This is a genomic window from Aeromonas sp. Y293-4, assembly GCF_027705905.1.
GTDB classification, from domain to species: domain Bacteria; phylum Pseudomonadota; class Gammaproteobacteria; order Enterobacterales; family Aeromonadaceae; genus Aeromonas; species Aeromonas veronii.
Genome location: NZ_JAPDCI010000001.1, coordinates 370,451 through 483,942, shown reverse-complemented (window position 1 = coordinate 483,942; position 113,492 = coordinate 370,451). Strand labels below are relative to the sequence as shown.

The 113,492-nt window shown below is 60.1% G+C and carries 97 protein-coding genes, 1 tRNA gene, 1 pseudogene and 2 riboswitches (1 of these 101 cut by a window edge); of the genes and pseudogenes, 65 read left to right on the top strand and 34 right to left on the bottom strand.

Features of this window, described 5'->3' with window-relative positions:
- Positions 1-132 precede the first annotated feature (132 nt).
- Positions 133-2,589, bottom strand: coding sequence for an acyl-CoA dehydrogenase FadE (gene fadE / locus OKC31_RS02065; RefSeq protein WP_042054645.1), 2,457 nt, complete (start codon positions 2,587-2,589; stop codon positions 133-135).
- Positions 2,590-2,843: 254 nt separating this feature from the next.
- On the opposite strand from fadE, the gene lpcA reads away from it, so the two are divergent.
- From lpcA to OKC31_RS02050, 3 genes are all read left to right on the top strand, one after another.
- Complete coding sequence (gene lpcA, locus OKC31_RS02060; protein ID WP_005334485.1) at positions 2,844-3,422, top strand: D-sedoheptulose 7-phosphate isomerase; 579 nt, start codon at positions 2,844-2,846, stop codon at positions 3,420-3,422.
- Positions 3,423-3,581: 159 nt separating this feature from the next.
- Positions 3,582-4,391 carry a class II glutamine amidotransferase gene (locus OKC31_RS02055; RefSeq protein ID WP_005353514.1) on the top strand — a complete coding sequence of 270 codons (810 nt, stop codon included), beginning with the start codon at positions 3,582-3,584 and terminating at the stop codon, positions 4,389-4,391.
- Between the two features lie 291 nt (positions 4,392-4,682).
- Positions 4,683-5,018: an Hpt domain-containing protein gene (locus OKC31_RS02050; protein WP_005353511.1), complete on the top strand. Its 336-nt coding sequence runs from the start codon at positions 4,683-4,685 to the stop codon at positions 5,016-5,018.
- A 39-nt stretch (positions 5,019-5,057) separates the two neighbouring features.
- Here OKC31_RS02050 and OKC31_RS02045 read toward each other — a convergent pair whose 3' ends face one another.
- The gene (locus tag OKC31_RS02045) at positions 5,058-5,972 is read right to left on the bottom strand and encodes a gluconeogenesis factor YvcK family protein (protein WP_270656077.1); all 915 of its coding nucleotides are present in this window, start codon (positions 5,970-5,972) and stop codon (positions 5,058-5,060) included.
- A 113-nt stretch (positions 5,973-6,085) separates the two neighbouring features.
- On the opposite strand from OKC31_RS02045, the gene OKC31_RS02040 reads away from it, so the two are divergent.
- Both OKC31_RS02040 and OKC31_RS02035 read left to right on the top strand, forming a co-directional pair.
- Positions 6,086-7,270: an FIST signal transduction protein gene (locus OKC31_RS02040; RefSeq protein WP_270656076.1), complete on the top strand. Its 1,185-nt coding sequence runs from the start codon at positions 6,086-6,088 to the stop codon at positions 7,268-7,270.
- Positions 7,271-7,301: 31 nt separating this feature from the next.
- Positions 7,302-9,398 carry a hybrid sensor histidine kinase/response regulator gene (locus tag OKC31_RS02035; RefSeq protein WP_247823139.1) on the top strand — a complete coding sequence of 699 codons (2,097 nt, stop codon included), beginning with the start codon at positions 7,302-7,304 and terminating at the stop codon, positions 9,396-9,398.
- 249 nt (positions 9,399-9,647) lie between these two features.
- Here OKC31_RS02035 and OKC31_RS02030 read toward each other — a convergent pair whose 3' ends face one another.
- From OKC31_RS02030 to narQ, 3 genes are all read right to left on the bottom strand, one after another.
- The gene (locus OKC31_RS02030; RefSeq protein WP_270656075.1) at positions 9,648-10,238 is read right to left on the bottom strand and encodes an LON peptidase substrate-binding domain-containing protein; all 591 of its coding nucleotides are present in this window, start codon (positions 10,236-10,238) and stop codon (positions 9,648-9,650) included.
- A gap of 103 nt (positions 10,239-10,341) precedes the next feature.
- A complete protein-coding gene (gene narL, locus OKC31_RS02025; RefSeq protein ID WP_005334471.1) occupies positions 10,342-10,980 on the bottom strand; it encodes a two-component system response regulator NarL in 639 nt (212 codons plus the stop codon).
- On the bottom strand, positions 10,980-12,692 hold the full coding sequence (narQ, locus tag OKC31_RS02020; RefSeq protein WP_139460373.1) for a nitrate/nitrite two-component system sensor histidine kinase NarQ: 1,713 nt from the start codon (positions 12,690-12,692) through the stop codon (positions 10,980-10,982). Before narQ ends, narL begins: the two co-directional genes overlap by 1 nt.
- Positions 12,693-12,770: 78 nt before the next feature.
- A riboswitch (molybdenum cofactor riboswitch) is annotated at positions 12,771-12,911 on the top strand.
- Between narQ and moaA the strand changes: the two genes are divergently transcribed.
- The 16 genes from moaA (at position 12,899) to OKC31_RS01940 (ending at position 25,801) form a co-directional block, all read left to right on the top strand.
- A complete protein-coding gene (moaA, locus tag OKC31_RS02015; protein ID WP_041202199.1) occupies positions 12,899-13,894 on the top strand; it encodes a GTP 3',8-cyclase MoaA in 996 nt (331 codons plus the stop codon). (Overlaps the previous riboswitch by 13 nt.)
- 239 nt (positions 13,895-14,133) lie before the next feature.
- On the top strand, positions 14,134-14,676 hold the full coding sequence (gene napF, locus OKC31_RS02010; RefSeq protein ID WP_204420482.1) for a ferredoxin-type protein NapF: 543 nt from the start codon (positions 14,134-14,136) through the stop codon (positions 14,674-14,676).
- Positions 14,677-14,705: 29 nt separating this feature from the next.
- Positions 14,706-14,960: a chaperone NapD gene (locus tag OKC31_RS02005; RefSeq protein WP_031227438.1), complete on the top strand. Its 255-nt coding sequence runs from the start codon at positions 14,706-14,708 to the stop codon at positions 14,958-14,960.
- A 101-nt stretch (positions 14,961-15,061) separates the two neighbouring features.
- Entirely contained in the window at positions 15,062-17,551 is a 2,490-nt protein-coding gene (gene napA, locus OKC31_RS02000; RefSeq protein WP_247823138.1) for a nitrate reductase catalytic subunit NapA, read from the top strand.
- A gap of 16 nt (positions 17,552-17,567) precedes the next feature.
- Positions 17,568-18,305 carry a ferredoxin-type protein NapG gene (napG, locus tag OKC31_RS01995; RefSeq protein ID WP_201937100.1) on the top strand — a complete coding sequence of 246 codons (738 nt, stop codon included), beginning with the start codon at positions 17,568-17,570 and terminating at the stop codon, positions 18,303-18,305.
- Entirely contained in the window at positions 18,302-19,177 is an 876-nt protein-coding gene (gene napH / locus OKC31_RS01990) for a quinol dehydrogenase ferredoxin subunit NapH (protein ID WP_181223754.1), read from the top strand. Before napG ends, napH begins: the two co-directional genes overlap by 4 nt.
- On the top strand, positions 19,177-19,632 hold the full coding sequence (locus OKC31_RS01985; RefSeq protein ID WP_005334452.1) for a nitrate reductase cytochrome c-type subunit: 456 nt from the start codon (positions 19,177-19,179) through the stop codon (positions 19,630-19,632). Before napH ends, OKC31_RS01985 begins: the two co-directional genes overlap by 1 nt.
- A gap of 11 nt (positions 19,633-19,643) precedes the next feature.
- Complete coding sequence (locus OKC31_RS01980; protein WP_005353459.1) at positions 19,644-20,234, top strand: cytochrome c3 family protein; 591 nt, start codon at positions 19,644-19,646, stop codon at positions 20,232-20,234.
- Positions 20,235-20,476: 242 nt separating this feature from the next.
- Entirely contained in the window at positions 20,477-20,983 is a 507-nt protein-coding gene (gene moaB / locus OKC31_RS01975; protein WP_270656074.1) for a molybdenum cofactor biosynthesis protein B, read from the top strand.
- A 9-nt stretch (positions 20,984-20,992) separates the two neighbouring features.
- The gene (gene moaC, locus OKC31_RS01970) at positions 20,993-21,517 is read left to right on the top strand and encodes a cyclic pyranopterin monophosphate synthase MoaC (RefSeq protein ID WP_103252102.1); all 525 of its coding nucleotides are present in this window, start codon (positions 20,993-20,995) and stop codon (positions 21,515-21,517) included.
- Positions 21,514-21,759, top strand: coding sequence for a molybdopterin synthase sulfur carrier subunit (gene moaD / locus OKC31_RS01965; RefSeq protein WP_069526766.1), 246 nt, complete (start codon positions 21,514-21,516; stop codon positions 21,757-21,759). Before moaC ends, moaD begins: the two co-directional genes overlap by 4 nt.
- Before the next feature lie 2 nt (positions 21,760-21,761).
- Positions 21,762-22,235, top strand: coding sequence for a molybdopterin synthase catalytic subunit MoaE (gene moaE, locus OKC31_RS01960; protein ID WP_236302324.1), 474 nt, complete (start codon positions 21,762-21,764; stop codon positions 22,233-22,235).
- Between the two features lie 87 nt (positions 22,236-22,322).
- Positions 22,323-23,051 carry a molybdate ABC transporter substrate-binding protein gene (gene modA / locus OKC31_RS01955; RefSeq protein ID WP_270656072.1) on the top strand — a complete coding sequence of 243 codons (729 nt, stop codon included), beginning with the start codon at positions 22,323-22,325 and terminating at the stop codon, positions 23,049-23,051.
- A gap of 111 nt (positions 23,052-23,162) precedes the next feature.
- Complete coding sequence (modB, locus tag OKC31_RS01950; protein WP_005361814.1) at positions 23,163-23,843, top strand: molybdate ABC transporter permease subunit; 681 nt, start codon at positions 23,163-23,165, stop codon at positions 23,841-23,843.
- Positions 23,840-24,940 (top strand): molybdenum ABC transporter ATP-binding protein, encoded by a 1,101-nt coding sequence (gene modC / locus OKC31_RS01945; RefSeq protein ID WP_270656070.1) that lies wholly within the window; start codon positions 23,840-23,842, stop codon positions 24,938-24,940. The genes modB and modC overlap by 4 nt, the downstream gene beginning before the upstream one ends.
- Before the next feature lie 84 nt (positions 24,941-25,024).
- Positions 25,025-25,801, top strand: a complete 777-nt coding sequence (locus OKC31_RS01940) for an alpha/beta fold hydrolase (protein WP_270656069.1) — start codon at positions 25,025-25,027, stop codon at positions 25,799-25,801.
- A 70-nt stretch (positions 25,802-25,871) separates the two neighbouring features.
- On the opposite strand, the gene moeB is transcribed toward OKC31_RS01940, so the two are convergent.
- Together moeB and moeA are read right to left on the bottom strand one after the other, a co-directional pair.
- On the bottom strand, positions 25,872-26,627 hold the full coding sequence (moeB, locus tag OKC31_RS01935; RefSeq protein WP_159163969.1) for a molybdopterin-synthase adenylyltransferase MoeB: 756 nt from the start codon (positions 26,625-26,627) through the stop codon (positions 25,872-25,874).
- Positions 26,624-27,850, bottom strand: coding sequence for a molybdopterin molybdotransferase MoeA (gene moeA, locus OKC31_RS01930; protein ID WP_270656114.1), 1,227 nt, complete (start codon positions 27,848-27,850; stop codon positions 26,624-26,626). The genes moeB and moeA overlap by 4 nt, the downstream gene beginning before the upstream one ends.
- Positions 27,851-28,159: 309 nt before the next feature.
- Between moeA and folE the strand changes: the two genes are divergently transcribed.
- Positions 28,160-28,816, top strand: a complete 657-nt coding sequence (gene folE / locus OKC31_RS01925) for a GTP cyclohydrolase I FolE (protein WP_005334419.1) — start codon at positions 28,160-28,162, stop codon at positions 28,814-28,816.
- Between the two features lie 410 nt (positions 28,817-29,226).
- Positions 29,227-30,882 carry a methyl-accepting chemotaxis protein gene (locus tag OKC31_RS01920; RefSeq protein WP_247823132.1) on the top strand — a complete coding sequence of 552 codons (1,656 nt, stop codon included), beginning with the start codon at positions 29,227-29,229 and terminating at the stop codon, positions 30,880-30,882.
- Positions 30,883-30,954: 72 nt separating this feature from the next.
- Here the strand turns inward: OKC31_RS01920 and OKC31_RS01915 are convergent, their stop codons facing one another.
- Positions 30,955-32,685 (bottom strand): formate--tetrahydrofolate ligase, encoded by a 1,731-nt coding sequence (locus OKC31_RS01915; RefSeq protein ID WP_247823131.1) that lies wholly within the window; start codon positions 32,683-32,685, stop codon positions 30,955-30,957.
- 67 nt (positions 32,686-32,752) lie between these two features.
- Here OKC31_RS01915 and OKC31_RS01910 point away from each other — a divergent pair, with 67 nt between their 5' ends.
- Entirely contained in the window at positions 32,753-33,169 is a 417-nt protein-coding gene (locus tag OKC31_RS01910) for a hypothetical protein (RefSeq protein WP_270656067.1), read from the top strand.
- Positions 33,170-33,224: 55 nt separating this feature from the next.
- Here the strand turns inward: OKC31_RS01910 and OKC31_RS01905 are convergent, their stop codons facing one another.
- A complete protein-coding gene (locus OKC31_RS01905; protein ID WP_247823127.1) occupies positions 33,225-34,127 on the bottom strand; it encodes a LysR family transcriptional regulator in 903 nt (300 codons plus the stop codon).
- A 109-nt stretch (positions 34,128-34,236) separates the two neighbouring features.
- On the opposite strand from OKC31_RS01905, the gene OKC31_RS01900 reads away from it, so the two are divergent.
- From OKC31_RS01900 to OKC31_RS01885, 4 genes are all read left to right on the top strand, one after another.
- Positions 34,237-34,797, top strand: a complete 561-nt coding sequence (locus OKC31_RS01900; RefSeq protein ID WP_270656064.1) for a YceI family protein — start codon at positions 34,237-34,239, stop codon at positions 34,795-34,797.
- On the top strand, positions 34,797-35,534 hold the full coding sequence (locus OKC31_RS01895; protein ID WP_236353424.1) for a hypothetical protein: 738 nt from the start codon (positions 34,797-34,799) through the stop codon (positions 35,532-35,534). The genes OKC31_RS01900 and OKC31_RS01895 overlap by 1 nt, the downstream gene beginning before the upstream one ends.
- Before the next feature lie 182 nt (positions 35,535-35,716).
- Positions 35,717-36,841, top strand: a complete 1,125-nt coding sequence (locus OKC31_RS01890; RefSeq protein ID WP_216961786.1) for an adenosylhomocysteinase — start codon at positions 35,717-35,719, stop codon at positions 36,839-36,841.
- Between the two features lie 77 nt (positions 36,842-36,918).
- Complete coding sequence (locus OKC31_RS01885; protein WP_043821170.1) at positions 36,919-37,227, top strand: SelT/SelW/SelH family protein; 309 nt, start codon at positions 36,919-36,921, stop codon at positions 37,225-37,227.
- A 114-nt stretch (positions 37,228-37,341) separates the two neighbouring features.
- Here the strand turns inward: OKC31_RS01885 and OKC31_RS01880 are convergent, their stop codons facing one another.
- Both OKC31_RS01880 and pepT read right to left on the bottom strand, forming a co-directional pair.
- Positions 37,342-39,051 carry a lysophospholipid acyltransferase family protein gene (locus OKC31_RS01880; protein ID WP_247823126.1) on the bottom strand — a complete coding sequence of 570 codons (1,710 nt, stop codon included), beginning with the start codon at positions 39,049-39,051 and terminating at the stop codon, positions 37,342-37,344.
- Between the two features lie 202 nt (positions 39,052-39,253).
- Positions 39,254-40,477, bottom strand: coding sequence for a peptidase T (pepT, locus tag OKC31_RS01875; protein WP_270656062.1), 1,224 nt, complete (start codon positions 40,475-40,477; stop codon positions 39,254-39,256).
- Between the two features lie 1,014 nt (positions 40,478-41,491).
- Between pepT and speA the strand changes: the two genes are divergently transcribed.
- Entirely contained in the window at positions 41,492-43,393 is a 1,902-nt protein-coding gene (gene speA, locus OKC31_RS01870) for a biosynthetic arginine decarboxylase (RefSeq protein WP_005344160.1), read from the top strand.
- Positions 43,394-43,664: 271 nt separating this feature from the next.
- Positions 43,665-43,848: pseudogene (locus OKC31_RS01865) on the top strand (hypothetical protein).
- An 80-nt stretch (positions 43,849-43,928) separates the two neighbouring features.
- On the opposite strand, the gene OKC31_RS01860 reads toward OKC31_RS01865, so the two are convergent.
- From OKC31_RS01860 to OKC31_RS01850, 3 genes are all read right to left on the bottom strand, one after another.
- Positions 43,929-44,216, bottom strand: a complete 288-nt coding sequence (locus tag OKC31_RS01860; RefSeq protein ID WP_270656059.1) for a hypothetical protein — start codon at positions 44,214-44,216, stop codon at positions 43,929-43,931.
- A 256-nt stretch (positions 44,217-44,472) separates the two neighbouring features.
- Positions 44,473-46,479, bottom strand: a complete 2,007-nt coding sequence (locus tag OKC31_RS01855; RefSeq protein ID WP_270656056.1) for a methyl-accepting chemotaxis protein — start codon at positions 46,477-46,479, stop codon at positions 44,473-44,475.
- A 193-nt stretch (positions 46,480-46,672) separates the two neighbouring features.
- The gene (locus OKC31_RS01850) at positions 46,673-47,968 is read right to left on the bottom strand and encodes a hypothetical protein (protein WP_270656054.1); all 1,296 of its coding nucleotides are present in this window, start codon (positions 47,966-47,968) and stop codon (positions 46,673-46,675) included.
- A 251-nt stretch (positions 47,969-48,219) separates the two neighbouring features.
- Between OKC31_RS01850 and OKC31_RS01845 the strand changes: the two genes are divergently transcribed.
- From OKC31_RS01845 to OKC31_RS01820, 6 genes are all read left to right on the top strand, one after another.
- Positions 48,220-48,603 (top strand): Rid family detoxifying hydrolase, encoded by a 384-nt coding sequence (locus OKC31_RS01845; RefSeq protein WP_101530446.1) that lies wholly within the window; start codon positions 48,220-48,222, stop codon positions 48,601-48,603.
- Positions 48,604-48,625: 22 nt separating this feature from the next.
- Positions 48,626-49,915, top strand: coding sequence for an L-cysteine desulfidase family protein (locus OKC31_RS01840; RefSeq protein WP_201991871.1), 1,290 nt, complete (start codon positions 48,626-48,628; stop codon positions 49,913-49,915).
- Between the two features lie 64 nt (positions 49,916-49,979).
- The gene (locus OKC31_RS01835; RefSeq protein ID WP_005334376.1) at positions 49,980-50,633 is read left to right on the top strand and encodes a helix-turn-helix transcriptional regulator; all 654 of its coding nucleotides are present in this window, start codon (positions 49,980-49,982) and stop codon (positions 50,631-50,633) included.
- A 154-nt stretch (positions 50,634-50,787) separates the two neighbouring features.
- A complete protein-coding gene (locus OKC31_RS01830) occupies positions 50,788-51,375 on the top strand; it encodes a histidine phosphatase family protein (RefSeq protein ID WP_247823122.1) in 588 nt (195 codons plus the stop codon).
- 150 nt (positions 51,376-51,525) lie between these two features.
- On the top strand, positions 51,526-52,719 hold the full coding sequence (gene fabV, locus OKC31_RS01825; protein WP_110302459.1) for an enoyl-ACP reductase FabV: 1,194 nt from the start codon (positions 51,526-51,528) through the stop codon (positions 52,717-52,719).
- A 162-nt stretch (positions 52,720-52,881) separates the two neighbouring features.
- A complete protein-coding gene (locus OKC31_RS01820; RefSeq protein WP_270656052.1) occupies positions 52,882-54,357 on the top strand; it encodes a YfcC family protein in 1,476 nt (491 codons plus the stop codon).
- A gap of 63 nt (positions 54,358-54,420) precedes the next feature.
- On the opposite strand, the gene OKC31_RS01815 is transcribed toward OKC31_RS01820, so the two are convergent.
- Positions 54,421-55,635 carry a pyridoxal phosphate-dependent aminotransferase gene (locus tag OKC31_RS01815; RefSeq protein ID WP_043851260.1) on the bottom strand — a complete coding sequence of 405 codons (1,215 nt, stop codon included), beginning with the start codon at positions 55,633-55,635 and terminating at the stop codon, positions 54,421-54,423.
- Positions 55,636-56,016: 381 nt separating this feature from the next.
- Between OKC31_RS01815 and OKC31_RS01810 the strand changes: the two genes are divergently transcribed.
- Both OKC31_RS01810 and aqpZ read left to right on the top strand, forming a co-directional pair.
- A complete protein-coding gene (locus OKC31_RS01810) occupies positions 56,017-56,229 on the top strand; it encodes a DUF1653 domain-containing protein (RefSeq protein ID WP_005334366.1) in 213 nt (70 codons plus the stop codon).
- 270 nt (positions 56,230-56,499) lie between these two features.
- The gene (gene aqpZ, locus OKC31_RS01805; protein WP_247823120.1) at positions 56,500-57,189 is read left to right on the top strand and encodes an aquaporin Z; all 690 of its coding nucleotides are present in this window, start codon (positions 56,500-56,502) and stop codon (positions 57,187-57,189) included.
- Between the two features lie 92 nt (positions 57,190-57,281).
- Here aqpZ and OKC31_RS01800 read toward each other — a convergent pair whose 3' ends face one another.
- The gene (locus OKC31_RS01800; protein ID WP_421298224.1) at positions 57,282-58,031 is read right to left on the bottom strand and encodes a lytic transglycosylase domain-containing protein; all 750 of its coding nucleotides are present in this window, start codon (positions 58,029-58,031) and stop codon (positions 57,282-57,284) included.
- A 328-nt stretch (positions 58,032-58,359) separates the two neighbouring features.
- Here OKC31_RS01800 and OKC31_RS01795 point away from each other — a divergent pair, with 328 nt between their 5' ends.
- Positions 58,360-58,800 carry a GNAT family N-acetyltransferase gene (locus tag OKC31_RS01795; RefSeq protein ID WP_100647224.1) on the top strand — a complete coding sequence of 147 codons (441 nt, stop codon included), beginning with the start codon at positions 58,360-58,362 and terminating at the stop codon, positions 58,798-58,800.
- A gap of 5 nt (positions 58,801-58,805) precedes the next feature.
- Here OKC31_RS01795 and OKC31_RS01790 read toward each other — a convergent pair whose 3' ends face one another.
- Positions 58,806-59,348: a DUF1439 domain-containing protein gene (locus tag OKC31_RS01790; RefSeq protein ID WP_005353308.1), complete on the bottom strand. Its 543-nt coding sequence runs from the start codon at positions 59,346-59,348 to the stop codon at positions 58,806-58,808.
- A 97-nt stretch (positions 59,349-59,445) separates the two neighbouring features.
- On the opposite strand from OKC31_RS01790, the gene cls reads away from it, so the two are divergent.
- Together cls and OKC31_RS01780 are read left to right on the top strand one after the other, a co-directional pair.
- Positions 59,446-60,927 (top strand): cardiolipin synthase, encoded by a 1,482-nt coding sequence (cls, locus tag OKC31_RS01785; RefSeq protein ID WP_005361740.1) that lies wholly within the window; start codon positions 59,446-59,448, stop codon positions 60,925-60,927.
- Positions 60,928-61,034: 107 nt separating this feature from the next.
- Positions 61,035-62,297, top strand: coding sequence for a DUF945 family protein (locus OKC31_RS01780; protein WP_247823119.1), 1,263 nt, complete (start codon positions 61,035-61,037; stop codon positions 62,295-62,297).
- Positions 62,298-62,377: 80 nt separating this feature from the next.
- On the opposite strand, the gene purU is transcribed toward OKC31_RS01780, so the two are convergent.
- On the bottom strand, positions 62,378-63,214 hold the full coding sequence (purU, locus tag OKC31_RS01775) for a formyltetrahydrofolate deformylase (protein ID WP_115544112.1): 837 nt from the start codon (positions 63,212-63,214) through the stop codon (positions 62,378-62,380).
- A gap of 259 nt (positions 63,215-63,473) precedes the next feature.
- A riboswitch (FMN riboswitch) is annotated at positions 63,474-63,630 on the top strand.
- A 104-nt stretch (positions 63,631-63,734) separates the two neighbouring features.
- On the opposite strand from purU, the gene ribB reads away from it, so the two are divergent.
- Both ribB and OKC31_RS01765 read left to right on the top strand, forming a co-directional pair.
- On the top strand, positions 63,735-64,388 hold the full coding sequence (ribB, locus tag OKC31_RS01770) for a 3,4-dihydroxy-2-butanone-4-phosphate synthase (RefSeq protein WP_005353300.1): 654 nt from the start codon (positions 63,735-63,737) through the stop codon (positions 64,386-64,388).
- Positions 64,389-64,613: 225 nt separating this feature from the next.
- The gene (locus OKC31_RS01765; RefSeq protein WP_005334342.1) at positions 64,614-64,856 is read left to right on the top strand and encodes an Lpp/OprI family alanine-zipper lipoprotein; all 243 of its coding nucleotides are present in this window, start codon (positions 64,614-64,616) and stop codon (positions 64,854-64,856) included.
- A 172-nt stretch (positions 64,857-65,028) separates the two neighbouring features.
- Here the strand turns inward: OKC31_RS01765 and OKC31_RS01760 are convergent, their stop codons facing one another.
- Both OKC31_RS01760 and OKC31_RS01755 read right to left on the bottom strand, forming a co-directional pair.
- Positions 65,029-65,877, bottom strand: a complete 849-nt coding sequence (locus OKC31_RS01760; protein WP_270656051.1) for a tetratricopeptide repeat protein — start codon at positions 65,875-65,877, stop codon at positions 65,029-65,031.
- The gene (locus OKC31_RS01755; protein ID WP_270656049.1) at positions 65,874-66,596 is read right to left on the bottom strand and encodes a 4'-phosphopantetheinyl transferase family protein; all 723 of its coding nucleotides are present in this window, start codon (positions 66,594-66,596) and stop codon (positions 65,874-65,876) included. The genes OKC31_RS01760 and OKC31_RS01755 overlap by 4 nt, the downstream gene beginning before the upstream one ends.
- Before the next feature lie 275 nt (positions 66,597-66,871).
- On the opposite strand from OKC31_RS01755, the gene OKC31_RS01750 reads away from it, so the two are divergent.
- The 4 genes from OKC31_RS01750 (at position 66,872) to OKC31_RS01735 (ending at position 71,112) form a co-directional block, all read left to right on the top strand.
- The gene (locus tag OKC31_RS01750) at positions 66,872-67,360 is read left to right on the top strand and encodes a C40 family peptidase (protein WP_005334331.1); all 489 of its coding nucleotides are present in this window, start codon (positions 66,872-66,874) and stop codon (positions 67,358-67,360) included.
- 148 nt (positions 67,361-67,508) lie between these two features.
- Positions 67,509-68,480, top strand: a complete 972-nt coding sequence (rlmF, locus tag OKC31_RS01745) for a 23S rRNA (adenine(1618)-N(6))-methyltransferase RlmF (RefSeq protein ID WP_270656046.1) — start codon at positions 67,509-67,511, stop codon at positions 68,478-68,480.
- A gap of 245 nt (positions 68,481-68,725) precedes the next feature.
- On the top strand, positions 68,726-69,451 hold the full coding sequence (locus tag OKC31_RS01740) for a MaoC family dehydratase (protein ID WP_270656043.1): 726 nt from the start codon (positions 68,726-68,728) through the stop codon (positions 69,449-69,451).
- A gap of 245 nt (positions 69,452-69,696) precedes the next feature.
- Positions 69,697-71,112 carry an SLC13 family permease gene (locus OKC31_RS01735; RefSeq protein ID WP_005353291.1) on the top strand — a complete coding sequence of 472 codons (1,416 nt, stop codon included), beginning with the start codon at positions 69,697-69,699 and terminating at the stop codon, positions 71,110-71,112.
- 66 nt (positions 71,113-71,178) lie between these two features.
- On the opposite strand, the gene OKC31_RS01730 is transcribed toward OKC31_RS01735, so the two are convergent.
- Both OKC31_RS01730 and OKC31_RS01725 read right to left on the bottom strand, forming a co-directional pair.
- Positions 71,179-72,168 carry a DUF481 domain-containing protein gene (locus tag OKC31_RS01730; protein ID WP_247823115.1) on the bottom strand — a complete coding sequence of 330 codons (990 nt, stop codon included), beginning with the start codon at positions 72,166-72,168 and terminating at the stop codon, positions 71,179-71,181.
- A gap of 39 nt (positions 72,169-72,207) precedes the next feature.
- Complete coding sequence (locus OKC31_RS01725; RefSeq protein ID WP_270656113.1) at positions 72,208-73,116, bottom strand: L,D-transpeptidase family protein; 909 nt, start codon at positions 73,114-73,116, stop codon at positions 72,208-72,210.
- Between the two features lie 439 nt (positions 73,117-73,555).
- Between OKC31_RS01725 and OKC31_RS01720 the strand changes: the two genes are divergently transcribed.
- Positions 73,556-73,645: transfer RNA gene (locus tag OKC31_RS01720), tRNA-Ser, on the top strand.
- A gap of 86 nt (positions 73,646-73,731) precedes the next feature.
- Here the strand turns inward: OKC31_RS01720 and OKC31_RS01715 are convergent.
- Together OKC31_RS01715 and OKC31_RS01710 are read right to left on the bottom strand one after the other, a co-directional pair.
- Positions 73,732-76,866: a multidrug efflux RND transporter permease subunit gene (locus OKC31_RS01715; RefSeq protein ID WP_270656042.1), complete on the bottom strand. Its 3,135-nt coding sequence runs from the start codon at positions 76,864-76,866 to the stop codon at positions 73,732-73,734.
- Positions 76,867-76,881: 15 nt separating this feature from the next.
- Complete coding sequence (locus OKC31_RS01710; protein WP_270656040.1) at positions 76,882-78,039, bottom strand: efflux RND transporter periplasmic adaptor subunit; 1,158 nt, start codon at positions 78,037-78,039, stop codon at positions 76,882-76,884.
- 157 nt (positions 78,040-78,196) lie between these two features.
- Between OKC31_RS01710 and OKC31_RS01705 the strand changes: the two genes are divergently transcribed.
- The 3 genes from OKC31_RS01705 (at position 78,197) to OKC31_RS01695 (ending at position 84,317) form a co-directional block, all read left to right on the top strand.
- The gene (locus tag OKC31_RS01705) at positions 78,197-78,925 is read left to right on the top strand and encodes a response regulator (protein ID WP_270656038.1); all 729 of its coding nucleotides are present in this window, start codon (positions 78,197-78,199) and stop codon (positions 78,923-78,925) included.
- Positions 78,922-80,007, top strand: a complete 1,086-nt coding sequence (locus OKC31_RS01700) for an ATP-binding protein (RefSeq protein WP_247823110.1) — start codon at positions 78,922-78,924, stop codon at positions 80,005-80,007. Before OKC31_RS01705 ends, OKC31_RS01700 begins: the two co-directional genes overlap by 4 nt.
- A 434-nt stretch (positions 80,008-80,441) precedes the next feature.
- Complete coding sequence (locus OKC31_RS01695; protein WP_247823109.1) at positions 80,442-84,317, top strand: DEAD/DEAH box helicase; 3,876 nt, start codon at positions 80,442-80,444, stop codon at positions 84,315-84,317.
- A gap of 154 nt (positions 84,318-84,471) precedes the next feature.
- On the opposite strand, the gene OKC31_RS01690 is transcribed toward OKC31_RS01695, so the two are convergent.
- The gene (locus tag OKC31_RS01690) at positions 84,472-85,365 is read right to left on the bottom strand and encodes a DNA replication terminus site-binding protein (protein WP_106842629.1); all 894 of its coding nucleotides are present in this window, start codon (positions 85,363-85,365) and stop codon (positions 84,472-84,474) included.
- Positions 85,366-85,890: 525 nt separating this feature from the next.
- Here OKC31_RS01690 and OKC31_RS01685 point away from each other — a divergent pair.
- On the top strand, positions 85,891-86,100 hold the full coding sequence (locus OKC31_RS01685; RefSeq protein WP_005337823.1) for a DUF1127 domain-containing protein: 210 nt from the start codon (positions 85,891-85,893) through the stop codon (positions 86,098-86,100).
- 293 nt (positions 86,101-86,393) lie between these two features.
- On the top strand, positions 86,394-87,419 hold the full coding sequence (gene astE, locus OKC31_RS01680; protein ID WP_247823108.1) for a succinylglutamate desuccinylase: 1,026 nt from the start codon (positions 86,394-86,396) through the stop codon (positions 87,417-87,419).
- Positions 87,420-87,579: 160 nt separating this feature from the next.
- Here astE and OKC31_RS01675 read toward each other — a convergent pair whose 3' ends face one another.
- Positions 87,580-89,133 (bottom strand): LysM peptidoglycan-binding domain-containing protein, encoded by a 1,554-nt coding sequence (locus OKC31_RS01675; protein ID WP_247823107.1) that lies wholly within the window; start codon positions 89,131-89,133, stop codon positions 87,580-87,582.
- Positions 89,134-89,203: 70 nt separating this feature from the next.
- A complete protein-coding gene (gene gloB, locus OKC31_RS01670; protein ID WP_005337817.1) occupies positions 89,204-89,968 on the bottom strand; it encodes a hydroxyacylglutathione hydrolase in 765 nt (254 codons plus the stop codon).
- Between the two features lie 72 nt (positions 89,969-90,040).
- Here gloB and OKC31_RS01665 point away from each other — a divergent pair, with 72 nt between their 5' ends.
- Positions 90,041-90,763 carry a methyltransferase domain-containing protein gene (locus OKC31_RS01665; protein WP_247823105.1) on the top strand — a complete coding sequence of 241 codons (723 nt, stop codon included), beginning with the start codon at positions 90,041-90,043 and terminating at the stop codon, positions 90,761-90,763.
- On the opposite strand, the gene rnhA is transcribed toward OKC31_RS01665, so the two are convergent.
- Complete coding sequence (gene rnhA / locus OKC31_RS01660; protein ID WP_005353268.1) at positions 90,751-91,215, bottom strand: ribonuclease HI; 465 nt, start codon at positions 91,213-91,215, stop codon at positions 90,751-90,753. The genes OKC31_RS01665 and rnhA overlap by 13 nt on opposite strands.
- 79 nt (positions 91,216-91,294) lie before the next feature.
- Here rnhA and dnaQ point away from each other — a divergent pair, with 79 nt between their 5' ends.
- Together dnaQ and OKC31_RS01650 are read left to right on the top strand one after the other, a co-directional pair.
- Positions 91,295-92,029, top strand: coding sequence for a DNA polymerase III subunit epsilon (dnaQ, locus tag OKC31_RS01655; RefSeq protein ID WP_247823104.1), 735 nt, complete (start codon positions 91,295-91,297; stop codon positions 92,027-92,029).
- Positions 92,026-93,291, top strand: coding sequence for a TIGR03503 family protein (locus OKC31_RS01650; RefSeq protein WP_247824200.1), 1,266 nt, complete (start codon positions 92,026-92,028; stop codon positions 93,289-93,291). The genes dnaQ and OKC31_RS01650 overlap by 4 nt, the downstream gene beginning before the upstream one ends.
- A 93-nt stretch (positions 93,292-93,384) precedes the next feature.
- Here OKC31_RS01650 and OKC31_RS01645 read toward each other — a convergent pair whose 3' ends face one another.
- Positions 93,385-94,902 carry an HD domain-containing phosphohydrolase gene (locus OKC31_RS01645; protein WP_005361714.1) on the bottom strand — a complete coding sequence of 506 codons (1,518 nt, stop codon included), beginning with the start codon at positions 94,900-94,902 and terminating at the stop codon, positions 93,385-93,387.
- A 324-nt stretch (positions 94,903-95,226) separates the two neighbouring features.
- Here OKC31_RS01645 and OKC31_RS01640 point away from each other — a divergent pair, with 324 nt between their 5' ends.
- From OKC31_RS01640 to OKC31_RS01615, 6 genes are all read left to right on the top strand, one after another.
- On the top strand, positions 95,227-96,030 hold the full coding sequence (locus tag OKC31_RS01640) for a siderophore-interacting protein (protein WP_270656037.1): 804 nt from the start codon (positions 95,227-95,229) through the stop codon (positions 96,028-96,030).
- Between the two features lie 278 nt (positions 96,031-96,308).
- Positions 96,309-98,276 carry a TonB-dependent receptor domain-containing protein gene (locus tag OKC31_RS01635; protein WP_333563513.1) on the top strand — a complete coding sequence of 656 codons (1,968 nt, stop codon included), beginning with the start codon at positions 96,309-96,311 and terminating at the stop codon, positions 98,274-98,276.
- A 109-nt stretch (positions 98,277-98,385) separates the two neighbouring features.
- On the top strand, positions 98,386-99,402 hold the full coding sequence (locus OKC31_RS01630) for a FecCD family ABC transporter permease (RefSeq protein WP_047439191.1): 1,017 nt from the start codon (positions 98,386-98,388) through the stop codon (positions 99,400-99,402).
- 7 nt (positions 99,403-99,409) lie between these two features.
- Positions 99,410-100,447 (top strand): FecCD family ABC transporter permease, encoded by a 1,038-nt coding sequence (locus OKC31_RS01625; protein ID WP_159157233.1) that lies wholly within the window; start codon positions 99,410-99,412, stop codon positions 100,445-100,447.
- Positions 100,447-101,250 carry an ABC transporter ATP-binding protein gene (locus OKC31_RS01620; protein ID WP_139748283.1) on the top strand — a complete coding sequence of 268 codons (804 nt, stop codon included), beginning with the start codon at positions 100,447-100,449 and terminating at the stop codon, positions 101,248-101,250. Before OKC31_RS01625 ends, OKC31_RS01620 begins: the two co-directional genes overlap by 1 nt.
- An 83-nt stretch (positions 101,251-101,333) precedes the next feature.
- Complete coding sequence (locus OKC31_RS01615) at positions 101,334-102,251, top strand: ABC transporter substrate-binding protein (protein ID WP_159159151.1); 918 nt, start codon at positions 101,334-101,336, stop codon at positions 102,249-102,251.
- A 118-nt stretch (positions 102,252-102,369) separates the two neighbouring features.
- Here OKC31_RS01615 and OKC31_RS01610 read toward each other — a convergent pair whose 3' ends face one another.
- The 4 genes from OKC31_RS01610 to OKC31_RS01595 all read right to left on the bottom strand — a co-directional run bounded on the left by OKC31_RS01610 (position 102,370) and on the right by OKC31_RS01595 (position 108,207).
- Complete coding sequence (locus OKC31_RS01610) at positions 102,370-102,723, bottom strand: copper-binding protein (RefSeq protein WP_159157232.1); 354 nt, start codon at positions 102,721-102,723, stop codon at positions 102,370-102,372.
- Positions 102,724-102,767: 44 nt separating this feature from the next.
- A complete protein-coding gene (locus OKC31_RS01605) occupies positions 102,768-105,896 on the bottom strand; it encodes an efflux RND transporter permease subunit (RefSeq protein WP_159157231.1) in 3,129 nt (1,042 codons plus the stop codon).
- On the bottom strand, positions 105,893-107,410 hold the full coding sequence (locus OKC31_RS01600; protein ID WP_270656030.1) for an efflux RND transporter periplasmic adaptor subunit: 1,518 nt from the start codon (positions 107,408-107,410) through the stop codon (positions 105,893-105,895). Before OKC31_RS01600 ends, OKC31_RS01605 begins: the two co-directional genes overlap by 4 nt.
- A 296-nt stretch (positions 107,411-107,706) precedes the next feature.
- Positions 107,707-108,207 carry a hypothetical protein gene (locus OKC31_RS01595; protein ID WP_270656028.1) on the bottom strand — a complete coding sequence of 167 codons (501 nt, stop codon included), beginning with the start codon at positions 108,205-108,207 and terminating at the stop codon, positions 107,707-107,709.
- 392 nt (positions 108,208-108,599) lie between these two features.
- On the opposite strand from OKC31_RS01595, the gene OKC31_RS01590 reads away from it, so the two are divergent.
- The 3 genes from OKC31_RS01590 (at position 108,600) to OKC31_RS01580 (ending at position 111,456) form a co-directional block, all read left to right on the top strand.
- A complete protein-coding gene (locus OKC31_RS01590) occupies positions 108,600-109,784 on the top strand; it encodes an OmpP1/FadL family transporter (RefSeq protein WP_159157229.1) in 1,185 nt (394 codons plus the stop codon).
- Positions 109,785-109,918: 134 nt separating this feature from the next.
- A complete protein-coding gene (locus tag OKC31_RS01585) occupies positions 109,919-110,374 on the top strand; it encodes a hypothetical protein (RefSeq protein ID WP_159157228.1) in 456 nt (151 codons plus the stop codon).
- Positions 110,371-111,456, top strand: a complete 1,086-nt coding sequence (locus OKC31_RS01580) for an HlyD family secretion protein (RefSeq protein WP_005361696.1) — start codon at positions 110,371-110,373, stop codon at positions 111,454-111,456. The genes OKC31_RS01585 and OKC31_RS01580 overlap by 4 nt, the downstream gene beginning before the upstream one ends.
- 61 nt (positions 111,457-111,517) lie before the next feature.
- Here OKC31_RS01580 and OKC31_RS01575 read toward each other — a convergent pair whose 3' ends face one another.
- A protein-coding gene (locus OKC31_RS01575; protein ID WP_064341877.1) for an efflux RND transporter permease subunit crosses the window boundary here: on the bottom strand, positions 111,518-113,492 show its 3' portion. The gene runs 1,130 nt beyond the window's last position; the window shows 1,975 of its 3,105 coding nt (coding positions 1,131-3,105); its start codon lies beyond the right edge, outside the window; it ends in the stop codon at positions 111,518-111,520.

Sequence of the window (113,492 nt, the reverse complement as noted above, 5' to 3'; positions counted from 1 at the left end):
CCGGCTGACCACACGGGGGCTGCAGCTGGTCGGGGGAGCTGTGCGTGCGAGTGGTGGCTGTGAGGGCAGTGAATAGTGGTGAGCGCCCATAAAAAACGCCTCCACAAGGGAGGCGTTGTCGATAGCTGGTTATCAGGCCGCGTGATGGTAAGCGGAGGCTTCAAACAGTTTCTTGTTGGCCACCAGATCGATGGGGTCAAAATCATCGACGTTGATGGTGCGCAGGCGACTTACTTCGGCGCGGCGCAGCAGCTCGGCTTCGCTCTGGGTCAGTACGCCAGCGGCCAGGCCGATGTCGGCCACCTTGTCCAGCGCCATGAAGGGACGCTTGATACCATCGCTCTTGCAGACTTTCTCGAACAGCGGCTCGGCGGCCAGTACGTCATCGAGCGCCTGCTCCAGCAGACCGAAGGGGTTGCCCTCTTCGCGGGTCAGATACTGCCCCTTGGCCAGGCGACTACGGGTCTCGCTCGGGGTTTGCAGTAGACGGGCAACCTGTTGATCCAGCTTGTCGCATGGACGGTTCAGGTCACGACCCAGCGGCAGCACCACGGCGCGCAGGGCAAGGCCAATCCACCGGTTCGGGAAGTTGCGCAGCAGCTCGTCGATCGCCTCTTGTGCCTTGAACATGGCATCTTGCAGTGCCCAGTGCAGCAGCGGCAGGTCGGCCTGCTGGCGTCCCTCGTCCTGATAGCGCTTGAGGGCGCTGGAGGCGAGATAGAGCTGGCTCAGCACGTCGCCAAGGCGGGCGGAGACCCGCTCCTTGCGCTTGAGCTCGCCACCCAGAGTGCCCATCGCCATGTCTGACAGGAACGCCAGGTTGGCCGAGAGGCGGGAGAGTTGCTGGTAGTAGCCCTTGGTCTGATCCTTGTAAGGGGCCGCGGCAAAGCGGGCGCCGGTGATACCGAGCCAGAAGCTGCGTACCAGGTTGCTGATGGCAAAGCCGACGTGGCTGAATACCGCCTTGTCGAAATCTTTCAGCGCCTGCTCCTTGTCGGGATGGCTGGCGGCCAGCATCTCCGGCAGTACATACGGGTGGCAGCGGATAGCGCCCTGACCGTAGATGATCATGCTGCGGGTCAGGATGTTGGCCCCTTCCACCGTAACGGCGATGGGGGCACCCTGATAGCCACGGGCCAGATAGTTGTTGGGGCCCATGCAGATGGCCTTGCCGCCGTGGATGTCCATGGCATCGATGATGCACTTCTGGGCACGGTCAGTGAGGTGGTATTTGACGATGGCGGAGATGACCGAGGGTTTCTCGCCAAGGTCGATACCTGTCACGGTCAGGTTGGCTGCGGCGCCCATGATATAGGCGTTGCCACCGATGCGGGCCAGCGGCTCTTCAATCCCTTCCATCTTGCCGATGGGCAGCTTGAACTGGCGACGGATGCGGCTATAGGCGCCGCTTGCTAGGGCCAGCATCTTGACGCCACCTGTGCTGTTGGAGGGCAAGGTGATGCCGCGACCGACTGACAGACACTCGACCAGCATGCGCCAGCCCTGACCGGCCATGGCCGGGCCACCGATGATGAAATCGAGCGGGACGAACACATCCTTGCCCTGGGTCGGGCCGTTCTGGAACGGCACGTTGAGCGGGAAGTGGCGACGGCCGATGCCGACACCCTTGATGTGAGTGGGAATGAGGGCGCAGGTGATACCGAGCTCTTCCTCTTCACCCAGCAGGTGTTCCGGATCACGCAGTTTGAAGGCCAGACCCAGCACGGTAGCAATGGGGGCGAGCGTGATGTAGCGCTTGTTCCAGGTGAGGCGCATACCGAGCACCTCTTTGCCTTCCCACTCGCCCTTGCAGACGATACCGAAGTCGGGGATGGAACCGGCATCAGAACCCGCTTCCGGGCTGGTCAGGGCGAAGCAGGGGATCTCTTTACCTACCGCCAGACGGGGCAGGTAGTAATCCTTCTGCTCGTCGGTGCCATAGTGCTGCAGCAGTTCGCCCGGGCCCAGCGAGTTGGGTACGCCGACGGTAGAGGCGAGCACGGCGCTGGCGCCGCACAGTTTTTGCAGGACACATGACTGGGCGTAGGCCGAGAACTCCAGACCGCCATATTTCTTCTTGATGATCATGGCGAAGAACTTGTTGTCCTTCAGGTATTGCCACACCTCGGGGGAGAGGTCCGCGCGCTCGTGGGTCACTTCCCAGTCGCTCACCATGCGGCACACTTCCTCGACCGGACCATCCATAAAGGCCTGCTCTTCGGCAGAGAGGGTGCTGACCGGGATGGCGTGCAGCTTTTTCCAGTCCGGGTTGCCCGCGAACAGATCGGCTTCCCACCAGGTGGTGCCCGCTTCAATCGCCTCTTTCTCGGTGCGGGACATCTCCGGCATGATCGATTTGTAGATCTTGAACAGCGGCTTGGTTATTTGATTGCGGCGAAATTCCACCAGATTGAGCGGGATGGCGATCACCGCGAACAGCGCCCATACCAGCAAGGGCACATGACCATAGATGGCGCCAAGCACCAGGGCGGCGCCGGTGACCAGGGTGGAGATGAACAGGGATGCCCGGCGATAGGCCAGGGCTCCGATAACCAAGATCACCCCGAGCAGAGTGAGGGTCGTCGTCATTGCTTGCTCCTTGCGTGAAAGATTGCCAACGTGGCGTAACTGATCCAGAGGTCTGACCTGTTGGATATGGCCCCTGTTGTAATTCATACGCACAAAGTTATCAAGCTGTTTACATCTTCATTACCTTCTCTCTGTGATCCCCATAACGCTCACGCGACGCCAGCGCTGTGGCTCGCAGGGGGGCGACTGTGCGATTCGCTTGTGCGAGAATAGCCGCGATCTACACGCACACTAAAAACAGTGGAAGAGACATCATGTACCAAGAATTGATCCGCAATGAACTGACCGAAGCTGCCAGCGTGCTGCAGGCCTTCCTGGCTGATGAACAGAACCTGAAAAACATCGAAGCGGCCGCCAAACTGCTGGCTGACTCTTTCAAAGAAGAGGGCAAGGTGCTCTCCTGTGGCAACGGTGGCTCCCACTGTGACGCCATGCACTTTGCCGAAGAGCTGACCGGTCGTTACCGCGAGAACCGCCCGGGTTATGCCGGTATTGCCATCTCCGATCCGAGCCACCTATCCTGCGTCTCCAACGACTTTGGCTATGACTATGTCTTCTCCCGCTATGTGGAAGCGGTCGGCCGCCGTGGCGACGTGCTGCTTGGCATCTCCACCAGCGGCAACTCCGGCAATATCCTGAAAGCCATCGAGGCTGCCCGCGCCAAAGGCATGAAAGTGATCGCACTGACCGGCAAGGATGGCGGCAAGATGGCGGGTCTGGCGGATGTCGAGATCCGCGTGCCGCACTTTGGCTATGCCGACCGTATTCAGGAAGTGCACATCAAGGTGATCCACATCCTGATCCAGCTGGTCGAAAAAGAGATGGCCAAGTAATCAGGCCATCGTCACCAGACAAGGGCAACGCCCATGGTTCGCCATCGGCCGGTTGTTGCCAGTCACAGGGGAAGGGATTGCGCCTTCCCCTGCTGTCTGTCGAACCAGCGTGCTGGTCGAACATGACACAAGCCAAATCATGAAAGGAGTCTGCCGGATATGTGCGAACTGCTCGGCATGAGTGCCAATGTGCCGACCGATATCTGCTTCAGCTTTACCGGGTTGATGCTGCGCGGCGGCAAGACCGGGCCCCACAAGGATGGCTGGGGGATCACCTTCTACGAGGGGAAGGGCTTTCGAACCTTCAAGGATCCCGAGCCCAGCGCCCAATCTCCCATCGCCAGACTGGTACAGGCGCTGCCCATCAAGAGCTGCGCCGTGGTCAGCCACATTCGGCAGGCCAACCGTGGCTGCGTGTCACTGGAAAATACCCACCCCTTTACCCGTGAGCTGTGGGGTCGTTACTGGACCTTCGCCCACAACGGTCAGCTCACCGGCTACAAGAAGCTGCCAACCGGCCGCCACCGGCCGGTGGGGGATACCGACAGCGAGCACGCCTTCTGCTGGCTGCTCGATCGACTGGAGCAAAAATATCCCAAGCGTCCGGCAAACTTTCCCGCCATGTTTCGCTATCTCGCCACCCTGTGTGACGAGCTCAGAGCATTCGGGGTGTTCAACATGCTGCTCTCGGACGGGGAGTATGTGATGAGCTACTGCAGCAACAACCTGCACTGGCTGACCCGCTGTGCGCCCTTTGGCGAGGCGAGCCTGCTGGATGAGGAGGTGGTGATCGACTTTCAAAGGGAGACCACCCCCAACGATGTGGTGACCCTGATCACCACCCGTCCGCTGACCGGCAATGAGAATTGGGTCAAAATGGCGCCCGGCGAATTCAATCTGTTTCGCATGGGGGAGCGGGTGGCGACCAACCAGGTCGCGCTTGAGCAAGATAAAAAAATACCAGGGTAGATACCTACCCTGGTTCTTCGCAGCAGCCATAAAAGGCAAAAGGGATGAGAGGTGTTGCTGAGCATCATCACTCTGACGGCATTAAGTGTTGATCAATTGTTAATTGATGGCAATCAACTTGTTGTATTGAGGGGCGTTTCGGCATCGCTATTTCGATACTGATCACATTTTTTGCCACTTTATTCCCTGAGCCATCCAATCGGGTGCTTCATCACAGCCTGGTCGTGAGCCACGACATCGAAAACTATCTATAATATGGTCTGTTTGAATACCGTTCTGGAGGAGCCTCGCATGGAGTGGGTGGATCGCAAGGTGTTGCAGCAGCTGGCAGAGGATATCGGTCCGGATATGCTGCCCGTGGTCATCGCAGTCTTTATTGAAGAGGTGGGCGAGCAGCTGAGTCAGCTCAGACCCCTCTATGAACAGGGAGAGTGGGAGGCGCTGGCTCGGGTGGCGCACAGCATGAAATCATCCTGTGGCAGCTACGGCGCCATGCCGAGCTATCAGCAGGTGATGGCGCTGGAGATGGCCAGCAAGCAGGCCGATGTGGCCGAGGCAGAGCGCCAATTGCAACTGCTGGAGGCCTCCTTGCCCCAGGTGCTCGCGTTTCTTGCCGATTATCAGTAACGGCGCCATGCAGGGATGCCGTGGCGCCGTTACCGTTGCCTAACGCTGGTTGAGCAGTTGCTGGATGATTCGGTCCAGCGCCAGTTTCAGCTTCAACCGATCGTGCCGATGGGGCAGCTCAAGCTCGCCCAGCTCGGCTTCGATCACTCGCCCTTGCCAGTCCCCCGCATCACCCGCGCCTTGTGGGGCCAGGATGGCATCCAGCCGACCCTGACCGACCCGGGATTCCAGCCAGCGACACTGACTCATCAGATCCAGCTGACTGGCAGGGCCGTTTTCCGCCACCAGATTGCAGACGAAAACCAGCATGGCGCTGCTCTCGTTGATGGCCTGGGCGATCTCGGCCTGCAGCAGTGGCGGCATGATGGAGGTGAGGAAACTGCCCGGCCCCAGAATGATCATGTCCGCCTGCTGCAATGCCAGCACCGCTTCCCGGGTCGCTTGCACTTCCGGCATCAGGCCGAGGGAGAGGGGAGGGGTTGCCAGTTGATCGATGGATACCTCTCCTAGGATCTGGGTGCCACACTCCATATGGGCGCAGAGATCGGTGGGAAATTCAGACATGGGTAGCAATTGTGACTCGATTTTGAGCATGTCACTGATCAGCTTGATAGCATCAAGAGGACGGACACAGAGATTATCGAGCGCCAGCAGCATCAGGTTACCAAGGTTGTGACCCGCCAGCTCGCCTTTGCCGGCGAAGCGGTATTCGAACAACAGGCTGCCGATGCTGGGATCGGTGACCAGCTGGTTCAGGCAGTTGCGCAGATCGCCCCAAGCGATGCACTCCTGACTCTTGCGCAAGCGTCCGGTCGAGCCACCATCATCTGTGGTGGCGACGATGCCGGTGAGCCGTTGACCGAGAAACGAGAGGGACGAAAGCACTCGTCCCATGCCGTGGCCACCACCGATGGCAACGACCCGATCGAAGTCATTGATGTTTTTTTGCCACATATGGGCGTCCTGTCATTGGTCTCAGTTGACCGCTATGTTAGCAAGCGAAGCGAGATAATTGTTTGATAAAGGTATGATTTTTGCTTGAGGCTGCCATTCAATAAAACAAGGAGATGGTGTTGAAATTTCTGACCGTTCACTCCCTCGCCCAGAATTCATCGCTGGCGGCCCAAGATATCTGCGCGCAGCTGCGCCACCATGCCGATCAGGCCCCCTCCCTGCTGTTACTCTATTTTACCCAAGCCCATGAGGGGGCGATACTGCGCGACGCGCTCAAACGCCAGTTCCCGACGACCCGCTTGCTTGGGTGCAGCTCTTGCGGTGGTGTCATGACCGAGATGGGACACCACGCCCGAGACGGATATGGGCTGGCCGTTGCTGCCCTGTACGATGAGAAAGGGGCCTTCGGGGTAGCCGGTGCCAGCGGCGACGGGGTGGATGTGCGACAGTTGCTGCGCCGAGCCATGAGCGACTGTGGTCGGCCGGGCGAGCTGCCCCAGTTGATCCTGTTTCATGCCAGTCCCGGCAAGGAAGAGGGGCTGCTGGCCGGTATCGAGGCCGAACTCGGTGCCTCGGTACCGGTGGTCGGTGGATCCGCGGCTGATAGCAGCGTCAGCGGTGACTGGCAGCTCTGCTGGGATGAGGCGGTGGCTCAGGATGGCATCGGTCTGGCGGTGCTCTATCCCGATTGCCAGCTGGCTTTTCAGTTTCACTCCGGTTATGTGCCTGCCGAATTCAGCGGCGAGATCACCGCCAGCAACGGGCGGGAGGTACTAACCATCGATCACCAGCCTGCCGCCGAGGTCTATGCCTGCTGGTGCGGGCGCGAGCAGCCCTGGCCGGTGGGGGCGATTTTGCGGGAGACCACGCTCACCCCGCTGGCTCGTCAGGTGGGAGCGCTGGATGGCATTCCTTATTACAAACTCTCCCACCCCGAAGCGGTGACCGAACAGGGCGGGCTGCGGCTCTTTACCGATGTGGTGCAAGGGGAGCGTCTGTTGTTGATGTACAGCAGTCAGGAAGGGTTGTTGCAGCGCAGCCTCAATGCCATGCGCGTTGAGCCAGGGTATGGGGTCGACGTGGAATTGCAGCCTATCGGCGCTCTCATCATCTTTTGTGCTGGTTGCCGTTTGGCGCTAGGTGATATGTTGTGCCAATTTGTCGAGCAGAGCCAGGCTCGCCTCGGCAAGATCCCTTTTATCACCCCCTTTACCTTCGGCGAGCAGGGGCGGCTGCCCAATGGCGAGCTGGCCCACGGCAACCTGATGGTATCGAGCGTGATTTTCCTGACCCGTTGAGTCGGCAGAACATAACAGAGCAGGCAACAAGATGATTGGCAACAGTGAACTGGAAGCCCTCGGCGACAAATTGCAGACCACGCTGGTCGACCTTATGCGTTGCCGCGAGCGCGAGGCCAAGTATCGTCACGAGTCCCAGACTCTGCTGGGGGGCGTTGCCACCCTCGCCGATGCCAAGACGCTGGAGCAGGTGCTGGAGAGCCTTATCCAGGTGCTCAAACCCTTTATCGGCTTTGAGCACGCGGATGTGGTGGCCTGGGAAGGGGATCAGGGAAGTACCCACCTCAGTACCGAGCCAATGCTATCAGCCCGCAGTTGGCGCATGACCCCGGCGTTTGCCCGCGCCATCTCGGGTGAAACTCTGGTGATTTACGATCCCGCCCAGCTGCCCGAGCTGGCGCCGCTGGCGAGCGAGCCGGGCTGGGCCAGCGTGATGCTGACCGGGCTGCAGGCCCCCGGTTTTACCGCCACCCTCATCTGCCGCCACGCTCGGGCGGGCACCTTCGATCTCACCAGCAAGGCCGCCATGGAGCGATGCCGTCCGCTTATCGCCCAGGCGCTGGTCAACATCACCTATCGGGCCCGCTTGCAGGAGCAGGTCGCGGTAAAAACCGAAGCGCTGCAGGCCAGCGAACGCCGTTTTCGCAGCTTCGCCGCCATGGCTTCGGACTGGTTCTGGGAGACAGATGCCGAGCATCGCCTCAGTTATGCCTCAGAGCCGGGTTATCTGGATGAGATGACCCCGCAGGCGACCCGGCCGACCCTCTATGACTACGTCTGCAACAAGCAGAGCTGCGATGCCCAGAAATATCTGCAGCTTTTGGCGCTGCGCCAGCCGGTGCGAGGGGTGCGGATGCAGGTCGCGCTGCAACACGGCCCCTGCTGGATGGAGGTGAGCGCCGAGCCCTGCTTTGACCATGATGGCCTGTTTATTGGTTATCGCGGCACTGCCCGGGATATCAGCAACCAGATCCGTAGGGAAGAGGAGCTGGCGCGGGCACGGGATGAGGCCGAAGCGGCCAACCGTGCCAAGTCCCAGTTTCTGGCCATGATGACCCACGAGATCCGTTCGCCCATGAATGCGGTGTTGGGGATGCTCGATCTGGTGCAGCATGCCGAGCTGGCGCCGGAGCAACAGAGCCTGCTGCGCCATGCCACCCACTCGGCCAGATTGCTGCAAACCATCATCGACGACGTGCTCGATTTTTCGAAAATCGAGTCGCAAACCCTGGTGTTTCACTGCGAGACCCTGCAACCCGTCCAGCTTTGCCAATCTCTGGTCGAGCCGCTGCAAGCTCGCGCGACCGCCAAGGGGATCGCGCTGGTTTATCGGGTCGATGAGTCGGTTCCCCGGGAGTTGCAGGGGGATCCGATGCGTCTGTCACAGGTGATGGGCAATCTGCTGGACAACGCTCTCAAATTTACCGAGCAGGGGCAGGTGACTCTGCACCTGGGTTGGCAGGATGAGAAGCTGCTGATCTCGGTCTCCGACACCGGGATCGGGATCGCTGATGCGGATCAGGCGCTGCTGTTTGAACCCTTCTCCCAGGTCGACAACTCGGCCACCCGGCGTTTTTCCGGTACCGGCCTCGGTCTTGCCATCAGCAAGCGTCTGGTGACGCTTATGGGGGGAGAGATCCACCTGAAGAGCGAGCCGGGCAAGGGAAGCTGTTTCTGGTTCGAACTGCCCGGCATGGCGTTGCCTTGCCATAGCCAGCCGCAGCGGGAGGAGGGGGCTTCGGCACTGTTGCCACTGGATGTGCTGGTGGTGGAGGACAGCCCGGTGAACCAGTTGGTGGTGTCGCTGATGCTGCAAAAACTGGTGGGCAAGGTACGGTTGGCTGCCAATGGTCTGGAGGCGCTGGCGCAGGTGGATGAGCAGCTCCCGGATCTGATCCTGATGGATATGCGGATGCCCCTGATGGACGGACTGGAAGCTACTCGCCGGTTGCGGGAGTTGGGATGCACCATGCCAATCGTCGCCCTGACGGCCAATGCGATGGCGGAGGACAAGGCGTGCTGTCTGGCGCAGGGGATGGATGACTTTCTCGCCAAGCCCATCACCTTGTCACGGCTGAGAGAGTGTTTGCAGCGTCACTTTGGTCAGCGGTTGCCGACGCGCGGATAAAAAAAATGGTCAACTTTGTGGGTTGACCAGTTCTTCAGCAAATACTGAAGAGAGCACGGGATAAATCGGGTTGTATCAATCTATATGAAAAATCTGTGCCAACTTTTTCAGGACTCTTTTGTGTTCAATTTTGGCCGTTTAGCGCAGCGGCTCTCTCTTGTTATGGCGTTCTGCGTTCCTACTCACTCGCAAAATGCGAATTTCACATTTTCATTGTTGGAATAATTGCATTTTGCAACGCTGTTTTTGTCATTGTGAAATCAGGCGATGCAGGAATTTACGGGCTGCTTCGCTGTTTTGTTTGGCAATCAGCATCTGCTTTTCATAAATCGGCATCGGCAATATCTCGAGCCAGCGTTGGCAGAGCCAGGCGGCATCTTCAAAGCGCTTGTCCGGATAGAGCTCATCAAGCTCCGGATACTGCTCGAACACTTCCCGCAGGCGATTGACCAGCAGCTTGTCGTTGAAATCTGAGTGGGTGCTCGGCCAGTTGGGCAGCATCTCCACCTTGGCCCGGCGCAGGCCCATCTCGTCTGTTTCCATCTCGTCTGTTTCCATCTCGTGGATGCAGAAGCGCTCCAGTCCCAGCACCGTTACACCCAGCAGGCCATCATTGAGGGTGTAGAAGTCAGTCACCTTGACCCGGGTGCCCACCGGCAGAATGCGGCCGGATTGTCCCGAGGTGGTCGACTCTTCCATCACGATGCCAAAGCCCTGATCGTTGATGAATGACTCCTTGAGCATCTGCAGGTGGCGTGGCTCGAACAGACGCAGAGGAAGCTTGCCGCCCGGCAGTATGTGGGAAGGCAAGGGGAACAGTGCCAAAGGTTGTAGTTTCATGTTCCATCCTCCATTGAGTAGTTGCTGAATATGACAATGCAGCGACTGTGCCAGAGAATGAAAAAAGCCACCGGAGGGTGGCTTTTCGGGAGGTTGAGGGCGCTTAGTTGCGCTGCTCCAGATACATGACAGCCGCTTCCACGCGGCTTTGCGCCTCGAGTTTCTTCAGCAGGCTCTTCACGTGAACCTTGACCGTTCCCTCGGAGATATGGAGTACCGAGGCGACCTGTTTGTTGGAGAGGCCTTTTGCAATTTCGCGCAGGATTTGCATTTCGCGACGCGTTAAGCTTTCCAGCTTCTGCTGCAGGTGATCCAGCTCGTAGATGTTTTCGAGATAGGGGCGCAGCGGTTCGCTCAGGATCTGCTTGCCGGTCATCACGTCGGCCAGCTGGGCAAGCAGCAGATCAGGCTCGGTATCCTTGAGCAGGTAGCCGTCGGCACCGGCCTTGAGCAAAGCCACCACATCCTGACGGGCATCGGAGACGGTGAGGATCACCACCCGGGAGGTGATCTCTTCGGCCCGCAGCGCCTTGAGGGTATCGAGGCCGGAGAGCCCCTTCATATTGAGGTCGAGCAGGATCAGGTCCGGCTCGGACTCTTTGGCCAGCGCCACGGCATCTGTGCCGTTGGAGGCTTCACCGGTCACCTCCATGTTCTCTTCCAGAGCCAGCAACTGCACAATCCCTTTGCGCATGAGGGGATGGTCATCTACGACCAGAACTGTGTATTTCATCTCGTCCATCAGGCGTCTCTCGCTAGACTGGTGGGAAAGGTCAGATGCACGCAGGTGCCTTGTGGTTGCTGCTCGTTGATGGTCAGCAGACCGTGCAGTTTGCTGGCGCGCTCGTTCATGATGCTCAACCCGTAATGGTTGATCGCCGAGCTGGCGAGTCCGATCCCGACACCGTCATCTGAAATCTGAACCTCAATGTTACCACTGGCGAGGGTCTCACAGCTAACATCAATCACTTGCGCGTTGGCATGTTTGATGGCATTGAGCACTGCCTCACGGATCAGCTGCAAAATGTGGATATGCTGGCCCGCCTCCAGGTCGTTGTCGGCCAGTCCGTAATGGAACCGGATTTCGGCCTGGGTCTGAGGCTGCAGTTGATCAAGCATGACGCGGATCGCTTCCCCCAGATTGGCATCGCCAATGGTGAGACGGAAGGTACCGAGCAGTTCGCGCAACTGGGTATAGGCATTGCTAAGCCCCTCGTCGATCTGCTGCATCGCCTCCTGCGCCTTCTCATGCTGCCCCTTGGCGTAAGAGCGCTTGAGCAGGGTGGACTGGATCTTGAGATAGGAGAGGGCCTGCGCCAGCGAGTCGTGCAGCTCCCGGGCGATCACCGCCCGCTCCTCCATCAGCAGCAGTCGCTGCTGTTGCAGCAGGGTCTGGTCTTTGTGCAGCACCTGGGCCAGCAGCATGGTGAAGTTTTTGATCAACCGCTCATCGATGGGGTGTTGGCTGATGATGTCGAGGCGGCCGAACTCCTGCTCATCCATCTGCAGATAAAAGCTGGCCACCGCATCGAGATCGCCGGGCCAGCCGGTGCGCCCAGAGATGTAGACCGGCATGGCGTTGTGCTCGAAGCGGGTCAGCCGGATGTGGTCGATATGCTGGTGGGCGGCGGCGCGGTCCAGCAGTTTGATGAGGGTACGGGTACTGAGCGGGGCAGCATGCAGCTTTTGGGCGGTCGAGTAGAGAAACGAGAGGGTGTCGTTGGCCTGTTGCAGCTTGGCGGTTTTCTCTTCCACCTTGTTTTCCAGCTCCCGATAGAGCTTGCCCAATTCGTCGGCCATGGTGACAAAGGCGCGCGACAGCTCCCCCAGCTCGTTTTCGCCGTGGGCGGGCAGCTTAAGATCGAAATCCTGCCGCTGGATCTGGCGGGCACAGTAGACCAGCTGGTTGAGGGGGGCGACCACCTGCTGGCGGGTGAAGCGCACGGTGAACCAGGCGATGGTGATGATGGCCAGCAGGCCGAGCCCCTCCGCCAGTGCCAGCATCCGCACCTTGAATTCCACGTGGTACTGCATCTGATTGACGAAATTGTCGATGGCCGCCACAAACTGCTCGGTGTTATCGGTGTACCGTCTGGGGGTGCGATCTTCGATGTGCTGGCGCATCACCTGCCACTGGCCGAGCACCTCGCCATAGGTGCGACGCAGGGAGGCAGGAGTGATCCAGCGCTGGGTCTCCTGCAGCTCTTCGGCGTGCAGGGTCTCTTCAAACTGGGAGAGGCGCCCCAGCACGCTGTCGCCCCGCTCGATTTCGTAGGCCATCCGGTAGGCCTGCATCCGCAGCGAACCGGAGAGGTTGATCGCCTTGGCATCGGGTACCGAGTAGAAGAGGGTGACCATGGCGACCAGCGCGATCAGGCTGGCCATGAAGAGGATCAATACCATGGCGCGGCCAATGGCACTGCTGACCGAATGGACCCTGAACCGTTTTCCCATACTGATGCGCACCTCTGAATAGTGATAAGGACCCCGCAAGATGCGTGGGAGTGTACTCCAACTTGTGTTAGCATCGAAAAACTAGATGAACTCCGAGCGGTTTTGCCTAAGTCCTAGCGATAGGGGGAAACCAGCCGTCAGCCGACGTTCGAGCTGTAAGGGTCAGGAAAGAAATGCCCTGGCCTCCCGTATTTGGAAAGGTGTTTATGTTGCCACTTGAAGATGGTTTTTCCCGTCGTTTTTACTATTTGCGTCTGTCGGTGACCGATGTGTGCAACTTCCGTTGCACCTATTGCTTGCCTGACGGCTATCGCCCCCCCGAAGGTCACAAAGCGGGGCGTCAACCCTTTCTCTCGATTGACGAGATCCGCCGCGTGGTCAGCGGTTTTGCCGCCATGGGCACCCGCAAGGTGCGCATCACGGGGGGCGAGCCCTCCCTGCGCCGCGATTTCACCGAGATCGTCAAGGTGATTGCCACCACCCCGGGTATCGAGAAGGTCGCCATGACCACCAACGGCTATCGCCTCAAGGAGCGGGCCCAGGAGTGGTTTGATGCCGGACTCAACGCGCTGAATGTCAGTGTCGACAGTCTCGACCCGCGCCAGTTTCATCAGATCACCGGTGAGAACAAGCTGGCCGAGGTGATGGAGGGGATCGAAGCAGCACTGGCCGCCGGTTTCAAATCGGTGAAGATCAATGCTGTGTTGCTTAAGGGGCTCAACGACTACCAGCTTGATGCCTTTCTGGGCTGGATCAGGCACAAGCCCATCGAGCTGCGCTTTATCGAGCTGATGCAGACCGGCGAGATGGATACCCTGTTTCGTGACCACCATGTCAGCGGTGAACAGATCAAACAGCGCTTGCTGGAGAGCGGCTGGGTGCAGCAGTTGCGGGGCACGGATGACGGTCCGGCGCAGGTCTTTATGCACCCCGATTCGCAGGGCGGAGTGGGGCTCATCATGCCCTACAGCAAGGATTTCTGTGCCGGTTGCAACCGGCTGCGGGTCTCCTCGCTGGGTAAGCTGCATCTGTGCCTGTTTGGCGACAACGGCATCGACTTGCGGGATCTGCTCGGCGCAGATGGGCAATCTGATGAGCTGCAACAGCGCATTCGCGCGGCACTGGCGGGCAAGAGTGCCACCCATCGTCTCCATGAGGGCAATGCCGGCATCACCCCTCATCTCGCCTCGATCGGCGGATAACCGCAAAAAATCGCCAACGATTAAATAGCAATCCTCACATGGAGGTATTTTAACCGAGACCTCCATTTTTATTGCGCTGCAAGGCTTTGATCTGGCGCAAGAATCCCCCCTGTTTATCTCCCTGGTGGTATATCCCTTACCTTGTCAGGGCCGCAATATACACCCACTCTTATAATTGGTATCAAGAATGCCAATCATGGACTCGCACTGTCCCCTTCTTCACCAGAACAGGAGTCAACATGCCGGATGAGATCGATCTTGCCCGCCGCGGCCTGTTCCGGGGGCGGCTGAGAACCGCCGAACCGCCGGTGCAGTTGCCCTGGTCAGTCAACTGGTCGGCATTTGTCGCCGACTGCACCCGCTGCGGGGACTGTCTGGCCGCCTGTCCGGAGCAGATCCTGGTGAATGGCGAGGGCGGTTTTCCGGTGGTCGATTTCCAGCGTGGCGAATGCACCTTCTGCACCGAGTGCGTCACTGTCTGCAAGGCGCCGCTGTTTCGCCCGACCAGCGAGTCCCCCTGGCACTATAAGGCCCATATCGAGGCCAACTGTCTGGCCAATGGTCAGGTGTTCTGCCAGCGCTGTCAGGACAGCTGCGAGCCCAATGCCATTCGTTTTATTCCGGTGCTGGGGCGTGTGCCCACCCCGACGGTCGAGCCGGATCGCTGTAATGGCTGCGGCGCCTGCGTGCAGGATTGTCCGGTTGGCAGCATCAAGGTCGACGAGCGAGCCGCCCCATCCGGTGGTACGAGCCAGCCCGCCCTCAAGCAGGAGTCAGAATGAGTCAGAAGCCGTGTGACACAGAAGCCACAATGGATCAGGAGTTCCATGTATCGAGTCTGGTGGTGCTGACCCAGCCCCCCTTGCGCCATCAGCTCGCCGAGCAGATTGGCGCCCTTGAAGGGGCCGAGATCCACGCCGTCAGTGACGAGGGCAAGCTGGTCGTGACTCTGGAAGGTCCGAGCCAGCGGCCGATCATGGCGGCCATTGATGCGATACAGGCGATGCCGGGTGTGCTCTCTGCCGCCCTGATTTACCACCAGTTCGATGAACTGGGCGGTCACTGAAAAGAGTGATGGGATGCCGGGCGTGCCCTCTGCCGCTGATGGCTGGCTCCCGTTCGACAGATTCGACAACTATTACGCGATAAGCAATGTGAGGATATGCCATGAAGCTGAGTCGACGCGACTTTATGAAGGCCAACGCGGTGGCAGCTGCCGCTGCCGTGGCCGGTGTCAGTGCCCCCACGCTGGCAGCCAATCTCATCACCAGTACCGACAAGACGGCCATCCATTGGGATAAAGCTCCCTGCCGCTTCTGCGGTACCGGCTGCTCTGTGCTGGTGGGCTCTCAGGATGGTCGGGTCGTGGCGACTCAGGGCGACCCCGATGCACCGGTCAACCGTGGCCTCAACTGCATCAAGGGCTACTTCCTCTCCAAGATCATGTACGGCCAGGATCGCCTGACCCAGCCGATGCTGCGGATGAAGAACGGCCAGTTCGACAAGGATGGCGACTTCGCCCCCATCAGCTGGGATCAGGCGTTCGACATCATGGCCGAGAAGTTCAAGGCAACCCTGAAAGAGAAGGGGCCCACCGCTGTCGGCATGTTCGGCTCCGGCCAGTGGACCGTCTGGGAAGGCTATGCCGCCGCCAAGCTGATGAAGGCCGGTTTCCGCTCCAACAACATTGACCCCAATGCTCGTCACTGCATGGCCTCTGCGGTCGTCGGCTTCATGCGTACCTTCGGCATGGACGAACCGATGGGCTGCTACGACGATATCGAACAGGCCGATGCATTCGTGCTGTGGGGATCCAACATGGCCGAGATGCACCCCATCCTCTGGTCGCGGATGTCTGATCGTCGCCTCTCCAACCCGGATGTGCAGGTGCACGTGCTCTCGACCTTCGAACACCGCAGCTTCGAGCTGGCGGACAACGGCATGGTGTTCACTCCGCAGACCGACCTGGCGATCCTCAACTATGTCGCCAACTACATCATCCAGAACGACAAGGTGAACTGGGACTTCGTCAACAAGCACACCGTGTTCAAGAAGGGGGTCACCGACATCGGTTACGGCCTGCGCCCGACTGATCCGCTGCAGCAGAAAGCGAAGAACCCGGACAGCGGCGATGCCACTCCGATGACCTTTGAGGAGTTTGCCAAGTTCGTGGCGGATTACGATGTGGAGTCGGTCTCCAAGCTCTCCGGCGTCTCCAAAGAGAAGCTGGAAAAGCTGGCCAAGCTCTATGCCGACCCGGGCAAGAAGGTGGTCTCCTACTGGACCATGGGCTTCAACCAGCATACCCGTGGCGTCTGGGCCAACAACCTCTGCTACAACATCCACCTGCTGACCGGCAAAATCTCCGAGCCGGGCTCTGGCCCCTTCTCCCTGACTGGCCAGCCTTCTGCGTGCGGTACCGCGCGGGAAGTGGGCACCTTTGCCCACCGTCTGCCGGCCGACATGGTGGTGACCGATCCCAAGCATCGCGCTATCGCCGAGAAGATCTGGAAACTGCCGGAAGGCACTATCCCGGAACAGGTGGGTTACCACGCCGTGCTGCAGGATCGCATGCTCAAAGATGGCAAGCTCAACGCCTACTGGGTGATGTGCAACAACAACATGCAGGCCGGTCCCAACATGAATACCGATCGCCTGCCGGGTTATCGCGACCCGCGCAACTTCATCGTGGTCTCTGACCCGTACCCGACTGTTACCGCCCAGGCCGCTGACCTCATCCTGCCCACCGCCATGTGGGTGGAGAAAGAGGGGGCCTACGGTAACGCCGAGCGCCGCACCCAGTTCTGGCACCAGCAGGTGAAAGCGCCGGAAGGGGCCAAGTCCGACTTGTGGCAGCTGATGGAGTTCTCCAAGCGCTTCAAGGTTGAGGAAGTGTGGCCGGCTGAGCTGATTGCCAAGATGCCGGAAGTGAAGGGCAAAACCCTGTTCGACGTGCTCTATGCCAACGGTCAGGTCAACCAGTTCCCGAAAGAGCAGAGCAAAGGTCTGCTGAACGACGAGGCCGAGCACTTCGGGTTCTACGTCCAGAAAGGGTTGTTCGAGGAGTACGCCACCTTCGGTCGCGGTCACGGTCACGATCTGGCACCGTTCGATCAGTACCACGAAGCCCGTGGTCTGCGCTGGCCGGTAGTGGATGGCAAAGAGACTCTGTGGCGCTACCGTGAAGGGTTCGACCCCTATGTGAAAGCGGGCGAGGGGGTGCGTTTTTATGGCAAGCCCGATGGCAAGGCGGTCATCTTCGCCCTGCCGTTCGAGCCCGCCGCCGAGTCGCCGGATAAAGAGTACGATCTGTGGCTCTCCACCGGCCGCGTGCTGGAGCACTGGCACACCGGCACCATGACCCGTCGGGTGCCCGAGCTTTATCGCGCCTTCCCGGATGCGGTGCTCTTCATGCACCCGGACGATGCCAAGGCTCGCGGCGTGCGCCGTGGTGAAGAGGTGATCGTCTCTTCCCGCCGTGGCGAGGTGAAGACCCGTGTCGAGACCCGTGGTCGCAACCGTCCGCCGAAAGGACTGGTCTTCATGCCCTTCTTTGATGCCAGCCAGCTGGTCAACAAGCTGACCCTGGACGCCACCGATCCGCTCTCGAAAGAGACCGATTACAAGAAGTGCGCCGTCAAGGTGATGAAGGCTTAAGGCGGGGGAGTACGAGATGAGTCGTAGTCGTCGCCAGTTTCTGGCCGACATGGCCAAGGGGGCCTGCGGTGTGGGCCTGCTTGGCGCGGGGCTCGGTGGCGTGGCCCGCCAGCAGGCGCAAGCTGTGCCTGCCCAGGCGCTGCGTCCGCCCGCCTCTCTCGATGAAGCAGAGTTCCTCAGCGCCTGCGTGCGCTGTGGGCTCTGCGTCGAGGCGTGCCCCTACGACACCCTCAAGCTCGCCCGGCTGTTTGACCCTGTGACCACCGGTACCCCTTATTTCAAGGCGCGTGCCGTGCCCTGCGAGATGTGTGATGACATCCCTTGTGTGGTGGCCTGTCCGAGCGGGGCGCTGGATCAGCAGATGACCGACATCGATCAGGCCCGGATGGGGGTGGCAGTGCTCATCGATCACGAGACCTGTCTCAACTATCTGGGTCTGCGCTGCGATGTCTGTTATCGGGTCTGCCCGCTGATTGACAAGGCGATCACTCTTGAGCTGCAGCATAACCAGCGCACCGGCAAGCATGCCATGTTCCTGCCCACGGTACACAGCGATGTCTGTACCGGCTGTGGCAAGTGCGAGCATGCCTGCGTGCTGGAGGAGGCCGCCATCAAGGTGGTGCCACGCCAGCTTGCCAAAGGTGAGCTGGGTCATCACTACCGGCTCGGCTGGGAAGAGAAGGCCAAGGCGGGGAACAAGTCGCTCATCGGCGACAGACTCACCCTGCCCACCCGCAAACCGGAGGGGTTATGAGTCGTTATCCGGGGGAAGAGGCTCGCATCAAGCTGGGGTGGTGGCGTTCCCACCGCTTCCTACTGTTGCGTCGGCTGAGTCAGTTCAGTGTGCTCGGGCTGTTTTTGCTGGGGCCGCTGGCGGGTGTCTGGATCCTCAAGGGCAACCTCTCCAGCTCGCTGTTGCTGGAAACAATGCCGCTGACCGATCCCCTTACGCTGTTGCAGTCGCTGGCGGCGGGCCACTGGCCCATCACCACCCTCTGGCTGGGGGCTGCCATTGTGCTGGCCGGTTACTGGCTGGTGGGGGGGCGGGTGTTCTGCTCCTGGGTCTGTCCGGTCAACCTTATCACTGACGCTGCGGCTTGGCTCAGGGGGCGACTTGGACTAAAAGGCAACGGCCAGTTCAGCCGTGCGACCCGCTACTGGCTGCTGGTCATGGTGCTGGTGGTGCCTGCTGTGGTCGGGGTGATGGCGTGGGAATTGGTCAATCCTGTGTCACTCGCCATGCGCGGCCTGCTGTTTGGCATGGGGGCTGGCTGGGCCCTGCTGGCAGCGCTATTCCTGTTCGATCTCTTCGTGGTTGAGCGGGGTTGGTGCGGTCATCTCTGTCCGGTGGGGGCCTTCTATGCCCTGGTCAACCGGGTCGGGTTTATCAAGATTTCTGCCAAGGGGCGCGAGCGGTGCAACAACTGCATGGATTGTTATGCGGTTTGCCCGGAGCGTCCCATCCTGCGCGGGCCTGTTCATGGTGCCAAGCGCGGTCACGGGCCCTTGATTGCGGCTCAGGAGTGTACCAACTGTGGCCGCTGCATCGATGTCTGCGCGGAACAAGTTTTTGAAATCACTGTAGGTTTTGCCGTCAAGGCAGAAAAAACGTCGGAGAACAAATAATGAAAAAGCTGATTGGAGCAATGCTGGCCTGCCTGATGGCGGGATCCTTGATGGCAGCGGCCCCCGAGATCACCAACAGTACCGGTGGCCTCAAGTCCGAGCGTGGCGCCACCGATCTGGTGACCGATGCCACTGCCGCTCCCCTGAAAAACTTCCGCAAGGATGGCGCGCCCTACGATCGCCAGTACATGCATCAGCCGCCGCTGATCCCCCACGACATTCGCAACTATGAGGTGGACACCAAGGTCAACAAGTGCCTGGCTTGCCACAGCTTCAAGAATGCCAGTGCCATGAAGGCCCCCAAGATCAGTCCGACTCACTTCGAGACCCGCGACGGCCTGACCTTGGGTGAAGTGTCGCCGCGTCGCTACTTCTGCCTGCAGTGCCATGTACCGCAAGCGGATGCCAAGCCGCTGGTGGAAAATACCTTTAAACCGGTTGAAGCGCTGAATTGAGGAGTCCATAGATGAAATTACCCGGCTTTATCCAGCGTCTGTGGACCACCTTCAAGTCACCATCGAAGGCGGCTCTCTGGGTCATCTTGCTGATGGGCTTCTTCGGTGGCGTGATTTTCTGGGGTGGTTTCAACACCGCCATGGAAGCATCCAACACCGAGGCCTTCTGCACCAGCTGTCACGAGATGAAGGACAACGTGTTCGAGGAGTACCGCGATACCATCCACTACGCCAACCGCTCCGGCGTGCGGGCCAGCTGCCCGGATTGCCACGTACCCCATGAGTGGACCTACAAGATCATCCGCAAGGTGCAGGCTTCCAAGGAGCTGTGGGGCATGATCACCGGCAAGGTGGATACCCGCGAGAAGTTCGAGTCGCACCGGCGCGAGATGGCGGAGCGGGAGTGGCAGCGGATGAAAGAGACTGATTCGCGCGAGTGCCGCAACTGCCACAACTTCGAGTACATGGACTTCTCCCTGCAGGGGCAGCGTGCCGCCAAGATGCACTCTACCAATCTGGCCAGCGGTGAAAGTACCTGCATCGACTGTCACAAGGGGATAGCTCACCAGCTGCCCGACATGACCGGGGTGAAAGGGTTCTGATCCTGCGACGACAGGCCGGGTTTGCCCGGCCTGCGTTTTGTTCATATATGGGACAAGTATCAGATTTGTGTGTCTTTTAAATCCCATATCTCGTGAAACCTTTGATAGAATCAGCCCGCCGTCACACGCTTGAGCAAGTTGGTCACCCCTGTCTGCGTCCGTTTTAGCGCCCTGACAGCTGGCCTCTCATACCCCTTCTCTTCCTGCCTCGTTGACGGCCCATAGCCACAAGGAGCTGCCCGATGGGACAGAAACACAACGCATTTATTCCCCTCAAGATCGCCGTGCTGACGGTTTCCGACAGCCGCACTGCCGCCGATGACAGCTCGGGCGACTATCTGGTCTCGGCCCTTACCGACTCGGGCCATCAGCTGGCCGATCGGGCGCTCTGCCCGGACAACCTGTTTCGCATCCGCGCGCGGGTGAGCGAGTGGATCGCCGATGAGGGGGTGCAGGTGGTACTGATTAACGGCGGTACCGGCTTCAATGAACAGAACCGGGTACCGGAAGCGGTCGGTGTGTTGTTCGAGCGCACCGTACAGGGTTTTGGCGAGATGTTCCGTCAGCTCTCTTTTGCCGAGATTAAAGGCTCCGCCATGCAGAGCCGTGCACTGGCGGGACTCGCCAATCGCACCCTGATCTGCTGTCTGCCGGGCTCCACCGGCGCCTGTCGGCTGGGTTGGGAGCAACTGATCCGCGATCAGCTCGATGCCCGCACCAAGCCGTGCAACTTTGTCTCCCACCTCTGAGAGCAAACGATGAACCAGACCGATCCCAAGCAGACCCAGCCCAACCTGACGCATCTGAACCAGAGCGGCGAAGCCCATATGGTGGATGTGACCGACAAGCAGGTGACCGAGCGTGAGGCTCGCGCCGAGGCGTTTGTTGCCATGGCCCCCGAGACGCTGGCGCTGATCCTGAGCGGCCAGCACCACAAGGGTGACGTGTTCGCCACCGCCCGCATCGCCGGCATCATGGCCGCCAAGAAGACCTCCGATCTTATCCCCCTCTGCCATCCGCTGGCCTTGACCAAAGTCGAGGTGGAGATAGTGCCGCTGCCCGAGCAGCACAAGGTGCATATCCGCACCCTCTGCAAGCTATCAGGCAAGACCGGGGTGGAGATGGAGGCGCTGACTGCGGCGTCGGTAGCGGCGCTGACCATCTACGACATGTGCAAGGCGGTACAAAAGGACATGGTGATCGAACAGGTGCGGCTGGTAGAGAAAAAGGGCGGCAAGTCCGGCCATTTTCAGCTGGGGTCAAATAGCGGGGAGCAAGCATGATCAAGGTACTGTTTTTTGCGCAAGTAAGAGAGCTGGTGGCCTGCGATGAGCTGAGCCTGCCGTGCGACTACGCCACTGCCGAACAACTGCGCTCGGCGCTCTGTGAACGCGGCGACAAGTGGGCGCTGGCGCTGGAAGCTGGCAAGCTGCTGGTGGCGGTCAACCAGACCCTGGCGCCCCTCGATACCCCCATCAACGATGGCGATGAGGTGGCCTTCTTCCCGCCGGTGACCGGAGGTTAAGGATGAGCGACGTAGCCATTACAGACCGCATTCTGGTGCAGCGGGAGGATTTCTCGCTGGCGGACGAATATGCCCGCCTCGCCACCCGCCCCGACAGTGGCGCCATTGTCACTTTCGTTGGCAAGGTGCGCGACTTCAATCAGGGGGAGGAGGTGAAGGGGTTGGCCCTCGAGCATTACCCCGGTATGACCGAGAAGGCGCTGGCCGATATCGTGCAGGAGGCCCGCCGCCGCTGGCCGCTGCAGGAGTGTACTCTCATTCATCGTATCGGCGAGCTGTGGCTTGGCGATCAGATTGTGCTGGTGGCGGTGAGCAGCGCCCACCGCGACGCCGCTTTTGATGCCTGTCACTTCATCATGGATTTCTTGAAAACCCGGGCACCGTTCTGGAAAAAAGAGCTGACTGCCGAGGGTGTGCAACGCTGGGTCGAGGCGCTTGATCGCGACAACGCCGCCGCTGCCCGCTGGCAAGCCTGACCTGTTCATCACGAGGGGCGCAGGTTCAACGGGAACCACGGCCCCGCCAAGGGGCGCGGATGTGCGGGCCCCATCAGGAGAAAGGGAATGAAACCGCTATTATCTGTTGTCATCGCCGGTGTCTGCGCCGCCACCTTGCATACCGGTGCCGTGCAGGCCGATGAAGTGAAAGTGGCCGTGGCTGCCAATTTCAAGGGCACCATAGAGCGTATCGGCAAGGAGTTTACCGCCAAGACCGGCCACACCCTGGCCATCTCGTCTGCCGCCACCGGAGTGCTCTACACCCAGATCAGTCACGGCGCACCGTTCGATCTCTTCCTCTCCGCCGATGCGGCGACCCCCGAGAAGCTGGAAAAAGAGGGCAAGGGGAGCGATCGCTTCACCTACGCCATCGGCCAGCTGGGGCTGTGGAAGAAGGGGGGGCCGGCCCCTGACGAGGCGACCCTGCGTAGCTGGAAAGGCAACCTCGCTATCGCCAATGCCCGTACCGCCCCCTATGGTGCTGCTGCCATGGCGACCCTCACCCATCTCAAGATCGATCCCAAGCCGTACCGGTTGCTGACCGGCGCCAACATCGGCCAGACCTGGCAATTTGTCGACACCGGCAATGCCGAGCTGGGCTTTGTCGCCTGGGCCAATCTGGTTGAGGCGGGCAAGACCGCCGAAGCCTGGGCAGTGCCTGCCGACTTCTATCCGCCCATCGAACAGCAGGGGCTGGTATTGAAAAAAGGCGCCGCGGTCGAGGCTCTGGTGGCCTGGCTCAAGGGGCCGGGTCAGGCACAGATCAAGGCAGCTGGTTATGCCCTGCCCCAATAAGGGGATGGGCCTGATGCGATACCCTGAGTGGTCGGCCTTCGGGTCGGCCACTCTTTGCAATAAGGATGGATACCATGCTGTTGGGGGCATTTATCAACCGGGAGGTCGGCAATGAGTGAAGGGGATCTGCTGGCGGTCTGGCTCACCCTGAAGCTTGCGGCCTGCACCACAGCGATTTTGCTGTTGCTGGCACCGCCGCTGGCCTGGTGGCTGTCGCGCAGTCAGAACCGCCTGCGGCCGCTGGTTGAGGCGCTGGTGGCGCTGCCGCTGGTGCTGCCCCCCACAGTGCTGGGGTTTTATCTGCTGCTCGCCTTCTCCCCCGAATATGGTTTCGGCGCCTGGTGGCGCGACACCTTTGGCGCCCCGCTCGCCTTCAGCTTTCTCGGCCTGCTGTTTGCCTCCATCCTCTATTCGCTGCCGTTTGTGGTGCAGCCGCTCACCTCCGCCTTCGTCAACATGGGCAACAAGGAATTGGAGGCCGCCGCTACTTTGGGGCTCGGCCCGCTGGAACGCTTCTTCCACATCATCTTGCCGATGACCCTGCCGAGCTTTGTGATGGCGGCGGCGCTGGGCTTTGCCCATACATTGGGGGAGTTTGGCGTGGTGCTGATGATTGGCGGCAATATCCCCGGCGAAACCCAGGTGCTCTCCATCGCCCTGTTTGATCATGTGGAGGCGATGGACTATCAGAACGCCCATATTCTGGCGGGCGGCCTGATGGCCTTCTCGCTGGTGATGCTGGTGCTGGTCTATGGTGTGTTGCAGCGTCGACAGCGGAGAGTGTTTGGATGAACCAGCCCGCCACTATGCCGCCTGTGAACGTGCCGCACCGCCATGCCCTGAACCTCCATGCCCGACGCGAGTTTGGCCCTTTTACCCTCGACTGCGCACTGACCCTCGAACTGGGGGGGATCCTCGGCCTGTTCGGCCCCTCCGGCTGCGGCAAGAGCACCCTGCTGCGCATCATCGCCGGGCTCGATCGCCAAAGCGGGGATCGCTTGCGGTGGCGCGATCGGGAGTATGCTCAACTGCTGCCCGAAGCGCGCCGGATCGGACTGGTATTTCAGGACTCGCGGCTCTTCCCCCATCTGACGGTGCTCGGCAATCTGCAACTGGCGGCCCGCAAGGGGCGAGGGCGCTGGCAGCCCGAAGCGCTGGCGGCTCGGCTCGGTTTTGCCGAGTTGCTGGGGCAGCCAGCCCATGCTTTGTCGGGTGGGCAACGCCAGCGGGTGGCATTGGGGCGGGCGCTGCTGGCCGAACCCGATCTGCTACTGCTCGATGAGCCTTTCTCGGCGCTCGATCGGCGCAGCCGCATCCATCAGGCCCATGTGCTCAAGGGCTTGCAGCAGGAGAGCGGTATCCCGATGATCTTCGTCAGCCACGCCATGGAGGAGGTGAGCCTGCTCTGCGATCAGCTGGTGTTGCTGGAAAGTGGCAGGGTCGAGGCGCAAGGTCGGCCGAGCGAGATCTTCGCCCGAACCGATCTCTCGCTCGCCAGCCGTGACGATGCCGGGGTGATGCTGAATGCCACCTTGGCCCACTATGATGACGACGAGCAGATGGCGACCCTGCAACTCGGTGAGCAGCGACTGCGGGTCACCATGACCCAGGTGCCGGATGAGAGCGGCCCCTTGCAGATCAAGGTGGCGGGGCGGGATGTGGTGATTGCCACGGCCCCCATCGAGCACTCCAGTCTCTCCAACTGTCTCGTCACCCGTCTGCTGGCGGTGCGCGAGGTGCGCCCCGGCCAGACCCTGTTGCAGTTGGCGCTGGGTGAGCAGATACTGCTGGCCCGGATCACCAGCCGCTCCGCCAGGCGGCTGGCGCTGTCGCCGGAGCAGCAGATCTACGCTTATATCAAGGCGGTGAGTCTGGTCAGCGAAGGCTGATTGGGCGCCGTGCCGTGGCAGGATAACCACGGTGACATAACAACAAGAGATGGTTCAGGTGATGAATCGAGAGGCAATACACTGATGCGCCGCAATCAGGTGATGAAATTCAATGGTCTTGCCCTGCGCAGTGCGGGAGAGGGCCCCTTGCTGTTGCTGCTGCATGGGCTGGGCTCCTCCAGCCTCGACTGGCAGGCGCAGATCGAACGGTTTTCCGAACACTACCGGGTGGTGGCGCTGGACTTGCGCGGCCACGGCCAGAGCATGCAGGAGGGGCCGTTCGATGTGGCGACCCTGGCAGCCGATGTGGTGAACTGGCTCGATGCACAGCCAGAACCCGCCTGGGTCGTGGGATTGTCGTTGGGGGCCATGGTGGCGCTGGAGCTGGCGCTGCAACTACCCCACAAGGTGCAGGGGCTGGTGCTGGTCAACGGTTTTAGCGAGTTTCTGCTGGAGACCCCCAAGGAGCAGGAGCGTTACGCCCAGCGCCTCAAGTGGCTGCGCTGGTTTGGCATGCGCCCCCTCGCCTGGTGGCTGGGGCGCGAGCTCTTCCCGGGCCCGGATCTGGCGCAGGTGCGCCACACCTTCCGGCTGCGTTTCGTGCGCAATAAAAAGAAAACCTACAAGGCGCTGCTGGAGGCGCTACCCGGTTGGTCGGTGCGTGCCCGGCTCGGCGCCATCTGGCAGCCGGTGGCCATCATTTCCTCCAGTCACGACTACCTGCCGCTGGCCAAACGGGTAGAGCAGTTTGCCGCCCTGCCCAACGCCACCATCCACACCCCCAACGGCCACCACGCCTGGCCTGCGGAAGATCCCTCGGGCTTTAATCACCTGTTGCAAAGGATCCTCACGACCCATTGAGGAAGGGGTTGTTAGGTGCAGGTACCAAAAAGCCGAACCACAGGGTTCGGCTTTTTTGATCCCGTTTGCGTCAAGGGTGGGAGCAGACCGGGCAGTCGGGGCGCTTGGGCAGCTTCATCTCGCGGAAAGTGCCGCTCAGGCCGTCGATCATCAGCAGGCGGCCGCTGTAGCTTTTGCCCATGCCTGCCAAGAGCTTGATAGCTTCAAGCGCTTGCAGGCTGCCCACCAATCCCACCACGGGGGCGAGTACACCGGCTTCGACGCAGGTGAGGGCCTGCTCGCCAAACAGGGCGCTGAGGCAGGCGTAGCAGGGTTCATCTTCCTGCCAGGTGAAGCTGCATAGCTGTCCCTCCAGCCGGATGGCGGCGCCACTGACCAGCGGCACCTTGTGCTGGCGTGCCTTTTGATTCAGCAGGTTGCGAATGGCCAGGTTGTCGGTGCAATCGAGCACCAACTGATGTCGGGGCAGCTGGGTATCGAGCAGCGCCTCATCGGCCACGGCAGCGTGGGTCTCCACCTTGAGCCAGGGGGTGAGGGCACGAAGCGACTGCGCTGCTGAGTCCACCTTGTAGTGACCGATGCGCTCATCGTTGTGCAGCACCTGACGCTGCAGGTTGGAGAGCTCCACCTTGTCGAAATCGACCAGAGTGAGCTGGCCAACCCCGGCCACCGCCAGATACTGGCTGGCGGCGCAGCCAAGGCCACCGGCGCCGATCACTAACACCCTGGCTTGCTTGAGCGCCTCCTGCCCCTCGAAATCGAAGGATTTGAGGATGATCTGGCGGTTGTAACGCAGCAGTTCGGCGTCGCTCAGGATCTCGCTCACAGCAGCAATCCCCCGAATGGCTCCACGGTCACCGTCTCGCCCGCGGCGACGCGGCCCCGTTCCCGTTCAAGAACGATGTAGCAGTTGGCTCGCGACAGGGAGCTGAACACGGCGGAGTCCTGCGAGCCGGTGCTGCGCACCGCGAGGCCGTTTGGCCCCTGACTCAGGATGCCGCGCTGGAAGTCGAGTCGGCCCGGGCTCTTTTTGAGTGGCTCGGCCGCAATGGCTTGCAGCTGGAGCGGGCGCTCGAAGTGCTGGCCCGCCAGCTTGGCCAGCGCCGGTTGCACCAGCTGGTCGAAGGTGACCATGGCGGAGACGGGGTTGCCCGGCAGGCCGAAGAACCAGGCGCGGGGCAGACGACCGAAGGCAAACGGCTTGCCCGGCTTGATGGCCAGCTTCCAGAAGCCAATCTCGCCGAGCTCGTCCAGCAGCTGTTTGGTGAAATCCGCTTCCCCCACCGAGACGCCGCCGGTGGTGATGAGTACATCGGCCTCTTCGTCGGCGCGGATAAAGGCAGCGCGTAGCTGGGCCGGGTCGTCGGGGATGATGCCAAGGTCGAGGCAGTCGCAGCCCATGCGCGCCAGCATGGCCCGCACGCCGTAGCGGTTGGAGTCATAGATATCGCCGTGGGCCAGCGGGGTGCCGACCGGCTTGAGCTCATCGCCAGTGCTGAAGATGGCCACTTTCAGCGGGCGGCGCACCGCGACGGTTGCCACGCCGAGGGAGGCCAGCAGTGGCATCTCTCTTGGGGTGAGGCGAGTACCGGCTGGTAGCACGCAGGCGCCCTTGCCGATATCGCTGCCGGCGCGGCGGATATTCTGGCCCGGTTCGGGTTGTGCCAGAAAAGTGATCCGATCGCCGTCGGCCTGCGTTTCTTCCTGCATCACCACCGCATCGGTGCCTGCGGGGACCGGGGCGCCTGTCATGATCCGCACGCAGTGGCCGGCGGGCCACTCGCCCTGATAGGGCTGACCGGCAAACGCCTTGCCCGCCATGATGAGCGGGGTACCGCTGGTGAGATCCGCAAGGCGCACGGCGTAACCATCCATGGCGGAGTTGTCGAACGGGGGCACGGCGAGGGGAGAGGCGATGTCGCTGGCCAGCACCCGGCCAAGGGCCTCTGGCAGGAGCAGCTGCTCGCTATCGCAGCAGCAGGCGAGTTGTTCCAGCATCCCTTGCAGGGCATCGCTTAAGGGGAGTAGTCCGCTGGTATCAAATCCCATCGTCATGACCTCTTTCTATGATTGAAGGCGGGATTATCACAAAAATCCCCGGGGATGGGCAGGTTATCTCAAGGGAATCTCGGGGTAATCGGCGCTGAAACGTGGTGAGATGGCCATAAAGTATGAGGTGACGCACAAGTTGACTTGAATCTTGGCGGCAATGGCCGTTTACTATGCCGCCATAACAGATGGCTGTCACATCCTGTGTGGCGACCATTACAGCGATACCGTCGGCCCTGTACGCCGCAATAACATAAGGGGTTGCTCCTTGAGCTGCCCTCACAGTCCCTGAGCGTGGGAGAGAAGATAATGACAACCTTAAGTCCGGAAGCCTTGCTGGTCAGGGCTGCCCTCGAAGCCCAGGGACTGGAAACTCCCCTGGTCACCAACGAGCTGAACAGCCAGCAGAAGCGGGAGAAGATCGAAGGCCATATGCGCTCCATCATGGAGACGCTGGGGCTGGATCTGACCGATGACAGTCTGGCCGAGACGCCGCATCGCATCGCCAAGATGTACGTCAACGAGATCTTCTCCGGCCTCGACTATTCCACCTTCCCCAAGGTGACGGTGATCGAGAACAAGATGCAGGTGGACGAGATGATCATGGTGCGGGATATCAGCCTCACCAGCACCTGCGAACACCACTTCGTCACCATCGACGGCATGGCCCATGTGGCCTATATCCCTCGCGGCAAGGTGATTGGCCTGTCGAAGATCAACCGCATCGTGCAGTTCTTTGCCCGCCGTCCCCAGGTGCAGGAGCGGCTCACCCAGCAGATCCTGCTGGCGCTGCAGACCCTGCTCGGCACCAAGGATGTGGCCATCAGCATCAAGGCGACCCACTACTGCGTCAAGGCGCGCGGGGTGATGGATTCGACTTCTTACACCACCACCACCTCCCTCGGTGGGGTGTTCAAGACCCAACCCGATACCCGGGCCGAATTTCTGGGCGGCCTGCGCGGATAAGATGGCGGTTATTTTGTAACCGCCTTGCTGAATAAACGAGACGCCAGCAGCCATTGCTGGCGTTTTTCATTGGTCCCGGATGAGAGTGGCGGCCTGCAACGGCTTGACTCGCGCGGCTTGCCTTATGCAAACGTTATGCATTTTTCCGATTTATTCATCTGAGCGGTATATTTAATCGAACACGAAAAAAACTCGTTTTCACCTTACAAAAAGTAACCGGGCAGACTCTTTCCGAACCGTCACAATCCGGTTACTCTAGCGCCCCCTCACGGCTCTCGCTGCCGCTCATGGAATTCAGAGATATTCATCAAGGTTGGATGGTGCGCCACTGAACAGGTGGCCAGATAGTTCATGCCAGGAGGGCGTGAACCGGACGAGTGCTACGAATTTAACGACCACCAGGATATCCCATGAATACCAGTACCATGACCATAGGTAAAAAACTCACCGCCGGCTTTGCCGTGCTCGGTTTGATGGTCGCCTTTATCGGCGGTTTTGCCCTTGTCCAGTTTGGCAACATGAATGATGTTGCCATCCGGTTTACCGACAGCATCTTGCCAGCGGTCAATCGCACCAGCGCGATCGGGGATTCTCTCGGTGAGTTGCGTCGTTATGAGCTGGGTTATTTCGTGGTGGCTGCCGAGCCGCTGAAAAGGGCTGAATATCGGAATATTGCCAGTCAGCAGCTTAACGCGATCGCGCAGCAGCTGATTGCCCATGACAAGACTATCTGGCCTGAGGATGTGGCGGAGCGCCGTACCTTCGATACGGTGAAATCTGACTGGGATCGTTACGTCGCTCTGCACCAGCGAGTCCAACAGCTACAAGACAGCGATCAGCTTGCCGAAGCCCAACGCATCTTCCTTGAGGAGGGGGTTCCCCTTTACACCGCGCTGAGCAAGTCAGTGGCCTCCCTGATCCAGATTAACCATGGTTATGCGTCTGAATCCCGCAGTGACATTGTCGCCTCTTATCAATCCGCCAATCTGAGTGTCACCATCGCGCTGGTGATCGGTCTGATACTGGTGGTGGTGCTCTCCGTGGTACTGACCCGCCAAATTCGCGACCCGCTGATCATGCTGGCCCGTCAAGCCCAGCGTATTGCCAATGGCGATCTGGGTCAGGGCGAACTGCAGCAGTGGATCCGTGACAGCCGCTTCAACCGCGATGAACTGGGTCAGCTGGGCTCCGCCATCAACCGGATGCAGGGTTCCCTCTCCGATCTGGTGAGCGAGATCGCCGGCTCCGTGAGCCAACTCAGCAGCGCAGTGGAGGAGGTGAGCGCCATCTCCAGCCAGTCTGCCAGCGGCATGGCCATCCAGCAGAACGAAGTCTCCCAGGTGGCGACCGCCATGAACGAGATGCAGTCCACCGTCAACGAAGTGGCCCGCAACACCACGGATGCCATGAGCGCCGCCAAGGATGCCTCCCGCACCTCCGCTGCCGGCAGCGAAGTGGTACGCAGCTCCATTGCCAGCATTGAAGAGGTGTCGGTCAAGATTGAACAGGCGGGCACAGTGGTGCAGCAGCTGGAGGCCGACAGCGCCAATATCAGTGTGGTGCTGGATGTGATCCGCGATATCGCCGGTCAGACCAACCTGCTGGCCCTTAACGCGGCCATCGAAGCGGCCCGTGCCGGTGAGCAGGGTCGTGGTTTTGCGGTCGTTGCGGATGAAGTGCGCTCCCTGGCCCAGCGTACCCAGGACTCCACCGCCGAGATCAGCAAGATGATCGAGCTCTTGCAGAGCCGCGCCGCCGAGGCGGGCAACGCCATGCAGCTGAGCCGTCACCAGATGCAGGAGAGTGTCGGTCTGGCGCGGGATGCCGGTACCAGTATCGAGACCATCAATGGTGCCGTGGTGCGCATCACCGACATGAACACTCTGATCGCCACCGCCACCGAAGAGCAGAACGCGGTGACCGAAGAGCTCAACCGCAGCATCGTCAACATTCACAATGCCGCTGACGAGAATGCCCAGGGCGCTCATCAGATCGCCCAGGCTTGTGGCGAGCTGAGCAAGCTGGCCAACACCCTGCACCATATGACCCAGCGCTTCACCCTCTAAGGGTTGATGCATGGATAACAGAAGGCCCCGCCAATTGGCGGGGCCTTGTTGTTTCTGGCGTTGTGGAAGGGCTCAGCTCAGGCCGACTATCTCGCCGTTCTCATCGATATCGATATGGCGATAGGCAGGCAGACTGCCCAGCCCCGGCATGGTCATGATGGGGCCCGCCAGCGCATAGACGAACCCGGCACCGGCGCAGAGCTTCACCTCGTCGATGGGCACCTCGAAATCGGTCGGCACCCCTTTGAGGGCTGGGTCGTGGCTGATGGAGAGCGGCGTCTTGGCCACGCAGATAGGCAAGTGATCCCACCCTTCGGCGGAGAGCTGGGCCAGCTGCTGGCGCGCTCTGTCGGAGAGCTGCACTCCGCGGCCGCCGTAGCCGCACTCCACCAGGGTCGCCAGTTTGGCGTCGAGGCTCGCCTCGTCGGGGTAGAGCAGTTTCACCTTGCCGGGTTGCTTGCAGGCGGCGACCACGGCGCGGGCCAGCTCGCTGGCACCGGCACCACCCTGGGTGAAGGCGTTGGAGATGGCTGCGCCACAGGCACCGGCTTGCTGCGCTTCATGGGCCAGCAGCGCCAGTTCGGCCTCGCTGTCGGTGGGGAAGCGGTTGATGGCGACCACCACCGGCACCCCGTAGCGGCGGGCGTTCCGGATATGCCAGGCGAGGTTGGCGCAGCCCTGCTTGAGGGTCGGCAGATCTTCCCCCAGCAGGCTGGCTGGTAGCGGCTGGCCCGGGCGAATATCCAGCAGACCGCTGTTGGCCTTGAGACCGCGCACCGTGGCCACCAGCACCACGCAGGCGGGGGTAATACCGGATTGGCGGCTCTTGATGTTGAAGAACTTCTCCAGCCCCATGTCGGAGCCAAAACCTGCCTCGGTCACCACATAGTCGGTCAGGCCAAGGGCGATGCGATCGGCGATCACCGAGGAGTTGCCGTGGGCGATATTGGCAAAGGGGCCGGCGTGTACCAGCACCGGCGTCTGCTCTGTGGTCTGCATCAGGGTCGGTTGCAGTGCGTTTTTGAGCAGCACCGTCATGGCGCCCGCTACTTCCAACTGCTCGGCGGTAATGGGCTTGCCGTGAATATCGCGGGCCAGCTGGATGCGGCCGATGCGCTGGCGCAGGTCTTTCAGATCGCTTGCCAGCGCCAGAATGGCCATCAGCTCGGAGGCGGCGGTGATGACGAAGCGATCGCTGCGCTCCACACCATCGGCAGCGCCCCCCAGTCCAATCGTGAGGTGGCGCAGTGCGCGGTCATTCATGTCGAGGGTGCGCGGCCAGAGGATGTTGTCGGCATCGATATCGAGCCGCGGCAGGCCGGTTTTGGCGCTGAACTGGTCGCCGAGTTTGCGCTCATGGAACAGGCGGGCATCGAGGGCCGCCGCCGCCAGATTGTGGGCCGCCGTCAGGGCGTGAAAATCGCCAGTGAGGTGGAGGTTCATCTCCTCCATCGGCACCACCTGGGCGTGGCCGCCACCGGCAGCGCCCCCCTTGACCCCGAATACCGGGCCGAGGCTCGGCTGGCGGATAGTGGCGATGCTGGGCTGGCCGATATGGTTGAGCCCCATGGAGAGGCCAAGGGTAGTCACCGTCTTCCCTTCACCGAGCGGGGTCGGGGTGATGGCGCTCACCAGTACCAGCTTGCCGCTATGCTTGGGTTGAGACGTGAGAAGATCGAGGCTGAGTTTGCCTTTGTAGTGGCCATGAGGGCTGAGCAGGTGCTGGGGGATGGCGAGGCGTTCGGCCAGCGCGTGAATGGAGAGACGGGGGGACTGGCGGGAGATCTCGATATCGCTTAGCATCAGCACCTCGTTGGCATATCGGGGTAAAATATGCGGCGCAGTCTAGTGGAATATAACGGGTAATCCAATGACGAAAACGATTTTATTTGGTGAGGGTGAGGTTCGTCCGAATCCTGTTCGGCTGGATCTCAACGCACTCTATCATCCCCCCAAGCAGCCGATGACGGCGCTGGGGATTGTCAGCGCGCTGGTGCCGTTATTCGGTTTCGGCTGGCAGGCGATGACCCAGGACCCCGAAACCCAGCTGCGCCACGAGATCCGCAAACGGGTCAACAAGCACAAGACCGACGAGGCAAACCTCATTCTGATCCTGCAGCTGGCCGCCATGTTTGACTGCCCCGAGATTGAAGTGGCGCTCCCCTATGCCCTCAGTGAGCAGCAGTTTTCGGTGATAGGCACCCGTTTGCCACGCTGGCAGTTAAGCCTCGAGCAGGCGCGTCTGCTGGCAACGCTCGCCCCCGCAGCGGCCCCCAGCCAACGTTAGGTTGTCTGCCGGGCCAGCAGGCCGGAAAGTCAGAGCAAACCGTCAGCGTTGACCATCAGGTCGTCGCATCCCACTGTTGCGGGGCGAGATAGCGCTCCTGCACGAACTCGATAAAGCAGCGCACCTTGGCCGAGACGAAGCGGCGGTGCGGATAGACCGCATAAAGTCCCACATCTCCCTTGTCCCACTCTGGCAGCAGGCTGACCAGCTGTCCTGACCGCAGCGCCTCCCCCACGATAAAGGTGGGCTGCAATATGATGCCCTGATCATCACAAGCGGCGCGGGTCAGCGCCACCCCGTTGTTGGCCCGCAGTGGCCCCTGTGGCCGGATGCTCTGCTGCTCGTTTCCCCGTTTGAAGTGCCACTCCGGCTGGGTCAGGGTGTAGATCAGACAGTCGTGCTGCTTGAGATCCTCGGGCTTTTCCGGTCTGCCCTTGCGTGCCAGATAGGCGGGGCTGGCGCAAAGCTCGACCCGAATGGTGGCCAGCTGGCGCGCCACCAGCGAGGAGTCGCTGAGGTGGCCGATCCGCAGCGCCAGATCGAACCCCTCTTCCACCAGCGCTACCCGCCGGTCGCTGTACTCGATATCGAGCTTGAGGTCGGGAAAGCGTTGGCGAAACAGCGGCAGGGCGGGGGAGAGGTGCAGATAGCCAAAATCCATCGGCACCGAGAGCTTGAGGGTGCCGTTGGGCTGCTGGTTGTGGTGGGTCAGCTGGCTGTGGGTCTCTTCCAGCTCCGCCAGCAGGGCGAGGGAGCGCTGGTAGTAGAACTGGCCCGCCTCGGTGGGATTGACCTGACGGGTGGTGCGTGACAGCAGCCGGGTGGCGAGGGACTCCTCCAGCTGTTGCATCAGTTTGGAGGCCATGGCGACCGAGATGCCGAGCTGGTTGGCGGCCTTGGTAAAGCTCTGGCACTCCACCACCTTGATAAAGGTACGCATGGCGGCGATCTGGTCCATTTTCCATCCTCAGTAAATAATGAATTTAATAAATCACTGATTATTCATCTTCAGAACGAGGTTAGCATTTTAACCACTGATGTGAACCCCAAGATGAAGGAACGAACGGATGAAAATGACCAAGGCTCTGCTGGCCTCCTGCCTGTTTATGGCGACCCCTCTGATGGCGGCGGATTACGATGTGGATGCGGCGCACACCACGGTGCAGTTCAAGGTGGGTCACCTGGGCTTCTCCGAGCTGGTGGGTCGCTTCAACACCTTCAGCGGTACCTTCAGCATGGATGACGCCAACCCCGCGGCGGCCAAGGCGAGCTTCGAAGTGGATGCCGCCAGCGTTGACTCCAATCACGAAGCCCGCGACAAGCACCTGCGCAGCCCTGACTTCCTCGACGTGAAGCAGTATCCCAAGATGACCTTCGTCAGCTCCGCTTACGAGGGCACCAAGGATAAAGGCGTGCTGAAAGGGACTCTGACCCTGCACGGCGTCTCCAAGGAAGTGGCCTTCGATCTGGTCAAGATCGGCGAAGGCAAGGATCCCTGGGGCGGCTACCGCAGCGGTTTCAACGCCTCCACCACCATCAAGCTCAGTGACTTTGGCGTGAGCTACATGCTGCCCGGCATTCCGGACGAGATGAACATCAACCTGTTTGTCGAAGGCGTGCGCAAGTAATGGGCGCGGAACTTCTGCTGCAAACCCTGGCGGCTCCTCTGGGAGCCGCTTTGCTATCGTGGCGCTGGCCGCGACTGGGGTATCTGTGGGGCGCGCTGGCGCTCTGGCTGGTGGGATCCTGGCTCGGCGGCTTCTATGGCATGCCGGAAAAGGCGTGGCAGTGGCTGCCGCTGACCCTGCTGGTGCCCGCCATTGCGGCTCAGGTGAACGATCTGCGTGGCTCGCTGCTGCTCTTTGCGGTGTTCAGTGCGCTGGTGTGGTGGCAGGGATTGGCCTCGGTACTGGCGAGCGAACCCGGGATCTGGCTGGCGCTACTGCCCGCCATCCTCTGGTTTGGCTGGAGCACCTTGCGCTGTGATAGCCGCGAGGGGCTCGGGTTTGCCCTCGGCTTTATCTGGTTGGCACTGGTGATCGGCATCGATGGCAGTCTGCTGATTGCCCAGCTGGCCGGTGCGCTGGCCGCTTTCGCCGGTTTTCGCGCCCTGCTTGCCACCTTTGTTGACATCAAGGTAGCACCCGCCGGTCTGGCGCTGGCCCTCGCCTTCGTCCAGATGCTGGCCTGGCAATATGTGGAGGTGCCGCTGGTGGTGTTGCTGCCGGTCTGGTTGCTGCCGCTGCTGGAGTGGGCGTTACGTGACACACCCTGGCCAGTGCGTTGGGGTGGGCTGATCCTGCTCGCTGCCGCGGGAACCGGGCTCAGCCTGTGGTGGGTGTGGCCTGCTGCTTCTTTGTACTGATTTTTGCATGAAAAACAGGCAATTACAGTCATTTTTGCATACTCGCTCATACTCTTGGCAGATAATGATTGAGCCCCATATGTGTTTCAGATAAAAAGGATTTTCATTTTATTTGGACACACACAGAACCCGGCCGCGCCGGGTTCTGTTTGCCTGCTTTGCGGCACATAAGGAGGCCACAGTTGCGCAGTCAAGGATCTGAGCATCTGTTTTTTCGCCATTTCACCGGACAGGGACGTATCGACGGTCTCTGCATTTTGCTGGTCACTCACCTGCTTCCCGATCGCCCGCGTTTTATCGACGCTCTCGGTCAGATTGGACGGATTGGTGCCATTTTGCCCAAACCGAAATCGGTACACGGTCCGACCCTGGAGTGGGTATCACAACACTATCCGGTGCTGCCCCTCAACCGACGCTGGACCAATGAACCCGACAGCATCATCCAGCAGATTGCGCCGCTGGTGGCCCCTCACGAGCGGTTGCTGATCCTCGATATTGGCGGTTACTTTGCCAAAACCCAGGTGATCTTGAGTGAATATTTCGGCCCCCGTTTCCTCGGGGTGGTGGAGATGACCGAGAACGGCCATCAACGCTATGAGCACGAGGTGCTGGCGACTCCGGTGGTGTCGGTGGCACGCAGTCCCCTCAAGCAGGCCGAGGATATCCAGATTGGTTTGAGCGTGGTCTACTCCGCGGAGTCGCTGGCCCGCAACCTCAACCGTACTTTCAACGTCTGCGAGGCGGCGCTGTTTGGCTATGGCAAGGTGGGGCGCAGCATCGCCCGCGACCTGCGCTGTCGCAACCTCCATCTCGGGCTGGTGGAGACCGATGTGCTGCGACAGGTCGAAGCGCTCTCTCACGGTTTTCGTCTGATCACCAAGGCCGAGGCGTTGAGCCGCGCCGAGCTGGTGATCTGCTCTACCGGCAACGGCTCGCTGGATTTGGCGGATCTACAGGCGCTGCGCCCCGGCACCATGGTGGCCTCGGTCACCTCGGCCGACGACGAGTTTGCCTTCTCGCTGGCCCAGTTGCCGTGGCCGAGCGAAGAGGTGTGCCCCCATGTGCTGGCCCTCAACCGGCCGGATGGCACCCAGATCTACCTGCTCAACCGGGGTGAGGCGGTCAACTTCGTCCATGGCGCCGTGATTGGCGAATATGTCTATCTGGTGCTGGCGGAGATCATGGAAGGGATCCGGATGCTGGCGGCAGGCCCTCTTGCTCCCGGCCTGTTCGAGCTGCCAGAATCGGCGATGCGTACCATTGCCCGCCATTGGCTGGCCGATTTTCATGGGGTTGATCAGCACTGATTTGACCAAACCGGGATCGGCCATTGAGCGGCGGTACGCCACTTCCCGCCATTGGGCGCTTTTTTATGGAGTCACTCATGACCGAGTCTGAAACCCTGATCAGCAAACCCCGCATCGAAATCCGCTACTGCACCCTCTGTCGCTGGATGCTGCGCGCCGCCTGGCTGGCGCAGGAGCTGCTATCCACCTTCGACAGCGATCTGGGGGAGGTGGCGCTGGTGCCGGCCAGCAAGGGGGAGTTCCGCATTCTGGTGAGCGGGGTGCAGGTGTGGGATCGGGTGGTCGATGACGGCTTCCCCGAGGCCAAGGAGATCAAGCAGAGGGTGCGTGACGTCATCGCCCCTGAGCGGGATCTCGGCCACTCGGATCGCAAGGCGGCCGAGTAACGCCAGATGGGCCGAGCGCCTCGAAAAGGTGCTGAGCATGAGAGCGAAAGGAGAGGGAGGCGATGGCCTCTCTCTCCTTTTTTGCATTTGGCTGTTTGCCTGGCGCCTGCAGGGTTATAAGCGCGGCTCGGCTAGATGGCTGCCGATATAGCGGGCCCGCTTGTGGGACTTGATGCGGCTCACATCGACCCACACCAGCCCGTCGATGCAGTGGTTGAAGTCGGGGTCGATACCAAAGTCCATAAATTGCACCCCGCCCGGCTCGCACAGCTCGGAGTACTGCTTGTAGAGGGTGGGGATGGCGCAGCCCAGATTGTCGAGACGGGCCTTGAGTGCTTTGAGATCGGCGCCGTAATCCAACCCTTCGAACAGAGGCTGCGTCTCGGGGTAGGGACGGCGGGAGGGGGCCAGCGCAAGCTCGGGGGCAAAGTGCTGGCGGTAGAAGCTCACCAGCAGATCCTTGGCCGCCGGCGGCAGGCTGCCGGAGAGCGACACCGGGCCAAACAGGTAGCGGTAGCGGGGATAGCGGGCCAGATAGGCACCGATGCCGAACCAGAGATAATCGAGCCCCCGCTTGCCCCAGTAGGCGGGCTGGATAAAGCTGCGGCCAAGCTCGATGGCCTGCTCCAGTCGTGGCAGCAGCTTATCCTCGAAGCCGAACAGGGTGTGGCTGTAGAGGCCATCCTTCCCCTTGCTGGCCAGCAACTCCGCCACCGGGGCGAACCGGTAGGCGCCGATAATGTCGAGTCGGGCCGGATCCCAGAGGATCAGGTGGTGATAGTCGTTGTCAAAGCCATCGAGATCCCGCCGCTTGCTAGACCCTTCCCCCACAGCGCGAAAGGCGATCTCCCGCAGTCGCCCCAGCTCGCGCAGGATCACCGAGTGACTCAGTTCATGGCGGCGGTAGAGGTAGATCCCCTGACCATCCGGGGTGGTGCCGAGCTGCTCGCAGCTTTCGATGGCCTGTTTGAGTTGGCGGCGATCCTCCGGCAGGGCGATGGGGGCCTCGGTCTGCAGTCGTCCCGCCTTGCCACGGCCAATCCGGTAGAGGTGGTTGCGCACCAGCCGCGCCGCCGTCTTGGCGGGTAGATCCTGAAAACTGCCAAGTGGAATGCGCGCCCCTATGGTCACCGGCAGGGTCTGCCCCTGCTGGCGAAACAGCTGGCGCACCAACAACAGGGCGGAGGCGGGCTTGTTGAGCCAGGAGGCGAGATAGAACCAGAGGCTATTGCGTCCCCCCAGATGGATGGGCACCAGCGGGGTGCGTGTGCGCTGGGCCAGCTTGATAAAGCCTGCCTGCCAAGGGCCATCTTTCACCCCCTTGAGGCCAAGCCGCGAGACTTCACCTGCGGGGAAGATCACCAGCGCCCCTTCATGGGCGAGGTGTTCGTTCATGGCGAGAATAGCCTGTCGATCGGTCTTGCCCTCCATATTGTCCACCGGCAATAGCAAAGGGCGCAGCGGAGCGAGCTGGGCCAGCAGCTGGTTGGCGACGATCTTCACATCGGGGCGGATGCGACCGAGCAGTTGCAGCAGCGCCAGTCCGTCCAGCGAGCCGATGGGGTGGTTGGCAACAAAAATGACCCGGCCGCTGGCGGGAATATGCTCCAGCTGCGCCTCGCTGACCCGATAGTCGAAATCGAGCTGGGTCAGCGCCTGCTCGACAAAGTCGAGGCCGCGCAGGTGCGGGTAGCGGGTTGCAAAGTCGGCAAAGGCTCGTTCGTTGAGCAGCCAGCCCAGCAGCCGCTTTAACAGCGGGGTGAGCAGGGGGTAGCCAAGCAGGCGGGGGAAGTGCTGGGTCAGCAGGGTATCGATAGTGAACATCTGGAGGGCTCCGGCGATCCGTTGCTCCCAGCATGATGTGGCACTGTTCCCGCGACATGTCAGCGGGATGACAGTTTGATGGCAGTGGCAGCCAGTTGCCCCTGCGCGACTCTCCCCGGTTTCCCTTTCTTGATGGGGGATGGCCAGATAGCAAGGGGGGAGCCGGTTAACCGGCTCCCCCCTTGGTTGTCATGGTAATCGATTAACCGCGCCAGGCTGCGGTGAGGCGCACCAGCTCCACCAGGGTGGCGACCGCTTTCTCCATGGATTGCAGCGGGATGAACTCGTGCTTGCCGTGGAAGTTGTGGCCACCGGTGAAGAGGTTGGGGCAGGGCAGACCCATAAAGGAGAGGCGGGCGCCATCGGTACCGCCGCGAATGGGCTTTATTTTCGGCACCACGTCGGCGACCTCCATGGCGGCCTTGGCCAGCTCGACGATATGCATGTGCGGCTCTATTTGGCTGCGCATGTTGCGATAGCTGTCGGTCAGGGTCAGCTCGATGCGGGCCTTGGGATACTCGGCCTGCAGGGCGGCCACCCGGCTCTGCATCTCGGCCTTGCGCGCGGCGAAGTGCTCGTCGTCAAAGTCACGGATGATGTAGTGCAGGGTGCTCTCCTCCACGGTGCCGCTCATCTGGGCCAGATGGAAGAAGCCCTCATACCCGTCGGTGCACTCCGGGGTCTGCTCGGCAGGCATGGCGGCGTGGAAGCGGGCGGCCAGTGTTTGGCTGTTGATCATGCTCCCCTTGGCGGTGCCGGGGTGGACGTTATTGCCGATAAAACGAATTGTGGCGCTGGCGGCGTTGAAATTTTCATACTCCAGCTCGCCCAGCTCGCCGCCATCCACGGTATAGGCCCACTTGGCCGGGAATCTCTCCAGCGGGAACAGGTTTGCGCCACGGCCGATCTCTTCATCCGGGGTAAAGCCGACCCAGATATCGCCACGTGGGATCTCGGGGTGGGCCTGCAGGTGGTCGATGGTGGTGAGGATCTCGGCGATGCCCGCCTTGTCGTCGGCACCAAGCAAGGTAGTGCCGTCGGTGGTGATGAGATCCTGACCCAGGTAGTTTTTCAGGAAGCGGTAGTCACGAATGGCGAGCACCTCGTCACCCTTGCCAAGGCAGATGTCGCCGCCCTGATAGTTTTCGATGATTTGCGGTACTACGTGCTCCGCCTCGTAGTCGGCGGTGTCCATGTGGGCAATCAGGCCGATAGCGGGGGCGTCCGGCTGGTTGCCCGGCAGGCAGCCGGTGAGGTAGCCGTGTTCATCCAGGGTGACCCGGGTTAGCCCCAGCGCCTTCATCTCTTCTTGCAGGGCACGGGCAAAGATCAGCTGGCCTTCGCTGCTGGGGCAGGCTGGATTGGTCTCATCGGAGCGGGTATGAAAAGTTACGTAACGCAGAAAACGCTCAAGCAGGGTATCCATTAGTCAGCCTCTAACCGATTGTGAGCGGTCATTGTGGCCAATCCGTGCGGGGTACTCATTGCGTCAGCGCAGGTTTTTCCCATTTTTTGACGCAAGGGAAGAGCGGCGAATGTGCGGCGCGCGGGGCAACGTCCGGGAGGGAGATCGCATAAATGTGGCATTTATTGCGATATTTAGGCGCTGGCGGTGGCGGCCAAATTCCCCTCAGCGACCGCACAGCAAGGCGTCAGCCCAATCATGGCGTTTTCACACACTTTTCAAGGGGAAACCGGGCTGTCGCATAACCTGCGCCATCCCAGAGCCCGCCTGCCCGCCAGCAAGATTTGATCGACTTATTAAAAGGGGATTTTGAACACTATTTTTTATTGTCACTGCCCGCGGTAAGTGTGTACACTCCGCGCCGATCCAAGGGCAACCCTGAAGCAGGCAGAGCCGCCAGAAACCCGACCGATCATACGCCTATAGGGCGAGGCACGCAGAAACGACAGACACTGCTGGGGAATGGTTTCTTTAATACCGGTTAGGCTCCGGTATCAGGGAGAACAACAGACTCTCATCCTTCATTTGACCGAGTGGGCCACCGGCTCATCATCTTCCCTTGTCATGGGCGGTCACTGACGGTGAGGTGGGCTGTGGTTGTTGTCGTCTATCAACACGCATGCGTGCTGGCGCCTTCGCTTCTCTTCCTTGGAACCCTCTCCTTCTGTCGGGATCGCTGCCGAATGATGAACTGACGGCGTGGCTGATGTCGTCTGTCATCAAAGTACCGCGGCGCTACGGCATAGTGGCACCGCATACCGTTGAGCTTGATGTAAAGCCACCAGCCCCACATCAAGACTCGTTACTTCCCCAAGATCCACCAGGCAGCCTCTGGCTTGCCGCGATGTGCAAAAGGTTGGTTTGGGTGGCTGCGTCTCGTGATGGCAGCGCTCGCCGTACTCTGCACTAGATGGTCTGGATGTGATTGAGGGTAACGAAGGCGACTTTGGGTCGCTCATTTGCGAGGCATAGCCCATGACTAACTGGTCCAGCAAGGACTCCTTGAAGGTCTACAACGTTCCCTACTGGGGTGCGGGTTTTTTCAATATCAATGACGCCGGTCATGTGACCGTCGCCCCCGACAAATCACGCCCTGACGCGCATATTGTGCTCTCTGACGCCATCGAACAGTTGCGTCAGTCCGGGCTGACCACCCCCGTGTTGCTGCGCTTCCCCGACATTCTCAAGAGTCGGGTCGATGCGCTGTTCAACGCCTTTGGTCAGGCCATCGAGAAGTCAGGCTATGAAGGGGACTACCTCTGCGTTTACCCGATCAAGGTAAACCAGCAGCGTCGTGTCATCGAGACCATCAGCCAGTCCTACAGCGACAAGCCCCGGCTTGGCCTGGAAGCTGGTTCCAAACCGGAACTGCTGGCCGTGCTGTCCCATCACCATGAGCAAGGCTCGGTGATCGTCTGCAACGGTTACAAAGACCGCGAATATATCCGCCACGCCCTCTTGGGCAACCTGATGGGCCACAAGGTCTACATCGTGGTGGAGAAGCCCTCCGAACTGGAAATGGTGCTGGACGAGTCAGCTCGTCTCAACATCAAGCCCAACATCGGGGTGCGTGCCAAGCTCGCTTCCACCGGCTCCGGCATGTGGGAATCGAGCGGTGGCTCCATGTCCAAATTTGGTCTCTCCGCCTCCCAGATCCTGGCGCTGATCGAGCGTCTGCGCGGGCTGGGCAAGCTGGATTGCCTGCAACTGCTGCACTTCCATCTGGGTTCCCAGATCGCCAATATCCGCGACATTCAGGGTGGCATCCGCGAGTGCGGCCGTTTCTACGCTGAACTGCGTCGCCTCGGTGCCAACATCGAAGTCGTGGACGTCGGTGGCGGCCTGGGTGTGGACTACGAGGGAACCCGTTCCCAGAGCCACTGCTCCGCCAACTACAGCCTCTCCGAGTACGCCAACAACGTGGTATGGGGCATCGGCGATGTCTGCCGCGAGTTCGATCTGCCGCACCCGACCATCATCAGCGAGTCTGGCCGTGCCCTGACCGCCCACCACGCCGTGCTGGTTACCAATATCATTGGTGCCGAAGGGGTGGAGATGAACGACATCAGCGCGCCGGACGAAGATGCACCGACCATTCTGCAGAACATGTGGAAAGGCTGGCTGGATCTGCGCAGCGAAGATCCCTCCCTGCTGGAGATCTTCCATGACTCGGTGGCAGATCTGGGTGACGTGAATACCCAGTACACCATGGGCCTCTTGAACCTTGAACAGCGTGCCTGGGCCGAGATGCTGCACCAGAACACCTGTCTGGCACTCAAAGAGATGCTCAACCCAGTCAACCGCAACCACCGTGCGCTGGCTGACGAGCTGAGTGAAAAGCTGGCGGACAAGTGCTTTGCCAACTTCTCCCTGTTCCAGTCCCTGCCGGATGCCTGGGGTATCGGTCAGGTATTCCCGGTGATGCCGCTGGCCGGTCTCGATCGTCCGCTTAGCCGTCGCGGTATCCTGATGGATATCACCTGTGACTCCGACGGTCAGGTCGAGCACTATGTCGACGGTCTGGGGGTCGAGAGCACCCTGCCGATGCCGGTCTACGGCGAGAACGAAGAGTGCCACGTCGGCTTCTTCCTGGTCGGTGCCTATCAGGAGATCCTCGGCGATCTGCACAACCTGTTCGGTGACACCCACTGCGCGGAAGTGTGGCTGGACGAAGAGGGCAAGATGGACATTCGCAACGTGGTGCGTGGCGACACCGTCGACCAGCTGCTGCGTTACGTCAACATCGACCCGTCCGTGATCCGCGAAAACTATCAGCGGATCGCCGCTCACCCGGCGCTGGACGATGCCACTCGCAAAGCCCTGCTCGACGAGCTGGAGCTGGGCCTGCAAGGCTACGCCTATCTGGAAGACGAATAAGCCTTCTGTTTGCCCCTCGCTTTTGAGGGAAAATCAAAAACGGCGCCTGCGGGCGCCGTTTTTGTTACCGGGGGCCATCCGGCGATATGACGGTGCGCTCGGTCCATCTTCATTTGGATAACCGATGCGGGCTCAAGGCATCCGCAGGCCACAGATCTGGCAGATATCTGTCCCTTTCAGCTGTTTCCCTTGATCTGCATCAAGCGTGAACCTCGGTGGTTATTTTACGGTCAGGAGTGATGTTGATGGAATGTAACAAAAGGATGTGCATATGGAACTGAAAAGGGACCCGAGATGCTATACCGACGTCTGTATCGACGGTAAGTGGTATCACTACGACCACTGCAGCACCAACGTCTACATGCTGATGGGAGGCGCCGCGCCTTCAGCTGGCCTATGAGCCGAGCAGCGAAGAGGAGCTGATCGAGATGCTCCAGCAGCTGGGGCGCTTCTGACTTACCGAATTGATGTCTTGCCATATGGCCATCGGGCGCGTTGCCACGATGGCCACCACTCTTCACCGCTGTACCTTATCTCAGCGGTTTTTATTGCCCAATAACCCCTTGCCAATCTCCAGCATGGCGACGGCTGCGGCATAGGTGCTATCGGACTTGCCTATCTCATCCGCCACGTAGAGAAAATTGGATTGGTACTTCTCGACGGCCTCCCGTGGGCTGGTCGCGTCAATAAAGTCCTCCTCCACCTCGAATCCTTGGGTCAGCAGTGCCGCCTTTTCACTCAGAAAAGTCGGGGATGCCATGTCGATAAAGGTGTATTGCTGCCGATTGGACGCCGGAATGCTAAAAAACTGGTATCTGGCCATGGGTAAATCCTCGCTTGAAGCGGGTGATAAATGACGTGACGCTGTGTTTAATCTGTGGCTCGCTTGCCTCGACGTCGCAGACCGTGCGTGTCGGGAATGCCGCATTTTGTTTTCGTTCGAGACTACTTTGTTGGCATCTGCCCGGCAAGTGGGTCGCAGAGATTTTCTGGATGATCCGAGCAACCGAGATGTTGTGGGCAGGGGCAAGACCGGGATAATGCCGGGCTCACTTTGAGCCCGGCTTGTCAGCGCTCTGTTACAGCACGAAGCTCTGTACCATGGCGCGCAGCTGTTCGGTGAGCTGGTGGATCTGGCGGGCGGCATCGCGGGCGGCGTTGGCTACTTGCAGCGCCTCGTCGCTGCCATCCGAGATGCGCACCACGTTGCGTTCGATCTCGTTGACCACTGCGCCCTGCTGCTCGATGGCGCTGGCGATGATGGCGTTGGTATCGACCATCCGATCCACCTTCTCGGTGATGGCGCCGAAAGCCTGTTTTGCCTCCTGCGCCAGCCCGACCCCCTCCTGCGCTTCATGGCTGGCCGCCGACATGGCGGTGACCGAGGCGCGGGCGCCGGATTGCAGCTGTTCAATCATCTGCTGGATCTCGACGGTAGCCCCCTGGGTGCGGTTGGCAAGAGATCGCACCTCGTCGGCCACCACCGCAAAGCCGCGACCCTGCTCACCGGCCCGGGCCGCTTCGATGGCAGCGTTGAGGGCCAGCAGGTTGGTCTGTTCGGCGATACCGCGGATCACGCTGATGACGCCGCCAATCTGGCTGCACTGCTGTTCCAGCTGGCCTATGGTGTCGGCGGTGCGCAGCACTTCGCGGTTGATATGGTCGATGGCCTTGATGGTGCGCTCCACCACATCCTCGCCCTGACCGACCACGTTCTGCGCCTCCTGGGTCATGCGGGCCGCTTGCAGGGCGTTGCCCGCCATGTCTTGTGAGGTGGCGGCCAGCTCCTTGATGGCGGTGGCGACCTGATGGGTCTCCCCTTGCTGATCGGCAATCACCTCCTGCGAGCGGCAGGTACGCGCTTCGATCTCGGTGGCGCTCTCCACTACTGTGACGCCATTCTCCCGCACTCGCAGCATCAGGGTGCGCAGGGTCTCCAGGGTCACGTTGTAATCCCGGCTGATGGCGGCCAGTTCGTCCAGACCAACGATCTCGATATGCTGGCTGAGATCCTGGGTGTTGACCCGGGCGGCGATATCACGCACTCGCGCTACGGTTTCGCGCAGGGAGAGATAGGCGCCGATCATCAGGTAGAGGTAGAGCAGCAAGCTGGCGGTCAGAGGTGCGGTGACCCACCAGAAGTGACGCTGGTTGGCGGCCAGCCGCTGACGCAGATCGGCCTCCAGCCGCTGGCGTACCTGGCCTGCCAGCGCGGTGATAGCCTCGTCCATTTTATCCCCCAGCGCTTGCACCTCCTTGGTGGAGAGCTGCATCAGTTGATCCTTCATCATCTTGTTTTCCATGGTCTCGACCCCCTGACGCACCAGCTGTATCAGAGCATCGGTCTGCTGACCCAGCTCGGCGCGGTAGGCCGGTTCAATCTGGTAGAGCAGGGTCAGATCGGCCTCCAGCTCTTGCAGAGTGGCGCTGATAAGGTCGAGACGAAAACGCAGGCCGCTGTAGCCCTCAGCCTGAAACAGGCCGAAGTCGGCGATGGTGGCGGCGCGATCCCGCACCTGAGCCAGCAGGTCGCGCAGCTGCGGCAACCGCTCACTGGCGAGGATCACCATGTAGTAGGTACCGAGCGCCGGATCCTGGATCAGGCTGCTACTGGCGGTAATGTGCTTGTAGAGGTGGCGCACCTCGGTCAGCAGCTTGTCGTGGCGCAGGTTGCTCTGCTCCACTTCCAGCTTGCCCGCTTCGCCCTGCAGGGCGGCCCAGCCCTGTTTGATCACCTCAAAGGAGGGGTTGTTCTGGCGGGTGTCGGCAAAGGCTTGCAGGCTCTGATCAACGGCTTGTGCGGCTGCCTTGACCTGATCATCACCGACCGGATCCACCTCATGGGCGTGACGGGTCACCAGATTGCGATGGTTAAGCAGGGCCTGCTCGATGGCGGGCACGGGGGCGAGATTGACCACTCCCGCCAGCTCGCGGTTGGCCTGGACGTTGTCATCCTGCAGCCGCCCCAGCAGATTGGTCATGCTGTACGCCAGTGGCAGCAGCATCAGGCAGGACCAGAGCAGGAATTTGTATTTGAAGGAGAGCTGGTTGCCCAACCGGATGGCGGGGTTGAAAATCCATTTCATGTTAAGCCTCGATACCTGAGTGCGGGCGTGATTCGTGTTGCCTGAATAGTACTCCGAGCGGCTTCCCTTGGGTGATGGCCGGTTGCAAGTTGTGATCCCCTTGGCTTTTTACTTCCGGGCGGGGGCGCCGTCAGCCGAGCCAATAGAAAACGGGCCACCCGAAGGTGACCCGTGGTCGATAGGGGGAAACCGATCAGTTGAACGCCAGGAAGGGCGAGACGCAGAGCAGCAGGCCGGTGACGATGATGATGTAAAGAGAAGTGCCCTTGTACTTGTGCAGCGCCGGTACCTGATAGACCAGATAGGCCGGGATGAGGCAACCCACCATGCCGAAGATGGGGCTGCAGATGGAGGTGAAGCTTAGTACCGGTGCGTTGAGCACGATGGCCCCCCAGGAGAGCATGACGGTAAACACCATGATCCCTTTGCCTACCAATCCTTTATTGATGCGGTTTTCCGGCAGGACGCGGCGCAGCAGGTTCATCGCCAGACCCTGACAGGCTTCACGGAAACCGAGGTAAACGCCGAAGTAGGCGGTCATTACCGCAAAGATGTTGAGGGTGAGGCTCAGGAGCTTGAGGGTCTGGCCGGGCATCCCCTGGGCTACCATGGCCAGCGCAGAGATGTTCTCCTCGGAGGCTTTAACCGCCTGATCGTGGCCCATGGCAAGAGTGAAGGAGACCGCGTAGAAGAACACCACCACGAACAGGATGCCGAAGGCGATATTCATGGCGCGCATCGCCTTGAAGCGAGCCACTTCCAGCGACTTTTCCCGCGAGCGGTAGGAGATCACCATGGGGCTCAGGCTCTGGATAAAGAGGATGGAGGTGAGGGTGAAGGGGAGCATGATGATGGCATCCTTCATCCAGTCACCGGCAGCGGGCATGGCGGTGATGTTGGCCGCATCCCACTTGTCCATCATCATCAGGCCGAGCACGGCCACCACGCTGATCTTGGTCAGCACCATAAAGGTGGAGATCTTGAACAGCAGGTTCTCGCCGCGCGAGGCCAGAGCTACCAGACCGCATATCAGCACCAGACCGTAGAGCGGGTTTTCGGAGAGCAGGCCGTCGGTGACGCCGAAGCTCTGCAGGAAGGAGGCGCTGTCATTGGTGATGGCGGTGGAGTAGACGAAGACCCAGATCACCAGCATCACGAAGTAGAGCGCGCCGAGCAGCACACCCCAGTTCTTGCCAAGGTAGCCGGTGATGACGCTGGGGTAATCCTTGCACTCCGGCGAGGTGGCCAGGGTGTTGATAAAGAGGCGTTGGAACATATACATGGCGGGGTAGCCGATCACCGCCGAGAGCAGAAAGACCCACAAACCCATCAGACCCACCTGTACCGGCAGGAAGACGATCCCTGCGCCGATGGCCATGCCGATGCTCATGATGATCCAGCCCCAGTCGGTGCTGTCGAAGCGAACCGCTTCTTTCCATTCCAGCGTGCCCATCACGGGGCTGGCGAGTGTAGTGCTATGCGCGTCCATTAAAACCTTCTTTTTTGTAGGGATGTGGGAAAGCGGTGCAAATATAGTTGAATGAAACTGTCATAAACAATGCCCATAAGAGTACTTTTGTTCAAATCAGGATGGTGATCACGGTTTATATTGAGGCCGAAAGGTGCCTTTAAACGCCATTTTTGTATCTTTTTGTTGAATGGATAAAATAAAAAGCAAATAATGTTGAACGGAATGAAATTCATGATTGCAAAAAAAATTGCACAAACAGGAGTGGCTATATGAAACGCATCATCACGGCAACAGCGGCACCTGACGCTATCGGTCCCTACAGCCACGGCACTGCCTATGGCGACCTTATCTTTACCTCCGGTCAGTTGCCGGTCTGCAAGCAGCAGGGTGGTGTGGTGGAAGGGGGGATTGCCGCCCAGACCCGCCAGTCACTGGAAAACCTGAAATCCGTGCTGGAAGCCGCTGGCGGCTCGCTGGATACCGTGCTCAAAACCACCTGCTACCTCGCCGAGATCAGCGATTTTGCCGCGTTCAACGAGGTCTATAAAGCCTATTTCCAGAAAGATTGTCCGGCGCGCAGCTGCTTCGCAGTGAAGGATCTGCCGATGGGCGTCAAGGTTGAAGTGGAAGCGATCGCCCATATCGCTCGTTAATGCTGATAAAAAGGTTCAAGTGATGAAACAAGCGTGGCAGCAGTATCTGCAGATTATTCAACAGGTTGTCAAACCAGCGCTGGGTTGTACCGAGCCAATCGCCGCCGCTTATGCCGCGGCTGTCGCCGCTCGGCAACTGGGCTGTGAGCCCGGTCGCCTCGAGGTTGCGGTGTCGGACAATCTCTATAAAAACTCGATGGGTGTCTATGTGCCGGGCACCGGCAAGATCGGTCTGGCCATTGCGGCCGCGGCCGGTGCCATCGGCGGTAACGCCGACGCCGGGCTGGAAGTGCTGGCCGCGATCCAGCCAGCACAGGTGGAGCGTGCCCAGCAGCTGATCGATGCCGGCAAGGTGCAGGTGAGCCGCACCGCCGCCCCCGAGTTTATCTTCTGCCGCGTGACCGTTTATGGCTCTGATGACAAGGGTGAAGAGCACAGCGCCGAAGTGACCCTCTGCGGCGGTCATACCCGCATCGTCGAGCAGCGCCGCGATGGCGAGGTGACCTTCACCGCCGATCAGAGCCAGGGCGGCGCCACCGGTTCCATCTGCGATGGCGTCGATATCAGCATCGCCGCCATCTACGAGTTCGCCACCCAGGTGGAGTTCGAGCAGATCAGGTTCATCCTCAAAGCCTCCGAGCTTAACGGCAAGCTCTCCGCCGAGGGGATGAACAACCCCTATGGCCTGGAGATTGGCCGCACCATGCAGCAGAACATCAATGCCGGTCTAATCGGTGAGGATGTGATGAACCGCATCGTGATGATGACGGCGGCCGCCTCCGATGCCCGCATGGGGGGGGCGACCCTGCCAGCCATGAGCAACTTCGGCAGCGGCAACCAGGGCATTGCCGCCACCATTCCGGTGATGGTAATTGCCGAGCGCTTTGCGGCCAGCGAAGAGCAGCTGGCTCGCGCCCTCATCATGAGCCATCTGGGCGCCATCTATATCAAGTCCCACTATCCGCCGCTGTCGGCCTTCTGTGGCAATACCGTGACCAGCGCGGCCGCCTCAATGGCCATGGTCTATCTGGCGGGCGGCAGCTTCGAGCAATCCTGCTTCGCCATCCAGAACGTGCTGAGCGACAGTGCCGGTATGGTATGTGACGGGGCGAAGGCCTCCTGTGCCATGAAGGTGAGTACCTCCTCCGGCGCGGCGGTGCGCGGCTTCCTGATGGCTCTCAACAGCCACTCGGTGTCGGGGCAGGGGATCGTCGCCGGCGACGTGGATCAGACCATCCGCAACGTCGGTCAGATGGTGAAGGAGGGCATGTCTGCCACAGACAGCACCATTATTGATATCATGTCCGCCTGATGTCCCTGTTGGTTGCTGCCCGACACCCATTGCCCGGCAGCAACCCTTGCAAGAAGGTCCCATTGTGAAGCTGCAAGAGTTGAGTCCGAGCGATTTTGAGATCCTCAAGTCGATGGAGAACATTGTGGACGGCATCGCCGCCATGTATGGTCAGCACACCGAAGTGCTGCTCCACAGTCTGGATGCGCGCAATCCCTCGATCGTCAAGATTGCCAACGGCCATATCACCGGCCGCAGTGTCGGCGCCCCCATCACCAACCTGGCGATGATGAAGCTCAAGAGCGGGCAGGATATCTCCAGTCCCTACATGACCAAGTGCGCCACCGGCAAGACCCTGCGCTCCATCACTACCGTGATCCGCAACGGGGAGCACAGAGCCATCGGGTTGCTCTGTATCAACAGCGACATGGATGCCCCGCTGCAATCCGTGCTACGGACCATGATGCCGGAGTGCATGCATCCCCACGAGAGCCATGCCACCCCGGAGGTGTTCGCCCGCAACATCGACGAAGCGCTCAACAGCACCATTGACACCGTCAGTGCCGAGGTGCGCGGCAACGAGGCTGTTCCCCCATCCCAGAAGACACGGGTCATCGTCAACCAGCTGCACGACATGGGGATCTTCGAGTTAAAAGACAGTGCCCAGATTGCGGCGCGCCAGCTCGGGATCTCGGTCCACTCCATCTACCGCTATCTGCGGGAGATCAAGAAGGGCTGAGCCGATACACTCTGGCCAAATTGGCAGCAAACGGGTCAGCCTTGACCCGTTTTTTACGCCCGCTTCAGCCTCTCTGTTTGGGCCATCCTTCGGGCTCATCTGTTATCATCTTCCCCCTTTATTTTTCTATCTCTCTGAACGTGCTGGAGAAATCATGTCTCGACTCATCTATCTGCTGCGCCATGGCCAGACTCGCTTCAATGCCGAGCAGCGTCTGCAGGGGCGTTGCAACTCCGATCTGACCGACAAGGGTGAGGCGCAAGCCATCGCCATGGGGCGGCGGCTTGCCGACGAGTTGGCGGATCCCGCCCGCTGGACCGTCTATGCCAGCCCGCTCGGTCGCGCCCGTCAGACTGCGCTGCTGGTGTGCGAGCAGCTGGGGCTGTCAGCGGATCACATCATCTGGGACGATCGCTTGATGGAGCTGGGGATGGGGGAGTGGGAGAGCTGCCAGATACCTGCGCTGCCTCTTGCCCACCCCGAGCTCGATACCGGCAAGGGGGACTGGTATCTGCAGGCACCGGGGGCCGAGAGCTTCGAGAGCATTCAGCGCCGGGCACACCAGTGGTTGCAGGATCCCGCCATCGCCGAGCGGGCCATCGTTATCTCCCACGGTCTGCTCGGTGCCATCCTGCGCGGCGTCTATGCCGATCTCGGCTATGAGGCGACCTGGTCACAGGAGTTGCCGCAAGATGCCTTCTATAAGCTGCAGGATGGCCACATCACCCGCATTGCCTGCTAGTTGCCATGAGGTGGCACCATGGCATGGACCATGATTGCCACCATCGGATGCCCATTTTTGCAGCAGTTCAACACATCAGAGCACCTTATCGCGGCAAGATGAGGTATCTTATGCACCGATTTCATCCATTAAACGGATCCGAGACCCCATATGATCATCAAACCCAAGGTTCGCGGCTTTATCTGCACCACCACTCATCCGGTCGGTTGTGAAGCCAATGTTCGTCGCCAGATCGCTTATACCAAGGCCAAGGGCACCATCGAGAATGGTCCCAAGAAGGTGCTGGTGATCGGCGCTTCCACCGGTTATGGCCTGGCCTCCCGGATTGCGGCTGCCTTCGGTAGCGGCGCCGCCACCCTCGGCGTCTTCTTTGAAAAAGCGGGCACCGAGTCCAAGACCGGTACCGCTGGCTGGTACAACTCTGCCGCCTTCGACAAGGCAGCCAAAGAGGCGGGCCTCTACGCCAAGAGCGTCAACGGCGATGCCTTCTCCAACGAGTGCCGCGCCAAGGTGATCGAGCTTATCAAGCAGGATTTGGGTCAGATTGATCTGGTGGTCTACTCCCTGGCCTCTCCGGTGCGCAAGATGCCGGAAACCGGCGAAGTGGTGCGCTCTGCCCTCAAACCGATCGGTGAGGTCTACACCACCACCGCCATCGATACCAACAAGGACCAGATCATCACCGCCACCGTCGAGCCGGCGAACGAGGAAGAGATCCAGAACACCATCACCGTCATGGGCGGTCAGGATTGGGAGCTGTGGATGGCTGCCCTGCGTGATGCCGGCGTGCTGGCTGACGGCGCCAAGTCCGTGGCTTACTCCTACATCGGTACCGATCTGACCTGGCCAATCTACTGGCATGGCACTCTGGGTCGCGCCAAGGAAGATCTGGACCGCGCCGCTGCCGCCATCCGTGGCGATCTGGCCGCCAAGGGCGGCACCGCTCACGTGGCCGTGCTGAAATCCGTGGTAACCCAGGCCTCTTCCGCCATTCCGGTGATGCCGCTCTATATCTCCATGGCTTTCAAGATCATGAAGGATAAGGGCATTCACGAGGGGTGTATGGAGCAGGTGGATCGCATGATGCGCACCCGTCTCTACGCGTCCGACATGGCGCTGGACGATCAGGCTCGCATCCGCATGGATGACTGGGAACTGCGCGAAGACGTACAGCAGACCTGCCGCGACCTGTGGCCATCCATCACCAGCGAAAACCTCTCAGAATTGACCGATTACACTGGCTACAAGCAGGAGTTCCTGCGCCTGTTCGGTTTCGGTCTGGACGAGGTCGATTACGATGCGGATGTAAATCCGGACGTGAAATTCGACGTGGTCGAGCTCTGAGTCTGACTCAAGTGAAAACGGGGCCCCGCGGGGCCCTGTTTTTTTGGCAAACATTCCGCTAGTTTGCGGAATTTTATTATCAGCGATCACCTTTTTCCCATATCAAACCCGCTAGTCTTGCGCTGATCGGATCACAGACGGCATTGCCGAGGTACGGAAGCTATGACCACTCCAAACGAGGCGCCCAAGAAGCGCCAACTCCCCACAGTTTATACCCTGCTTTTCATCATCATCGCGCTGATGGCCGCCCTTACCTGGGTGCTGCCAGCGGGCAAATATGACTATGTCACCGCCAAGACCCAGCAGCCGGTGGCTGCAGCGGCCGTGGCCGATTACAGCGGCGACGAGCGGCTGTTGCCTATACCCGGCAGCTACACCGAGTTACCCGCCCACCCGCAGGGGGTGTTCGAGGTGCTCAAGGCCCCCATTCAGGGCTTTCACAAGGCGGCCGACGTGGCGCTGTTCGTGCTCATCATCGGTGGTTTTCTCGCGGTGACCATGCAGAGCGGTGCGCTTGATGCCGGGGTGGGGGCCATTGTGCGTGGCTTTGCCGGGCGTGAGCGGCTGCTAATTCCCGTGTTGATCGCCTTGTTTGCCCTCGGCGGCTCCACCTTCGGCATGGCGGAGGAGACGGTAGCCTTCTGGGCGCTGATCGTGCCGGTGATGATGGCGGCGGGCTTCGATCGCATGGTGGCGGCGGGCATTATCCTGCTTGGCTCCGGGGTCGGGGTGCTCGCCTCCACCGTCAACCCGTTTGCCACCGGTATCGCCTCGGGCTTTGCCGGTATTCCCATCGGTGAGGGGATTGGCCTTAGGGTTGTGCAGTGGCTGCTGCTGGTGATCTTCGCCTCCTGGTTCGTGATGCGTTACGCCAAGCAGGTACAGCAGGACAAGTCCCGCTCCGTGCTGGCCGATATCGTCTATGACGACGAGTTCTCCCAGATGAAGAGCGGCAACCTCGCCTTCACCGGCAAGCAGAAACTCACCATGCTGGTCTTCTTCGGCACCTTCCTGCTGATGATCTATGCGGTGGTGCCCTGGTCGGATTTGGGGATCGGCGTGCTGCCCACCTTTGGCTGGTGGTTTGACGAGCTCTCCACCCTGTTCTTCAGTGCCTCCATCCTGATTGCGCTGATCAACCGGATGCCCGAGTCCAACTATGTGGCGACCTTCCTCAATGGCGCGCGGGATCTGATCGGGGTGGCACTGGTGGTGGCGGTGGCGCGCGGTATCTATGTGGTGATGGAGCAGGGCGTCATCATCGACACCATTTTGCACTGGGCCGAAGGGCTGGTGACCGGGCTCTCCTCATCGGTCTTCATCCTGATGGCCTATCTGGTGCACATCATCCTGAGCTTCTTTATCCCCTCCACCTCGGGGCTGGCGACTGTCTCCATGCCGCTGATGGGGCCGCTGGCTGACTTCTCCGGCATCTCCCGGGATCTGGTGATCACCGCCTATCAGTCCGCCTCCGGCTGGATCAACCTGTTCGCCCCTACCGCCGCCCATCTGGTGGCGGGGCTGGCGCTCGCCAAGATCCCCTACGATCGCTTCGTGCGCTGGGTGCTGCCCTTTATCATCGGCGTAGCCCTCATCACCATGGCGGTGCTGGTGGCCGGTGCCCTGCTGCACGGCTGATGGCACGGATAAAACCACAGATAACAAAAAGGCTCCCGCGGGAGCCTTTTTCATGAGCCTTGCTTACTGCTTGTAGCCCTTGAGGAAGCGGGCGAGGCGGCCGATGGCATCCTCCAGCTCCTCTTCGCGGGGCAGAAACACCAGCCGGAAGTGATCCGGCGCCGGCCAGTTGAAGCCGGTGCCCTGTACCAGCAGCAGCTTCTCCTGTTGCAGCAGGTCGAACACCATCTTCTGATCGTCGCGGATGTCATACACCTTGGGATCAAGGCGCGGGAACATGTAGAGCGCCCCCTTGGGTTTGACGCAGGAGACCCCGGGGATCTCGTTCAAGAGCTCCCACGCCTTGTCCCGCTGCTTGCGCAGGCGGCCGCCCGGCAGGATCAGCTCGTTGATGCTCTGATAGCCGCCGAGTGCAGTCTGGATGGCGTGCTGCATCGGCACGTTGGCACACAGCCGCATGGAGGCCAGCATCTCCAGCCCTTCGATATAACCGCGGGCACGGCCCTTGGGACCGGTGATGACCATCCAGCCCTGACGGAAGCCGCAGGCACGGTAGGCCTTGGAGAGGCCGTTGAAGGTCACCACCATCACATCGTCGCACAGGGTGCAGACGCTGGTGTGGGAGATATCGTCGTAGAGAATCTTGTCGTAGATCTCGTCGGCGAAGATGATGAGGTTGTGCTGGCGGGCGATCTCGATCACCTCCAGCAGGAACTCGCTGCCGTAGACAGCACCGGTCGGGTTGTTGGGGTTGATCAGCACCAGGCCGCGGGTGCGCGGGGTGATGCGGGCGCGGATGTCGTCGAGGTCCGGATACCAGTCAGCCCCTTCGTCGCAGCGATAGTGCACCGCATGGCCACCGGAGAGAGTGACGGCAGCAGTCCAGAGCGGGTAGTCGGGGGAGGGCACCAGCATCTCGTCGCCGTTGTTGAGCAGCGCCTGCATCGCCATCACGATCAGCTCGCTGGCGCCGTTGCCGATATAGATGTCATCGATATCGACCTTGCGCATCCCTTTTTGCTGGTAGTACTGCATCACCGCCTTGCGGGCGGAGAAGAGCCCTTTGGAGTCGCAGTAGCCTTGGCTCTGGGGCATGTTGAGGATCACATCCTTGATGATCTCTTCCGGCGCATCAAAGCCGAACGGGGCCGGGTTGCCGATGTTGAGCTTGAGAATGCGGTGGCCTTCGTCTTCGAGACGGCGAGCTTCTTTATGCACCGGGCCGCGGATGTCATAGCAGACATCGTCGAGCTTGTGCGACTTGTCGATTGTGAACATGGTGAGTGTGATTCCTTCCCCACAGGGACGCGTTGGCGAAAAAGGCGATTTTTAGTATCAAATTTCTTTTCCCCTATTCTTCACAGAATTGAATGCTAGAACAATCCTCCTTTTAGAAGAATTCCCTGATTTTTAGCCCTAAAACAGGGTTGCTAGAACGTTAAATTCAGCACAATCTTTGGTGCCAACCAAGGTTAACTAGTGAAACATGGGGAACGAATTAACAAAGCTGCTTGACTGTGTTGCAATATCCGGATCCTGTGGCACGATTGGCTTGTGTAAAAAATCGTCTTCGTCCCCCTTTTCGATGAGTTGACTGGCACTCATGGTGTCATCTTTATGTGGTTCGCTCATCGGTGTTCACTTCTGCGAGGTTTTCCCATGCAAGCACCCGTTCCAGGCCGCTATCGCCACTTCAAGGGGGGTTACTATCAAGTGCTTGCCCTGGCTTTGCATACCGAAACCCAGGAGCAGCTGGTCATTTATCAATCCGAGCAGGATGGTCAGGTCTATGCCCGTCCCGTCGCCATGTTTATGGAGTGGATTGAGCATCAGGGGCAGGTTGTCAGCCGTTTTGCCCCTGCAGGAGACTGACCACGCCTCCGTTTTTATCGTTCAAGGGATGAGCACTCGAGCTAAATGGTGTCACAAGTTGTCGCATGACGCCCTTGGGCATGAGATGTGCAGCCAGCTGTCTTAATGATAAATCTCTTATCTAATCAACTAATTGTGACGAACATCACATTCAGTGATCCCTGCCTGCCGGGTTCGCAATCTGGACTCACACTCCCATAATGCTGCGCTTGTTCAAGCATGGGCCCTTCTCGGGTCTTGTTCGGTGTTATCTCAAATGGGAGAAATAATGTGAAACCTGTTGCTGCTGAGTTTATGGGCACTTTCTGGCTGGTATTGGGCGGGTGCGGCAGTGCCGTGCTGGCTGCAGCCTTCCCTCACGTCGGGATTGGTCTGCTGGGGGTCTCGCTGGCTTTCGGTCTGACCGTGCTGACCATGGCGTTTGCCATCAGCCATATCTCCGGTTGCCACCTCAATCCTGCCGTGACCGTCGGTCTGTGGGCGGGTGGCCGTTTTCCGGCATCCGGTGTACTGCCTTACATCGTGGCGCAGGTGTTGGGTGGCATTGCCGCCGCTGCCGTGCTTTACGTGATTGCCAGCGGTCAGGCCGGGTTTGATCTCTCTGCCGGTTTTGCTTCCAACGGCTACGGTGAGCACTCTCCGGGTGGTTATAGCCTGACTGCCGCACTGGTGTGTGAAGTGGTGATGACCGGTTTCTTTCTGTTCGTCATCATGGGCGCCACTGATAGCCGTGCGCCTGCCGGTTTCGCGCCGATCGCCATCGGTCTGTGCCTGACCCTGATCCACCTCGTCAGCATTCCGGTGACCAATACCTCGGTCAACCCGGCCCGCAGTACCGGTGTTGCGCTGTTTGTCGGTGACTGGGCTATCAGCCAGCTGTGGCTGTTCTGGGTTGCCCCGATTGTCGGTGCCATTCTGGGTGCGCTGGCTTATCGCCTGGTGGCGACTGAGCAGAAGTAATCATTTGCGAAACAAAGTGTGGTATCGACACGCCTGCGGGCGTGTTTTTTGCTTCTGGAGGAGTGAGATAAGAGAACTCACCAAGCCAAACGTCAGAGTCCCTTGGCCTGCAGCATCTCTTTGTAGCGCTGATGGAGCAACTGGACGCGCTCCACATAAGCGCGCGTTTCCGCATAGGGTGGGATGCCGCCATGTTTTTGTACGGCGCCCGCCCCGGCGTTGTAGGCCGCGGTCGCCAGCGCAATGTTGCCGTCATACTGCTTGAGCAGTCCCGCCAGGTATTTCACCCCGCCGAAAATATTCTGTTCCGCCAGCAAGGCATTGCCGACCCCCAGCTCCCGCGCCGTGGCGGGCATCAGCTGGGTCAGACCCATCGCTCCCTTGCGGGAGACCGCAAGAGGATTGAAAGCGGATTCCGCATGGATCAGCGCCCGGATCAGCGCCGGCTCAACCTGATAGGTTTTGGCGGCCGCCTTGATGGTGCTGGCATAGTCATAGAGAAACAGCCCTGTGGTCTGCCAGTTGACGCTGGATTTGGGGTCGCAGGCGAAGCAGTCGTTGAACAGCAGCAGCTCGTAATGGCCCTGTTCGGGCGCCATGTCGGAGTAGCGAACCACCCCGTTTTGTTGCACCGATTTATAGACCTGGATCTGCTTCTTGCCGTTGGTGGCGACTGCCGTCGTTTGAGCGGTGTCGGGTTGTGGGACGGGAGTGGCATCTTTGACCGGACGCAAGGGGGAGGGAGCGGCGGTCAGGAAGATCACCTCCGCGGGGGGGGGAGTCTGGCTCAATCCGCTCAGGGGGATCAACAACATATGGCCTGCCAGCATCCATGCTTTCAACCCTAATACTCCTTCTTGTGATGACCATGTTGAGTAAAGCATCATGACGAGGGCAGAACAAGCGGCCAACAGGGGGCAAATGATCCGATTCGGTGACCGGGATCAAAGTATCCGCCGCAATAAAGGATTGTCATCATAAAGCACGGTTTTGGCCGTCAGGCGGTGGGTCATGGCCTCTTCCTCCGGGTAAGCAAGCTGCCTGCGACGTCCGCTTTTTTGTTGACGAAAGGCATGCTATCGTGCTGGCGTCATGTGGTCGGATTAGCGCACCGTATCTGGCACTAATAACTGATTATCAAAGGATTTGTCTGTGACAAGCAAGCTGGCGATGGAACTCACTTTCGAAGAGTACTGCGACGCCGACCTCTCCCTTATCAGGGACTATTACGAGACGACGTTTTCCCACTATGTGCCGGATCTGGCCGAGCGGATCTTTGTCGTGCGTGATGCTCACTGGCTGGTGGGGGCGGTACGGTTGCGGGACGAGGAGGAGTTTTACCATCTGTGCGGCTTTCGCCTGTTGCCCCACTACCAGTCGCTGGGATTGGGGTCACGGCTGCTGCAGCACGCCTGTCACGATCTGTTGGACAAACCTGTGGTCTGTCAGGCGCTGCCCTTCGAGAAGCCTTTCTATCTCAAGGCCGGGTTTGCCGATATGCCCCTCAATCAATTGAGCGGGTCGCTTTTCTCCCTCTACGAGCGGCAGCAGCAGCAGGGTTATCAGGTGGAGCTGCTGGTACGGGATACCACCCAGCCCCTCCTGAATTGAGCGGTTTAGCGCGGTTTGGTCAGCAGGTGGATCTTGCCCGGTGACAGCTCCAGCCCCAGCAGATTCTCCTTCAGCCAGGCCTGATCCGGATCCTTGTCATTGAGTTTGTAGACCGGTTTGGTCTCGAGCCGCTTCTCCATACTCTGCAGCAGCATGTTGAGCATCAGTCCGAACTTCTTCTCGGCCGCCTCCGGCTCCAGCTTGTACTCCACCAGCTTCATGTTATCGAGAAACAGCGCGCTCTGGCTCTTGTCATAGCGGGGTCTCGCCTCATAGGTCATCTGCAGGCGGGCGTCATATTCGGTATTGTCTGGCAGGGCGATTTTGAGCTTGCCCTTGCCATAGACCCGGGCGGTATCGGGGCGTTGGCGACCGATCTGGACATCGCTCTGCTCAAGCGTCACATGGGCCTTGATGATGCCCGGCAGCTCCAGCTGTTTGTCGACTTGCACCTGAGATTGCAGGTACTGGTTTATCTGTTGCTCATTGATGTCATATGAGCCTTGGCCTAGCATGGCCAGGCTGAGCAGCATAGATTGCAGGATCATGCGTGCGACCTGATAGAATGGATTTGCCTTACAGCATACCATCCTGGCCGGTTGGGGTCTGCCCACCGCGCTGTTTGTCGATTAGAAGGAGTCCCCGTTGTTTAACGGTCTGGAACACGATCTTCAACTGCTGTTTTCCCGTTTTCTGGGTTGGCTGCTACTGCTTTTTCATACCGTGATTGTCACCGGTGTGTCGTTTCGGGTGGTGATGAAACGCCGTCCCATCGGAGTGTCGCTGGCCTGGCTGGCGCTGATCTATGCCATTCCGTTTGCCGGGGTGGGCTTCTATGTGCTGTTTGGTGAAATAAAGCTGGGGCGCCGCCGTGCCGAGCGCGCCCAGGCCATGTATCGCCCTTATGCCATCTGGATCCGCCAACTGGCCCGTCTGTTCCCGCAGCACTGCTGCGAAGTGGGCGCCAAGGCACAGCCGCTGCACGATCTGATCCAGGGACGGCTCGCCATGCCGATGCTCTCCGGCAACCGCATGACCTTGCTCAACAAGCCGGACTGGATCTTGCGCGAGATTGCCCAGGATATCCGTCGCTCGACGCTCTCCTGCTATCTGGAATTCTACATCTGGCATCCGGGCGGCGATGCCGACGAGGTGTGCGAGGCGCTGATTGAAGTGGCGCAACGCGGCGTGGATTGTCGCTTGTTGCTCGATTCGGTGGGCAGTAAACAGTTCTTCCGCTCCCACTGGCCCAAAAAGCTGCGCAAGGCGGGGGTCAAGCTGGTGGAGGTGCTGCCGGTCGGCGCCTGGCGCATTCTGTTCCAGCGTCAGGATCTGCGGATGCACCGCAAGCTGGTGGTGATCGATGACAGGGTGGGTTACACCGGCTCCATGAACATGGTGGATCCCCGTTTCTTCAAGCAGGATGCAGGGGTCGGCCAGTGGGTCGACATCATGATCCGGGTGCAGGGGCCCATGGTGCCGCTGATGTGGTCGATCTTCGTCTGGGATTGGGAGATGGAGACCGGCGAGCGGCTGCTCGACAGTCTGCAGCATGAGCCGGAAGCCTGGCCCCAGACCAACTACCGCGCCCAGCTGATCCCGTCCGGCCCCTTCGTCGGCGGCGACTGCATCCAGCAGAGCCTGCTGCTGGCCATCTATCAGGCACGCAGCCATCTGGTGCTGACGACCCCTTACTTTGTACCCGACGATCCGCTGGCGGCTGCACTCAGCTCGGCAGCGGCGCGCGGGGTACAGGTGCAGCTGGTGTTGCCGGCACGAAATGACTCCATCATGGCCAATTACGCCTGCAACGCCTTTATGGAGGAGCTGCTGGCTGCCGGGGTGGAGATCTACCGCTACGATGCCGGTCTGCTCCATACCAAGAGCGTGCTGGTGGATGATGACTTCGCGCTGGTGGGGACGGTCAATCTGGATCGGCGCAGCCTCTGGCTCAACTTCGAGGTGACCCTGCTGGTGGATAACCCCTCGTTCGTGGCCCAGATGACCCGGCTGGTACAGGGCTATATGGCGGAAGCCACCCCGATGACCCTGGCCCAATGGCAGGCCCGCCCTTGGTACAAGAAGGCGATGGAGAACATCTTCTATCTCTTCAGCCCCTTGCTGTGATGTTGTGGCGAGCCGCAAGAAAGTGGACTCGCCATCTGATTGGACTTGCCTAGCCCCGAGTCCGCCCCGTAGAGTGCAGTGACAACTCCCTGGAGACACATGGATATATGAAAAAGATAGTGGCCCTCGCCGTGGGTGCGGCACTGGTAGGTGGTGGTCTGGCTGCGTGCTGGTACACGGGCAACAGCTTCGACAACATCATGGCGGAGCAGATCGCCAAGGTAGAGCAAGAGACCGGTATCGACATGCAGTGGCAGCCGGGTAGCAGCAGCCTCTTCACCCGTGACGGGGTCCTGAAGGTCGTGGTGACGCCGGAGGAGCTGGCTGCAATTGACAGCGAGCTGGAGGGCAGTCAGCCCATCGAGTTGCAACTGGTGGTCAAGAGCCAGATCCTGCCGCTCTACATCAAGAGCCACTTCCTGCTCGATACCCATAATGGCACGCTAGCGCCGGTTTTCACTGCACTGGGCATGGAGCAGTGGGAACTCGGTCTGGAGTCGGTCACCAGTCTCTGGACCCAGGGTAACAGCAGCCGTTTCTGGGCTAATGAATTCAAGATCAAACAGGGGCTGGACGAGTTCAGCTTCCTGCCCCTGAGCGGCGAGTTCCACGGCAATCTGGAGGGGAATGGTCACCTCACCATGACCTGGCAGGGGATGACGGTTCACGAAGAGCAGAGCAAGATGGACTTGGTGCTGGCCGATCTGAAAGGGAGTGCCGACATTGCCGAGATCAGCGGTGTGCTCCTCTCGCCCCAGAGCGAGATGACCCTCTCGGCCCTCACGGTACAACTGCCTGACAGCGTCAAGGTCGCCCTGCAGGGGATGACCACCGAGACTCAGCTGACTGGTGATGATGCCCAGACCCTCTCCAGCAGCTATCAGATGAAAATTGCCAAGCTGGATCTGGAGAACGAGACCGACACGCTGGCGGTGACCGACAGCAAGTTGGCGGTCAACCTCAACGGTCTGGATCTGGAAGGGTATCAGGGGCTGCAGGCCGCCGGTGGCAAGGGGGTTGAAGATGCCGCCATCCAGCAGGCGCTGGACAAGATGCTCAAACGTGGCGCGACCCTTGAACTGGCCGATCTCAGCGCCAAGCTCAACGGTGAGGCGGTGACCATGAAGGGGGACGTGAAGCTGGCCTCCACCTCGCTGGAGCAGCTGTTCAACAGCGACGCGGGCATGCAGGCCCTCTCCGGCATGCTGCATGCCAGCCTCAGCGACAAGCTGGGCAAGGCGGTGCCGCAACTGGCCCCCATGCTCGATCAGCTGACCCTGATGGGTTATCTGAAGGCCGACAAGCAAGCGCTGACCTCCGAGTTGAAGCTGGAGAAGGGCGCGGTGACGGTAAACGATCTGCCGCTCTGACACTCGGCGTAAAAAACAACAACGGCTCCGGCGGGAGCCGTTGTTGTTTCTGGCGTTTGCATACGTGCCGTGTGGGCGGATTACTTGAAGACCACCGTCTTGTTGCCGTAGACGAACACCCGCTCGTTCAGTACCAGCTCCAGCGCGCGGCTCAGCACCGATTTCTCCACATCCCGACCCGCCTTGGCCATGTCGTCCGCACTGAAGGCGTGACCGACGTGGATCACGTCCTGTTCGACAATGGGGCCTTCATCCAGATCGTCGGTCACGAAGTGGGCGGTGGCACCGATCAGCTTGACGCCGCGATCAAAGGCCTGCCGGTAGGGGCGGGCACCGATGAAGGCGGGCAGGAAGGAGTGGTGGATGTTGAGGATCTTGCGCGGATAGGCCTCGACGAAGCTCGGGGTCAGCACCCGCATGTACTTGGCCAGGATCACATAGTCAGGCTCATAGCCGTCGATGATGGCGCGAACCTGCTCCTCATGTTCGGTCCGGCTCAGACCCTCGTGACTGACGGTGTGGAACGGGATATCGAACTTGCCGGTGAGCTCGGCCAGGGTGTCGTAGTTGCCGATCACCGCGACGATATCCATATCCAGCGCGCCCGCGTAGTTCTTCATCAGAATATCGCCGAGGCAGTGGGTCTCTTTGGTCACCAGGATGACGATGCGCTTCTTGCCCGCCTTGACCAGACGGCGCTGGGCACCGGTGGGCAGGGCATCATCGAGGTCGGCCAGCAGGGTCTCGTCGTTGAAGCGCCCCTCCAGCTCGGTACGCATAAAGAAGCGGCCATTCTCGTGATCCACAAACTCATCGTTCTTGATGATGTTGAGCTGATGCTTGTAGCAGATGTTGGTGATCTTGGCGATGAGCCCTTTGGCATCCGGGCAATCCGTGAGCAGTATTTTCTTTTCCATCTCTGTCATTTTCCGTTTGTGGTGTTGGCGCTGCTGTCTGCGCCGGCAGCGTTATTCAGGCTCTCTTTTCGGGCCCTGTTTTTTGGTTTCGGGAACTATGCCATAAACCGATCCGCGCCATAAAGAAATTCGCCAGTCATGGCCTCTCGTGCTGGCGAGCGGGCTTCAGAGCTGGATCCCGGGCGCAATGTTGAAACGCTTTTCAGCCTGCAGGGGATTTTGGCTGGTATCTGCAACCGTTTTTCTTTAGGCTGTCTGCGCTTATTCTCAGGGCGGGGTGCAATTCCCCACCGGCGGTATCCCGATTGACTCGGGGAGCCCGCGAGCGCTCGACTTGGCTGATTGCCGGGTCGGGGTCAGCAGATCCGGTGAGATGCCGGAGCCGACGGTCATAGTCCGGATGAAAGAGGATAAGACAGACCTTGCCGTGTTGGCCCTTGTGGGCTGGCCGCGGCATGCCCGTCTCTGTCTGCCTTTCCATGCCCTGATTCTGGTCCTTGTCTTGTTTAGGAGTTTTACCATGAATCAGTCTCTACTCAGTGAATTCGGTGATCCCGTTGCCCGTGTCGAAGCGGCTCTGTCTGCCTTGCGTGCCGGAGGCGGCGTGCTGGTGGCCGACGATGAAGATCGGGAGAACGAGGGCGACCTCATTTTCGCCGCCGAATCCATGACCAATGAACAGATGGCGCTGATGATCCGCGAGTGCTCCGGCATCGTCTGCCTCTGCCTGCCCGACGAGCGGGTTCGCCAGCTCGAACTGCCGATGATGGTGGAGGCCAACTCCAGTCACTACCAGACCGCCTTTACCGTGACCATCGAAGCGGCGCAGGGGGTTACGACCGGTGTCTCGGCGGCTGATCGCATCACCACTATCCGTGCAGCCATCGCAGACGGCGCCAAACCGGGTGATCTGCACCGCCCGGGTCATGTTTTCCCGTTGCGTGCGCGAACCGGTGGGGTGCTTACCCGCCGTGGTCATACCGAAGCGACGGTCGATCTGATGCTGCTGGCTGGTCTCAAACCGTTTGGTGTGTTGTGTGAATTGACCAAAGAAGATGGCTCGATGGCGCGTCTGCCAGATCTGGTTGCGTTCGGTCGCAAGCACCAGATGCCGGTGCTGACCATCGAGGATCTGGTGCAATATCGTCAATTGTTGTCAGAACGTACAGCCTGAGCCTCATACGAAATTGTAATAAGGCAAAAATTTGGTTAACCTTTGTCCGTGCCCCCACCACACGGCACTCATTTTTTAGACGAATCTGGACAAAAACTGTTCATTCAAAAAAAAATGAGGGTTTTAATGCATTTATCTGTGGTGGGGACTATGCAAAGTAGGATTTTTTTGTGCCATAATCACGCCGCTTGCTAAACGTCTGGCGAGTTCAAGGGAGCTTTAAAAATGAAAAAATTGTTGTTGGTAGGTGTTGTTGGTCTGTCCGCTCTGCTGGGCGGTTGTGCAAACACCAGCGAACTGGAAACTTCCGTTCAGAATCTGTCTAACAAAGTTGACCAACTGGCTCAAGATGTTAGCGCAGTTCGTGCTGATCAGTCCAAAATCGCTGCTGATGTTGCCGAAGCCAAGCAAGAAGCTATGCGTGCTAACCAGCGCATCGACAACATGGCTACTTCCTACAAGAAGTAATCCATGCGAAAAAAATGGCGCAGTTTTGCGCCATTTTTTTTTGCCTGAAATTCACAGTATCTCCACTATTCCCACAGCACCTTATTCCCACAGTACCTTCTTCGTACTTGACCCATGAGGTCATGCCGGTCTCCCGGCACTCCCCCATCATTACCAGCCAGTTCGATTCCGATCAGTAGAGCAGACTATAGAGTTTGCGACGGTAGCTCTGTGCCGCCGGTGTGCTGCCCATGGTCGCCAGAATATCGAGATAGGTCTTTCTGGCATCGCCGAATGCCAAATCCCGCTTGAGGATCTCCAGCAGCAGTCCCAACGCCTCTTCCTGACGACCAGCCTGGTTGTATTGCACCGCCAGCTCCTGAGCCAGGGCAAAATCATCAGGCTGTTCTGCATGGCGGGCTTCCAGCGCGCGCAGCTCCGGGCTGTCTGCCGCTTGCAGGGCCAGCGCCAGTCGTGAGCTCAGGGTATGGAAGTGACTATCCTGCGCCGCCATCGGGATGGTGCCGAGGCGCTCCTGCGCTTCCTCCAGCAGGTTGAGGTCGAGCGCGGCCTGGATCAGCCACAGGCTGATGTCGTGACGTTCAGGAGCCAGCTGGTGTGCCTTGGTCAGATGGGCATAGGCGATGCTGGGCTGCTCGTCAGCCAGTGCTTGTTGCCCCTTGGCCAGCAACTCTTCCTCTTCTTTGGGGGCGAAGGCGGCGAAATACTGGCGCAGGGTGGCTTCATCCTGCGGTCCTTCGATGATCCCCTGTTCGTCAGGGCGACCCTGATGGAACTGCACCAGCGCCGGCAGGGCGCGCAGGCCGAGCTGACTGGCCAGCGGCTGCAACTGGGGATCGTTCATATCCACCTTGGCCAGGGTGACCTGCTCATTGGCGGGCCCAACCAGTGATTCGATCAGCGGTGTCATCCCCTGACACTCCGGCATCTGCGGAGCATGGAAATAGATGACGACCGGCTTCTTCATGGACGCATCGATAAGTTCAGCGTGAAAATTCTGGGGAGTAATGTCGACGATCATGAGTTGGACTCTTCAGAAAGGGTGTTGAGTAACATGGGGTTAAGCGAGTGGCAATTCAAGCGCTCATCCAGCCGGTAAAAGGTCACGGGGGCTGCCGTCGCCGCGAGACTGAGCCAGCCGCTGGCAAAGGGCCAATCCTGTACCTGATAAGGGGTGTCATCGAGCCGGTTGTCGAGTCGCCATCCTTCCTCCGGGAGAAACCGCACCTTCTCCAGTCCCGCCGCTATGCCGCCACCGTGGGCTTTCAGTACCGCCTCCTTGCGTGACCAGAGCCGGTAGAAGGCGCTCTCCTGCTCTTGGGCAGGCAGTGTGCAGAGCCACTCATATTCACTCTGTGCATAAAATCGGCGGGCCAGGGGGAGGGGATGATGCCGCCGTTTGCCCAGTTCGATATCCACCCCAAGCGGTCCATGCGGGCAGAGCGCCAACACCAGCCAGCTGCCACTGTGGCTCAGATTGAACTGCCAAGCATCATCATGCAGTCGGGGCTTGCCGTGGGGGCCGTTGCAAAATTGCAGACTGGCGGCGGGTTGTTGCAGCCGCTCGGCCAATAACTGGCGCAGCAGGGCGCGGCTCACCAGATATTCCTGACGCCGTTCAGGATGGGTCATGGCTTGCCAGATATGCTGCTCATCGGTTGACAGCCATTCAGGCAATTGAGCAAGCAGTTCCTGGCATACCCTGGCCGGTTTTAACAAAAAAAGATCGGTTTCGATCATGATTTTTCACTTTAAAAAGGTGCTGAAGCAGGGATAAAAGCCAGTTATCTATTAGGCCCAAGGCTCTTTTTGCGATTGTATATTGTTTGGGCATGATCACATTAATTATGAAAAATCGTGCATTTCCTTGCAAAAATGTGAGCTTGATAGGGATTTTCACTTGCCTCGATAGAATTCTTGGATATAGTCGGGTGCTGTTGCCTTATAAATTGCCCTTTGGGGCCGTATTTTAACAAGATTTACTATTTAGCGGGGATAAAGGATTGCGCCACCTGATGCTACTGCTGGTCGCGCTCGGAATGGTGGGTTGTGCCTCGGCACCCCAACCCGAGGTCGCGAGCAAGATCGAAGTTTCCATGGTCGAACCTGTCATCGAACCGGAAGCTTCCCAGACACCCGATGTGAATGAAATCCTGACTGTATATAAAGAGTGGCGTGGTGTTCCGTACCGGATGGGTGGCAGCAGCCAGCGCGGTATCGACTGTTCCGCCTTTGCCCGTGAAGTGTTCCGCAATGCCGTCGGTATCGAATTACCCCGCGATACCCGCTCCCAAGTCCATGAAGGGACGCGCGTTTCCAAGCAGGATCTGGTCGAGGGTGATCTGGTCTTCTTCAAAATCAATCGTCGTCTCAACCACGTTGGCATCTATGTCGGCAATGGTGAATTCATCCACGCCTCGACTCGAGCCGGTGTGACGCGTTCCAAGTTGGATAGCCAATATTGGCGCAACAAGTTCTGGCAAGCTCGCCGGATCGATATCTGAGTCAGGCTGGACAAACGGCTCGCAGTACGGACTGTTTTTCCAACCTCACTTGAACCGGGCTCGATAGCCCGGTTTTTTATTGCCGTCGTTTAGACTTTCCCGAGTCAAATCACTATAGTGTGGGCCCGTTTTCTTCGGCAGGCTCAGCATGAAACCCCGCATCCCATCAGTCGGTGGCCCCAAGTCGGGCGACCGCAAATCCGGACTTCACTCCCGTAATCGCCATCAGGCGGGTTACGACTTTGAGGCGCTCTGCCTGCGAACTCCCGAGTTGGCTGCCCACGTCTTTATCAATGACTACGGCACCCGCACCATCGATTTTGCCGATCCCGATGCAGTGAAGACCCTCAATCGCGCCCTGCTGGCCCATCACTACGGGATTGCCCACTGGGACTTGCCTGCCGGTTACCTCTGCCCACCCATCCCGGGACGGGTGGACTACCTGCACTGGGCGGCCGACCTGTTGGCCGAGAGCGCAGGCCAGCTCCCTACCGGCAAGGGGGTGAGGGTGCTGGATATCGGGGTGGGGGCAAACTGCATCTATCCGCTGCTCGGCTGCCGCGAATATGGCTGGCGTTTTGTGGGATCGGATATCGATCCGGTCTCGGTCAAGGCGGCCACCCTGCTGGCCAAGAGCAACGGACTAGGCAACCAGATTGAGTGTCGTCTGCAGGGCAACCCCAACCATGTGTTTCGCGGCATCATAGGGCCGAAGGAGCGCTTCGCCCTGACGCTGTGCAATCCGCCGTTCCATGCATCGCTGGAAGAGGCGAGCAAGGGGACGGAGCGCAAGCTGCGCAATCTGGGCAAGGAGGTGACAGGCGCTCCTGTGCTCAACTTCGGCGGCCAGAAGGCCGAGCTCTGGTGCGAAGGGGGCGAGGCGGCGTTTCTGGCCAACATGATTGCCCAGAGCAAGGAGTTTGCCACTCAGTGCCTCTGGTTCAGCTCGCTGGTGTCGAAAAAGGAGAACCTGCCGGGGGCGAAAAAGGCGTTGAGCCGGGTGGGGGCGCGTCAGGTACGGGTGATCGACATGGCACAGGGCAACAAGGTGAGCCGGATCCTCGCCTGGTCCTTTCTGGATGAGGAGGGATTGCGTAGCGGCTGGCCGAGCGCGCGCTGAGTCCCCACCACAAGGCCCGATGAGGGCCTTTTTTCATTATGAATCCCGCGAGTTTCCCCTGCCGGCGGCATCTTTGGTAATCGATTTCCTCATTGGCAGATCGTGCTGGTTTACATGGTATAAGTAGTTACTTCCGCCTTGGTACAGGTGTACGCCGAGATTTTTTTGCACTTACAGCTGAAACTTTAATAAAATAGGACTGGTTAGACCTCTTTACAGGCATTGAATCAAATAGGGATCGGTAGATGAAAGTTGTCGATTTTCTGAAGCGCAAGCGCGAAATTCTGGCGCAGCACCCCTTTGAGCTCAAGGATTGGCTCTCTCCGGCGATCCGCGACTACTGGCGTGAGTTTCAGCAAAAGGCACATCTTCACCCTTTGCTGGGGCGTGTGCTGGACTTGCAAGCCGAGTCCCAGAGCGAGCTGCAACAGGATGCAGCAACCGTGGCACAAGTAGCCAACGGTCAGCCTGCCGTGGCTCAGGAACCCGCTGTTGAGCTGGGGGCCGAGGCGGCCGAGCTCTATGCTGCCCTGCAGGCTCGCATTGGTGAAGAGACCCATGTCGGCGAGTGGCTGCACGTCAGCCAGCAGATGATCGATCAGTTTGCTGCCGTGACCGGGGATCACCAGTGGATCCACACCGATCCGGAGCGTGCGGCCGCCGAGTCGCCTTTCAAGACCACCATCGCCCACGGATTCCTGACCCTGGCGCTGCTGCCGCAGTTGACCGGCTCGGTCGATGAGGCCACCCCCGAGTTCCCGACCGCCCGCATGGTGGTGAACTTCGGGCTGGATCAGGTACGTTTCCCGTACCCCATCAAGGTGGACAGCAACATCCGCGCCCGCACCAAGCTGGCCCGGGTCACCCCCATCAAGGGCGGATTGGAGTTGCTCAAAGAGATCAAGGTTGAGATCGAAGGGATCCGCCGCCCGGGTTGCGTCATCGAGTCGGTGACCCGCATCTACTTCTGAGCCCCCTCATCGGCATGAATGGTGAAACGGGCCCGCGGTCGTGTGCAACGAACAGCGGGCCCGTTTTTTTGCCTGTTTGTTGCAAGGGTTGAGGCGTCAGCCATAGTGCGCCGACCCCAGCTTGATATGACTCACAAAACGGTGCGTCGTGCAGTTAGCCAGCTCTCATTTTGGCGAGTTGGCCGCGTGAGGCGATAGCATGTTATGCCACTATTGGCTTCTTACTCCCGATCCTGGAGACAATAGTGCCCATCAATAACAAGATTATTCTGCCACTGCTGCTGAGCCTCACCATCCTGCTGATCCCGACCCACTGGATCCCGCTGGAGGGGATCACCGTCATCGAGCAGCGGGTCGTGGCCATTTTCGTGCTGGCCGCCCTCTGCTGGATCCTGGAGCCCATTCCTATCTTTGCTACCTCGGTGCTGATCATCGTGCTGGAGCTGCTGCTGCTCTCCGACAAGGGGCTCTGGTTCATGACTGCCGACAAGGCTGAACCGGGGTTTGGTGAGCTGCTCAAGTCCACCGAGGTGATGGCGACCTTTGCCTCGCCGGTTATCATGCTGTTTCTCGGTGGTTTTTTCCTCGCTATTGCGGCGACCAAGTACCATCTGGACGTCAATCTGGCGCGGGTGCTGCTGCGCCCGTTCGGTCAGGATCCCCGGATCGTCATGCTGGGGCTGATGTTGATCACCGCCACCTTCTCCATGTTTATGAGCAATACCGCCACCACCGCCATGATGCTGGCTATCCTTACCCCGGTGCTGGCGGCGTTTCCCGACAAGGACCCGGCCAAAATCGGCTTTGTGCTGGCCATTCCGCTGGCGGCCAACCTCGGCGGGATCGGCACTCCCATCGGCACTCCGCCCAACGCAGTGGCCCTCAAATACCTGACCGGCGAGCATGCCATCTCGTTCGGTCAGTGGATGGGATTTGCGGTGCCCTTTGTGGTATTGCTGTTGCTGCTTGGCTGGTTCCTGCTGGGGCGCTTCTTCCCGAGCACCCTCAAGCGGATGGATCTCAAGATTGAGGGGCGCTTTATGCAGACCCCTCGCGCCTGGGTGGTCTACCTCACCTTTATCACCACCATAGTGCTCTGGCTACTGGGGGATCTGCACGGCATGAGCTCCTACGTGGTCGCCATGATCCCGGTAGCTGTGTTCCTGACCACCGGCATCATCACTAAGGACGATCTGCACAAGATCTCCCTCGACGTGCTCTGGCTGGTCTCGGGCGGTATCGCGCTGGGGCTGGCGCTGGAGGACTCCGGGTTGGCCGAGCGGCTCATCACCCATATTCCGTTCCACGAATACTCCACGCTGGCGGTGCTGGTCGGCGCCTGTCTGCTGGCAGTGGTGATGGCCAACTTTATGTCCAATACCGCAACCGCCAATCTGCTGCTGCCACTGGTGGCGGCACTGGCGGTCAGCATGCCGGAGCTGGCCGAGTGGGGCGGCAGTCATACCCTGATCCTGGCGGTTACCATCTCGGTCTCGCTCGGGATGTCTCTGCCCATCAGTACCCCGCCCAATGCGCTGGCCCACGCCACCGGTCTGGTGGAGAGTCACCAGATGGTGCGCATCGGCGTCATCATGGGATTGGTCGGCACATTGCTGGCGATGGTGTGGATCTACCAGATTGCCGCTTGGGGGCTGATCTAGCGAGCCTGTTCGCCTAAAGCAAAGAGGAGCCGATTTGGCTCCTCTTTGCGTGTTGGGGATCCGAGGCTAGAAACTGGCGCCAAGGCTGAGCAGGTGTCTTAATTCGCTCTCCCGGGGTTCTGGGCTGCCTGTGTCGACAAGGATGTCAGCATCTTCCCAATCCAGCTCACTCGACCAGGAGAGGCGTAGATGGTCGTTGAAGTAGTAGCGCAATCCTATGCTGCCTTTCAGATCCTGATTACGGGTGAAATAGGGGGAGGCTTGTGCCAGATATTTCAGATAGCGCCCCTGGCTGAACAGCTCCATTTTCTCCTGCCAGAGGGAGAAAGGTTGGCGATAATCCCAGTTAAAACCGGCGAAGGGGTAGTCAATGACCCGTTCACCCAGAAAAATCTTGGGAACCTCGCTATCTTCACGGAAGTAGAGTCGGCTTAATCCCCCTTGGGCCATCAGCTCCAGTCGGCGGCGTTTGTCGTTCCAGAAGCGGTAGCCCGGCCCCGAGCCATAGTCCATATAGAGATAGCGATCTTTATCCAGCATGTCATATTCGGCATCGAGTGAGGTGCGCAAGAACCACTGCTGGTTGAAGAAGTAGTCCAGCGTAGGGTTGAGCTGATAATCATGGCTGTCGGTGATGTTGTCAGCGGTCTCATAGGTATATTCACCGGAGAAGCTGTAACGCCAGTCCAGATTGGCCAGCTCGCTTTTCCACTTGAGGTTGACGTTGTTGGTCTGCTTGTCATTCTGTTTGAGTTTGACATTGAGATCGCCGCTGCCGGTCCAGAGCCAGGCGTTGCGTTCATCCTGGTCATCCTCGAACAGCTTGAGCCCACCCTTTGCCGTTGCCTTGGGTTTGTCCTCTTTATCAATGCGCCAGCGTTTGATGGCCTCCCGCTTGACGGTCACCGCGCCGCTGTAGGGCAGGGCGATGCGCACCGACTGTTCGGTCACCTCCTCGATGTTACCGGTCAGACGATCGCCATTGTTCATCCAGAGAATGTCCTTGGCCCACAAGGAGTGAGAGGCCAACAGGAATAGGAGGGGCAGGAATTTCATGAGGTAAGGTGACTCCGGTGCGACTCGAGCGCTGGTGACTTAGCCACTGACAAGTTGGCTGCTGATGGGGCGGGGCAGGCCATTTTTGCCCTCCAGCGCCGCCGTCACCTCATCCTGCATTACGTCAGGTGCATTAATAAAGTTCTCTATAGCCGGTGATAGCACCAGCGGGGCGCCATTTTCAAACTCCTCTTCGGTGCGAGATAGCGGGGAGTGGACCTCCAGCCAGCGGCGACCATCCGGTTCGATGGCGACCTTGACCGGTTGGTTGATGACCCGCACCGGCGTGCCAATCGGCACAATCTTGAACAGGGCCTCGATATCGTCAGGTCGCAGCCGGATGCAGCCAGCGCTCACCCGCAGGCCAACGCCAAAATCCTTGTTGGTGCCGTGGATCAGGTAGTCGCGCTTGCCATAGCCAAGGCGCATGGCGAACTTGCCGAGGGGATTCTCCGGGCCGGGGGGCACTACGGCGGGCAGGGTGATCCCTTTTTGCTCCAGCCAGGATTTGCGCACCATGGGGCCGGGTACCCAGGTCGGGTTGGGATTCTTCTCGATGACGGTGGTGGTCATCTCCGGAGTCTCGCGGCCGATATCGCCAATCCCGATGGGCAGCACGATGACCTCATTCTTCCCTTTGGGGAAGTAGTAGAGGCGCAGTTCGGGCAGATTGATGACGATTCCCTCGCGAGGCACATCAGGCAGGAGCATCTGGGTGGGCAGCGTCAAGCGGGTACCCGGCTTGGGTAAATAGGGATCTACACCCGGATTTGCTTCAAGCAGCGCCAAAAATCCAATTTGCGTATTTTTGCCAACCAGTTCCAGATGTTCATTCTGCTGGATGATGTAATCCTCCAGCTCACCGATGAGGCGACTCCCGGCAGGTGGCAGCGGGTAGCGTTTGGCCTCTGCCGGCGCCGCGCAGAGCAGGATCGCTGCCAGCAGCATGGAAAGGGCGGGCGTTAAGGGTCGGGGCTTGAGTTTCGGCAATCGCATAAGAAGATCCATCAGTTCAATCGGGGCGGGACATCATCAACACAGCCGCCAGGATGGCGCGATTGTTCCTCAATCAGCCCATGATTACCAGCTTGCCGCGCACCCGTAATGATGTGGGGATACATAGGAAACCAGCCAAAATCGGCATCACCCATAAATTTGAGCGCCAAGCAGGAAAAAGAGACGCCTGATGGCAATGGGGCAATATCACGATATGGATAATGGCCGGGTGTACGAGAGGGTTAATGGCGGGTGGATGCAGGGTGGCCTTGCAACGCGAACAGCACGCGCCGCATTGTGAGCCTGCTCCCAGATATCTGATTCAGCCATTTGATATCTAAGAAATTTTTATTGCATCCTCGGCCCAGCTTGGGTAAAACTCTCTCCCCACGGAGAGATGCCGGAGTGGCCGAACGGGATTGACTCGAAATCAATTGTGGCAGCAATGCCACCCAGGGTTCGAATCCCTGTCTCTCCGCCACATACCAAGCCCAACCTGTTTAGCAGGTTGGGCTTTTTCTTTTGGTGATGTGCTGAGGGACTATCCGGCTGACTGTGTATCTGTGGTCATCGATCCGGATGAATGCGGTTGGATGCTCGCCGTGCCCGCCAGGCCTGAATGCGCGCCTGGGTGCCGATGACGAAGACGAAGAAGACCGGTACGAAGAAGATGGCCAGCAGGGTGCCGCTGATCATGCCGCCAAACACGCCGGTGCCGATGGCGTGCTGGGTCTCCGCACTGGCGCCACTGGCGAGCATCAAGGGCACCACTCCGAGGGTGAAGGCCAGCGACGTCATCAGAATGGGGCGCAGGCGCAGGCGGGCAGCAGTGACAGCCGCATCAAGCAGTGAGCGCCCTTCGCTGTGCAACTGGCGCGCAAACTCCACGATGAGGATGGCGTTCTTGGCCGACAGACCGATGATGGTGATCATGCCCACCTTGAAGAAGACGTCGTTGGGCATGCCGCGCAGCATCACGGCCGCGACAGCACCGAGCAGGCCCAGCGGCACCACCATCATCACCGAGAGCGGGATCGACCAGCTTTCATAGAGTGCCGCCAGAACCAGGAAGACCACCAGCGCCGACAACAGCATCAGCAGGGGGGCCTGCTCGGCCGACTGGCGCTCTTGCAACGACTGTCCCGTCCAGGCCAATGCGAAGCCTGGCGGCAATTGCGCCACCAGACGCTCCATCTCCGCCATCGCCGCTCCGCTGGAGATGCCGGGCGCTGCCCCCCCGGCAATACGCACGGCAGGGAAGCCATCGAAGCGCATCATCTGTTGCGGCGATTCGCGCCATTCCGGTGTCACCACCTCCCGCAAGGGGACCATGCCGCCGCTGGCATTGCGCACCCGCAGGCCGAGCACGTCATCGAGCTGCATGCGCGCCGACGCGTCGGCCTGCAGAATGACCTGCTGCATGTGCCCGCCGTTGGGGAAGTCGTTGACGTAGAGCGACCCCATTGCGGCCGACAGGGTACTACTCACGCTGGCGAACGAGAGTCCCATGGCTTCGGCCTTCTGTCGGTTGATCTCGAGGTGAATGCTCTCGCCGGGAGGCAGATTGTCGGGATACACATCACTGACTACCCGGCTTTTGGCGGCCAGTTCCAGCAGTTGTGCCTGGGCGGCCAGCAGCGCGGCATCTCCCCGGTTGGCTCTGTCTTGCAGGAACAGGGTGAAGCCGGAGGCGGTGCCCAGCTCGTCGATGGCGGGTGGCAGCAGGCTCATTACCGTGCCTTCAGGAATGTTTGCCATGGCTGCTTGTGCCAGATCTGCCTCTTCGGCTGCAGTGGCACCATGACGCTGATCCCAATCTTTGAGCATGGTGAAGGCCATGGCGGCATTGGGGCCTGCGCCGGAGAAGCTGAAGCCCTGCACCACCAGGTTGGTGTCCAGCGCCTCTCGAGAGGCGACGTGAGCCTCGAAGGCCTTGACCACCTCAAGGGTGCGCTCGCTGGTGGCGCCGGTCGGCAGCTGGATGGAGGTCATGAAGTAACCCTGGTCCTCGTCCGGCAGAAAAGAGGAGGGCAGCTGGGCGGCGGTGATGGCCAGCACGGTGCAGAGGGCGGCAAAGGTTGCCATCATCCGTCCGCTACGCCCGACCAGCCGGGTTATCCGCGCACCGTAGCCTGCCGTGAACCGCTCGAAACCCCGGTTGAAGGCACCGAAGAAGCCGCGCTTCTCATGATGATCCGGACTGACCGGACGCAGCAGGGTGGCGCAGAGCGCAGGCGTCAGGGTCAGGGCGAGGAAGGCCGAAATCAGGATCGACACCGCCATCGACAGGGTGAACTGCTGGTAGATGACCCCCACTGAGCCGCTGCCAAACGCCATGGGGAGGAACACCGCCGTGAGCACCAGGGTGATGCCGATCACCGCCCCGGTGATCTCCTTCATGGCTTGCGACGTCGCCTCCCGGGGCGACAGCCCCCGGGTGGCCATCAGGCGCTCGACGTTCTCCACCACCACGATGGCGTCGTCGACGATGATGCCGATGGCCAGCACCATGCCGAACATGGTGAGGGAGTTGATCGAAAAACCGGCCAGCAGCATCACCGCGAAGGTGCCAAGCAGAGCGATGGGGGCGACGATGGCCGGGATCAGGGTGTAGCGCAGGTTCTGCAGGAAGAGAAACATCACCATAAACACCAGCACCATGGCTTCCAGCAGGGTGTGGATCACCTTTTCGATGGAGACCTTGACGAAGGGGGCCGAGTCAAACGGGATCGAATAGGCCATGCCCGCTGGCAGGGTGGGAGCGAGCTGGGCTAGACGGGTGCGCACCGCATCGGCGGTACGCACGGCGTTGGCGCCGGGGGAGAGCTGGATGGCGGCGCTGGTGGCGGCTACCCCGTTCTCCCGGTTGGAAAAGGCGTAGGATTGCGCCCCCAGCTCGACCCGGGCGACATCACCCAGCACCAGCTTGGCGCCATCACCACCGGCTCGCAGCACGATGGCGGCGAATGCCTCGGGGGTCGTCAGCTGCCCCTGAACCGTGAGGGGAACCGTCAGGCGCTGCCCCGGCAGGGAGGGTTCGTCACCGAGGCGCCCCGGGGCAATCTGGATATTCTGCTGCTCGATGGCCTGCGCCACCTCGCCGATGGTCAGCCCGTAGGCGGCGAGTTTGGCCGGATCTACCCAGATGCGCATGGCCTGCTCGGCGCCGAACAGCTGCACTCGTCCTACCCCGTCGATGCGGCGCAGCTCCTGCACAATATTGCGTGCCATGTAGTCGTTGAGGGCAACTTCATCGAAGCGGCCATCCGGTGAGGTCATGCCGACCATCATCAGAAAGCCGGATGAGGCGGACTCCACCTGCAGGCCGGTTTGCCGCACCGCTTGTGGCAAGCGAGGCTCGACCGCCTTGATGCGGTTTTGCACGTCCATCTGGGCCAGCTCCGGATCGGTGCCCGGCTTGAAGGTGGCAGTGATCTGCGCGCTGCCCGAGGCGTCCACCGACGACTCGAAGTAGAGCAGGTTCTTCACTCCCGACAGCTCGCGCTCAATAAGGTTCACCACCGCATCGTTCAGGGTCTGCGGTGTGGCGCCCGGATAGGTGGCATAGAGGGTCACCGACACCGGCGCCACCGAGGGATAGCGGGAGATGGGGAGCTTGGGGATGGCGATGACCCCTGCCAGCACGATGAACAGGGCGATCACCCAGGCAAACACCGGGCGATGGATAAAAAACTGCGGCATGGATAACTCTCCGATTCAGCGAATGCCACCGTCAGCCGGTTGGCTGACAGCGGGTGGTTGCCAGGGGGAAGCAGTGACCTGAACCCCCGGGGTCAGACGGTCGATCCCTTCGATCACCACCTGTTGCCCGGCACTGAGCCCGGACGCGATGCGGTACTGGCCATTCACCAGTTCTGCGGTATTAACCGGAACCAGCTGTGCCTGCCCCTGGCCATCCAACACCCACACGCTGGTCTGACCCGATGTGCGAACTACCGCCTGCTGGGGCACGGTCAGGGCGTTGGCATAGCGGGCACGGGGGATGCGCGCCTGCACATAGAGGCCGGGCAACAGCCGCCGCTCAGGGTTATCCACCAGCACCCGCAGCAGCACGTCGCCGGTCCCGGCATCGACCTCTATGCCGGAGAAGAGGATGCGCCCCTGCATTCCCAGCGGTGTGCCATTGCTACCGAGGATCTCTACCGCCAGTTCCGGTGCCGTTGAGCCAGCTTGCTGGCGCAGGGATTCCAGCACCGAGGCCGGTTGGCGCACATCGACGTAGACCTGATCAATCTGCTGGATCCGGGCCATGGGGGTGGCATCGGTGGGCGACACCAGGGCCCCTTCACTCACCAGCGCCTGATCGATGCGCCCGGCGATGGGGGCCTCCACGCTGGCAAATTGCAGGTTCAGCTGGTGCCGGGCCAGAGTCGCCTTGGCCTGGGCTACATCGGCAGCCGCCTGATCCCGCTGGGAGACCGCATCGTCATAGGTCTGGCGGCTGATGGCGTCGGTGCGCAGCAGCGGCTGCAGGCGCTCAATCTGGATGCGGGCGCGAGCCAGCACGGCCTCGGCCCGTTGCAATGCGGCGGCGGCGCTGTCGACATCGGCCTTGAAGGGGGCCGGGTTTATCTGGAACAGCACTGTGCCTGCGCTGATCTCGGCGCCCTGCTCGAACAGGCGGCGCTGCACGATACCGCTGATCTGGGCGCGAATGTCGGCGCTGCGCAGTGCCGCCACCCGGGCGGGCAGATCCTCGCTGATGACAAGCTCCCGACCAGTCAATGTCAGCACCGATACCTGAGGAAGGGCGGGTGCCTCCTGCTCTTGCGGCGCGACATCGCAACCCGCCAACCCGAATGCGGCAATGACGGCGAGCAGGGAGCCCGCATACCGCTGTTTTACAAACCTCATCCACTCACCTCGTTAAACCGTCTCTCCGGTGTGATGTGACCGGAGAGTGCATCGAGCGGCCATTATGGCGAGGGGCTATTGCGAATGATTCGAGGCTTTGTGGAGAATCCATGGAGGCGATGATAAAGTTCAACGCCACCTTTTTTCGAGTCCGACTATGTCCCATCTCAATGCTTCCGCCAGCCCGGCGGGCCAGTCACTGGTACTGATTGCAGAGGATGAAGCCGAGATCGCCGACATCCTCGCCGCTTACCTGCAACGTCATGGCTTGCGCTCCCTGCACGCCGCCGATGGCCGTGAAGCGCTGGCCATGCATCAGGCATTCAAACCCGATCTCCTGCTGCTGGATGTGCAGATGCCGCAACTGGATGGCTGGCAGGTGCTCAGCGAGATCCGGGCGCGTGGCGATACGCCGGTGATCATGCTGACCGCCCTCGATCAGGATCTCGACAAGCTGATGGGGCTGCGCATGGGGGCGGATGACTATGTGGTCAAACCCTTCAATCCGGCCGAAGTGGTGGCGCGAGTGCAGGCCGTGCTCAGGCGCACCCGGGCCGTAAAGCCTGTCACGGCGAATGTGCTGCGGGTCGGCCAGTTTCAGATCGATCTGGAGAGCCACGAGGCCAGCATTTTCCGCGATGACCAGCAGCAGGTGCTGGAGCTGACCCTGACCGAGTTCAAGTTGCTCGCCTCTTTGATGCGGGCGCCGAAACGGGTGTTCAGCCGCGCCGAACTGCTGACCCACTGCCTGCCGGAGGGGGATACCCAGGAGCGCACTGTGGATAGCCACATCAGCAAGTTGCGCAAAAAACTGGAGACACACGGCATTCAGGGGGTCCCCGCCAGTGTCTGGGGCGTTGGCTATCGCTTCGGGGGCGATGCATGAAATCGGCGCCCGGCCTTCGCAGGCAGATCATCCGCTCTCTGGGCTTGATGACGCTTGGCATCATCTCCCTCGCGGTGATCGGCACCTATGTGTTTTATGGCATCGCCGTGGCGTTTGTGCCGGGCAGCATCTCCGAGACCTGGGTGCCCTCCAGAGTCGAGATGATCTGGATCGGCTCCACCATTCTCATTGCATTGGGGATGGCGCTGTACGTGGCTGTTCGCCTCTCTCGCCGCATCCTGACTCCCCTCAACTCGGTGGCAACCAGCCTGCGCGAGGTGGCTGAGGGCAAACTCGATGCCCGCGTGCCGGAGGATGAGCAGGCGATCGGGGAGACGGCGCAACTGGTGCGCGACTTCAACGCCATGGCCGAGCGGCTGCAGAGCATGACCCGCGAGCGGGAGTTCTGGAATGCCGCCATCGCCCACGAATTGCGCACTCCGGTGACCATTTTGCGCGGCCGTTTGCAGGGGCTGGCCGAAGGGGTATTTCCTCCCAGCAGCGAACTCTTCGAGGGGTTGCTGCGTCAGGTGGAGGGGCTCAATCACCTGATCGAGGATTTGCGGGTATTGAGCCTCAACGACAGCGGCCATCTGGAGTTGCAGCGGACCGAGGTCAGGCTGGCCGACGAGCTTGCCGTGGTGCTTGAGGCATTTGCCAGCCCTCTGGCGGCGAGCGGATTTGTGTTGCAACGGGAGCTCGATAGCGAACTTCATGTCTGCTGCGATCTGTTTCGTATCCGTCAGGCTCTGATGGCGCTGTTGGAAAATGCCCAGAAGCACGCGCTGCCGGGCCTGCTGACCGTGCGGCTGCATCGCTCGGAGAGTGTGTGCGTCCTGAGTGTGGAAGATGAGGGGCCAGGCATCAGCGAGGAGATCGCCGTCTGTATCTTCGATGCGTTTCGTCGCGGAGATCCGTCACGCTCGCGCAAGAGCGGCGGCAGCGGACTTGGGCTCGCCGTGGTCAAGGCGATTGCCGAGGCGCACGGCGGCAGCGCGGTTTGCCAATCGACCGGACGGGGAGGGAGCCGATTCGTGCTCTCCTGGCCCATCTCGGCCATGTCCGGTGGCCCTGAAACCTAGCCTGCGGGCGGCAGGTTCTGATGAAGCTATACAGCTGACAGCTGCCCGCACAGGGGCGTTCGACAAACGACCGTTATAGGGTTTTCTACCGCTTGTGCCGGGTGAGCAGGAGGGGTTTGGACATGGCTCATTTGGCGCGAAATCATGGTTTTTAGCCGTCAAAAATTGAAACCGTTTTCAGAAATCCTTTTCAACTGTGATCCGCTTCAAAGCTTTTTCGGGCGCCAACCTCTAGCATTGGCTCCACGAATTAGGGGCTAGCGCTCCCGATTTTCCCGCTGTGGGAGGTAACCGGATGATCCGGCTATTTCCTTCGTTACTTTCGACGGTCATCATGGATGGCCGTTTTTTTTTTGAGTTATTTCACGGTAAAGGGTCGAGCCGCTGGCGCTTTACCGTTAAAATTCCGCTTTTGCACTTGCCCGTGAGTCTTGATGTCTGCGTCCACCCTCTCTTCGGATAGTTATGCCCTGCTCGCCACCCTGCAATTGCAGCGCGTTGCCAGTACCCGTTTGCTGCAAGAACAACTGGCGATAGGCCATGCCCTGATCGATAAACTGACTCGACTGCAGGATGCGGGGCTGGTCAGATTGCGCGGGGAGCAGCAGTGGAGCCTGACCGCCGAGGGGACGCTGGCGCTGATCTTGGGGGTGCGTGCCGGTCTCTGCCAGGCGCCTGACTGGAGCCGGGTGCCATCATTGACCGGGCAGGATCTCACCCATGCGGTGGTGCGCGAGCTCTGTCGCGGCAAAGCGGGGGAGATCCCCACCTATTTCTCGGCCAGCGATCTGCTGACCCTGCTCGATACCCCGGACGCTCACCAACTGCTGGCGGGCTCCAGCCCCGCCTGGCAGCAAATGTTGCTGGAGCACTTCTCGCTGCAACTCTTGCTCGATGCCCCCTATGAAGAGCGCTGGCCGCTGGCCAATGCGCTGGTGCGCTGTGCCCCCGAGGTGCAGGCACGGGCCAAAGCGTTCGAGGCGGAGTGGCGCTGGCTCTGCGGGGATGGCGAGAGCACATCGCCAACCGGCGAGGACAAGGATGCCGCCCCCGGCTGGCCAGCCCTGCAGGCGCTGGCCCAGCAGAGCCAGAACGGCCCGCTTGGCGAGCGACTGCTCACCGCGCTGGGCCAGTGGCAGGCAACCGATGAGGGTGAGGCGGGCCTGTGGCCCCGTTCATTCAGCGCCCTGCTCTGGCTTGGCTGGTTGCAGCAGGCCGATCCCGTCATCGCCAGCGAACAGCGCAAGAAGTGGCAGCGCAGTCTGACTGGCCAGTTCCCCCTGCTTGCCGACCTGCTCAGTCAGTGGGCGGGCGATCGACACGGCCAGGCGGTCGGCCTGTTCGATACCCTGCAGCTGCCGGTGGAGGAGCTCCACTGGGGCTATCTCTGGCTCGATCTCTGCGCGCTGGCCCGTCACGGTGCCCAGAGCCCGCAGGTGGCCATGTTGCACAAGTGGGATCTCTCCCATCTGCTCGATGCCGAGCCCCATCATCGCCTGATGGCGTTTTGTCAGGATCTGCTGCGCATCTTGTTGGGCGAGGCGGCCAAAGGGGCGCCCCTGTGCCAACTGCGCGGCAGTGAGGAGAGTGCGCAAGAGGGCAGTGATGAGCAGGATGATGACGGGGATGAGGATAAAACCGCGGCCTCTGCCAGCTGGCTCAACTGGCTGCAGGGGCTGGGACGCTCCAGTGGCGTGCGCAAGCCGCAGGAGCGGTTGGTGTGGCTGCTCCATGCCGACGGCCCCGAGCTGGAGTGCAAGATCCAGAAGCTGAGTACCAAGGGGGAGTGGACCGCCGGTCGCCGGGTCGATCCGGCCCTGCTCTCTACCCAGTATGCCGCCATGCTCGACGAGCATGACTGGGCGCTGGTCCGCACCCTGCCACGGGTGATGGGACGACTGCCGCGGGATGTCTGGGCGCCGCTGGCCGATCACCCCCGTTTGTTCAACGCCAAGGGGCAAAAGCTGCAACTGGCCATCAGCGCCCCCCTGCTGCAGGTGGTTGCCACCGAACAGGGGATGAGTGCGCAGCTCTGCCCCGATGCGGCCGCCCGCGGGGCCCATATCATGCCGCTGGCGCAGGATCTGTGGCAGCTGATCCTCACCCCGCAGCCGCTGCTCGACCGCTTGCCAGCGCTCGAATCCATCCCGCTGCTGCCCGCCGAGGGGCTGGCCGAGTTGCAACGCACCCTGGACGCAATTCCCGAGCTCCCCTGGCACAGTCAGGTTGCGGGGCTTAGCGGCAACGCCGAACTGGCTCCCTGGCCGGGCATTCCTTCGGTGCAACTGGATTGGCAGGATGGTCAGCTGTCGGTCAAGCTGGTGACCCGCTTTGAGGATCTGCCGCCCCTGCCCCTTGGCAAGGGGGAGGCGATCGTGCGGCAGGGGATCAAGGCGTACCACTACTGGCAGCGGGATCTCGCGGCCGAGAAGGGGCAGGCCCAGCTACTGCGCAATCAATTGCCCATCGGCCTGCCCGGCAGCGAGTGGCTGCTGCAGGGGGAGCAGGCGCTGGCGCTGGTCAATGCCCTGCCCGAGCTGGTGGATGCCGGTGTGGTCATTCACTGGCATCAGGACAGCGCTCGCCTCAAGAGCCTCGATGAAGCGGCTCTGAGCCTGCGCATCGAGCGGCGGCAGGACTGGTTCCAGGTCGAAGGGGCGCTGGCCCTCGATGAGCACCAGATCCTCGACCTGCGCCTTATTCTGCGCCAGATGACCCCGGGCCAGCGCACCGTTCAGCTCGACGAGAAGACCAGCCTGATGCTGAGCGACAAGCTGGTGGAGCGGCTCACCATGCTGGGGGCCATGCTCGATGAAGAGCAGCGCATCAACAACAAGCTGGCCTATCCCCTGACTCGCCTGCTCTCGGTCATTACCACCGAAGGGGATGCGGCGTGGCAATCCCTGCAGCAGGAGTGGCAGCAGGAGGTCGATTGCCCGGAAGAGCTGCTTACTTCCCTGCGAGACTATCAGAAAGAGGGGGTGCGCTGGATGGCGACCCTGGCCCATCACGGTTTTGGTGCCTGTCTGGCCGATGACATGGGTCTGGGCAAGACGCTGCAGGCGCTTATCGTGCTGCGGATGCGCCAGCACCTTGGCCCTGCGCTGGTGGTGGTGCCCAAGTCAGTGGTCACCAACTGGCAGGAGGAGGTGGCCCGTTTCGCCCCCGAGCTGGATGTGGTGGTGTTCGAGAATCCGGCCGAGCGGGAGGGGATCATTCGCGAGGCCAAGGGCGGTCAGGTGATCCTCATCAACTACGGCATGCTCGGCAGCCTGGCGGAGGCGCTCAAGTCCCGCCGCTGGTCTTCCATGGTGCTTGATGAGGCGCAGCAGATCAAAAACGCCGGTACCCAGCGCGCCAAGCTGTTGTTCCAGCTCGACGGCGATTTTCGCCTCGCCCTCTCCGGCACCCCCATCGAAAACCATCTGGGGGAGCTGTGGAGCCTCTTCACCTTTATCAACCCGGGGCTGCTCGGCAGCCTTGGCGAGTTCAAGCGTCGCTTTGGCAAGGCGGTCAAGGATCCCCAGCACATGGCGCTGCTGCGGGCGGTGATCAGCCCCTTTATCCTGCGCCGTCTCAAGCAGCAGGTGCTGACCGAGCTGCCGGACAAGACCGAGATCATTCACCACATCAGCCTCTCCCCCGAAGAGCGCCAGCTCTACGAGGCGACCCGGCGGGAAGTGGTGCAGCAGGTGCAAAGCGCCGATGGCCGCGCCCTGATGCATGTGCTGAGTGGCCTGACCCGGCTGCGCCGCCTCTGCTGCTCACCGGAGCTGGTGATGCCCGAGTGGTCGCAGACCAGCAGCAAGCTTGATGAGGCGATGGCCCTGCTGGAAGAGGCGATCGACGGCGGTCATCGGGTGCTGGTGTTCAGCCAGTTCGTTGATCTGCTGAGTCTGCTGCGGGCCCGCATCGAGCAGAAGTCCTGGGACTACTGCTATCTGGATGGGGGGTGCTCTGCCAAGTCCCGTCAGGACTCCATCCTGCGTTTTCGTCATGAGGAGGTGCCGCTGTTCCTCATCAGCCTCAAGGCGGGGGGGACCGGCCTCAACCTCACCCAGGCCGATACCGTGCTGCACCTCGATCCCTGGTGGAACCCGGCGGTGGAAGATCAGGCGAGCGATCGGGCCCACCGCATGGGGCAGACCCAGCCGGTGACCGTGTACCGGCTGGTGTGCGAGCAGACGGTGGAGGAGAAGATTGTCGCCCTGCACGACGAGAAGCGGGCGCTGGCCGATGGGTTGCTGAGCGGCCAGTCCGAGGTGCGCGGGCTGGATGTGGAGAGCCTGCGGGCCCTGCTGATGGGCTGATTGGCGACGCCGCCTTACACACCGTCTATCGATACAGAAAAGGGAGAACATCCAGAGATGTTCTCCCTTTTCTCGTTTGGGACGCAGATGCGGGATACTCGTTTATCGCGGCAAGGCGGCGCAGTTATCCCTGAACCAGCTATCCCTGATCCAGTCACCCCTGATAGAGATAGAGGTGCAGCCGCTCGATGATGGGTTCGCCGCCAATCTTGCGATCCCGCCGCGCCTGCCGGCTCTTGGGGGGATAGTTGCCCAGATGAGTGACCGCAGGCGGGGTATCCGAGCAGAGCAAGAGCGGCAGGCTCGCCTTGATCTGCTGCTTGCGCGGGGTGCGCTCCAACCAGAGCAGGTTGATCATCGGGTGGGTCTTGACCGGGCGGCGGATCCGCAGCTCGGCATCGGCGGGCAGACGGCGAATGTCGTACACCTCCTGATCCACCATCTTGCTCCACTCCTCGTTGTTGGAGAGGGCCGGTATATAGCGGCGGCTGCGCTCCAGCATCTCAAGCACCTGCTCGCGACTGAGGCGATTGATGGTCTGCTTGTCGGCCCAGGTAAAGCCGAGGGATTGCAGCTCCCCCGCCAACAGGGTCAGTTTGCGGTAGACCTGCAGGGTGATCACCCCGGGCAGGGCGGTATGTACCAGCTCGAACTTCTCGTCCCGTCCCCCCGCCTGCTGCACCAGCGCCTTGAAATCGAGCTTGTGCTGGTTGATTTGGTCGATCAGCGGTTGCAGCAAAGGGGCTGCGGCGGCAGGAAAGCGCAACCAGCCGGGCAGCCGATGAGTCGCCTTGGTGGAACAACCGGGACGGGCGCTGTGGTCCCGATAGGCGGCGAGGGTGGCCGCCAGCGCGGCTTCACCGTTGAGATAGCCCACCTCAATTTGCTCGATCGGGTCGTGCTCTTCCCCCTGTGCAACCGGGGGGAGAGGATAGACATGGGCCTCCTGCAGCTCGAGCTGGCCAAGCAGATCGGCCAGCTGGTTGAGAGAGGCTTCAATGGCGGCCATCTGTTGACGCAGGGCGGCGGTCGGGGTAAAGGTATCCATCGATGATCCTGTGGTCTGACCCGCTGTTGACGACATCAGGTATGACATCGCTGCGGGTAGCAAAACTACTGTATAAATAAACATACCAGCATGCGGTTGGAGTGCCAAGAGGCACTTTGAGGAGGGGGCAATGTGCGCCTCTGAATGGGGATGTGGTGATGGTTTTATTTATGTTTCAGGGTGTTAAATAAAGATCGCCATAGGATCATTAAATTAACAACCATGTGTAACTCCGCTGTTGCCAGCTGTTCACACCTTGTCCATCCCTGCATATGTAAAGCAGTAAAATGCATATATAGATGGGTGCCATGCAGCACAATATGCTGTGAGACTCTGCTGGCCAACCGTTAAAATAATTATTTTTTTAAAATCAAATGGTTAAAATTAAATCCGGCCATTTTTAGACATTAGATTTACTAATGTAACGTATCAAAATTCGTCAATTGAGTCGGCCCTGCTCCCTGACTAAGCTTTGCGCATCAAATAAAGCCCAGTGCGTAAACAAATATTCAGAGGAGCCACATCATGGCCAACATGACTTATACCGAAACCGGTTACCAGCATTCCAGCCAATTGAATCTGGTTGCTCGCGTTAAAATGACCGTTCTGACCTGGCTGGAGCGCAGCCGCAGCCGTCGCCAGCTCTCCGAACTGCCCGAGTACCTGCTCAAAGACATCGGCCTGAACGAAGCTGACCGTTATCAAGAGACCACCAAGCCGTTCTGGCGTGGTTGATCAGCCGGGCATGGATGCCTTGTTTTTCTGCTGAGTCGTTTGCTGTTCTTCCCCTGTGGCGCCCGGCCGCCATGTCTGTCATTGTCTGTTTTATATCCCCCGTTTTCCCCCTGTTATTTGTTGGTCCTTTTTCCTCTCCTCTTTATTCCACATTGCTACTGCCATTGCTGTCGTCGTTCGATTGTTATCACACTTGTATCGTTAATGTTTGAATTTGTTTAAAAAACGATTTTAAGCCGCGATGCCTTGCGTATAATCCGGCCATAGTGTTCCAGCGCAAGAGGGTGAGACGGATGATTCCCCAGCACGATTTTTTGGCCATGACCCGCAGCCACGAGTGGCAGCTCGATCCCTTTGATTTTGCGCTGCCGGATGGCACGCAAGTCAGCGTCTGGGATACCGGTGTCATCTGTCTGGAGCCTGCCAGCGGAGCGGGCGGCCAGCCGGGGGGGCGCAAGGATATCGTCCTCTCCTGCGGTATTCACGGCAACGAGACCGCCCCCATCGAGATCTGCAACCAGCTGCTGAGTCGTCTGCTCTCAGGCGAGCTGAGCGCCCGTCATCGGGTGCTGTTCCTGTTTGGCAATCCGGCTGCTATGAATCTGGGGCTGCGGGAGGTAGAGGAGAACATGAACCGGCTCTTCTCCGGAGCACACAGCAAGGGGGAGGGGCTGTGCAATCGGGAGCGGATCCGCGCCATGCGCCTCGAGCAGTATGTGAGCCGCTTCTTTGCCAATCCGGCTCGTCCCCGTTACCACTACGACCTGCACACCGCCATTCGCGGTTCGCGCCACGAGAAGTTTGCCGTCTACCCCTTCCCCCACGAGCGGCCCCACTGCCGCGAGCAGGTGCAGTTCCTCGGCGCCTGCGGGGTGCGTACTATTCTGCTCTCCGCCAGCCCGACCACGACCTTCAGCTACTACAGCTCCCGCCAGCATGGTGCCCACGCCTTTACGGTGGAGTTGGGCAAGGTGCGCCCGTTTGGCGAGAACGATATGACCCGCTTTATCGAAACCCGCCAAGCGCTGCAAGAGCTGGTCACTCAGGATGAGGTGGCGCTGGAGCCGTGGCGGGCGGATGATTTCACCCTGTTTGCCATCGATCGGGTGATCACCAAAAAATCGGCGGACTTTCGCTTCCTGTTTGCCAGCGATGTCGACAACTTCACCGAATTCCCCCAAGGGTTCGTGCTGGCCGAGGATGGCGAGCTTCGCTACACGGTCGAGAAGCCGCGTGAGGCGGTGGTCTTCCCCAATGCCAACGTGGCGATTGGTCAGCGCACCGTGCTGATGGTGGTGCCGACAAGGCTTTGGGAATAGCGGTGATAGTTTTGCCTGCAGAGCGGTGATGCATCCGCAGGCGGCGCCAAGCCATTGTTTTAGTCGGTGGCTCAGACACAGCAGCGGTTAGCCGCAGTAATAAAAAATGGGGCCAGTCAGATGACTGGCCCCATTTTTTATCGGGTTCAAGTGGTGTGGCTTAGCTGTTGTTCTTCACAAACAGGGTCAGCTCCTGGCCGGGCTTGAGGTAATCCCCTTTATCCAGCTGGTTCCAGCGCATCACATCATTGATGGCCACCTGGAAGCGAGCCGCAATGGAGGAGATGGAGTCGCCACGGCGAACCTGATACACCATCGATTTGTCGCTCTTCTTCCCTTGCTTGGGATAGACCACCAGCTTCATGCCTGGCTTGAGCGCCGACTTGGCAGTCAGACCATTCCACCTGGCGAGCTCTTCGTGGGAGACGCCGTGTGCCTGGCTGATGCTCCACAGGTTGTCACCCGAGCGCACCTTGTAGCTGACTTTGGCCTTCTGGCTGCTGCCACGGCTTGCCAGCTGTTGCGGTTTGCTGGCGGAGCTGGCCTTGCTGCTGACCTGACCGTGGGTCGGGATCACCAGTTGCTGACCGCGACGCAGGTTGTTGCTGCGCAGATTGTTGGCCAGCTTCAGCTCGTTCACGCTGACGCCATGATTCTGGGCAATGCGCGACAGGGTATCGCCACTGGTGACCTGATAGGAGCGGGTACGAATACGCTCGCTCTTGGGCAGATCGGCCAGTGCCAGCTCCAGGGTATCGGCATACTCTACCGGTACCAGCAGGCGGTAAGGGCCACGGGGCGACATCACGCCACGGCTCAGGGCCGGATTGACCTCCTTGAGCTGTGACGTGCGCAGACCGGCCAGTTGGGCGGCCACATTCAGATCGATCTGGCTGCCGGTCTCCACCACTCGCAGCTTCGGCTCGTTGGCGAGCACCGGCAACTTGATATTGTATTTGTCAGCATTGCTGATCATGTCAGCCATGGCGAGGATCTTGGGCACATACATCCGGGTTTCCCGGGGCAGATCGAGCGACCAGTAGTCGGTCGGTTTGCCTGCGCGCTGGTTACGCTGGATGGCGTTGCGCACCCGTCCTTCACCGGCATTGTAGGCGGCCAGCGTTTGCAGCCAGTCACCGTCAAAGAAGCGGTTCAGGTACTCCAGATAGTCGAGCGCCGCATTGGTGGAGGCCAGCACATCGCGCCGTCCGTCATACCAGTTGTCGTGGCGCAGACCGAAGTTTCTGCCTGTCGCTGGCACAAACTGCCAGAGTCCGACGGCATTGCTGCGGGATCGTGCATGGGGATCAAACATGCTCTCGATCATCGGGACAGTAATAAGCTCCATTGGCAGCTCACGCCGTTCAATCTCCTCTACCATCAGATAGAGGTAGGGTTCAGCCCGGCTGGCAATGGTCGCCAGATGCTTATCATTGCGCAACAGCCACTCACGTTGTTGGCGGATGCGCGCATTGTCCGGAGTTTCCAGTTGCATATCATCGCTGATACGCACCCACAGATTGTCCGTATCTTCCATTTCGTCCAGCTGTTCATCGCCAAACAGGAAATGGGAAGAGTGTTTTTTATGCGCTTTTTTCTTGACCTGGGGGGACTTGATCGGCTCGATTGCCGTTAGCGCCCGGTCATCCTGATGGCTCAGGTTTTGGCAGCCGCTGAGCAACAGCGCTGCCAATAAGGCCGTTCGTACCTTCATCTCGTTCCGGTCATTTTTAGGAAAAACAGCTCGCATCATAAGGGGCAATGGCCCCCTGATCAAGGTTTGTTCAAAAAACGTCCTTCCACTGACGCAGGATGGTGAAGGTATCTACCGGATTTTCCACGCATTTTAGCCCATGTTTTTCAGCAGAAAATTTCACTGAATCCTGTTCGCATCGCAGAAAAATGTTGAAAGTGCGTTCGTCACCCAGCCGGGTTGGCAGACTTGGCAGCCCTTGTTGCCGCAGTTTGCTGATCAGCCCGATCTGGCGGCGGATCGCCGGGTTGTCAGGTTCGACCGCATAGGCAAAACGCAGGTTGGAGAGGGTGTACTCGTGGGCACAATAAATGAGTGTCTCATCGGGCAGGGCGGCGAGTCGTTGCAGCGAGTGGTACATCTGCTCCGGCGTCCCTTCAAACAGGCGGCCACAACCGGCTGAGAAGAGGGTATCGCCACAAAAGAGCATGCCGTTGCCGTGGTAGGCGATGTGGCCGCGAGTGTGCCCGGGCACATGGATCACCTCGAGGGCGAGGCCGTGCCAGTTGATCTGATCGCCATCTTCCAGCCACTGACCGTGGTGATCCGGCATCGGGTCAAGTTTGGGGCCATAGAGCCGGGCGTGGGGGAAGTGGGCAAGCAGGTCGGTGACGCCCCCGACATGGTCGTGATGGTGATGGGTCAGCAGGATGGCATCGAGCACCAGTCCCAATGCCTCGAGCCGCTCCAGCACGGGGGCGGCATCGCCCGGATCGACCACCAGACAGTGATTTTCGTGGCGGATCAACCAGATGTAGTTGTCATTAAAGGCTGGAACTGTGATCACTGGATACATGAGTCTGCTTCTCTTTAGGGAGGGTATCTTATATAACAGGATGGCGTTCGAAACCCCGAGTTGAGCCCTATTATGCAGGTGGCACGTACCGAACAACAAATCGAGATCCCGACCAGCTGGTCTGCATTGCCTATGGGGGACTGGGTGGCGGCCGAGATCCAGGATCGGCTCGACAACTGGTGTCCCAATCTGTTTGGGTATCATCTGCTGAAAATTGGCGCTCTGAGCGCTGAACTCTCCTGCCAACGCTCTTCCATTCGTCACCAGATCGGGGTCGCCCCCAGCGGGCGATTGCTCGACATGTATGGCGATCCCCTCGATCTGCCGGTGCGGACCGGCAGCGTCGATGCCTGCCTGCTGGCTCACTGCCTCGATTTCTCTGCCGATCCTCATCAGGTGTTGCGCGAAGCCGAAAGGGTGCTGACCGACGATGGCTGGCTGATCATCAGTGGTTATAACCCCATGAGTCTGGTCGGGATCGGTCACTGTGTGCCGTTCTTGCGGCGCAGAATGCCCTGGTCGGCACGGATGTTCACCCCGGGGCGGGTGACGGACTGGTTGCATCTGTTAGGATGCGAGGTGATGTTCGACGAGCGCTTTGGTTACTCGTTTATGGGTAAACAGAGCTGGCACAGTTGGTGGCGGGAGAGTATCGGGCGGGATTATTGCAGGGCATTTGCATCGGTATACGTGATTGCGGCCCGTAAACGGCGCTTTCCACTGATCCCGGTGCGGCGGCGCTGGCAATTGCCAAAGTCCCTCGCTACACCGGGAATGGCCCGTCAGGGCTGGTAGCCGGTATCCTCGGCCAGATCCTTGCCGCAGGCGGCCTCTCTGGCCAGCTCGTCACACCGTTCGTTCTCCGGGTGGCCGGAGTGACCCTTCACCCAGAGCCACTCAATCTGGTGGCGACCCACTTCCGCATCCAGCTCCTTCCAGAGATCGACGTTTTTGACCGGTTGCCGGTTGGCGGTCATCCACCCTTTCTTCTTCCAGCCGATGATCCACTGGGTGATCCCCTGGCGGACATACTGGCTGTCGGTGGTGAGGCGCACCTTGCACGGTTCGTTGAGGGTGCGCAGCCCCATGATGGCGGCCATCAGCTCCATCCGGTTATTAGTGGTCAACTTGAATCCGGCGGAAATCTCTTTGCGGTGCTTGCCGTAGACCATCACGGCCCCGTAACCACCCGGGCCCGGATTGCCGAGGCAGGAGCCGTCGGTATAGACATCAATCTGTTTTAACATGAGCAATCAATCTGTTTTAACATGAGGCTTGGGGTAAACTAGCGAGTAAGTAAAGCCGAAGTTTGACATAGATTGGATCATGAACACACCCCAACTGAATCGCCAGATCATTCTGGATACTGAAACCACAGGTATGAATACGGCGGGTGGCCCTGTCTATCTGGGGCACCGCATTATCGAAATCGGCTGTGTGGAGGTGATCAACCGCAAGCTGACCGGTAACCACTATCACGTCTATATCAAGCCTGATCGTCTGGTCGACCCGGAAGCGATCCAGGTGCACGGTATTACCGACGAGTTTCTGCGTGACAAACCGTCGTTCAGCCAGATCGCCGACGAGTTCCTCGACTTCATCCGCGGCGCCGAACTGATTGCTCACAACGCGCCGTTTGACGTGAGCTTCATGGACTACGAGTTCAGCAAGCTCGGACTCAACTTCAAGACGGCGGATATCTGCACCATCACAGATACCCTGGCGATGGCGCGGGATCTCTTCCCCGGCAAGCGCAACAACCTGGATGTGCTGTGCGATCGTTACGGTATCGACAACTCCCACCGTACCCTGCACGGGGCGCTGCTCGATGCGGAGATCCTGGCGGACGTCTACCTGCTGATGACCGGCGGCCAGACCAAACTCAATCTGGCCACCGAGAGCAACGAAAACGAAAGCAATCAGGACACCAGCATTCGCCGGTTAGAGAGCAACCGACTCGCCCTCAAGGTGGTGCGTGCCAGCACCGAGGTTCAGGCCCTGCACGAGGCGAGACTGGACCTGGTACAGAAGAAAGGAGGAAGTTGTCTGTGGCGGCAATGAGCAAGTGGTATGCCGGTCTGCTGCTATTGCTCTCGCTGGGGGCGACGGCGACCGAGGTATTTGCCCCTTCCGATATTCCGCTGCTGGATAACCGCTTTCGCATCGATTACGGCGTGAAGGAGATCACCTTCATCATCAAGCGCAAGCCGGGCACCCCGTCCGTGATCCTGGTTCGCCCCGATGGCAGCAAGCTTTACGTGGGCAAGGTCAAACCTGCCGATGTGGGTTGGCTGGCGTTGCCGGAGCACGATCTCATTACCCTGCGCAATCCCATGCCGGGCCCCTGGCAGGCGATTGGCGAGGTGGATCCCGACAACCGGGTGCGCATTCTCTCCGATATCCGGCTCGATATCGCCGCCCTGCCGATGCAGCTCTATCAGGGGGAGGTGGTCAAGCTCAAGGCGTGGTTGCTGATCAATGGTAAGCCGCCGAAAGATAAATACTATCTCTCTGATCTTGGCATGACCGTCAAGCTGCAATCGTTCAGCGATGCCGATAAGAAAGAGGTCGTGCTGGATCAAGTACTTGGCCACTATCGCGATGATGGCAAGGGGCTAGATGAGGTGCCAGGCGATGGCATCATGACGGCGGAAGTGACGCTGCAGGATATTCCCGGTGGCAAGTACCGCGCAATGTTCAGCACGGGCAATCAGGTGTTTGTCCGTGCCCGTTATCAGGATGTGCTGCTTTACCCCTATCCGTTCAGCTATAACTTGTCGCCGCCTTCGGATGAGCTGGGTGCCAAGCTCTCACTGCTAATCGACCGTGATGAGCTGGATCCCGCTTCCGTGGTGGTCAAGGGGAGTGTGACCAGCAATGTGGGCGGCCTCTACGAGTTCAGCGAGACCGCCAGCGACCCCAAGCTTGATATCGATCTCTCCATCATCAAGGAGGTCGGTCAGCATGAGGTGAAAGCAACCCTCTATGGTACCACTCGCCTCGGCCGTGAGCTGAAAATCGAGTTGCCGGTGAAAACCTTCAATGTATTCCCGCCACCGCCGCCTCCTGTAGAGGTGGTGTCGGCCGCCGCACCGGCCTCCAGTGCCGAGGCGACCCATGAAGCTCCGGCAGAGGAGGAAATGGGCTGGCTGATCTGGGCATTGGCGGGTGGTGGTGTGCTGCTGGCGGTATTGGGTGGGGTCGGGTTTGTGGTGATACAAAAACGGCGTGCCCTGAAGCGTGCTCTGGCCGCTGCGCAGGCCGAGAATCAGCAAGCCGGACAACCTGCTGCCAAGCTGGATCTCAATCTGCCAGAGCAGTAACCCTCGTACTGAAGTGGCGTGATGTCAGAGATAAAAAACCGCCCTGATAAGCAGGGCGGTTTTTTTTAGTTCATAAACAGAACAAGCTGGCTATCAGTGTTCGCCGATATAGACATCCTTGTTCTGCTCGCGGATCTCGAGGAACTTGTCCAGATTGGCCATCATCAGCTCGACCAGCTGGGGGTCGAAATGCTGCCCCTTCTCCTCTTCAATCAGGGCCAGCACCTTGTCCAGCGGCCACGCCTTCTTGTAGCAGCGATCCGAACCCAGAGCATCGAACACGTCAGCCAGCGCCACAATCCGCCCCTCCAGCGGAATATCGGCCCCCTTCAGACCACGGGGATAGCCACTGCCATTCCACTTTTCATGGTGATTGCCAGCGATGGTGGCACCAATCTGAAACAGCGCCAGATCGCTGCCGGAGAGCATATCCTGCCCGAGCTGGGCGTGGGTTTTCATGATCTCCCACTCTTCCGGTGTCAGTTTGCCCGGCTTGTGCAAGATGGCATCGGGAATTCCCACCTTGCCAATGTCATGGAGCGGTGAGGCACGTTTCACCAGCTCGCTCTGCTCTTCACTCATGCCCATCAGGTGGCAGAATTGTTCGGTATAGAGCGCGACCCGTTTGACGTGCAGCCCTGACTCTTTTGAACGGGTTTCGACCAGTTCGCCGATGCGATAGATGATCTCCCGCTGGTTGTCGGCGATCACCTCATTGAGTCGGATATTCTCCAGCGCCACTATGATGTTTTCGGTAAACAGGGTCAGCAGACTGGTATCGATCTGGCTGAGCTGGCGGGTGGTCTCGATGTGGAACAGCAGGTGGTGGCGCGGATTCTGGCAGTAGAGCACCATCTGGGTGGCGTTATAGACATTGCTGCGCTTGCTCATAGCCTGGCGCAGGATCTCCGGCGCGTCCGTGAGGAGCATGGCGGGATGGCCGGGGAGCAGGGGCTCCAATACTTGATCCTTCACCTCATAAGCGTATTGCTTGACGTCGTATATCTGGGTTTCCCCCAGATGGAGTAGGGCGCTGAGCTGCTCCTGGGCGCCTTCGACAAACTGGCGCAAGGCCCGTTTCTCAAAGATCCCCTTGGAGGCTTCGATGACTTTTTCCAGCCCCTGACGGTTACTCTCCAGGGTACGGATATCCCGATAGGATCGCAGGCTGGCCCGCAGCAGGGTGCGCAGCTTCTGTGAGGTGAGCTCGGTTTTATCCTTGTAGTCGTTGATGTCGTAGTTGGTGACCACGTCATCTTCCGGCGCCTGGCCGGGCTGGCCGGTACGCAACACGATGCGTACCATCTTGTTTTGCAGATCTTCACGGACGTATTTGACGACATCAAGGCCGGCGTGGTCGACCTCCATCACCACGTCCAGCAGCAACAGAGCAACGTCCGGGGTGGTGGCCAGCAACTCCTTGGCCTGTGCCGCGGAATAGGCATGCAGAAAATCGATGGGGCGATTGTCAAACTCGAATTTGTTCAAGGTGATTTTGGTGATGCGATGCACTTCAGGCTCATCGTCAACAATCATCACCTTCCAGCCCGCTTGCTGTGCGTCGGGGAGGGAGAGATCGTCATCATCAATAATCAGGATCTGGTCATCCATCATACAATCCTGTTTGGCATCCTGTGCTTACATTAACTGCTTCACTAAGGATAGGAAACTTATTGGGAAATAAAATTTGATCTCGAAAAACTATGGTCGAAATAAGCAAATGGAACCCTTTGTGACGGTGGCGTTGTCCGGCTGCTTTCTTTGCCCAATCATGGAGCTAGCGTGCATAAAGCCTATTTCTGGATTGGGGTGTGGACGCTAGTGGTTGGGGATGTTTGAATCCAGCTTGTAGCTATTAGACGAGAAATAATCTTATTTGATAGTAATTCCTATTTGCGTGTAGCATGGTCGACACACTCAACGAGGAGCCCCATCGTGTCCCCATCTCTGCCTCCCAATCGTCCCCGTATGCTGACTGTCAAAGCCATTACCCAGATCACCCCCCATTTGTGTCGCATCACCTTTGGTGGCCGCGAGTTGGCTGACTATCCCTTTACCTGCGGTGGGGCCCATATCAAGGTGATGCTGGCCCAGCCCCATCAGGTAGAGCCGGTGCTGCCTGCCATGACCCCGAGCGGCCCGCGCTGGAGTGACCCGGCGGACAAGCCGGTGATTCGCACCTACACCATCCGCGCGTTTCGCCGTGATGAGCAGGAAATTGATATCGACTTCGTGCTGCACGGTGACGGCGGGCCCGCCAGCGCCTTTGCTACCCATGCCAAGCCGGGAGAGAAGGTAATCCTCTCCGGGCCGGGTGGTCCCAACCCCATGCTGCAACCGGCCGATCACTACTGTCTGGTAGGGGATCTCACCGCCTTGCCCGCCATCATGGCGATGTGTGAGGTGATGCCTACCGAGGCCAGAGGGGAAATTGCGATTCTGGTGCCGGATCAGGCCGATGCTCAGCCGTTGACGCTACCGGTCGGGGTGCGCTGTCACTGGTTTGTCGGTGAGCCCGAGTCCAGTGGCCTGCTGGAGCATGTGATTGCTCTGCCGCTGGTGCGCGATGGTGGCTTCTTCTGGCTGGGTGGGGAAGAGGCGCTGGTGCTGCCGCTGCGCCGCCATTTTCGGTCTGTGCTCGAGGTGGATCGCCAGTCGCTCTACGCCGTGCCGTACTGGCGTCGGGGCAAGAGTGAAGAGGCCTATCACCAGACCCGTCACGATGTGATGGATAATTAAGCGGATGCGAAAGAATACCTGATTCACGCTTGCAAATAAAAATGATTTGCATTTAGTATTGCGCCGTCCCGATGTCAGTCGGTACGGCGCTTTAGTTATTGATGGCTGCGAGTGGCATAGCACAACGCAGGGCCTGCCGTGATGCACTGATGTTCGGGGTGATGGGGCATGGACGACTGTTCATGCCAATGAACTCCATCACTTTGCACCGGGTCTGGCGAGGTCAGACAGGGATGTCGGTGGTGTTGGCCTTGGTTGTTTTATGTGGAGTGTTGATGATGCGTACATCATCCCGACGATTTGCAGTGCATCCGCTGGTGTTGTCCCTTTTTGCCCTGCCAGTTCTGGCCCAAGGGACTGCGCCTGTCGCCGCTCATGAAACTATGGTGGTGACGGCGACCAAAACCCGGCACAGCGAGCTGACCGCCCCGGCCAGCGTCTCTGTGGTGACCCGGGCCGAGCTCGACAAGCTCAATGTCAATGATCTGACCGGCGCCCTGAAACAGCTGCCGGGGGTCAATATCAGCCCTGCGACCAGCTACGGCCGCAGCGAGATCAAGTTGCGCGGGCTGGAGGGGGATTACACCCTGTTGCTGGTCAATGGCCGGCGTATCAGCTCCCGCGATGCTCTTACCTCCGGTTATGGCAATGATTTCGATCTCTCCGCCATCCCCATGGCGGCCATCGAGCGTATCGAAGTGATCCGTGGCCCCATCTCCTCCCTCTATGGCGCAGATGCGCTGGGCGGGGTGGTCAATGTCATCTTGCGCCAACCCGGGGAGAAGACCGAAGCGGCGGCCACCTATACCTTCAGCGACCCCACCGACGGTCACGGCGGGACTATCAACAAGGCGAGCGCCTATGTGGGCGGGGCGCTGATCGACAACAAGCTGCTGGCCAACCTGGTGGTAGAAGGGAACCACAGGGATGCCTGGCAGAGCGAGCAGAGCATTAACCCCAAGGCCGATGCCATCGAGCAGCGTGAAAAGCTGGGGATCCTCTCCAACGTCAAATGGCTGATCGACGATCGTCAGGATCTGGATGTGGGGATGAACTACGCCAAAGATGATCGGGAGGCCCACTGGAACAACTACGGCCAGACGCCGCGCAATATCCAGCAGATGGAACGACTGGGACTCAACGCCACCCACGTCGGCCGTTGGGATCAGTTCGACAGCCGGGTCGGCTATGCCTTCGAGCAGGTTGACCTGTTTGACGACTCCGAACTGATGACGGCGCTGAGCAAGACCAGTGGCGATGTGAGCCAGACCAACCATACCTTCGATGGCCAGCTGAGCGGCAATCTGGGCAGCCACCTGTTGACCAGCGGTGCCGAGTACCGCATCACCGAACTCAAGCATAACGTCAACCTCAAGGGGGGCGATGTCAGCGTCAACCAGAGCGCGCTCTATCTGCAGGATGAGTTTGGCTTTGGCGATCTGGCCCTGACCTTCAGCGGCCGGGTCGATCACCACGAGACCTATGGCACCGAGTTCAGCCCCCGTGGTTATGCCCTCTACAGCCTGACTGACAAATGGGTGGTCAAGGGCGGCATTGGCAAGGCGTTCAAGGCGCCGACCATTGCCCAGTCCAACCCGGATTATGCGGTAGCCGCCTGTCGCGGTCGCTGCGCCGTGGTGGGCAACCCGGATCTGAAGCCGGAAACCGCCGTCAGCTACGAGCTGGGCACCGCCTATGATGGGTCGTTCTGGGGCGCCGGGGTTACCGCCTTCCACAACGATATCAAGGACAAGATCCAGAGCGAGGCATGGACCTCCACCTGGCGTCCGGCGGTGATGACCTATCAGAACGTCAGCAAGGCCCGCATCAAGGGGGTGGAGCTGAGCGGCTGGTTTGATATCACCGATGCCCTGACCCTCTCCAGCAACGTCACCCTGATCGACGGGGAGGACAAGACCAGCGGCAAGGATCTCTATCGGACGCCGGAGCATACCGTCAACGCCAAGCTGGAGTGGCAGGTCATCGAGAGCCTGAGTACCCAGCTCGGCTGGAACTACACCGGCAGCCAGATCCTTCCGGTTCCGCGCATGAGCGGCACCACCTATGAGACCACCGCCGGATTCCACACCCTGGATATCGGGGCAGTCTGGAACGCCACTCGGGCACTGGATCTGAAGTTCGGGCTCAACAACCTGACCAATACCAAGCGTGACTGGGTTGCCACCGAGGCCGATCAGATCCTCGACGGGCGCACTGTCTATGCCGGTGTGGCCTACAAGATGTAGTGGCTGAGCGGAAGCGCGCACTGGCGGGCTTCCGTTGTTGCCACGGTATCACCTCGGATGACGGCTTTTGTGTCAACAAGATGGCATTGCAATCATAAGGAGTTAAAGGGTGTTTAGAGACCAGACCTCGCTGTTCTGGCTGGGATTATTCCTCCTGTTCATACTGCTTTCTCTCTCGCTCGCCACCGGTGCGGGTGTTTATGGTGCCCGCGAAGTGTTCGGCTACCTGATGGGTGACGCGCCTTGGGCGAGTGACGAGAAGCTCGCCATGGTGCTCAATACCTTGCGACTGCCGCGCACCCTCTGTGCCATGGTGGTCGGCGCCTCTTTATCTCTGGCGGCCTCCTTGTTGCAGAGCGCGACCCGCAATCCGCTGGCGGAGCCCGGCCTGCTCGGGGTCAACGCCGGGGCCGTCTTTGCGCTGGTGGTGGGGCTTACCTGGTTCGGGGTGGAGTCCGCCTACGGCTATCTGCTTTGGGCCGGACTCGGCGCGCTGCTCGGCAACGTGATTGTGCTGGGACTCGGCATGATGATTGGCCGCTCCAACCCCCTCAAGCTGATTCTGGTCGGGGTGGCGCTCTCCGCCACCTTCGGCGGGCTCTCCAGCTTTCTGCTGCTCTCCAACAAGATGGTGCTGGAGCAGTACCGCTTCTGGAACCTCGGCTCCCTGTCGGCGGCCAATCTCGATGCCATCATTGCCGTACTGCCCTTCGTGCTGGCGGCGTTTGTCATCACCTTGCTGCTTTGTCGCCAGCTGACCCTGATGCAGATGGGGGACAGTCAGGCCCAGGCGCTCGGGATCCGCCCTAACCGGGTGCGAATTGGCGTGCTGCTGGCCGCCACTCTGTTTACCGCCAGTGCCATCGCTATCGCCGGCCCCATCGGCTTTGTCGGCTTTCTGGCCGCCTACTGTGGCCGATTGGTGGAGCCGGTAAAGCTGTCGGTGCAGGTCTGTTTCTCCGCCCTGTTCGGCATGCTGTTTCTGCTGTTGGCCGACATTCTGGCGCGCTGGCTGATCCAGCCGTTCGAGCTGCCAAACGGGGTCATTCTGGCCCTGATCGGTGCACCTGTGCTGATCGCCATCGTCCACCGCGGGGGCTTTCGTACCCTGCTGACCGTCAAGTGAGGGGCTGATGCGTACACCTACCGATATGCTCTGCCTGCGGGCCGGCAACCGCTCTTTGCTGCTCCATCTGCCCAGCTGGCGCTGGCTGGCACTGCTGGCCGTGGCGCTGCTGGCGCTGGCTCTGCTGGCCCTGAGCGTTGGCGGCGGCAAACTCGGCTTTGCCGGGGTGGTCAACACCCTGCTGGGGGAGGGGACGCGGCTTGAGCAGCTCACCCTGTTCAAGATCCGGCTGCCGCGCATCCTTGGGGTCGTGGTGGCGGGGGCGGCCATGGGGCTCTCGGGCTGTCTGGTACAAACTCTGGTGCGCAATCGGCTGGCTACTCCCGATATGGTGGGGGTCAACAACGGCGCATCCCTTGCCATCATCGTCTTCTCCCTCTACCTGACCGTGGGCAGCTGGCCCTGGTGGGCGGCACCCATCGGCGCCATCTTCGCGGCGCTGGTGCTCTATGCTCTCTGCCGCAAACCGGGTGAGCAGGGCTATCTGTTCGTGGTGATCGGCATCGGTCTCTCCGAATTGTTCGAGGCGCTCGGCCAGTTTGTGATGTCCACCCAGGCCCTGCTGCACCTGAGCTCCCTCTATCTGTGGAATATGGGCAGCTTTATCGCCGTGGGTTACAGCACCATCACCCCCATCGCCATCCTGTTGCTGCTGCTCTGCCCCTGGATCGTCTATCTCTCCCGTGCGCTGGCGGTGCTGCGCTTTGGTCCCGAGATGGCCAGAGGGCTTGGCGTCAACGGCGATCGGGTGCAACTGGGCATTCTGGCCCAAGCCATTCTGGTGGCGGCGCTCGGCACCGCCATCGGCGGTCCTGTGGTCTTTATCGCCATGGCGGCCCCCATTCTTGCCTCCTGGCTGGTGAAAGACCGGGTGGTGCCGCTCTGGCTGGCGGCACTCAGCGGCGCCCTGTTGCTGCTCGCCAGCGATACCCTGGTCCGGGTGCTGGCCAGCCCCCACGAGGTGGCGACCGGTATCATGACCCGCATTCTCGGCGGCCTGTTGCTGCTGTTTCTTCTCGTTAACGATCGCCAGAGGGCTGACTGATGACGCTCACCGTAAATCGCCTCCACTTCGCCTATCAGCAGACCCCCATCCTGCGGGACATCTCTTTCAGCGTGCCGAGGGGCAAGCTGGTGGGGATCGTCGGCCCCAACGGCTGCGGCAAATCGACCCTGCTCAAGCTGCTATCCGGCCAGATGAAAGCCCAACGCGGCGAGATCCTGCTCAAAGGCAAGCCGCTTGCAAGCTACCCCATGAAGGGGCTGGCGCGGGAGCTCGCCTATCTGCCCCAGCGACCGACCCTGCCTGCCGGCATTCTGGTGGAGCAGTTGGTGCAGTATGGCCGTCACCCCCATCAGGGCTGGTTCAATCAGTGGGGCGAGGAGGATGCCCGCATGGTGCGTATTGCCTGCGAGCGGATGCAGCTTGAAAGCATCTGGCAGCAGAGCGCAGCGTCCCTCTCCGGCGGGCAGGCACAGCGGGCGTGGCTGGCGATGATACTGGCGCAGGACAGCGACATGGTACTGCTCGACGAGCCCACCAGTGCCCTCGATATCGGTCACCAGACCGAGGTGATGGAGGCGATTCATCGCATCACCGCCGAGGGCAAAACCGTGCTGCTGGTGATCCACGATCTGGCGATGGCGGCCCGCTACTGTGACGAGCTGATCGCCATCGGCGAGGGGACCATTGCCGCCATGGGCCCAGCCCGGGAGGTGGTGACCAAATCCCTGATCGACCGGCTCTACCAGACCAGTGTCGACATTCTGCATGCCCCCGGCGACGGGGCGCCCATTATCGTGCCCCGTCGCCACGAACATGGCCGCACCCTGCGTTCGGCGAGTTGAGTCATATGGGCCTGCTCTGTGGGCCCACCGAGTGTATTTACGCGGCCGATTATCCGGGCCGTGCAACGAGAAGGAGTGAAATGATGAAGCGTTTTGCCGCCCTGGCAGCAGCCATCCTGATGCTGGCCGCGCCGCTGGTTCAGGCACAGGAGATGCGTGAAGTGACCGATGCGTTTGGCCAGAAGGTGCAGGTGCCAGCCCAGCCAACGCGGGTGGTGGTGCTGAGCGAGCTCGAACTCGACAGCACCCTGACTCTGGGGCTGACCCCCATCGGCGCCGTCAATGGCCGTGGTCAGCCTACCTTGCCCCGCTACTTGCTGAACAAGGCGGATATGGGTATCCAGGTGATCGGCGATCTCGACAGCCCCAATCTGGAGTCGCTGATTGCGCTGGAGCCCGACCTTATCCTGACCGGCCAGACCCGTCCCGAGCTGTTGACCTTGCTGGGGGAGATCGCGCCGACCGTGGTGACCAGCAAGTGGGGTGAGCCGTGGCAGGATAGCTTCCGCCGCACCGCCCACACCCTTAACCGCGACCAGCAAGGGGATACTTTCTTGCTGCAGTATGCTGAGCGGTTGACTCAGGCCCGCAGCAAGCTGGCCAAGCATCAGGGGGAGAGCATCAGCATAGTGCGCTGGAATCCCAAGGGGCCGAGCTTTATGTATCAGGGCACCTTTGCCAGCAGCGTAGTGGAGTCGATGGGACTGGTGCGTCCGAGCAAACAACAGGGGACTGGCGCGCCCCACTCACCGGCGCTGAGTCTGGAGTCCCTCAACCTGCTGGATGCCGACTGGCTGGTGGTCGGTACCCTGAGCGCCAGCGGCGATGCGGTGGATGCCATGCGTCAGGCGGAGCAGACCCCGGCGTTCCAGCAGCTGCCGGTGATCAAGGCCAAGCGTTTTGGCGCCGTGGACGGGTCGCTCTGGACCTCCAGCGGCGGCCCGCAGGCGGCCCTCAAGGTGATCGAGGATGTGGAGCAGTTGCTGGCAACCCGCAGCTGAGTGCCATGCACACCAGAGGTTGACCCAACGAACAGGTTGAGCAAAAGAAGAGGGAGGCAGATGCCTCCCTCTTGCGTTGTCACTGTCTATCGTGACCTCTTCGGCGAGCCAGGGCCGTTTATTGCGGCTTGATGGCTGTCACTGTGAGCTTGCCGCTCTGGCTTTCGGCATGAAAGTGGATGGCATCCCCCACCTTCAGCCCCTTGAGCTGGGCCGGATCTGCCACTCGAAAGACCATGGTCATGGCGGGCATCTTGAGATTCTCGATCGCCTCGTGCTTGATGCCGACCTTGCCGCTCCCCTCATCGAGGCGGGTAATGACCCCCTTGGTCATCACCATTGCGGCCTGTTCGCTCATCTCACCCGTCTGGCTCATCTCGTGCCCTTCATGGTGCATCATCACTTCGGCCTGCAGGTTGGTCTGGGTGGCAAGGCCAAGCAGCAGGGTCAGGGTCAGCGTTTTGTAGTTCATGATGGTTTCCTTATCGTTCAGTCAATATGGATCGTGAAATCGGGTTATTCGGATTGCGGGTTCGCGCTCTTGCCAAGGCTGCGACTGCGCCACAGGTAGTAGGCGGCGGGCAGCACCAGGAGGGTCAGCACCAGCGCGCTCACCATGCCGCCGATCATGGGGGCGGCGATGCGCTGCATCACTTCGGAGCCGGTGCCATGGCTCCACATGATGGGCAAGAGGCCGGCGATGATGGTGACCACCGTCATCATCTTGGGGCGCAGGCGCAGGGCGGCGCCGTGGATCACCGCCCGATGCAGACCCGTCTTGTCCGGCTTGCCACTGGCCACCAGGTCATCCCAGGCGTGGTTGAGGTAGACCAGCATCAAGACGCCGGTTTCCACCGCCACCCCCGCCAGGGCGATAAAGCCCACCCCAACTGCCACAGAGAGGTTGAAGTCGAGCAGCCAGAGGGTCCAGATCCCGCCCACCACCGCCAGCGGCAAGGTGGTGAGAATGAGCAACACCTCTTGAACGCGGCGAAACGCCAGATAGAGCAGCAGCACTATGATGGCGACCGTGAGCGGCACCACGTAGGCGAGACGCGCCTTGGCCCGCTCCATGTACTCGTATTGGCCGGACCAGGTGAGGGCGTAGCCCGCCGGCAGCACCAGCTGCTTGCCCACCTCGGCCTTGGCCTCATCGACGAATGAGCCGATATCGCGGCCGCGAATATCGACGTAGACCCAGCCGTTGAGGCGCGCGTTTTCACTGCGCAGCATGGGGGCCTCATCGCTGATATAGACCCGGGCCACGTCCGCCAGCGCGATGCGCGCGCCACTTGGAGTGACCACCGGCAGCAGCTCGAGGCTGGCCACCGAATCGCGATAGCTCTGGGGATAGCGCAGGTTGATGGGGTAGCGCTCGCGCCCCTCGATGGTCTGGCCCACCTCCATGCCGCCCACCGCGGTGGCGAGCACCGCCTGCACATCGGCGATGTTGAGGCCGTAACGGGCTGCTTTGAGCCGGTCGATATCCACCTTGACGTAGCGGCCACCGGCCACCCGCTCGGCATAGACCGATGAGGCGCCCTCCACCTTGCCGACGATCTGTTCGAGCTGTTGGCCGAGCTGCTGGATCACCTTGAGATCCGGCCCCGCTATCTTGATGCCGACCGGGGTCTTGATGCCGGTGGCCAGCATGTCGATGCGGGTCTTGATGGGGGGCACCCAGGCGTTGGTAAGGCCGGGGAAGCGGATTAGGGCGTCGAGCTCCTCTTTGAGCTTCTCCGGAGTCATGCCGGGACGCCACTGGTCGCGAGGCTTGAGCTGGATGCTGGTCTCCATCATCACCAGATCGGCGGGGTCGGTGGCCGATTCGGCGCGCCCCGCCTTGCCGAACACGTTCTGCACTTCGGGCACGGTGCGAATGAGCTTGTCGGTCTGCTGCAAAATCTCCCGCGCCTTGCCCACCGAGATATTGGCCGCAGTGGTGGGCATATACATGATGTCCCCCTCGTCGAGCGGCGGAATGAACTCGGAGCCGAGGTATTTGAGCGGCCAGAAGCCCGCCACCGTCACCACGGCGGCGATGGCCAGAGTGGTTTTCGGACGGGCCAAGACGGCCTTGAGCAGTGGCACATAGCCCTGGCTTAGCCTGCGGTTGAGCGGGTTGGCCTGCTCCGCCAGCACCTTGCCACGGATGAAGTAACCCATGATCACCGGCACCAGCGTGATAGCGAGCCCGGCCGCGGCGGCCATGGCGTAGGTTTTGGTGTAGGCGAGCGGGTGGAACATCCGCCCCTCCTGCGCCTCCAGCGCGAACACCGGCAGGAAGCTGATGGTGATGATCAGCAGGGAGAAGAAGATGGCGGGCCCCACCTCGATGCTCGCCTCGGTGATGATGCGCCAGCGGTTCTTGTCGGTGAGCGCCTCCCGCTCCATGTGTTTGTGGACGTTCTCGATCATCACGATGGCGCCATCCACCATGGCGCCGATGGCGATGGCGATGCCCCCCAGCGACATAATGTTGGCGTTGATCCCCTGCAGGTGCATCACGATAAAGGCCACCAGAATGGCGATGGGCAGGGTAATGACCACCACCAGCGACGAGCGCAGGTGGAACAGGAAGGCGAGGCAGACCAGCACCACCACCGCGAACTCCTCCACCAGCTTGCCGGAGAGGTTGTCGATGGCACGCTGGATAAGGTCGGAGCGATCGTAGACGGTGACCACCTCCACCCCATCTGGCAGGCTGCTTTTCAGCTGGGCGAGCCGTGCCTTGACCCCGTCTATGGTGTGCTGGGCATTCTCGCCGTAACGCATGACGATGATGCCGCCCACCACTTCCCCCTCGCCGTTGAGCTCGGCCAGACCGCGCCGGCTCTGGGGACCGGTGACTACATCCGCCACGTCACCCAGCAGCAGCGGGGCGCCGCGCACATTGGTACCGAGCGGGATCTGCTTCAGATCCTCCACGCTTTTCAGATAGCCGTTGGAGCGCACCATGTACTCCGCTTCCGCCATCTCGATGACGGAAGCGCCTGTCTCCTGATTGCCCTGTTTGATGGCGGTCTCGATAAGGGAGAGCGGAATACCGTAGGCGCGCAGCTTGTCTGGGTCGACCCGCACCTGATACTGGCGCACCATGCCACCGACTGTAGCGACCTCGGAGACCCCCTCAACCGTCTGCAACTCGTACTTGAGGAACCAGTTCTGCAGGGAGGTGAGCTGGCTGAGGTCATGCTTGCCAGTTCTGTCCACCAATGCGTATTGATAGACCCAGCCCACCCCGGTGGCATCGGGGCCGAGCTGGGGGCGGGCGGAGGCGGGCAGGTTGGGGGCCACCTGGCTCAAATACTCCAGCACCCGCGCGCGGGCCCAGTAGAGGTCGGTGTTGTCGTCAAACAACACATAGACGAAGGAGTCGCCGAAGAAGGAGTAGCCGCGCACCGTAGTGGCCCCCGGTACCGCCAGCATGGCGGTGGTGAGCGGGTAGGTGACCTGATCCTCCACCACCTGGGGCGCCTGGCCCGGATAGGAGGTTTTGATGATCACCTGCACATCGGAGAGATCCGGCAGGGCATCCACCGGGGTCTGTTTGACCGACCAGAGCCCCCAGGCGGTGAGCATGAGGGTCAATAACAGCACCAGAAAGCGGTTGCCCACCGACCAGCGAATAATCGAGGGGATCATGGTTGGGCTCCCATATTGTGCTGGCTATGGTCCATGCCTTCCATCTTGCCCATCTCATCTGCCGCAGGCTTGGCGGTGTCGTCAGTTGCTGGTGCCTTCTCCTGATGGATGGTGGTGATGCGGTACTCCTCCCCCTCCTGCATTACCTGCAGGTGCAGGGTCTGCCCCTCGACCAGTTTGCTGATGTCGACTCCTTCGGCGACGGTGAACTCCATCTCCATGGCGGGCCACTGCCACTCGGGGATGGGCTGGTGGGAGACCATCAGGGTACGGTTGGCCAGATCGATGCTTTCAACCTCGCCCTGGGTCCACACCTGTGCAGGGCGCACTGCCGTCATACGCTGGAAGTCCGAATCGATGGCCGACTCGGAGTCGAGCAGGAACTGGGCCGAGCTGACGATGTTGTCACCCGCTTCCACCCCCGCCTTGATGGCAACCTTGTCGCCAAACTGGGGGCCGAGAGTGACGGCGACCGACTTGAAGTTGCCATCCCCCAACGCCAGCACCAGCCGATCCTGACTGCCGGTGCGGATCACCGCTTCGCTCGGCACCACCAATTGCGACTCTCCCTGCCCGGTGCGAATGCTCACCTTGGCAAACATATTGGGTTTCAAAAACTCGTCCGGGTTGTCAAAGCGCAGTCGCACCTTGAGGGTACGAGTAGCGGCATCGAGGGTCGGGTAGAGGTAATCCACCTTACCTTGCCAACTGCGACCGGGGGCATAGTCGAGAGTCATGGTGACCGGATCCCCCACCTTCAGCTGGGCGGCTTGACGCTCGAACACCTCGGCACTGACCCACACCTGCTTGAGGGTGCTGATGTTAAAGAGCGCCGCAGCGGGCTCAACATACTGGCCCTCGCGCACCTTGAGCTCGGAGACATAACCGCTGCTGGGGGCGTAAATGCTGATGGTTTCGCGCACCTGACGGGTGCGCTTGAGGGCTGAGATTTGATCTGCCGGTACCTGCAGGGACTTGAGCTTGCCCTCGGCAGCGCGCAGCAGCAGTGGGTTGGCCGTGTTGAGTGCCAGCAGGTATTCGTGCTGGGCGTTGACCAGATCCGGCGCGTAGAGCTCGTAAATAAGGCTCCCCTTGCTCACCTGCTGCCCCTCGCTCTTGATGGCGAGGGTGCGGATCCAGCCTGCCATGCGGGCGTTGACTGCCTCCAGCCTGTCCTCGTCATAACCGACATAGCCCACCGTCTCGATCTGCTGGTGGATAGGCAGTCGCTCGACCTTAGCCAGTCGCACCCCCAGGTTCTGCTGGATCTCGGGGCTGATGGTGACTGTGCCCGGCGAGCCGTTTTTTTGTTCCTCATAGACGGGGATAAAGTCCATCCCCATGTTGTCCTTGGCCGGGCCGTCGCGTTTGTCGCGGGGATCCATGGGATTGACCCAGTAAAGGGGCGTCTTCTCTTTGGCGCTTGCGCCATCGGAGGTCTGTTTGGCGGCCCAGTAGCCGCCACCAGCTCCAAGGGCAAGTAGCAGGGCCGACATCAGGACGGTCTTGTTCATGACTGGTCTCCGGCGCGGATCTGCATGCAGAAAGTGCAGGAGGGTAATGCGCCCGCAAAGGCAGCAACCTTGGACGGTGAAAAGTGGGCTGGTGACATAATACGTCTTCTCTTTTGCAGGCCGCCGGTCGGGTGAGGTGCAAGGCATCACCAAAGGGGCTGGCGGCAAACGGGGCGCAGCTGTATCAGTGCGCACGGCTCCCTGTGAGCGGACCGGTTTGGCCGGGGCACAGGGTCAGGCAAGGCGGCAGAGAACGGGCAAGTTGAAGCTTGCCTGTGCCGCAAGAGAAGGACTTTCTAGTGGCGTAACACCGACAGCATCAGATGTCGGCGCGGCCAGGAGGGAGGGTGAGTACCGCGCGAGCGCAGGAAGGGATCCCGCAACCAGTTATCAAGCAGTGACGCTGCGACGTTGTTGCCAAGTAGCAGGGGGAAGAGCAGCAGGGCGACCAGTACACCCAGCAGAGCCATCGCGCCGAAGGAGAGAGCATTGACGCCGGTCTGCATCTGGCACTCATCGCCCATGGTTGACCCCTCGCCTCCCTGATGGCAGGAGAGGGTCATGACATCGCCCGGGTGATCCATAGCGGGCATTGCATGAGAGATATCGCCATCCGCCATCGCCATGGATGAATCGAACATCACCATCGACTGGGCGCTGCTTGAGGTCGGCTCGGAGGAGAGGGGAGAACCATGCCAGCTGATGCAGAGGGTCAGATTGCAGACGAGCAGCAGCGCCAGCAATAGCCGGGCCAGAGCAACAGAGGGCAATCTTGCAGCAAGCTGGGTGAGTGACAATCCGGGCATCCTTAGGGAGCAGATGGCGGGACTGTAAACCTTGCCACGAGGTGAAGGTCAATGGCGCCAGTGATGTTATAGAGGTGCTGTGTTGGGGGGGATATTTAAGCAATGCTTAACCATTGCGTATGCCCAACCCTAATGAAGCATGCCCCTCATCCCGTTAGGATGCCCCCTGTCAGTTACCACGATGACGTGATGGTTCACTCTTTTGCTCCGGCATAAATGACTGCGGCAGGAGTGCTTGCCGACCTTATCCATCCCGTGACGCCATGAGCGAGCAGTATAAAGCCGCAGGTCTCCCGGATGCTGACAATCAAAGAGTCAAACCGTGTTTTTGAGCAGCACACCTTGCCGGGTGCTCACCATGTTCACTATTCAGGAGTATTGAAATGCAGCCACGACTGCTGTCGCTGATGCTTGCCGCTTTGCTGAGTCCATCAGCCATGGCTGGCGGCCTTGCCCTCTACGAGACCAGCACTGCCAACAGTGCGCTGGCCAACGCAGGGTCTGCCGCCCGTGCCCAAGGGGCAGATACTATCGCAAGCAACCCGGCCGGTATGACCAAACTGGAAGGTACTCAGTTGCAGGTCAATGGCGGTGTGGTATACGGCGACCTTGAGCTGGATCTGGGCAGCGGCGGTAACAACGGTGGAAATGCCCTGCAGACCGCGCCGCTCGGCAGCCTCTATCTGACTCATGCCATCGACGATCAATGGGTCGCAGGTATCGGCGTCTTTGGCAGTCACGGTCTGGGTATCGATTATGGCGATGGCTGGGATGGTCGTGGTTATACCCAGTCGGCCAAGCTGACCGGCATCGCCTTTGCTCCGAGTCTGGCGTACCGCATTGACTCAAATTGGTCGGTGGGAGCCAGCCTGATCGCCATGAATGGTTCGCTGGAAGCCTCTGTGGATCTGACGTCCGGGATGGGGGAAGGGCGGGAATTCTCCAACAGCGACTGGGCGTATGGTGCCTCCTTCGGGGTACTTTACGAGCTGGATCAGCACTCCCGTATCGGCTTGAGCTACTTCTCCGAACTGAAGTGGGAGCTTGAAGATCAGCTCTTCCCACGTGCTGATGTGGCAGGTCTAGGGGTCGAGATCATGATTCCGCAGACCATTACGCTAAGTGGCTATCACCAGCTCAACGACCAGTGGGCCTTGCTGGCCAGTGCCAACTGGCAGCAGTGGTCCCGTTTTGGCGATATCGGTGTGGCATCTGCCATGGGCAGCCAAACCATTGATATGAATTACAAGAATACATGGCATGCCAGCCTGGGGGCACAGGTTGATGTCACCCCAGCACTGCGTTTGAGCAGCGGAATAGGCTATGACAGTAGTGCAGTGAGTGATGAGTACCGAACTGTGATGCTTCCGGTGGGTTCTGGTTGGCGCTGGGGTCTGGGGGCCAGTTATCAGTTGAGCCCAGCCACCAAGGTGGAAGCCAGCTATACCCTGGCCTGGCTGGGTGATATGCCAGTGGATCAGGACGGGATCGGTCGCCCGCACTTGTCCGGCAACTACAACAACAGCTACCTGAACTTCTTCAACATCGGTGTGCAACACCAGTTCTGAGTTGTGAGCCTTGCAAGCCTTCACTGGTTGGGGGCTTCTCCATCCTAGCCGTCGCGCCGATCTGGCGCGTTATTAGCTGGGTGGCTCGTGAGGTCCACTTGTTTGCTCATCCGTTACTCAAGGAACAACATCAAATGTCATCACAATCAACCTCTGCGTTAGCGCGGTGGCTTTGGCGCCTGACGTTTATATTGGTCACGGTCGCTCTGGTTGTCTTCTTCTCGAAAGTTGCCCACATCTATCCAATTGAGGCGACCAAGTTCAACCATGCTTTGCCAGCCATCATGGTACTGCTTGATTCCGAGATCTTTATGGGGGTGATTACTGTGATCACTCTCTATGTGGTCCTCTATCTGGTCTATCTGCTGTGGCAACTGCATGAGATCGCTGTGCATCGTGCCAAGGTGTCTGAGTCGGTGCATATCACCCTGGTGTTTGCGCTCTCCTTGTGCGGACTGTTTATCGACAAGACCTGGTGGGTGCTTGCCGTTATCATCGCCTTTGCCCGTTGGGATGTGCTGAGCGAGCGGATGAGCCTTATTATCGGCCATGGTATTCGACGTGGTCGTCATGAGGGGGAGGCATCATGAAAGAGATCCTGCTGCCCTATATCCTGATCGTGTGGTTGCTGGTCAAGCTGAACATATTGCCTTGGAACCTAAAAACGGGTTTTTGGAGTACCGCAATTGGCGCGTTATTGGCGCTTGGTTTGTTGACTACCTCTCGCCATTTGGCTCCGGTGGATTTTACCGATTCGGCGACGGTCAAGGCACCTCATGCGGTGTTGGGACCATTACTAGGCATCAACCAGTTTCATCAGATAGATCAGATTTATGTTGCGCATAATCAGCGTGTTGCGCGTGGTCAGCCCATTTATAGTCTTGCGGACTGGGAGAGTAACGGTAAGTCTCAGGCGTTGAGCTATCAGATTGACGCCCAGCATGCCCAGGTGGCGTCAGAGGTAAGCCAGCAGCGAGCGATCCAGTCACGACTGAACCTCAATCACAAGGAATTGGCTCGGCTGACCCAGTTGGGTAACTTTGCCAGTATTCAGAGCCGTGACCAGCTGCAGACCCAAATTGATGGCGATCTGGCGCAACTGAGTGCCAGTGAAGCGAAGGTTCAGGCGATTGAAGCTCAGGTGTTGAATCTAGAGACAGAGCTGGCCTTGCAGGAGCGACGGAATGAAGAGAAGGTGATCAGGGCTCCGTTTGATGGTCAGGTCTCGATAGTCAATATTGCCAGCGGTTCCCGTACCGGCAACATGCACCTATACGACACTTCTCGCAAGTTTCTGGAGTTTCGCATTCCGGATCAGAGTTTTCGCAACATAGCACCAGGCCAGTTTGCCGAGTTTTATGTAGATGCCTATCCCGGGCGCATCTTTCGAGCACGGGTGCACTCAGTACTTACTGGTACGGGGGAGGCCCAGATGAGTGTTGCGCAGGGGGATCAGGATGTACGGCAGCATGTGGGCAACAACATGTCGAGCCATGGCCGGACAGTGGTGCTCGACATGCTGGTGCCGGACGGTGTGGACCTGCCAATTGGGGCAACCGGCTCAGCCTGGATTTCGGCACATAAACCCCATCCGCTGCTTGGCTTTATCGACATCATCGGTGCCGCCACCGTGCGTCTCAAGGCGATGAAGGCCTATCTATTTGCCATGTAACGGAGTGACATAAAAAAAGCCCCTCCGTGAGGGAGGGGCTTGGTGAGCTTTACCGGAATAGTCAGGCCCTTTTTTCCGATCCTCTCATGATGAGGCGGAAGAAGAGCGGGATAAAGAAGATGGCGATAAAGGTGGCCGCCAGCATGCCGCCGATGACCGGCCAGCCGAGGGCGTGACGGCTTGCCGCACCGGCCCCGCTGGAGGTGACCAGCGGCACACAGCCGAGGATGAAGGCGAGCGAGGTCATCACGATGGGACGGAAACGCAGGCGCGCCGCCTCCAGTGCCGACTCGATGAGGCTCATCCCCTCTTCGTGCTTCATCACCGCGAACTCCACGATCAGGATGGCGTTCTTGGCGGCAAGGCCGACCAGGGTCACCAGCCCGATCTGGAAGTAGACGTTGTTGGTCAGCCCCACCAGCCAGGTGGCGAGCAGGGCACCGAACAGGGCGAACGGTACGGCGGTGATTACCGCAAACGGCAGGCTCCAGCGTTCATACTGGGCGGCCAGAATGAGGAAGATCATCACGATACCGAAACCAAAGGCCATGCCTGCACTGCCTGCGGCCGCTTTCTCCTGATAGGCGGAGCCGGTCCACTCCAGCTTGGCGTCGTTGCCAAGAGCTTCATTAGCAACCTCTTCCAGCGCGGCGATGGCTTGACCCGAGCTGTAGCCGGGGGCGGGCTGGGCCATGATCTTGGCGGCCTGGAAGATGTTGAAGCGTTCGACCAGTTCTGGGCCGGTGGCATCACGCACCGTCACCAGACTGCTGAGCGGGATCATCTCCCCCTTGTCGGAGCGGACATAGACGTTGCGGATGTCGCTCTTCTTGGCGCGATAGTCTGCCTCGGACTGCAACTGCACCCGGTAGGTACGGCCGAACTGGTTGAAGTCGTTGACATAGACCTGGCCGAAGGTGGCCTGCATGGTGTCGAACACCGCGTTGATGGGCAGCCCCAGCGCCTTGGCTTTTTCGCGATCCAGGTCGAGATAGACCTGCGGCACGTTGGCGCGGTAGGTGCTGGTGACGCTGGCAAACTCCGGGCGCGCCTTGGCCGCTTCGAGGAAGCGCTGTACTTCGCCTGAGAAGGCCTGGGCGTTGCCGGTGCCACGGTTTTGCAGATAGGCCTCAAGGCCACCAGTGGTGGACATCCCCTGAATGGGAGGCGGGTTGAAGGAGGCGACAAAGCCATCCGCCAGCCCCATCAGGCTCAAGCCCTGGAAGGTCTTGGCCAGCGAGAAGGAGTCCTGTCCGGCCCCCTGACGCTCGCTCCAGTCCTTCAGGGTAATGAAGGTCATGCCGCTGTTGCTGATGATGGCATTGGAGAGAATGTCAAAGCCCGAGAAGGTAATCACATCCTTCACATGGGGGTTGGCCATGGCGATCTTGTCGAACTGATCTGCCACCGCCTGGGTCCGGCTCATCGCGGCGGCATCCGGCAGCATGACGGCGGAGATGAGGTAGCCCTGATCTTCGTTCGGTACCAGTTCGCCCGGCACTTTCAGGAAGAGGCCGTAGATGGAGAGGATCAGCACGGCGATGATGGCAAAGGCGACCCCCACCCGACGGTTCAGGAAGGCCACACCTCGTACATAGCCGCGGGTCAGCTGGTCAAATTTTTCGTTGAACCAGACGAAGAAGCGGGCCGGTTTGTGGTGTCCCTCTTTGAGCAACACGGCACAGAGGGCCGGAGAGAGAGTCAGTGCCACCAGACCGGAGATGGCGACCGAGACCGCGACCGTGATGGCGAACTGTTTGTACATCACCCCTGTCATGCCGCCCATAAAGGCGACCGGCAGGAACACGGCGCAGAGTACCAGCACGATGGCGACCACCGGTCCGGAGACCTCCTGCATGGCGAGGATGGCAGCCTCTTTGGCGGAGCACTTCTTCTCGCTCATGATCCGCTCGACGTTCTCCAGTACCACGATAGCGTCATCCACCACGATACCGATGGCAAGCACCATGCCGAACAGGGTCAGCAGGTTGATGGAGAAACCGAGCACCAACATGCCGGCGAAGGTCCCGATGAGC

What these genes read in the sequence shown, in the direction of transcription:
- fadE (WP_042054645.1), bottom strand. Translation starts at nt 2,589, where the DNA reads ATGACGACGACCCTCACTCTGCTCGGGGTGATCTTGGTTATCGGAGCC.
- lpcA (WP_005334485.1), top strand. Translation starts at nt 2,844, where the DNA reads ATGTACCAAGAATTGATCCGCAATGAACTGACCGAAGCTGCCAGCGTG.
- OKC31_RS02055 (WP_005353514.1), top strand. Translation starts at nt 3,582, where the DNA reads ATGTGCGAACTGCTCGGCATGAGTGCCAATGTGCCGACCGATATCTGC.
- OKC31_RS02050 (WP_005353511.1), top strand. Translation starts at nt 4,683, where the DNA reads ATGGAGTGGGTGGATCGCAAGGTGTTGCAGCAGCTGGCAGAGGATATC.
- OKC31_RS02045 (WP_270656077.1), bottom strand. Translation starts at nt 5,972, where the DNA reads ATGTGGCAAAAAAACATCAATGACTTCGATCGGGTCGTTGCCATCGGT.
- OKC31_RS02040 (WP_270656076.1), top strand. Translation starts at nt 6,086, where the DNA reads ATGGTGTTGAAATTTCTGACCGTTCACTCCCTCGCCCAGAATTCATCG.
- OKC31_RS02035 (WP_247823139.1), top strand. Translation starts at nt 7,302, where the DNA reads ATGATTGGCAACAGTGAACTGGAAGCCCTCGGCGACAAATTGCAGACC.
- OKC31_RS02030 (WP_270656075.1), bottom strand. Translation starts at nt 10,238, where the DNA reads ATGAAACTACAACCTTTGGCACTGTTCCCCTTGCCTTCCCACATACTG.
- narL (WP_005334471.1), bottom strand. Translation starts at nt 10,980, where the DNA reads ATGGACGAGATGAAATACACAGTTCTGGTCGTAGATGACCATCCCCTC.
- narQ (WP_139460373.1), bottom strand. Translation starts at nt 12,692, where the DNA reads ATGGGAAAACGGTTCAGGGTCCATTCGGTCAGCAGTGCCATTGGCCGC.
- moaA (WP_041202199.1), top strand. Translation starts at nt 12,899, where the DNA reads ATGTTGCCACTTGAAGATGGTTTTTCCCGTCGTTTTTACTATTTGCGT.
- napF (WP_204420482.1), top strand. Translation starts at nt 14,134, where the DNA reads ATGCCGGATGAGATCGATCTTGCCCGCCGCGGCCTGTTCCGGGGGCGG.
- OKC31_RS02005 (WP_031227438.1), top strand. Translation starts at nt 14,706, where the DNA reads ATGGATCAGGAGTTCCATGTATCGAGTCTGGTGGTGCTGACCCAGCCC.
- napA (WP_247823138.1), top strand. Translation starts at nt 15,062, where the DNA reads ATGAAGCTGAGTCGACGCGACTTTATGAAGGCCAACGCGGTGGCAGCT.
- napG (WP_201937100.1), top strand. Translation starts at nt 17,568, where the DNA reads ATGAGTCGTAGTCGTCGCCAGTTTCTGGCCGACATGGCCAAGGGGGCC.
- napH (WP_181223754.1), top strand. Translation starts at nt 18,302, where the DNA reads ATGAGTCGTTATCCGGGGGAAGAGGCTCGCATCAAGCTGGGGTGGTGG.
- OKC31_RS01985 (WP_005334452.1), top strand. Translation starts at nt 19,177, where the DNA reads ATGAAAAAGCTGATTGGAGCAATGCTGGCCTGCCTGATGGCGGGATCC.
- OKC31_RS01980 (WP_005353459.1), top strand. Translation starts at nt 19,644, where the DNA reads ATGAAATTACCCGGCTTTATCCAGCGTCTGTGGACCACCTTCAAGTCA.
- moaB (WP_270656074.1), top strand. Translation starts at nt 20,477, where the DNA reads ATGGGACAGAAACACAACGCATTTATTCCCCTCAAGATCGCCGTGCTG.
- moaC (WP_103252102.1), top strand. Translation starts at nt 20,993, where the DNA reads ATGAACCAGACCGATCCCAAGCAGACCCAGCCCAACCTGACGCATCTG.
- moaD (WP_069526766.1), top strand. Translation starts at nt 21,514, where the DNA reads ATGATCAAGGTACTGTTTTTTGCGCAAGTAAGAGAGCTGGTGGCCTGC.
- moaE (WP_236302324.1), top strand. Translation starts at nt 21,762, where the DNA reads ATGAGCGACGTAGCCATTACAGACCGCATTCTGGTGCAGCGGGAGGAT.
- modA (WP_270656072.1), top strand. Translation starts at nt 22,323, where the DNA reads ATGAAACCGCTATTATCTGTTGTCATCGCCGGTGTCTGCGCCGCCACC.
- modB (WP_005361814.1), top strand. Translation starts at nt 23,163, where the DNA reads ATGAGTGAAGGGGATCTGCTGGCGGTCTGGCTCACCCTGAAGCTTGCG.
- modC (WP_270656070.1), top strand. Translation starts at nt 23,840, where the DNA reads ATGAACCAGCCCGCCACTATGCCGCCTGTGAACGTGCCGCACCGCCAT.
- OKC31_RS01940 (WP_270656069.1), top strand. Translation starts at nt 25,025, where the DNA reads ATGCGCCGCAATCAGGTGATGAAATTCAATGGTCTTGCCCTGCGCAGT.
- moeA (WP_270656114.1), bottom strand. Translation starts at nt 27,850, where the DNA reads ATGGGATTTGATACCAGCGGACTACTCCCCTTAAGCGATGCCCTGCAA.
- folE (WP_005334419.1), top strand. Translation starts at nt 28,160, where the DNA reads ATGACAACCTTAAGTCCGGAAGCCTTGCTGGTCAGGGCTGCCCTCGAA.
- OKC31_RS01920 (WP_247823132.1), top strand. Translation starts at nt 29,227, where the DNA reads ATGAATACCAGTACCATGACCATAGGTAAAAAACTCACCGCCGGCTTT.
- OKC31_RS01915 (WP_247823131.1), bottom strand. Translation starts at nt 32,685, where the DNA reads ATGCTAAGCGATATCGAGATCTCCCGCCAGTCCCCCCGTCTCTCCATT.
- OKC31_RS01910 (WP_270656067.1), top strand. Translation starts at nt 32,753, where the DNA reads ATGACGAAAACGATTTTATTTGGTGAGGGTGAGGTTCGTCCGAATCCT.
- OKC31_RS01905 (WP_247823127.1), bottom strand. Translation starts at nt 34,127, where the DNA reads ATGGACCAGATCGCCGCCATGCGTACCTTTATCAAGGTGGTGGAGTGC.
- OKC31_RS01900 (WP_270656064.1), top strand. Translation starts at nt 34,237, where the DNA reads ATGAAAATGACCAAGGCTCTGCTGGCCTCCTGCCTGTTTATGGCGACC.
- OKC31_RS01895 (WP_236353424.1), top strand. Translation starts at nt 34,797, where the DNA reads ATGGGCGCGGAACTTCTGCTGCAAACCCTGGCGGCTCCTCTGGGAGCC.
- OKC31_RS01885 (WP_043821170.1), top strand. Translation starts at nt 36,919, where the DNA reads ATGACCGAGTCTGAAACCCTGATCAGCAAACCCCGCATCGAAATCCGC.
- OKC31_RS01880 (WP_247823126.1), bottom strand. Translation starts at nt 39,051, where the DNA reads ATGTTCACTATCGATACCCTGCTGACCCAGCACTTCCCCCGCCTGCTT.
- pepT (WP_270656062.1), bottom strand. Translation starts at nt 40,477, where the DNA reads ATGGATACCCTGCTTGAGCGTTTTCTGCGTTACGTAACTTTTCATACC.
- speA (WP_005344160.1), top strand. Translation starts at nt 41,492, where the DNA reads ATGACTAACTGGTCCAGCAAGGACTCCTTGAAGGTCTACAACGTTCCC.
- OKC31_RS01860 (WP_270656059.1), bottom strand. Translation starts at nt 44,216, where the DNA reads ATGGCCAGATACCAGTTTTTTAGCATTCCGGCGTCCAATCGGCAGCAA.
- OKC31_RS01855 (WP_270656056.1), bottom strand. Translation starts at nt 46,479, where the DNA reads ATGAAATGGATTTTCAACCCCGCCATCCGGTTGGGCAACCAGCTCTCC.
- OKC31_RS01850 (WP_270656054.1), bottom strand. Translation starts at nt 47,968, where the DNA reads ATGGACGCGCATAGCACTACACTCGCCAGCCCCGTGATGGGCACGCTG.
- OKC31_RS01845 (WP_101530446.1), top strand. Translation starts at nt 48,220, where the DNA reads ATGAAACGCATCATCACGGCAACAGCGGCACCTGACGCTATCGGTCCC.
- OKC31_RS01840 (WP_201991871.1), top strand. Translation starts at nt 48,626, where the DNA reads ATGAAACAAGCGTGGCAGCAGTATCTGCAGATTATTCAACAGGTTGTC.
- OKC31_RS01830 (WP_247823122.1), top strand. Translation starts at nt 50,788, where the DNA reads ATGTCTCGACTCATCTATCTGCTGCGCCATGGCCAGACTCGCTTCAAT.
- fabV (WP_110302459.1), top strand. Translation starts at nt 51,526, where the DNA reads ATGATCATCAAACCCAAGGTTCGCGGCTTTATCTGCACCACCACTCAT.
- OKC31_RS01820 (WP_270656052.1), top strand. Translation starts at nt 52,882, where the DNA reads ATGACCACTCCAAACGAGGCGCCCAAGAAGCGCCAACTCCCCACAGTT.
- OKC31_RS01815 (WP_043851260.1), bottom strand. Translation starts at nt 55,635, where the DNA reads ATGTTCACAATCGACAAGTCGCACAAGCTCGACGATGTCTGCTATGAC.
- OKC31_RS01810 (WP_005334366.1), top strand. Translation starts at nt 56,017, where the DNA reads ATGCAAGCACCCGTTCCAGGCCGCTATCGCCACTTCAAGGGGGGTTAC.
- OKC31_RS01795 (WP_100647224.1), top strand. Translation starts at nt 58,360, where the DNA reads ATGGAACTCACTTTCGAAGAGTACTGCGACGCCGACCTCTCCCTTATC.
- OKC31_RS01790 (WP_005353308.1), bottom strand. Translation starts at nt 59,348, where the DNA reads ATGATCCTGCAATCTATGCTGCTCAGCCTGGCCATGCTAGGCCAAGGC.
- OKC31_RS01780 (WP_247823119.1), top strand. Translation starts at nt 61,035, where the DNA reads ATGAAAAAGATAGTGGCCCTCGCCGTGGGTGCGGCACTGGTAGGTGGT.
- purU (WP_115544112.1), bottom strand. Translation starts at nt 63,214, where the DNA reads ATGGAAAAGAAAATACTGCTCACGGATTGCCCGGATGCCAAAGGGCTC.
- ribB (WP_005353300.1), top strand. Translation starts at nt 63,735, where the DNA reads ATGAATCAGTCTCTACTCAGTGAATTCGGTGATCCCGTTGCCCGTGTC.
- OKC31_RS01765 (WP_005334342.1), top strand. Translation starts at nt 64,614, where the DNA reads ATGAAAAAATTGTTGTTGGTAGGTGTTGTTGGTCTGTCCGCTCTGCTG.
- OKC31_RS01760 (WP_270656051.1), bottom strand. Translation starts at nt 65,877, where the DNA reads ATGATCGTCGACATTACTCCCCAGAATTTTCACGCTGAACTTATCGAT.
- OKC31_RS01755 (WP_270656049.1), bottom strand. Translation starts at nt 66,596, where the DNA reads ATGATCGAAACCGATCTTTTTTTGTTAAAACCGGCCAGGGTATGCCAG.
- OKC31_RS01750 (WP_005334331.1), top strand. Translation starts at nt 66,872, where the DNA reads ATGCTACTGCTGGTCGCGCTCGGAATGGTGGGTTGTGCCTCGGCACCC.
- rlmF (WP_270656046.1), top strand. Translation starts at nt 67,509, where the DNA reads ATGAAACCCCGCATCCCATCAGTCGGTGGCCCCAAGTCGGGCGACCGC.
- OKC31_RS01740 (WP_270656043.1), top strand. Translation starts at nt 68,726, where the DNA reads ATGAAAGTTGTCGATTTTCTGAAGCGCAAGCGCGAAATTCTGGCGCAG.
- OKC31_RS01730 (WP_247823115.1), bottom strand. Translation starts at nt 72,168, where the DNA reads ATGAAATTCCTGCCCCTCCTATTCCTGTTGGCCTCTCACTCCTTGTGG.
- OKC31_RS01725 (WP_270656113.1), bottom strand. Translation starts at nt 73,116, where the DNA reads ATGCTGCTGGCAGCGATCCTGCTCTGCGCGGCGCCGGCAGAGGCCAAA.
- OKC31_RS01715 (WP_270656042.1), bottom strand. Translation starts at nt 76,866, where the DNA reads ATGCCGCAGTTTTTTATCCATCGCCCGGTGTTTGCCTGGGTGATCGCC.
- OKC31_RS01710 (WP_270656040.1), bottom strand. Translation starts at nt 78,039, where the DNA reads ATGAGGTTTGTAAAACAGCGGTATGCGGGCTCCCTGCTCGCCGTCATT.
- OKC31_RS01705 (WP_270656038.1), top strand. Translation starts at nt 78,197, where the DNA reads ATGTCCCATCTCAATGCTTCCGCCAGCCCGGCGGGCCAGTCACTGGTA.
- OKC31_RS01700 (WP_247823110.1), top strand. Translation starts at nt 78,922, where the DNA reads ATGAAATCGGCGCCCGGCCTTCGCAGGCAGATCATCCGCTCTCTGGGC.
- OKC31_RS01695 (WP_247823109.1), top strand. Translation starts at nt 80,442, where the DNA reads ATGTCTGCGTCCACCCTCTCTTCGGATAGTTATGCCCTGCTCGCCACC.
- OKC31_RS01690 (WP_106842629.1), bottom strand. Translation starts at nt 85,365, where the DNA reads ATGGATACCTTTACCCCGACCGCCGCCCTGCGTCAACAGATGGCCGCC.
- OKC31_RS01685 (WP_005337823.1), top strand. Translation starts at nt 85,891, where the DNA reads ATGGCCAACATGACTTATACCGAAACCGGTTACCAGCATTCCAGCCAA.
- astE (WP_247823108.1), top strand. Translation starts at nt 86,394, where the DNA reads ATGATTCCCCAGCACGATTTTTTGGCCATGACCCGCAGCCACGAGTGG.
- OKC31_RS01675 (WP_247823107.1), bottom strand. Translation starts at nt 89,133, where the DNA reads ATGAAGGTACGAACGGCCTTATTGGCAGCGCTGTTGCTCAGCGGCTGC.
- gloB (WP_005337817.1), bottom strand. Translation starts at nt 89,968, where the DNA reads ATGTATCCAGTGATCACAGTTCCAGCCTTTAATGACAACTACATCTGG.
- OKC31_RS01665 (WP_247823105.1), top strand. Translation starts at nt 90,041, where the DNA reads ATGCAGGTGGCACGTACCGAACAACAAATCGAGATCCCGACCAGCTGG.
- rnhA (WP_005353268.1), bottom strand. Translation starts at nt 91,215, where the DNA reads ATGTTAAAACAGATTGATGTCTATACCGACGGCTCCTGCCTCGGCAAT.
- dnaQ (WP_247823104.1), top strand. Translation starts at nt 91,295, where the DNA reads ATGAACACACCCCAACTGAATCGCCAGATCATTCTGGATACTGAAACC.
- OKC31_RS01650 (WP_247824200.1), top strand. Translation starts at nt 92,026, where the DNA reads ATGAGCAAGTGGTATGCCGGTCTGCTGCTATTGCTCTCGCTGGGGGCG.
- OKC31_RS01645 (WP_005361714.1), bottom strand. Translation starts at nt 94,902, where the DNA reads ATGGATGACCAGATCCTGATTATTGATGATGACGATCTCTCCCTCCCC.
- OKC31_RS01635 (WP_333563513.1), top strand. Translation starts at nt 96,309, where the DNA reads ATGCGTACATCATCCCGACGATTTGCAGTGCATCCGCTGGTGTTGTCC.
- OKC31_RS01625 (WP_159157233.1), top strand. Translation starts at nt 99,410, where the DNA reads ATGCGTACACCTACCGATATGCTCTGCCTGCGGGCCGGCAACCGCTCT.
- OKC31_RS01620 (WP_139748283.1), top strand. Translation starts at nt 100,447, where the DNA reads ATGACGCTCACCGTAAATCGCCTCCACTTCGCCTATCAGCAGACCCCC.
- OKC31_RS01615 (WP_159159151.1), top strand. Translation starts at nt 101,334, where the DNA reads ATGAAGCGTTTTGCCGCCCTGGCAGCAGCCATCCTGATGCTGGCCGCG.
- OKC31_RS01610 (WP_159157232.1), bottom strand. Translation starts at nt 102,723, where the DNA reads ATGAACTACAAAACGCTGACCCTGACCCTGCTGCTTGGCCTTGCCACC.
- OKC31_RS01605 (WP_159157231.1), bottom strand. Translation starts at nt 105,896, where the DNA reads ATGATCCCCTCGATTATTCGCTGGTCGGTGGGCAACCGCTTTCTGGTG.
- OKC31_RS01600 (WP_270656030.1), bottom strand. Translation starts at nt 107,410, where the DNA reads ATGAACAAGACCGTCCTGATGTCGGCCCTGCTACTTGCCCTTGGAGCT.
- OKC31_RS01590 (WP_159157229.1), top strand. Translation starts at nt 108,600, where the DNA reads ATGCAGCCACGACTGCTGTCGCTGATGCTTGCCGCTTTGCTGAGTCCA.
- OKC31_RS01585 (WP_159157228.1), top strand. Translation starts at nt 109,919, where the DNA reads ATGTCATCACAATCAACCTCTGCGTTAGCGCGGTGGCTTTGGCGCCTG.
- OKC31_RS01580 (WP_005361696.1), top strand. Translation starts at nt 110,371, where the DNA reads ATGAAAGAGATCCTGCTGCCCTATATCCTGATCGTGTGGTTGCTGGTC.